This window comes from Variovorax sp. Soil_C_12, from assembly GCF_057657375.1.
Map to the genome: position 1 here is coordinate 886978 of NZ_JBDGIO010000001.1, position 108755 is coordinate 995732.

Sequence of the window (108755 nt, forward strand, 5' to 3'; positions counted from 1 at the left end):
GCAGGCAGGAGTTCGGACCAGTATACGGGCTCGAAACGCCACTGCGGCCCCGCCAGATGACGTGCCCTTGCCACGTGTGAGAGAAAGCGCGCGCGCGGCATTTCAGAGGCACCCAGGCTCGCCAGGTGGCTGGTGTTCTGCTGGCAGTCGATCATCGCGATGCCGTGCCGGCGGCAGAAGCTGACCAGCGCGGCCAGCGCGATCTTGGAGGCATCGGGCCGGCGCGCGAACATCGACTCGCCGAACACGGCTCGCCCGATCGCCACGCAGTAGAGGCCGCCGGCGAGCTCGCCGTCGATCCAGGTCTCGACGCTGTGCGCGTGTCCGGCCTGGTGCAGGGCCGCATAGGCGCGCACCATCTCGGGCAGGATCCAGGTGCCGGTCTGGCCGACGCGCGGGGCCTGCGAGCAGGCCTGGATCACTGTCTCGAAGCCGTGGTCGATGCGGATCTCGAAGCCTGGGGTGGCGAGGAAGCGCTCCAGCGTCTTGCGCAGCGAGCGGTGCAGCCTGAAGCGCTCCACCTCCAGCACCATGCGCGGGTCCGGGCTCCACCACAGGATCGGCTGGCCTTCGCTGAACCAGGGGAAGATGCCGTGCGCATAGGCCTGCAGCAGACCCGGAACGTCGAGGCCGCCGCCCGCGGCCAGCAGGCCGGGAACGGGGTCGGATTCGCCCCACGCCGATGCAGCGTCGGGCAGCGGGTCACCGGGTGCGAGCCAGGGCAGTTGCATGGTCGGAGGTATACACGGCTTCTGTGGGGCGCGATGTCATCGGAAACCAAATACGCGGGATGCCCATATAGTCCCTCCCTGAGAAGCTGAGTAGTGGCCAACACAAGTGAGAGAACCATGGTGACAGCAGAAACAACGAATCCCACGCGCTTCGGCAGCGGCCAGGCGGTCCGTCGGCTCGAGGACGAGAGCCTCCTGGCCGGCGCCGGGCGCTACACCGACGACGTCGCGCTAGCGCGTCAGACCCACCTGTACTTCGTGCGTTCCCCTTATCCGCATGCGCGCGTGGCAGCGATCGATGCCGCCGCCGCGGCCGCGATGCCCGGCGTCTTGCGCGTGCTGACCGGCGCCGATCTGCAGCAGGCTGGCGTCAAGCCGATGCCGGGGGCCGTGGCCTTCAAGCGCGCCGACGGCTCCGATTGCGCTTCGCCGCCGCGGCATGTACTGGCGATCGACACGGTGCGCTTCGTCGGCGAGCCGGTGGCCGCCGTGATCGCCGAAACGGCGGCCCAGGCGCGCGACGCGGGCGAGGCGGTGATGGTCGACTACGAGGAACTCCCGATGGTGGTGGACACGCAGGCCGCCGCCGCGGACGGCGCGCCGCTGGTCTGGGGCGAAGCCACCGGCAACATCGCCGCCGAGATGCGCCACGGCAGCGCCGAGGCAGCCAGCGACGCCTTCGCCCGCGCCGACCACGTGGTGGCGCTGGACGTCGTCAACCAGCGGGTGGTCGCGCTCACCATCGAGCCGCGCTCGGTGCTGGTCGATGTCGACCCGGCCTCCGGGCGCCTCACGATGCGGATGAGCACCCAGATGCCCTCGGGCGTGCGCAACTCGGTCTGCGAGGCCACCGGCCTGCCGACCGAGCAGGTGCGCGTGGTGGTGGGCGACGTGGGCGGCGGCTTCGGCATGAAGACCGGCGCCTATCCGGAAGACATCGTGGTGGCCTTCGCGGCGCACACGCTGCAACGCCCCGTGAAATGGGTAGCCGACCGCAGCGAGGAATTCCTCTCCACTTCCCACGGCCGCGACATCGAGGCGCGGGCCGAGCTCGCGCTCGATGCCAAGGGCAAGATTCTGGCGCTACGCATCCGCACCCTGGCCAACGTGGGCGCCTATGCCACCGGCACCGGCGTCGCGATCCAGCTCTTGATCGGCCCGTGGGTGCAGACCAGCGTCTACGACATCCAGACCATCGACTTCGATTTCCTGGCGGTGCTCACCAACACCGCGCCGACCGGCGCCTACCGCGGCGCCGGCCGCCCCGAGGCGATCTACACCATCGAGCGGCTGATGGACGAGGCCGCGCGCCAGATCGGCATCGACCGCATCGAGCTGCGCCGGCGCAACTTCATCCAGCCGGCCCAGATGCCCTACACCAACCCGATGCAGCAGACCTACGACACCGGCCGCTTCGAGTCGGTCATGGACCAGGCCCTGGCCCTGGCCGACTGGCAGGGTTTCGACGCGCGGGCCGCCGAATCGAAGCGCCAGGGCCGGCTGCGCGGGCTGGGAATCGCGACCTTCCTGGAGTGGACCGGCGGCAACGTATTCGAGGAGCGGGTGACGGTGGCGGTGCAGGCCGACGGCGTCATCGAGGTGTTCTCGGCCGTCAATGCCATGGGGCAGGGCATCGCGACCACCCTGGCGCAGTTGGTGGTCGATGCCTTCGGCGTCCCGATCGAGAAAGTGCGCATCGTGCTGGGCGACACCGACCGCGGCGACGGCTTCGGCAGCGCCGGCTCGCGCTCCATCTTCACCGGCGGCTCGGCCGTGCGCGTGGGCGCCGAGCGCACCATCGACAAGGCCCGCGTGCTGGCGGCGCAAGAGCTGGAGGTGGCGCCGGAGGACGTCCGCTACGAGGCCGGCGCCTTCAAGGTGGCCGGCACCGACCTGGCGCTGGACCTGTTCGCGCTTGCCGGCCGCCAGCCCGAGGGGCAGATCTTCGTCGACTCCACCAGCACCGTCGCCGGCCCGACCTGGCCCAACGGCTGCCACATCTGCGAGGTGGAGATCGATCCGGAGACGGGCGAGATCGGCGTGGCGGCCTATGCGTCGGTCAACGACGTCGGCCGGGTGATCAACCCGATGATCGTGCGCGGCCAGCTCGAGGGCGGCGCCGTGCAGGGCATCGGCCAGGCGCTGTGCGAGCGCGTGGTCTACGACGCCGAAACCGGCCAGCCGCTGACCGGCAGCCTGATGGACTACGCGGCGCCGCGCGCCGACATCATGGCCGCAATGTTCAAGACCGAGATGGACCAGAACACGCCCTGCCTGAACAACCCGCTGGGCGTGAAGGGCGTGGGCGAGCTCGGCACCATCGGCGCCACACCGGCCGTGGTCAACGCGGTGGCCGATGCCTTCGCGCGCAACGGCATGGCCGGCCTCACGCCGTGCCTGGACATGCCGTTGACGCCCGCGCGCGTCTGGCAGCTCATGCAGCCTGGCCCCTGAGGCTCAGAAGTCCTCGAGCGGCAGCCCGACGTAGTTCTCGGCCAGCGAGGTCGATGCCGCGCCGGAATGCACCAGGTAGTCGAGCTCGGCCTCCTGGATCTTCTGCCCGAACTCGCCGGTGTCCGGGAAGCGGTGCATCAGCGAAGTGAACCACCACGAGAAGCGCTCGGCCTTCCAGATCCGGCGCAGGCACAGCTCGGAGTAGCGGTCGAGCGCCGATGCGCTGTGCTCGCGGTAGAAGACCTCGAGGGCGCGCGACAGGTAGCCCACATCCGCGGTGGCCAGGTTCAGGCCCTTGGCACCCGTGGGCGGCACGATGTGGGCCGCATCGCCGGCCAGGAGCAGGCGGCCGAAGCGCATCGGCTCGGCGACGAAGCTGCGCAGCGGCGCGATGCTCTTTTCCAGGGAGGGGCCGGTTACCAGGTGCTCGCGAGCCTCGGGGTCCAGGCGCAGGCGCAGCTCGTTCCAGAAGGCCTCGTCGCTCCAGTTCTCCACGCGCTCCTCCACCGGCACCTGCACGTAGTAGCGGCTGCGCGTGGCGCTGCGCATGCTGCACAGCGCAAAGCCGCGCGGCGTGTTGGCGTAGATCAGTTCGTGCGACACCGGCGGCACGTCGGCCAGCACGCCCAACCAGCCGAAGGGGTAGACCTTCTCGTAGGTGTGAATGGCGCCGGCCGGCACGCTGGCGCGGCTCACGCCGTGGTAGCCGTCGCAGCCGGCGATGAAGTCGCATTCGATCTCGTGGGTGGCGCCGTCCTTCTCGTAGCGCACCGTCGGCCGCTCGCCGTCGAAGCCGTGCAGGCTGACCGGCGAGGCGCCGTAGATCGTCTCCAGGCCCTCGGCCTCGCGGGCGTTCATCAGGTCGTGCGTGACCTCCGTCTGGCCGTAGACCGTGACCTGCTTGCCGCCGGTCAGGCCGTGCAGATCGATGCGGTGGCGCGCGCCCTTGAACAGCAGCTCGATGCCCTCGTGCGGCAGCCCCTCGGCCTTGGCGCGGGCGTCGACGCCGGCGCGCGCCAGCAGGTCCATCGTGACCTGCTCCAGCACGCCGGCGCGGATGCGGCCCAGCACGTAGGCGCCGGTCTGGCGCTCGATGATGACGTTGTCGATGCCGGCCTTGAAGAGCAGCTGGCCGAGCAGCAGGCCGGCGGGGCCTGCGCCGATGATGGCGACCTGGGTGCGCATGGATGTCTCCTTGGATGTTGGGCCAAGCGTAGGGCGAAGCGGCCGTCATGGCATCACCCCGGGCCATCCTCTGTGCGATGATGAGGCCGCCTGCGCGATGATCGCGCAACACCTGAATTCCGCCGCCGTCATGACCATCGCCAAGCCGGACTTCATCGAGGGCATCGCCAAGGGCATGGCCGTGCTCGAGAGCTTCGACACCGAGCGCCAGCGCCTCAATGCCACGCTGGCGGCCGAGCGCGCCGGCCTGACGCGTGCCGCCGCCCGGCGCCACCTGCTCACGCTCGCCCATCTGGGCTACCTCGAGACCGACGGCAGCTACTTCTGGATGTCGCCGAAGGTGCTGCGCTTCTCCGGCAGCTACCTGGCTTCCTCGCGGCTGCCGCGCGCGCTGCAGCCCACGCTGAACCGGCTCGCGGCGCAGACCGGAGAGTCCTTCTCGGCCGTGGTGCTCGACGGCGAGGAGGTGGTGATCATCGCGCGCAGCGGCGCCTACGTCACGCCGACCCGCGTGCTGGCCTACGGCCTGCACCTCGGCGCGCGCCTGCCCGCGCACGCGACCTCGACCGGCTGCGTCATGCTGGCGTCGATGAGCACGGCGCAGCTCGCGCAATGGCTCAAGGGCCGCGTGCTGCCGCGCATCACGCCGCACACCATCACGCAGGCGCGCGTGCTGCGCCAGCGCATCGCCCAGGTCCGCAAGGACGACTTCTGCTTCGCCAGCGAGGAGCACGAGCTGGGCGTGCAGGCACTGGCGGTTCCGTTGCGCGACATGCAGGGCCACACGGTGGCGGCGCTCAACGTGGTGCTGTCCGGGGGCCGCCACCCGGAGGAGGCGCTGCGCCGCGACATGCTGCCGCTGCTGTTCGAGGCGGCGCGCGAGGTGCGCTCGCTGCTCTGAACTTCGTCCAAGCTACGATCTCGAACGATCCTTTGCCGGATGATTCCACCATGCGACTGCTGCTGCTCGAAGACGACGTGATGATCGGCGAGGCCGTGCTGGACCTGCTGCGGGCCGAGAACTACGCGGTCGACTGGGTCAAGGACGGCGAGGCCGCCGACACCGCGCTGCGCACCCAGCAATACGACCTGGTGCTGCTCGACCTCGGCGTGCCGCGCCGCGACGGCCTCGAGGTGCTGCGCGCCCTGCGTGCGCGCAAGCAGCGCATGCCGGTGCTGATCGCGACCGCGCGCGACTCGGTGCAGCAGCGCATCGAGGGGCTGGATGCCGGCGCCGACGACTACGTGCTCAAGCCCTACGACCTCGACGAGCTGCTGGCGCGCATCCGCGCCTTGCTGCGCCGCGCGTCGGGCCGGGCCGAGCCGGTCTACGAACACATGGGCGTGAGCATCCACCCGACCACCCGCGAGGTCACGGTCAACGGCCAGCCGGTGGTGCTGTCGGCCCGCGAATGGGCGGTGCTCGAGCCGCTGATCGCGCGGCCCGGCATGGTGCTGTCGCGTGCGCAGCTCGAAGAAAAGCTCTACGGCTGGAAGGACGAGATCAGCAGCAACGCGGTCGAGGTCTATGTGCACGGGCTGCGCAAGAAGCTCGGTGCGGACCTGATCCGCAATGTGCGGGGGGTGGGGTACATGGTGCCGAGGGAATGAAGCGCGCAGCGCCGGGCCGCCCCAAGCAAGCGCGCGCCCCCTCGGGGGGCAGCGAGGACACGCAGTGCCGAGCGTGGGGACAGACATGAAGTCTTTACGCGCGCGTCTTCTGTGGTTCCTGCTCGCGGCGATCGTGCTCGCCGCCGGCTCCCAGGCCTTCGTCGCCTACCGCACGGTGCTGAACGAAGCCGACGAGATCTTCGACTACCACATGCAGCAGATGGCGCTCTCGCTGCGCGCCGGCCTGCCGCCCAGCGCGGCCGTCAGCGGGCTCAGCGACGGCGACGAGAACTTCGAGTTCGTGGTGCAGGTGTGGACCATCGACGGGCAGCGCATCTTCGAATCGGCCGCGCAGGCCGCGTTGCCGCAACGCGCGGTGCTGGGCTTCTCGAACGTCCGGGCGCGCGGCACCACCTACCGCGTGTTCTCGCTGCAGAGCCGCACGCTGGTGATCCAGGTGGCGCAGGACATGGCGGCACGCCGCCACATGGCCGGCACGCTGGCGCTGCGCACCGTCGGGCCGATCGCGCTGGCCGCGCCGCTCCTGATGCTGGTGGTGTGGTGGGTGGTGAGCCGATCGCTGGCCCCGGTGGCGCGGGTGCGGGGGCAGGTCGCAGCGAGGCAGGCCGACGACCTGTCGCCGGTGAGCGAGAGCGGCCTGCCCGAGGAAGTGCGCCCGCTGGTGCATGAGCTCAACCTGCTGTTCGAGCGCGTGCGCCACGCCTTCGAGGCGCAGAAGCACTTCGTGGCCGATGCCGCGCACGAGCTGCGATCGCCGCTGGCCGCGCTCAAGCTGCAGGTGCAGAGCCTGAAGCGCGCGCCCGACGAGGCCACGCGCGAGCTGGCCGTCAACCGCCTGGCCGCGGGCATCGACCGCGCGACGCGGCTGGTCGAGCAGATGCTGGCGCTCGCGCGGCAGGAAGCCAGCGCCAGCGCCGATATGCCGCCGGAAGCGGTGGAGCTGCAGGAGGTCGCGCGGCTCGCGCTCTCCGACGCCATCGCGGCCGCCCAGGCGCGGCGCATCGACATCGGCATCGCCAGCGCCGACGCGTCCCGGGTGCGGGGTCGACCGGAGGCCCTGCGCACGCTGCTGCGCAACCTGCTCGACAACGCCGTCAAGTACACACCCGAGGGCGGGCGCGTCGACATCCGCATCGCGCAGCAGGCGCACGGTGCCGAACTGGCCGTGGAAGACAGCGGCCCGGGCCTGCCGGCCGAGGAGCGCGAGCGCGTGCTCGACCGCTTCTATCGCTCGGGCGAGTCGCAGGCGCCGGGCAGCGGCCTGGGACTGGCGATCGTGAAGTCCATCGCCGACCAGCATGGCGCGACGCTGGACATCGGGCATTCGGAGAGCCTCGGGGGCCTGCGCGTGAGGCTGCGTTTCCCTTCGATCGTTTAAGGCGGGCCTAAGCGATGTGACCGACATTCCCTTTCATCGTGTTTCCCGTTGACACCTCGAAAGGAACTTCCATGAATGTCCGTCTGAACTCGCCCCGTGCCCTCGCTGCTGCCCTGGTGGCCGCCGGGGTGATCGGCGCCGTCGGCGCGGGCGCCTACACCAGTGCCATTGCCGTGGGCACGCCGGCCCCGGCGCCTGCCGCGGCGGCGCCGCTGGTCACCATGCCCGACTTCTCCACCATCACCTCGCGCGACGGTCCTGCCGTGGTCAACATCAGCGTGACCGGCACCACCAAGACCTCGATGGAGGGCATGGCCGGCATCGACCCGGACGACCCGATGTTCGAGTTCTTCCGCCGCTTCGGAGGCCAGTTCGGCCAGCGCGGCCCGCAGCGCGACGTGCCGGTGCGCGGCCAGGGCTCGGGGTTCATCGTGAGCCCCGACGGCATCATCATGACCAACGCCCACGTGGTGAAGGATGCCAACGAGGTCACGGTCAAGCTCACCGACCGCCGCGAGTTCCGCGCCAAGGTGCTGGGCTCGGACGCCAAGACCGACATTGCCGTGCTCAAGATCGACGCCAGGAACCTGCCGACCTTGACGCTGGGCAACACCAAGGACCTCAAGGTCGGCGAATGGGTGCTCGCCATCGGCTCGCCCTTCGGCTTCGAGAACACGGTGACGGCCGGCGTGGTGAGCGCCAAGGGCCGCTCGCTGCCCGACGACAGTTACGTGCCCTTCATCCAGACCGACGTGGCGGTGAACCCCGGCAACTCGGGCGGGCCGCTCCTGAATACGCGCGGCGAGGTGGTGGGCATCAACTCGCAGATCTACAGCCGCAGCGGCGGCTACCAGGGCGTGTCCTTCGCGATCCCGATCGACGTCGCCGTGCAGGTGAAGGACCAGATCGTCGCCACCGGCAAGGCCAGCCATGCACGGCTGGGCGTGGCGGTGCAGGAGGTCAACCAGGCCTTCGCCGACTCCTTCAAGCTCGACAAGCCCGAAGGCGCGCTGGTGTCGAACGTGGAGAAGGGCGGCCCGGCCGATCAGGCCGGCCTGCGCTCGGGCGACGTGATCCGCAAGGTCGACGGCGAGCCCATCGTCGCTTCGGGCGACCTGCCGGCCCTGATCGGCCAGAGGAAGCCCGGAAGCCGCATCACGCTGGACGTGTGGCGCCAGGGCGAGCGCCACGAGATCAGCGCCCGGCTGGGCGATGCCGGCGAGAAGATCGCCACAGTGGCCAGGAACGACGCCGGCGCCGGCCACGGCAAGCTCGGCCTCGCGCTGCGGCCCTTGCAGCCGCAGGAGCGGCGCGAGGCCCATGTGGAGGCCGGCCTGCTGATCGAGGATGCAGGCGGCCCCGCGGCCCTGGCCGGCGTGCAGGCCGGCGACGTGCTGCTGGCCATCAACGGCACGCCCGCCAAGAGCGTGGAGCAGGTGCGCGAGGTGGCGGCGAAGGCCGACAAGTCGGTCGCGCTGCTGATCCAGCGCGACGGCGACCGGATCTTCGTGCCGGTTCGCCTGGGCTGAAAGGCGGGCGCCGTGCCACTGCGGCGCCCTTCACGCTATGGCCAACGGCCTACCTCAGCTGGAGGAGGCATCGTGCAAAAGTGCCTTGGCCGATATTGCACTGGCTGTAACAATTCGCGACATTGAATAAGAGGTTTCCCCATGTCGCTGCGTGATCTTGCCCTGACGGTTCTCGAACTCGAACCCAATGAATTCCATTGGGTGTTGATGGAAGCAGTGCAGGCGGATTCCGACGAGTGCCTGGTTTACCGCCCGGTGGATTCCTCGACCCGGGGCCTGCCCGACTACTCCGAGGCGCTGATCCAGGGCGCATCGGCACTGCGCGGGCTGCAGGGCCTGGCGCCCTTCGGCAGGCCGCCGACGCCGGTGGGCATCGGCGATGGGGAGGCGCCGCCGGTCACGCGACACGCTGCCGTGCGCGACACGCACGAGCCGGGGTCGGACGAGGACTCCTGCCTGTTCACCACCGATCACTCGATCCTGTAGGCGGCCTGCTCCGCAAGCGCGGTCAGCCGGCCGGCAGTTCGTCGCGGCGCGGCATGTCGGCGCCGCGCCGCGAGCAGGTGATCGCGGCGGCCCGGGCAGCGAAGCGCAGCAGGGCCGAAAGGCGCTGCGCATCGAGCGCCTCGAGGCCCGCCAGGTTCAGTGCCTGCTGTTCGTCCAGCCAGGTGAGGAGCGCGGCCTGGAAGGTGTCGCCCGCACCGACCGCGTCCACCACTTCGACCGCGACTGCAGCCTCGGCGGCATGCGCACCCGGCGTCCACGCCTCGCTGCCCTGGGCGCCGCGCGTGAGCACCACCAGGCGCGCGCCCAGCGACAGCCAGCGCCGCGCCACCTCGGCAGGCGCCGAGTGCGGGTACAACAGCCCCAGGTCCTCGTCGCTCACCTTCACGATGTGCGAGAGCGCCGCCATGGCCTCGACCGTGGTGCGCCAGCGCGCGAGGTCGGGCTCGACGTTGAGCCGCACGTTGGGGTCGTAGGCCACCAGGCAGCGGCCGCGCTCGCGCGCGGCCAGGGCACGCAGCGCGCTGCCGACCGGCTCCACCACCAGCGCGTAGGAACCGAACTGCAGCACGCGGACCTCCGGCGGCAGCGTGGGCAAGCTGGCTTCGTCGATTTCCCGGTCCGCCGCGCCGTGGCCGTAGAAGGCGTAGTGCGGCACGCCGGCCGCGTCGACGCTCACCACGCTCAGGGTGCTCGGCGCATCGCTGCGCAGCACCAGGCGCGTGTCCACGTCTTCCGCGGCCAGCGCCTGCATCAGCCGCTCGCCCGCCGCGTCGCGCGACAGGCCGGTGAGCAGCGCCGAGCGGCGCCCCAGCCGCGCCAGGCCCACCGCCACATTGAAGGGCGAGCCGCCGATGCGCGCGTCCAGGTGCAGGCCGGTGGGCGTCGTCTCCAGCACGTAGACATCCATCAGGGCTTCGCCGCAGACCACGAACATGTCATTCATCCTTGAGGGCCGAACCGGAACCGCCGAAGAGCGGGCGCAGCCCGGCGTAGAGCGCCTTGAAGCGTGCATGCCGGGCGCGAAGCGGGTCGGCCGGCGAGCCGGCCGGCTCGTAGCGCTGCCGCAGCACGGGGCGGCGGCAGACCTCGGCCAGGGCGCCGCCGTCCGACAGCCAGGCGAGGCGCGCCGCGCCCAGCGCTGCGCCGGCCTCGCTGCCTTCGCAGATCGCCAGCGGCGTCTCCAGCACATCGGCCAGCAACTGCGCCCACCAGGCACTGCGCGCGCCGCCGCCGACCAGCACCAGGTCGCCGGCCGGCCGGGCGAGGGTGTCGAGGCCGTCGCGCAGCCCGAAGCTCACCCCCTCCACCACTGCGAAGGCGATGTCGGCCGGCCCGTGCGCATGCGTGAGGCCGAACAGCACGCCCTGGGCGTCGGCATCGTTGTGCGGGGAGCGCTCGCCCGACAGGTAGGGCAGGAACAGCGGCGCGTGCTGCCGCGCCTCGGCGCCGAGCGAGGCGGCTGCGGCCAGCAGCGCCGCCTCGTTGCCGAGGCCGAAGCTGCGCGCGGCCCAGCTCACCGCGCTGGAGGCCGACAGCATCACCGACATCTGATGCCAGCGGCCCGGCAGCGCGTGGCAGAAGGCATGCACAGAAGCCTTGGGGCGGGGCTCGAAGCGTTCGCCGCCGATGAAGATCACGCCGGAGGTGCCGAGGGAGACGAAACCCTGTCCAGCGTCCACCAGCCCCATGCCGACGGCGCTGGCCGCGTTGTCTCCGCCGCCGCCGGCGAGGGGCACGCCGGCCGCCATGCCCCAGCGTTGCGCGAGATCGGGCTTGAGTTGCCCGGCCACGGCGCTGCCCTCGACCAGCCGCGGCATCTGCGCGCGCGACAGGCCGCAGGCGGCCAGCAGTTCGTCGGACCAGTCGCGCGCCCCCACGTCCAGCCACAGCGTGCCCGAGGCGTCCGACATGTCGCTCGCGAACTCGCCGCTCAGCGTGAAGCGCAGCCAGTCCTTGGGCAGCAACACGTGCGCGATGCGCGCGAACAGCTCGGGCTCGTGTTCGCGCATCCACAGCAGCTTGGGCGCGGTGAAGCCCGGCATCGCCAGGTTGCCGGCGATTTCGCCCAGCCGCGGCACCCGCGCGGCGAGGGTGCGGCACTGGGCGGCGCTGCGACCGTCGTTCCAGAGAATGGCGGGGCGCAGCACCCGGTCCTGCGCATCCATGGCGACGGCGCCGTGCATCTGCCCCGACAGGCCGATGGCGCGCACGGCCGAGAGCGCCGATGCCTGCGTGCGCCGCAGCTCGGCCATGACGGACTCCAGCGCCTCCCACCATTGCGAGGGCGCCTGCTCCGACCACAGCGGCGCCGGGCGCTCGACCGTGAGCGGCGCCCGTGCCAGCGCGACGATGCGGTGGTCCGGCGCGAGCAGCAGCGCCTTCAGCTCCGAGGTGCCGAGATCGAGTCCGAGGTACACAAGCGCTGGCCTTCCTTCAGCCGCCGCCGAAGCGGTGGTCGCTCTGGCGCCGGAATTCGGTCGGCGTCATGCCCTTGATCTCCAGGAAGCGACGGTTGAAGTTGGCGACGTTGTTGAAGCCGACCTGGTAGCAGATGTCCGTCACGTAGTGGTCGGTCTGCATCAGCAGGTGGCAGGCGCTGTTGATGCGCACGCGGTTCACGAAGTCGGTGAAGCTGTTGCCGGTCGAGCGCTTGAAGAAGCGGCTGAAGCGGCTCTCGCTCATGCCCAGCTCGGTGGCGATGTCGGCCATGACGATCGGCTCGGCCAGGTTGGAGGTGATGCGATCGACGATGGCGTTGATCTGGTCCACGCCGGCCTCGCCTTCCACGCCCTGCATCTGCACGTTCGAGAGCAGCCGGTAGTCGGTCCACTGCGAGAGGTCGGCCAGGTATTCGCAGAAGAGCGCGAAGCGGCGCAGCCCGCGCGCGCCCTTGACTGCGTCCCAGTGCGCCAGCGCGCGCTCCGCGAGGCCGAAGAACTCGATGCCGTGGCGGGAGCGCTCGAGCAGTTGCAGCACCTCGCGCAACTCCGGGATTTCCTCCGCCGCCCGCTCGATCGGCTCATGCCTGAACTGGATCACGCGGTCGCGCCCGGCCGCGCCGCCCTCGGGCACGTCGAGCGAGATCCAGTTGTGCGGCAGGCGTGGGCCGCACAGCACCAGGTGGCCGGGCTGGAAGGGGCCGATCCAGTCGCCGATGAAGGCCTTGCCCGAGGTCTCGGTGATCAGGTGCAGCTCGTACTCGTCGTGGAAATGCCAGCGCACCAGCGGGCTGGGGAAGCCGTGCGCCAGGCAGCGCACCAGGCCGGTCTCCTCGGGCGCCTCGTAGCCGAGCGAGGGCGAGCGCGTGATGTCGCGCTCCAGCTCGGGCTCGCGGTGACGGGGCAGGTGGCGTTGGCGCGCCGATGTCATGGCCGGTTCCTTCACGCCTTGTCAGCTCATGACGTTACCACCGTCGACATTGAGCGTCTGCGCCGTGATGTAGCGGGCCTCGTCGCTCGCGAGGAAGACGGCGGCGCCGGCGATCTCGTCCGGCGTGCCCATGCGGCCCAGCGGCACCTCGAGGCCGACCCGGCGCTTCTTCTCGCCGGGTGGAAGGCCCTCGTAGCGGGCGAACAGCGCATCGACATGCGCCCACATCGGCGTGTCGACCACGCCCGGCGCGATGGCATTGACGCGAATGCCCTGCGGCGCCATCGCCAGCGCGGCGCTTTGCGTGTAGCTGATGACGGCAGCCTTCGTCGCGCAGTAGTGGGACACCAGCGCCTCGCCGCGGCGGCCGGCCTGCGAGGCCATGTTGATGACCGAGCAGCCCGCCTCGCCGTGGGCCACCATGTGCTGCAGCACGCGCTGCATGACGAAGAACAGGGCCTTCACATTCACTGCAAAGAGGAGGTCGAAGGAGGCCTCGTCGCTCTCCAGCAGCGGCGCCATGTCGAACACCGCGGCGTTGTTGACAAGGGTGTGGATCGGGCCTGCGGCGGCCTGAGCCGATTCGAGCAGCTGCGCGACGGCGTTGGCGTCGGTCACGTCGCCCGGCAGGTAGACCACGTGGCCGGGATGGCTGCGCTGCAGCAGCGCCACGCCGTCCGAGAGCGCGGGCGAGCGGTCGACCAGCGTGCAGCGCGCGCCCTGTTGCAGGCAGGCTTCGGCGATGGCGAGTCCGATCCCGCCGCCGGCACCGGTCACGAGCACATGGCGTTGTGCGAGACGGCTGCTCATGAACTTCTCTCCTCGATGAAGGCGCGCACGCGCGCCGATGCTGCGCGCACCGCTTCGATCAGGCGCAGGTCGCCGGCGGTGTCGCCCCAGAGACCTGCGTCGCTGCACAGCGCTTCGACGGGGTCGTGCGCGTCGCAGATCGCATGCGCGCCCGCCTCGTCCATGCCCTGGTCCTGGTAGACGTAGGGCAGGGTGCCGGCATGCCAGCGGCGCAGGAAGAACAGGAAGAGGGCGGGCAGCACCGCCACGCTGGCGATGCCTTCGCCGCGCGCCAGGCGCTCGCGCACGGTGGGCGCGATGAAGCCCGGGATCTTCGAGAAGCCGTCCATCGCCACGCGCTGGTTGGTGTCGCGGATCGCGGGATTGCCGAAGCGCTCCAGCACCACGTCGCGGTAAGCCGGCAGGTCCACCGGGCTCGGATGGCCGGGCGTATTCAGGCAGGGAATCACGTCCTCGGTCACGTAGTCGAAGGCCATCTGCCGGATCGCGGGCGTGTGCGTGCCCTCGTGGATGTACTGCAGGCCGACCAGCGTGCCGGCCCAGGCGATGCAGCTGTGGCTGGCGTTGAGGATGCGGATCTTCGCTTCCTCGTAGGGTGCCACCGAATCGACCAGCTCCACGCCCACGCGGGCCCAGTCGGGGCGGCCGTGGATGAAGTCGTCCTCGATCACCCACTGGGTGAAGCGCTCGGCCGTGACCGGCGCGGCATCGTCCCAGCCGGTCGCCTCGCGCACGCGCTCACGCAGCTCCGGCGGCGGGCGCGGCGTGATGCGGTCGACCATCGCGTTGGGGCAGGTGGTGTTCTCGCGCACCCAGGTCGCCAGCGCGGGCAGGCCGGCCTGCTCGATGAATTGGAGCAGGCCCCGGCGGAAGCGCTCGCCGTTGTGGCGCAGGTTGTCGCAGTTGAGCAGCGTCACCGCGCCTGCGTCGGCAGCAGCGCTGCGGGCGCGCAGGATGGCGCAGACCGCGCCGTAGATGGTCTGGCCGGCCTCGCCGCGCCGGGCGCGCGCGAGGTCCTCGGCCAGCTCGGCGGCGCTCGTGTCGAGGCGGTCCTGCGGGTCGAGGTAGTAGCCGGCCTCGGTCACGGTGAAGGAGACGATGCGCGTGCGCGGATCGGCCCCGCGCGCGACCACCGCCGCCAGCGACGGCTCCCAGGGCAGCACCTCGCGAATGGCGCCGATGCGCTGGTAGCGGTAGTCGCCGGCCGGCGAGACGGTCTCGACCGTGTAGCAGCCGTCCTGGGCCCGCAGGGTGTCCAGCAGCTCGGCCATGTCGGGCCGCAGGTTGGCGCCCGAGAGCGACCAGCGCGCGTCGCCGGCCTCGATCAGCTGCTGCAGGTAGACCGCCTGGTGGGCGCGATGGAAAGAGCCGAGTCCGAGATGCAGGATCACGAACTCCGAGAGAAGCGGAAGGGACATGGGGCGAAGCGTTCAGGCGGCGACGGCGCGGCCTTCCCGGTTGAAGAAATGCAGCACCGAGGGATCGAGCTCGACGCTCACCGGGTCGCCCGGGTGCAGCGGCGTGCGCTCGTTCTGGCGCGCCACCAGCGGCACGCCGCCCACGTCCACGTGGATCAGCGTGTCGGCGCCGAGCGCCTCGATCAGCTCGACGCGCGCCGGCGCGCCGTTTGCGGTGCCCGGATGCACGCGCAGGCCCTCCGGCCGCACGCCCAGGAAGCCGTCGGTGGGCAGGCGGCCATTGACCTGCGCGGTGAAGCTCGGGATCGCGCGCGCCTGCACCATGTTCATCGAGGGCATGCCGATGAACTGGGCCACGAACTGGTTGGCGGGCCGGTCGTAGAGCTCCATCGGCGTGCCGACCTGCTCGATCAGGCCGTCGCGCAGCACCACCACGCGGTCGGCCAGCGTCATGGCCTCGACCTGGTCGTGCGTCACGTAGATGCTGGTGGCGCCGAGCGCGCGGTGCAGCTTGCTGATCTCCACGCGCGTGTTGCCGCGCAGCGCGGCGTCCAGGTTGGACAGCGGCTCGTCGAACAGGAAGACCTTGGGGGCGCGCACGATGGCGCGGCCGATCGCCACGCGCTGGCGCTGCCCGCCCGAGAGCTCCTTCGGCGTGCGGTGCAGGTACTGCGTGAGATTCAGGGTCTTGGCCGCGTGGTCGACCTTGGTCTTGATGACGTCTTTCGACACCTTCGCCAGCTTGAGCGCGAAGGACATGTTGTCGAACACGCTCATGTGCGGGTAGAGCGCATAGCTCTGGAACACCATCGCCAGGTCGCGCTTGCCCGAGGGCGTGCGCGTGATGTCCCTGCCGTCGAGCGAGAGCGTGCCGCTGGTGATGGGCTCGAGCCCGGCGATCAGGCGCAGCAGCGTCGACTTGCCGCAGCCCGAGGGACCGACGAAGACGATGAACTCGCCCTTCTCGATCTGCAGGTCCACGCCCTTGATGACGTGGGTGTCGCCGAAGCTCTTCTTGATGTTGTCGAGTTGGAGGTAGGCCATGGAGAAGTCCTTTACTTGACGGCGCCGAAGGTGAGGCCTTGGACCAGTTGCTTCTGGCTGAACCAGCCGAACACCACGATCGGCGCGATGGCCAGCAGCGAGGCGGCCGAGAGCTTGGCCCAGAACAGGCCTTCGGGGCTGGAGTAGGAAGCGATCAGCACCGCCAGCGTGCCCGCCTTGGCCGAGCTGAGGTTGAGTGCCCAGAAGGCCTCGTTCCAGCTCAGCACCAGGCACAGCAGGCCCGTGGAGGCGAGCCCGCCGACCGACAGCGGCATCACGACGTTGCGGAACTCCGTCCACAGGTTGGCACCGTCCATGCGCGCGGCTTCGAGGATCTCCGCCGGGATGTCCTTGAAGCTGGTGTAGAGCATCCACACCATGATGGGCAGGTTCGACAGTGTGAAGACGATGACGAGCGCGGTGCGCGAGTCCAGCAGGCCGGCGGTCTGCGCGAGCACGTAGATCGGCACCAGCGCGCCGACGGCCGGCATCATCTTGGTGGAGAGCATCCACATCAGGATGTCGCGCGTGCGCTTGGTGCGGAAGAACGCAAACGAATAGGCCGCCGGCGCCGCGATCAACAGGCCGAGGATGGTGGAGCCGATGCTGGTGATCAGCGAGTTCTTGGCGAACAGCAGGTAGTCGCTGCGGCGCTGCACCTCGGCGAAGTTGTCCATCGTGGGCTCGAAGACGAAGAGCGGTGGCACGTGGATCGCCTGCAGCTCGGTCTTGAAGGAGGTCAGCACCAGCCAGCCCAGCGGGAAGAAGAGCAGCAGCGAGACGGCCCAGGCACCGGCGGTGCGCAGGATGAGGGGGACAATGCTGTCGGTTTGCATGTTGATTCCCCTTCAGTCCAGGCTCTTGCCGATGATGCGGATCAGGAAGGCCGCCACGATGTTGGCCAGGATCACCGCGAAGAGCGCACCGGCCGAAGCCACGCCCACGTCGAAGTTCATCAGCGACTGCTTGAAGATCATGTAGGTGAGGTTGGTGCTCTCGTTGCCCGGCCCGCCGTTGGTCGTGACCGCGATCTCGGCGAAGACCGAGAGCAGGAAGATCATCTCGATCATGATCACCACCGCCATCGGCCTGGCGAGGTGCGGGATGGTGAGGTAGCCGAAGCGCTGCACCGCGCTCGCGCCGTCCATGCGCGCGGCCTCCATCTGCTCGCGGTCCAGCGACTGCAGCGAGGTAATGAAAATCAGGCAGGCGAAGGGCAGCCACTGCCACGCCACCATGATGATCACGGAGAGCAGCGGCACGTCGGTCAGCCAGTCCACCGGCTCGGCGCCGAAGAAGCGCCAGAGGTCCGCGAGCACGCCGTAGATGGGGTTCATCATCATGTGCTTCCACAGCAGCGCGTTGACCGTGGGCATCACGAAGAAGGGCGAGATCAGCAGCACGCGCACGATGCCGCGGCCGGGGAAGGGCTCGTTGACCAGCAGCGCCAGCAGCACGCCCAGCACCACGGTCGACACGATCACGCTGCCGATCAGGAGCAGGGTGTTCCACACCGCGGGCCAGAAGTCCGGGTCGGTGATGAAGTACTCGAAGTTCTCGAAGCGGGCGAAGGGATGGTCGCCCGGCTGCATCAGGTTGTAGTTGACGAAGGAGAAATAGATCGTCATCGCCAACGGCACGATCATCCAGAGGAAGAGCGTGAGCACCGCCGGCGCCATCAGCAGCCGGGGCAGGAAGCGGTCGGTCGCGGTCTTCTTGTTCTTCTTCCCGCTCTGGGAGAAGCCGGGGAGCGGGGCGGAAGCGTCCGCGCCCGGGGCCCGGCCCTCCCCGGCGGGGGAGGGCGTGAGGGTGCTCACTTGTAGTACCCGGCTTTCTTCATCTCGCGCTCGGCCGCCGTCTGCGAGGTCTTGAGCGCCTGGTCGACCGTGGTCTTGCCCGAGAGGGCCGCGCTCATCTGCTGGCCCACCGCGACGCCGATGGCCTGGAACTCGGGGATGGCGGCGTACTGCACGCCGACGTAGGGCGACTTGGGCAACGTGCTGTCGTTCGGGTTGGCGGTATCGATCGCTTTCTTCTCGGCTTCCGCGAAGCGTGCCGCCTTCATGAACTCGGGCGTGGCATAGGTCGATTTGCGCGTGCCGGTCGGCACCGCGCCCCAGCCATGTTCCTTGGCGACCAGCTTGATGTAGTCCTTGGAGGTCGCCCACTTGATGAAGGTCTGCGCCGCGTCCACCTTCTGCGAGCCGGCGGGGACCGCCAGCGCCCAGGCCCACAGCCAGTTCGCGCCCTTGGGCGTGACGGCGGTGGGCGCCTGCGCGAAGGCCACCTTGTCGGCCACCTTCGACTGCTTGGGATCGCTCACGAAGGAGGCCGCGATGGTCGCGTCCACCCACATGGCGCACTTGCCTTCGTTGAAGAGGGCCAGGTTCTCGTTGAAGCTGTTGGCCGAGGCGCCGGGCGGGCCGTAGGCCTTCATCAGGTCGACGTAGAAGGTGATTGCGTCCTTCCAGGGCTTGGTGTCGATCTGCGGCTTCCAGCTCATGTCGAACCACTGGCCGCCGTTGGTGTTGACGAGCGTCGTGAGGAAGGCCATGTTGTCGCCCCAGCCCGGCTTGCCGCGCAGGCACATGCCGTAGACGCCGCCCTTCGGGTCGTGTACCTTGCCGGCGAGCTCCTTCACCTGGGCCCAGGTCGGCTGGTCGGGCATCTTGAAGCCCACCTTGTCGGCCAGGTCCTTGCGATACATCAGCATCGAGCTTTCGCCGTAGAAGGGCGCGGCGTAGAGCTTGCCGTCGGCCGACAGGCCGGTGCGCATCGCCGGCAGCAGGTCGTCGATGTCGTAGGCGGCGTCGGTGGCGATGGGGTTGAGCCAGCCCTTCTTGGCCCAGATCGGCGTTTCGTACATGCCGATGGTCATCACGTCGAACTGGCCGCCCTTGGTGGCGATGTCGGTGGTGACGCGCTGGCGCAGCGTGCCTTCCTCGAGCGTGACCCACTTGAGCTTGATGTCGGGGTACGCCTTCTCGAAGAATGGCGTGAGCTTCTGCATCTCGATCATGTGCCCGTTGTTCACGGTGGCAATGACCAGGTCGGTCGCGGCATGGGCGGCCAGGCCTGCGGCGGTGAGCGCGAGCACCAGTCCCGCCTTCAGAAAACGCTTCATCTCGATGTCTCCTTGTGGTTGGCGACGAGGCAGTCGCTTCAACCGATTCTGGAGACCTTGGCTTGCGAAATTGGTACGCGAAATGCCGGTTTCTATACTTGGATGCACTGATTGATCAGTGACTTCCCTAGTTTGAGCAAGCAGGGATGGGCGACCGGGCCGCGCTCAGGGGGCCGAGCGCGTCCTGCAACTGGCCTTCCAGGGCCTGTTGCCCCTTGGGGGTGATGGCCAGTACCTGGGCCGGCTTGTGGCTTTCGCAGCCGCTGGGGAGCAACTCGGCGGGCGGGATGAAGGCGCTCACCAGCTCCGCGGCACGCAGCACGCGCAGCTTGTCGATCTCCGCAGGCGCGTAGACGGTGAAGGGCAGCGGCTGCTGCGCGAGCTGACGAAGAAGTTCCATCGGCATGGGGAACCTCCTTTCATGAAGGGCGAGTCATCCTGCGCAAACGCCGGCGTGGGCAGCCGATGGCCGCACCGGCCTGCCCGCGTGCTGCGATGCAGCGAAAGCCTCGCTGCGGGGCGTTCAAACTTCGTGCAACTCGGTGCGGCTGTCGGCCCAGTGGATGGCCTGCTGCTCCGCATGCCGAACGGCTTCTGCCTCGGTCCGGCAGAGGTCGGCATCGTTCATGAGCGGCACTTGCTTCTCGCTGGGAAATCCGAGCTGCCGGATCACGACCGGCCGAAACTGGCCCGGGCGCTCCTTCTCGGCGCTGCAGAGGAAGTGATAGCCCCGGTACACGAACACGACGCTCCTGGACATGATCGGCTCCCATGCCGCCAATCCTTGCACGTTGCTACTTCCCGAGGTATTGGCGGACCGCCTCGACAGAAGTGCCTGCGGCGGCCACGGCCGCCCTCAATTGCGCCTCGCTGACGCCGAGCTCCTTCGTCCAGTAGCGAAGCTCGTGCGTCTCGCTGACGTTGATGCGCGACCGATCCTGCGGGCCGCGGTTGCTCAAGTCGTCCGGCATGCTGTGTCTCCTGTGCGTTTCTGTACTTGGAGTGTTGGCGCGGGGCAAAAGTGCGGGCGACGGACGCGGGCGCAAGGCATTGCGGGAAGGTGGCTGACACGGGGGACGGCCGGAAGATGCTCGCGACGTCGGCATTGCACGGGCCGTGCCGTGCGCGGGAGCGAATCCGTTGTGCGTGGTGCTGCGTATGGGAAGACAGTCGCGGCGCGGTCGCGGCCACTTTCAACCCCAGGAGCATCGTCATGCAAAGTCCTTCCCGTCGCTTTCTTTCCCTCGCCCTAGCGGGCTTCGCGAGCATGGCCGCCTTCGGTGCACAGGCCTTTCAGGGCGAGCAGAACCCGCTGCCGCCGCCGCCCTTCCAGTCGACCCAATCGCGTGCAGCCATTCAGGCGCAGGCGTTGCGGCCCATGCAGATCAGCAACGGCGGCACGGGGGTGGCCGCGCCCGCAGGCATGGCCGACCGCGCCATGGTGCGGTCGGGCGCGCAGGCGATCACGTCCAGCGGCGCAGCGGCGTACGGGGAGATCGGGGAGCGGCGCGTGCGCGCGCGGTAGCCGCTCGGCCTCAATAGAGCCCGTAGTACTTGTCGACGGTGCTCCGGTAGGTCTCGTCGTAGTCAGGCACGCGGTCCCCCGCGTAGCTCGGCGCGCCTTCCAGCTTCGCCTTGTCCAGCGGCACCACATAACCATCCTGCGAGGTGTCGTACTTCAGCATGTTCCAGGGGATGGGGTAGCGGTCGGTACCCATTCCCAGGAACCCGCCGAACTCCATGACGGCATAGCGGACTTGGCCCGAGATCTTGTCGATCATGAGGTCGTCGATGGAGCCGAGCTTTTCGCCTGCCGTGTTGTAGACCGTGGTCCCCTCGACGCGATCCGACGAGATGACGTCATGAGCGGAAGTTGTCGTGGTCATTCAATTTCTCCAATGCATCGACCGACACGGCTGGGGATGCCGGCCACATCTTCGAAAGCCCAGCACTCCAGGTATCTCGCGCGCGAGATCCTCGACTGATCGGGCGTGGAGCCGTCGTTCTGTAGGCACTCGCTCGCAGGCGCACGGCGCCGGTCGGCGACGCAAGAGGGGATCGTCACGCAGATTCTTCTGGCTTTCGGGTACAGGGCTCTGCGCCCCTGTCCGACGAAGCGACACGGGGCGCGGTGGGTATCGTTCATCGATTGGACGGAAAGGATCGACCGTGGCTACTCATCGACAAGAACAGGCCAGGAGCGACGACCGCGACGACAAGCGTGTCTTCCGGTGGGGGGCCATCGCGGTGGCCGTCCTGGTGGTTCTCGCAGTCCTGGCGTACTACCTCCTCTCGGAGTCCAGAGAGCGCTCCCCGGTCATGCAGGAGCCCACGACACAGCAGGCGCCGCAGAAGCCGGCCGCGCCGCCTCAGTAGGCGACAAGGAGTTCAGATGCCCGAGGATCCCAACATTCCGGTTCCGTCTTCCCTCGAATCCCCGCGGGCCGTCTTTCAGGCGCTGGCAGAGCGCACGGGCGTGCTGGCCCCCGGCGCGCCGCTGTCCGAGGAACTCCTGGCCTTCGCGTTGGCCGTTGCCGACTTGCAGGCCGAGGGCAAGCTGGGAGCCAGGGGCAAGGTCGGCAGCCGCTGAGCGATCGAGACGGTCGCTGTGTGCCCCATGGTTCGCCTCGAGGACTTCAAGCCCATGCTGCTGTCGGAGCGCGCATTGGGCCTTCATGAGCCCGGGTGGATCTACGAGCTGAAATACGACGGCTATCGCGTGACCGCCGCATTCGGCGGTGGCCGCGCCGTTCAACTGAGGACGCGCCACGGGGCCAACGCGACCCAATGGTTTCCCGAGATCAGGGACGCCCTGGCCAACGTGGCCGGCGCTACGTGCATCGCCGACGGCGAGGTATGCGTCCTGGACGATGAGGGTCGCAGCGATTTTCAGGCGCTTCAGGAGCGGGCTCGCCATCGCTGCTGGTACGTGGGCGCCAAGCCGGTCGACTATTGCGTGTTCGATCTTCTCGTCGACCACGGCGTGGACATCACGGCGGAGCCGCTGATGTTGCGCAAGGCCGCGCTGGGGCGGCTGTTCCGGGCGCCTCCCTGGGGCATCCTCGTGGTGGCTTGCTTCGAAAAAGGAGATGCGCCCTTGCTGAAGAAGGCGGCGGGCCGTCCGGGGCAGGAACTCATCGCGAAGCGTGGATCGAGCATTTACCTGCCCGATGTACGGACCAGCGATTGGGTCAGGATCAAGCGCAAGCCGCCCAAGGAAAAGTGCCCTGCTTCATCCGGCCGACGATGAGCGCGAGCTCGGGAGCGCCGAATTCTCCTTCAACAGCTCGGGGCAGTCCGCCGGCAGCCAGTGGAAGCTCTGGGCCCGCAGCGCGGTGTCGTAGATCACCTTGTATTGGCAAGTCTTCACGCCGCCCGGGACGCGGAAGTTGAAGACGTAGTCCCACTCGCGAACCCCGAACAGGCCTTCGCGGAAGTGCGGCCGGCCGACGAGGTCGTAGAGCTGGTCCTTGCTGACGCCGGGCGCGATGCGGCGCAGGTTGTCAGGGTTGGGGAAGGTGCCTTCCTTCAGCCAGGCATCGTTCCCGATGTCGGGGAAGACGACTTCGCCTGCGCGGCCATCATCCGAGATGTTCTTGCTGACCGTGGACGTCCCGCAGCCCGCCAGCGACAACAGTGCCGCCATGGCCAGCGCAATTCCGGCCCCTTTGATTTGCATGTTCATGTGTAGCCTTGAAAACCGGTTGCGATCAGCTGCTTACCAATGGAAGCCCACGCCGGCGGCGACGCCGACCTTGCCTCGGGAGTTGGCCGTGCCGCTGAACTTGACGACCCATCGGCCGTTGTCCGCGAGCTTCGACACGCCGAGCGCCAGCGCGGCCTGGCCATCGAAGCCCGCGACACCTGCGGCAACCATGCTCTTTCCGGGGATGGCAGCCTGTGGCAGATTGGCCATTGCCATCGCGCCAGCGGCTGCGGCGTTGGCTTCCTTGCTCACCTTGTCGACGTTGGCCTGAACCTGGCCGAGCTTGGTGTCCGTGTACTGATTGGCGGCGGCAAGGCCGGCGTTCAGCTGATTCACGTTGACGGCATCGTTGCCTGCTACGCCGTCGGCGACGTTGTGGAGGGTCACCGGGGCGTTGGTGTTCGTGCCGCCCAGCTTCACGCTGTTGTAGTTGGTCGTGCCGTCGGCGTTGGTTTCGTACTTCACTGCGGATTGGTCGATGCTGGCCACCGTCGTCTGCACCGCCTTCAATTGCGAGACGTTGACTGCGTCGCTGTCCAGCGAACCCGCGGCCACCCCGGTGATCTGGCGGAACTGGCCGTTGGCCGCATCGCCCACCGACAGCGCCGACAGCGTGCTGGTGGTGGCGTTGATGGCTGCGGCCTGCGAGGTGGACGCATTCGTGGGCACATAACCGGCGGCGCCTGCCGCCGTGGAGGCGACCGAGCCTGCGCCCAATGCCACGCCGCCGGCCTGGGTCACGCTGCTGCCTGCGCCGATCGCGACACCCTGTACCGCTGCCGCTGAAGACTGCGTGCCGATCGCGACGGAATCCGCCCGGTGCGAAGTCGCGCCCTGGCCGATGGCCACGCCGCCCGGCGCGCTCTGTTGCACCACCGCGCCGTTGCCGATGCCCACTCCGCTGTCGCCGTTGACCACCGTCCGAGGGCCGACTGCCACCGATTCGGCGCCGATGGCCAGCGAGTCCATCGCGGTCGAGTTGGCGTGGAAGTACTGGATCGGCGTGACGGCGAAGGATTGCAGCGCACCGCTGAGCTGGCGCACCGTCACGGCATCCTGCGCTTCGGTGCCGTCGGCCACGTTGGTGATCTGGCGGTAGGTGGTCGCACTGCCGACGGAAACGGCGCCCAGCAGCGTCCGGTCGGTGGTGTTGTACGGAATCAGCGAGCTGCCTGCGGGAATGTCGCCCGTGCTGCCTGCGACCGCGCGATCGGAGGTCGAGCCTGAACCGAGTGCCACCGAACCGTCGACGGTTGCGCTGGCGCCAAGGCCCTGCGCAATGCTGCTTGCTCCGTTGGCGACGGCGTTCGGGCCGATCGCGATCGAGTCCGTGCCCAGGGCCTGCGAGTCGGGCAGTGTCGAGTTGGCGTGGAAGTACTTGATGCCTCCGCCGCCGTTAATGGCACCGATCGTGTTGTTGAGATTGGCAATCCCGGTGGTGTTCGCCGTCACCTGCTGGTTCGTGGCGAACAGCTGAGAACCGTTGATTGCATCGGTCGAGCCGGCGTCGAGCCGGCCCGCCGCCACGTTCGTGATGGTGCGCTCCGCGCCCGGCGCCCCGACACTCACCGTGCTCGCCGGCGTGGTGCCGGCGAAGTTGTAGGTGGTGGTGCCGATCACGGTGCTGGCAGTGCCGACTGCCGCCGCCGTCGTCGAGCCGGAGCCCAACGCGATGTCGCCTGCATTGCTGGCGACGGCATTCGGCCCGACGGCGACCGAGTTCGCGCCCAAGGCCTGCGAGTCGGGCAGTGTGGAGTTGGCGTGGAAGTACTTGATGCCCGCGCCGGTGTTGATGTCACCGATCGTGTTGCCGAGATTGGTGATCGCCGTGGTGTTCGCCGTCACCTGCTGATTCGTGGCGAACAGCTGCGAGCCATTGACCGCATCGGTCGAAGCGCCATCGAGCCGGCCCGCGGCCACGTTCGTGATCGTGCGCTCCGCCCCCGGCGCCCCGACGCTGACCGTGCTCCCCGGCGTGGTGCCGGCGAAGTTGTAGGTGGTCGTGCCGATCACGGTGCTGGCCGTGCCGACCGCTGCGGCCGTCGTGGAGCCGGAGCCCAGCGCCACGGCGTTTGCGTTGTTCGCCACCGCGTTCGGACCGATAGCGACGGAATCCGTCCCGAGGGCCTGCGAGTCGGGCAGGGTGGAGTTGGCGTGGAAGTACTTGATGCCCGCACCGGTGGTGATGTCGTTGACGGTGTCACCGAGGGTGGTGATGTCGGTCGTGTTCTTCGTGACCTGCTGGTTCGTGGCGAACAGCTGCGAACCGTTGATCGCGTCGGTCGATGCGCCGGAAATCCTGCCGGCCGCCACGTTGGTGATGGTGCGCTCCGCACCCGATGCGCCGACGCTGACCGTGCTGGTCGGCGCGATGCCGGCGAAGCTGTAGGGGGTGCCACCGATCACGGTGCCTGGCGTGGGGACCGCCACCGCCGTCGTCGAGCCCGAACCCAGCGCAACGTCGCGGGCATTGTTCGCCACTGCCGTGTCGCCGAAGGCCACCGCGCCCGCAGCCAGCGCGCTGCTGGTGCTGCCGATGGCGACGCTGCCCTGGCCGACCACCGTGTTCTGGTAACCGATGCCGACCGCACCCTGTGCGGCCGTGCCGGCCACGCTCACCCCCTGGCCGCCACCGCCCACCATGTTGGTGTTGCCCATCGCCACGGAACCGTTGCCGGTGGCGGTGTTGTCCAGGCCGCTCGCGATCGCGCCGTTGCCCGTGGCGGTGTTGGGGTCGCCGATCGCCACCGCGCCGTTGCCGCTGGCGACGTTGCCGGAGCCGATCGAGACCGCCCGACCGCCGGTGGCGGTGGCGTTGGTGCCGATCGCGACCGCTTCGGCCGAATCGGCCCGCGCATTGCTGCCGACCGCGATGGTGTTCAGGGCCGAGGCGCTGGCCAGGCGGCCCATGGCGATGGCTTCGGTCTGGGTGGCGGACGACTCTCCGCCGATGGCAATCGCATTGGCTCCCGCCGCGTTGGCGCCCGCCGTCACGTTGCCACCCAGCGCAACGGAACCTGCGGCCGAGGCGCGCACGGCGGTCGCGGCGCTCGTCCCGCCCGAGCCGAGTGCGGTGGCATTGGCGGCAGTCGCGTTGGCCCGGGTACCGATCGCAAGCGCGTCGACACCGGCAGCGCGGGTTGCGACCCCCATTGCGGCAGCGCGCGCCTGAGACGCCTCCACGTCCGTGCCGACAGCGATGGCGCCCTCCGCGGTGGCGCCCGCGCCTGGAGCCGTGCGCGGACCAAGATTGATGGAATTTATCTGGGAGGCGATCGACTGGAAGCCGATGGCAATGGCGTTCCTGCCGGCTGCGTTGGCGCTGCTGCCTTGTGCGACGGCATCCAGCGCTGAGGCGTTTGCCTGGGAACCGATGGCGATCGCGTTGCCCACGCTGGCATTGGCATTCAGGCCGATCGACGTCGTTGCGTTGCTGGCGACGCCGATGCCGGCATTGGTGCCGATGGCAATGTTGTCGTTGCCGCTGACCAGGCTGCCTGCCGCAGCGTCGAGGGTGGCATCGTAGGCGACCGTGCCATCGCCTGTGCCGAAGGCGAGGTTGCGCGTTCCCGTAACGCCCGAGCCCGCGCCCCGCATCGCGCTTGCAATGCCTCCTCCCATGGCGGTGTTCTGCGCGCCGGTGACCAGTGCTCCGGAGGCAATACCCACTGCAACCGAACCCGTATTGGCCGCGGTCGAGCCCGCACCGGCACCCTGGCCGACCGCAACGGTGCTGGTACCCATAGCGAGCGCTTGCGCGCCGAGCGCAAGCGAACTATTCCCCAGCGCTCGAGCGGCGTTGCCGACTGCGGTGGCTGCGTCGCTGGTTGCCTCTGTCTCATTGCCTACCGCGACGGTGCGCACCGCGGTTGCCTGGGATAGAAAACCTCCGGCGAACGCGAAGTTTCCACCTGCCACAGAGTTGACACCGACGGCGGTGGAGTTCCCTCCCGTCGCCGTGGAGGCGGTGCCCAACGCGCTGGCGCCAGCGCCGGTGGCTTGGGCATTGATGCCGAGCGCGACCGTATTGATATTGCTTGCAACCGTATCGTTGCCGAGTGCCAGGGAGTTAATCGCGCTGGCCGCAGCTGAGCGACCGATTGCCGCGCTACCGTCGGCGCTCGCAGCGGCCGCAGTGCCGAACGCAACGCTGGAATTGGCGAGAGAACTCGAGTTGACGCCGATCGCGATGGCGTTGGGCACGGCCGTGTTGGCCTGGACACCCGCGTTCGCGCCCAGGCCGAATGCGATTGACTGGTTGCCCCAGGCCCTGGATGCGGTACCCATGGCCACGGCGCTCGTGCCTGTCGATCTGGCCTGGATGCCTATGGCAACAGTACCGTCAACGGTAGCGGCCACGTCGGTGCCGATGCCGATGGCGCCTTGGCCCAGAGCACCCGTTCCTGCGGCAGTACGCGCACCCAGGTAAATGGCATTGATCCCGGAGGCGATGGCTTGGTAGCCGACAGCCGTGGCATTCAGCGCTGAACTGATGGCGGTGAACCCTATGGCAGTGGACCCGCCAAACGTCGCTTGGGATTGAAAACCGGCGCACGTCGAACTGCCGCTGTAGAAGTTATAAGGCGCCGCAGTGCAATTCACCTGCGCCTGCGCCGAAGCGGCCCACATTGCGCCCATCGCCAGCAGCGCGCTTACGATCCCGAGGCGCAGGCGGCTCGTGTGGAGCGATGCAGCCCCGCCGCCTGCGGCGGCGATCGTTACGCGACTGCCACTGCGCTGGCCGCGTGCCCGGGTGCTCTCGGACGCAGCAATCCAAGCCCCTATGGATTCGTTCCAAACAGTCAAGTAGATTCGGTTCATGGCCTGAAGTGGTAAAACAATGTTATTAACTATTACTAATGAAACACTTGTATAGGCCGATGCTATGAGAATTTTTGTCGCGGTTGCGGCTCCGATTTGAGATTTAAGAATGTTTGACATTTGTCATGCCAAATTGGTGCGGAATGCGCGCCGCGCTGTGCGAACTTTGGTCGTTTCGATGGTAATAAACGCTTAATCCAATCTAGTTATTGATAGATGGAAAGCGTTATTGAGCCGCAGTCAGCCGCCCTCGTCGGATGTGTTTTATTTCCCACATCGAGAGAACGTGAGAAGCGTTGTCGCTGCGCGTTTACTCCTTGTACTGGAGGTATTAGTTGCGCCGGGCCCTCGCAACCGCCACCAGTCCCCGGGCAAAAGCTCCCGTTCAGCGCTCGATGGCGGCGGGCCGCGTGCCAGGACGGGTTCGTCCTTGCATGGACATGGATCAAATCAATAGGGGAGTAAGGCCGCGCTGATTGCGCTCACGGAGCGCCGCCAGTCCAGGCGCAGCGATCAAGTGGCGGGCGCCTGATGCGGCGTATCGGACACATTCAAAAACTGTCCAGATATCTGAGCCCAAAGAGGAAGGCCTCGCTATCTAGTAATAGCGAGGCCTTCATTGCCTTTGCGGCTTGTAGGTGGCTCCTCGACCTGGGCTCGAACCAGGGACCTACGGATTAACAGTCCGGCGCTCTACCGACTGAGCTATCGAGGAACAAGCCTCAGATTATAGCGTGGTTTTCGGGGCTTCTGGCCGGGCCGCATCGCCGCGCGTTGATGCGCGAAAAAATTCTCAAGGAGCCGCCATGGCCTTCATCAGGCGAGCCGCCGCAGCTTCGGGGTCGGCCTCGGCCACGAGCGCCCGCACCACCGCCACCGAGCCCACGCCGGTGGCCAGCACATCGGGCAGCCGTACTGCGTCGACACCGCCGATCCCTACTTGCGGATAGCCGCGCATCAGGCGCGCGTAAGCGGCCAGTCGTGCCACGCCCTGCGGCGCGGTAGCCATCTGCTTCAGCGTGGTCGGGTACACCGCGCCCATGGCGAGGTAGCTCGGGCTCACGGCGTCGGCGCGCACCATCTCGGCGTAACCATGGGTGCTGACGCCCAGGCGGATGCCGGAAGCGCGGATCGCCTGGAGCTCCTGCGGGTCGAGCGCGTCGAGGTCCTCCTGGCCCAGGTGCAGTCCGTAGGCCCGGGCCTCGATGGCAGCTTGCCAGTGGTCGTTGATGAAGAGCAGGGCGTTGGTGCCGCGCACGGCTTCCACGGCCGCATGCACTTCGCGCTTCACTGCCTCCGCATCGCCGGACTTGAAGCGCAGCTGCACCGTCGGCACACCGGCGCGCGCCATGCGGCCGACCCAGGCGGCATCGGGCAGCACGGCATAGAGGCCGAGCTTCTCGGGGGAGGGCGGGAAGGCATCGGGGCGCGCCGACGGCGGAAAGGAGCGCATGCCGAAATCCGCCGGATGCTCGGGCCAGGCCTGCGCATCGAAGGCGCCGGTGCGTTGCGTCTGCGCCTGCCAGGCGCGGGCCAGGCATTCGGCATCGACCTCGATGAAGCCCAGCGCCGCGCAGCCGGTCTTGGCGCCGCGGTACACCCTGTCGTCGGAAGCAAAGGAGGCCGGGCGGTCGCCCGTCTCGCCGAAGCGCCCCGCATGCGCCGCCACGATGGCGCGCGCGATGTCGTTCTGGTCGTTCATGGCCGTCATTGCGAATTCGCGTGATGCCAGAAGGGCGTGCCCAGCACCGGCGTGCTGGGCTGCGCGGAATCCTGCGCGGTCATCGCGCCCGCAAGCCGCGCGCTGCGGCCGGCCTGCACCGCGTCGGCAAAGGCGCCGGCCATCGCGACCGGGTCCTGCGCCAGCGCCACGGCGGTGTTGAGCAGCACCCCGTCGTAGCCCCATTCCATCACCTGGCAGGCATGCGAGGGCAGGCCCAGCCCGGCGTCGACCAGGAGCGGCACCGAGAGCCGCTCGCGCAGCACCTGCATCGCGTAGGGATTGACCGGCCCGCGCCCTGTGCCGATGGGCGCGGCCCAGGGCATCACGGCCTGGCAGCCCACGTCCACCAGGCGCTGGCAGACCACCAGGTCCTCCGTGCAGTAGGGCAGCACATGGAAGCCGTCGCGGATCAGCTGCGAGGCCGTTTCGACCAGGCTGAGGGTGTCGGGCTGCAGCGTGTAGTCGTCGCCGATCAGCTCGAGCTTGATCCAGGGCGTGTCGAACACTTCGCGCGCCATCTGCGCGGTGGCGATGGCCTCCTGCACGCTGTGGCAACCGGCGGTGTTGGGCAGCACCGGCACATCGAGGCGCCGCAGCAGCTCCCAGAAGCCGTTGCCATCGCTGCCGTTGCCGGGCGTTCCGGTCTGGCGGCGCAGCGATGCGGTCAGCATCGCGGGCCGGGCGCGCCGCACCGCGGCTTCGAGCACGTCGGGCGAGGGGTAGCGCGAGGTGCCGAGCAGCATGCGGCTCTGGAAGGTCTGGCCGTAGAGCACCAGGGGATCGTCGGCGTTCGTGTTCATCATGATGGGTGGGTCTCCGGTTCAGCCGCCCGTCACGGGGCGGATCACTTCGATGCAGTCGTCGGGATGCAGGACGTGCGACGCGTGGTTCGAGCGCGGCACGAACTGGCGATTCACGGCCGCGGCGAAAGGCGGCTTCGCCTCGATCAGGGCGATGGCGTCGGCCAGCGTGGCGCCGTCGGGCAGGGTCTTCGGGTTGTCGTTGATCAGGATGTTCATGGGGTGGTCTCCTCCAGGCTGGGCGCCAGCGCGAAGCGGCCTGCGAGCGCCGAGCGGCCTTCGCGCAGCAGCTCCAGCGCCACGTCGAGCATGACCGGCGCAATCATGAAGCCGTGGCGGTAGAGGCCGTTGATCTGCATCACGCGGGCGCGCGGCTGGCTGAAGGCCGGCAGGTTGTCGGGCAGGGCGGGGCGGCACTGGGTCGCGATCTCGAGGATGCGCGCCTCGGCGAAGCCGCTATGCACCGCGTAGGCCGCGCTCAGCAGCTCCAGCGTGGAGCGCACGCTGGCCGGCGACATGTCCTCGGACTCGATCTCGGTGGCGCCGATCACGAACACCCGGTTCGGCTTGGGCACGACGTAGAGCGGGTAGCGCGGATGCACGACGCGCATGGGCCGCGTCAGCGCCACCTCGGGCGCATGCACGCGGATCACCTCGCCGCGCACGCCCCGCAGCGCGCTCCACTGCGGCCGGGCGCCGAGGCCGCGGCAGTCGATGACGCGCTCGCCCTCGCCGGGCTGGAATTCGTCCAGGCTGCGCGGCGCATGCCAGTGCAGCTTGACGTTCGGCAGGGCCTCCAGCGTCGCGAGCAGGGACGCGAGCAGCTCGCGGTTGTCGAGCTGGCCTTCCTGCGGCAAGAACAGGCCCTGCGCGAAGCGGCGGCCCAGCGCGGGCTCGAGTGCGGCGATGCCGGCCGCGTCCACCGTCTTCATCACGCCCACTTCGGGTACCAGCTCACCGGTGCGCGCCAGCATGCGCGCCAGCCGCGCGGCCTCGGCGGCATCCTGCCGGTGCCACAGCACCAGCGTGCCTTCGCGCTGGAAGAACACGGGCTGCGCCAGCTCGTCCAGCAGTTCTGGCCAGCGCGTGAGGCCGTAATGCCCCATGCGCACGATCGAGGGCGGTGCCACGGCCGACTCCGCCAGCGGCGCCAGCATCGCGGCCGCGACGCGGGCGGCCGAGCCGTCGGCCTGCGGCCCGCCGGCATCGAAGAGCTCGACGCGGCAGCCGGCTCGGGCCAGCGCCACGGCCAGCAGGCGGCCCATCAGCCCGGCGCCGAGGATCGCGGCCGAGGCGAAAGGAAGTGCGCTGCGCGCGGTCATCGGCATATCCTCCTGCAGGGCCCGCGATGGCGTGGCCCATAATTTTCGGCATGACCCAAGCAACTTCCCGCTATGCGCGCGTGCTCTCGATCGCCGGTTCCGACAGCGGCGGCGGCGCCGGCATCCAGGCCGACCTCAAGACCTTCTCGGCCCTGGGCTGCTACGGCATGACGGCCATCACCGCGCTGACCGCGCAGAACACGCTGGGCGTCTCCGGCATCCACGGCGTGCCGCCGGAATTCCTCAAGGCCCAGATCCGGGCGGTGGTGGAAGACATCGGCGTCGACGCGGTCAAGCTCGGCATGCTGCATGCGCCCGAGGTGGTGGAGGTGGTGGCCTGGGCCATCGACCACTACCAGCTCGACAAGGTAGTGCTGGACCCGGTGATGGTCGCCACCAGCGGCGACCGGCTGATCGCCGCCGAGACCGTGCAGGTGCTGGTGCGCGAGCTGTTCCCGCGCGCGACCGTGGTCACGCCCAACCTGGACGAGGCGGCGCTGCTGATCGGCCATGCCATCGACGGCGTCGACGCGCTCGACGATGCGGCGAGCGAGCTGCTCGCGCTGGGCGCGCACGCCGTGCTGCTCAAGGGCGGCCATCTGCCGGGCAACGACGTGGTGGACCTGCTGGCCGAGGCCGACGGCGAGCGGCTGCGCCTTTCGTCCGAGCGCATCGCGAGCCGCAATCTGCACGGCACGGGCTGTACGCTGTCCTCGGCCATCGCGGCGCACCTGGCGCTCGGCTACGCGCTGCCGGAGGCGGTCGAGCGGGCGCGCGGCTACGTGGTGGCCGCGATGGCCGCCGGTGCAGAGGTGAAGGTCGGTGCGGGCCATGGACCCCTCAACCACGGCTTTGCGCCAGTGCCGACGGTCCGCCTGCCGCTGCCTGGCGCGTGAACCAGGCCAGCACGAAGGTGAAGGCCAGCGTGGGCAGGGCCGAACCGAGCTGAGGCGCCCACTTGGCGCAGCCGTGATAGACGGCGATGCCCGCGATCCAGATCAGCGCGGCGCCCAGGTCGACGCGGCGCGTGCCCGCGGACGCCGGCGCTTCTCCGGTGCCCAGGCGCCCGAGGATCACGCCGTAGAGCGGCACGAAGACCGAGCTCAGCAGCAGCAGGAAGGGCTCCAGCGTGTGCATCGGCAGCACCAGCGCGAAGCCGATGCACAGCACCGCGAGCACGAGGCCCCAGCGCTTCACGCTCCAGCGCGGCTTCAGGCTGTGGGCCGAGACCGAGCCCGAGTAGACGTCGCCGTAGGCGTTGTCGAGCTCGTCGATCAGGATCAGGCCCAGCGCCACCAGGCCGCCCTGCGCCAGCAGCAGGGCCGTCACCAGGTTGCTGCCCGGCTCGGCGGCGCTCGCCACCATCACGCCCAGGCCGTAGCACCAGATGTTGGCGAGCGCATAGCCCAGCCAGGTGCCCGAGAAGGCGCCGCCCAGCCCGCCGGTGCTGCGCCGGCCGTGGCGTGCGTAGTCGGCCACCAGCGGCAGCCACGAGACGGGCATGGCGATCACCAGGTCGAGCGCGCTGAACAAGCCCATGCCGCCATTGCCCGGGCGCGACCAGAAGGCCTCCATCCCCTTGGCCTGCAGTTGGGTCGCAAACTGCCAGGTCAGCCACAGCAGCGACAGCAGCACCAGCGGCAGCCCGAAGCGGCTGACGAAGCGCCGCACCAGCTTGACCATGGAGCCGGCCAGCAGCGCCAGCAGCACGGCACCCCACAGCAGCGTCGTCAGCAGGCTGCCGAGGCCGCCGCCCAGCGACCAGCCGAAGGCCTGCTTGCCGATGGCCTGCGTGCCCTCGCGCATGATCACGAGCTCGAAGGTGGTCCAGCCGATCAGCTGCACGATGTTGAGCACCACCGGCAGCCGCGCGAAGGCGCTGCCGTAGGTCGCATGCATGAGCCCGGCGCTGGCCAGGCCGCTTTCGCAGCCCAGGCGGGCGGTCCAGGCGAGCAGCCCTGCGCCGATGCACGAGCCCAGCACGATCGCGAGCAGCGCATCGCGCGTGCCGACCGCCGGCACCAGGTAGGCGCCGATCTGCATCACCAGCAGGCCGACGCCGAGGCTGAACCACAGCGACAGGTGGTCGTGCCAGCGGAACACGCGACTGCCTGCGGCGAGCGGCGTCAGCGCTTCATTGCCTTGAGTGTCGATTGCCATCCATTTGCTCCATTGCAAAGTGTTTGGCAGGTGGGCGAGGCCACGGCGGCAGGACCACCGCGCGAGAGGAGACAAAGACGCGGCGGCCGCCGGACCAGCTTCCCTGCGCGAGGATTACCTCAGTCAGGTTCAAAGGGACTCTCTCAGCCGGCCTGCGACCCTTGGGCCGCGGGCTGGCACCCCTAGCGTTTGCTTCAGTCGGTCTGGCGAAGCAGGGCCATTGTAGGCTTGCCGCCGCCGAGACCGGATCAGTACTTGTCGAGCACCGCCCCCGAGCTCGCGCTCGAGGCATTGAAGGCGAACTTGGCCTGCACCCCGCGTGTGTAGCGCGGCGCCGGCGCCTTCCAGCCCTCGCGGCGCTTGGCGATCTCGGCTTCGGGCACGTTGAGCTCCAGCTTGAGCTCATGTGCGTCGATGGTGATCGAATCGCCCTCCTTGACGAAGGCGATGGTGCCACCCGCCGCGGCCTCGGGCGCCACGTGGCCGACCACCATGCCCCAGGTGCCGCCCGAGAAGCGGCCGTCGGTGATCAGGCCCACGCTCTCGCCCAGGCCGGCGCCGATCAGCGCGCCGGTGGGGGCCAGCATCTCCGGCATGCCGGGGCCGCCCTTGGGGCCGAGGTAGCGCAGCACCATCACGTCGCCGGCGACGATCTTGCCGTCGAGGATGGCCTGCAGCGCCGACTGCTCGTCGTCGAACACGCGCGCCGGCCCGGTGATGACGGGGTTCTTCAGGCCGGTGATCTTCGCGACCGCCCCCTCGGGCGAGAGGTTGCCCTTGAGGATCGCGAGATGGCCCTCGGCGTACATCGGGTTCGAGATCGGGCGGATCACGTCTTGATCCGCGCGCGGCCGGTCGGGCACGTCCTTCAGCACCTCCGCGATGGTCTGGCCGCTGATGGTGATGCAGTCGCCGTGCAGCAGGCCCGCGTTCAGCAGGATCTTCATGACCTGCGGGATGCCGCCGGCCTGGTGCAGGTCGACCGCCAGGTACTTGCCGCTGGGCTTCAGGTCGCAGATCACCGGCACCTTCTTGCGCATGCGCTCGAAGTCGTCGATGGACCATTCCACGTCGGCCGCATGGGCAATCGCCAGGAAGTGCAGTACCGCATTGGTCGAGCCACCGGTGGCCATGATCACCGCCACCGCGTTCTCGATCGCCTTCTTGGTCACGATGTCGCGCGGCTTGAGGTCTTTCTTGATCGCCTCGATCAGCACCTTGGCCGATTCCTTGGCCGAATTGGCCTTCTCGTCGTGCGGGTTGGCCATGGTCGAGGAGTAGGGCAGGGAGATGCCCAGCGCCTCGAAGGCCGAACTCATGGTGTTGGCGGTGTACATGCCGCCGCAAGAGCCGGTGCCGGGGATGGCGCGCTTCTCGATTTCGTTCAGGTCCTCGTCGCTCAGGTTGCCGGCGGCGTTCTGGCCGACCGCCTCGAACACGCTCACGATGTTCAGGTCCTGGCCCTTGTACCTGCCCGGCAGGATGGTCCCGCCGTAGACGTAGATGGCCGGCACGTTGGCGCGCAGCATGCCCATCAGGCCGCCGGGCATGTTCTTGTCGCAGCCGCCGACCACCAGCACGCCGTCCATCCATTGGCCGCCGACGCAGGTCTCGATGCAGTCGGAAATCACTTCGCGACTCACCAGCGAGTACTTCATGCCTTCGGTGCCCATGGCCATGCCGTCGGAGATGGTGGGCGTCCCGAAGACCTGCGCGTTGCCGCCGGCTTCCTCGATGCCGGCGATGGCGGCATCGGCCAGCTTCTGCAGGCCCGAGTTGCAGGGCGTGATGGTGCTGTGGCCGTTGGCCACGCCGACCATCGGCTTCTTGAAGTCGCCTTCCTGGTAGCCCATCGCGTAGAACATCGAGCGGTTGGGGGCGCGCGACTTGCCTTCGACGATGTTGGCGCTGCGGCGGTTGATCTGGATAGTCTTGGTGTCCATCGTGCCTCTGCTCGTGGGGAATCGGGGAATGCAAGTATCGGACGATTGACTGATTGCTTCCAATCCGATTTTCAAGGCCGATTGATATGCTCGGCGTATGAGAGAAGCCTCCATCGAGCTGCGCGCCTGGCGCCAGTTCCTGGCCGTTGCCGAGGAGCTGCACTTCGGGCGCGCGGCGCAGCGCCTGCACATGACGCAGCCGCCGGTCACCCAGGCCATCGCGCAGCTGGAGAAGACGCTGGGCGTCGTGCTCTTCGACCGCACGCGCCGCCGCGTGGCGCTCACGCCGGCCGGCGAGGCGCTGCTGCCCGAGGTGCGCGAGCTGCTGGCGCGCGCGCAAACGCTGCCCGGACGCGCCCGCGCGGCGGCAGCGGGCGAGCTGGGGCGGGTGCGGCTGGCCTTCGTCTCGACCATCGGCTTTGAGCGCCTGCCGGCCTGGGTGCGCGAGTTCCGCCTGCAATGCCCCGAGGTCGCGCTGGAGCTGGTCGAGGCCACCGGCGACGTCCAGCTCGAGGCCTTTGGGCGTGGCGAGATCGATGCGGGCCTGATGCTGCATTCGCCCGGCTTCGCGCCGCCGGGGCTCGAACGGATGGCGGTGACGGAAGAGCCGCTGGTGCTGGCGCTGCCGGCGCGGCATCCGCTGGCGCGCCGGCCGAAGCTGCCGCTGGCGGAGGCGCTGGCCGAGCCGCTGGTGATCTTTCCGCGTCGCATCGTGCCCTCGCTGCACGACGCGATCTTCGGGCTCTACCACGCGGCCGGGCGCGCGCCGCAGGTGGCGCAGGAGGCGATCCAGATGCAGACCATCGTCAACCTGGTCTGGGGCGGCCTGGGCTTGGCCTGGGTGCCGGAGAGCGTGACGCAGTTCCGGCGCGCCGGCGTGGTCTACCGCGCAGCGGCCGAGTTCGCGCCGGCTGCGCGGCGGCGGCCGCCCGTGCTGCCGGCCTGCGAGACCAGCCTGGTCTGGCCCGCCGCCGGCGCCAACCCTGCGCTCGCGCGATTCGTGAAGTTCATCGCTGCGAATGGCTCCGCACGTCAATGACCCCATGGATGCGACCGCCGCTGCCACAGGCGCGCAAGGACCGCGCGGCACAATAGCCCGATGCTCATGTACCCCCAGATCAACCCCGTGGCCTTGCAGCTCGGGCCGATCGCCATCCACTGGTATGGCCTGACCTACCTGGCCGCCTTCGCGCTGTTCTACTTCCTCGGCACGCGCCGGCTGCGGCACGAACCCTTCCGTTCGATCACCGGGCCGGGCGCCTGGACGCGCAAGGACCTGGAAGACATCCTTTTCCTCGGCGTCATGGGCGTGATCGTCGGCGGGCGGCTGGGCTACTGCCTGTTCTACAAGCCCGGCTACTACCTCACGCACCCGCTGGAGATCTTCTTCGTCTGGCAGGGCGGCATGAGCTTCCACGGCGGGCTGATCGGTGTGATCGCCGCGATGGGCTGGTTCGCGCGTTCGCGTTCGCGGCCGTTCTGGCAGGTGATGGATTTCGTCGCGCCCTGCGTGCCCACCGGGCTGGCGGCGGGGCGGGTGGGCAACTTCATCAATGGCGAGCTGTGGGGGCGCTTCAGCAGCCCCGATCTGCCCTGGGGCATGGTGTTCCCGCAGAGCGGCTCGATGCTGCCGCGCCATCCCTCGCAGGTCTACCAGTTCCTGCTCGAAGGGCTGCTGCTCTTCGCGATCCTCTGGCTGTATGCGCGCAAGGAGCGGCGCGAGCGCCGCGTCTCCGCGGTGTTCCTGATCGGGTATGGGGTGATGCGCTTCACGGCGGAGTTCTTCCGCGAGCCGGACGACTTCCTGGGCTTGCTGGCGCTCAACATGAGCATGGGGCAGTGGCTGTGCGTGCCGATGGTGCTGTTCGGCATCTGGCTTTATGTGCGGCCTGGTGCGGCGCGGCCGGCCTATGGGGCGCGCCGGCCGGGCTGATTGCCGAGAAGGCGTTAGCGAGTGGACGCAGATCACGAAGAAAGTGCGTCCATCTCCCTACCGGCTCACTCCTTCTTTTCTTTCGCCAACGCCAGTGCTGTCACGCCTTTCTGATAGGCGCTCTTGTTCAGAAGGGTCAAGCCAAGGTCGTTGTCGCCATTCCTTTCCCAGGCGATCCGAGCTGCATGAGCGGCAATATCGTTCGGAACACCAAGCAATGCCTCCATGGCGCCTTGCAATCGCGGAAACATTTTCTCCTCCCATGTTTTCTGATTGAGTGCGATGCGACTCATCAGAGCGATGTAGTTCGGATACATCCGAGGCGCTTCCGTTGGCATCTTGGAGCACTTTTGCTCGATTGCCGGAATGGAAAGAGATCGCAGCACATGGTTCGCCTCCATGGCGCCGGGCAAGCACTTGAAGCAGCCGTCTGGCCAGTCCGGCAGTTGCAGAGAAATGAGTGTCCTGGCATTTGCAAGAAACACTGGCAGCACGTGATCAAGGAACACAAGAGTTGCGTCGGCGCTATCAAGTTTGAGATGCAGCAGCTTGGGATGGGACGCTATGGCCAGCAGCACCGGCAACAGGTCCTCAGAGGCGCAATTGCACGACAGATCGAGGCTGACAAGGCTTGGCAAGCTAACGAGCTTTTCAACGTGCTTCCAATCGAACTTGTAGGGCACCTGGGGACAACAACCCGCGAGCGACAGACTGCTCAGCGCGGTTTTGTGTTGGAGGACTTCCCATAGCTTGCTGAAGTCATCCGAGCTCAATCGATTGCCGGACAGATCCAGGTGTTCAAGCGTGTTCTGTGTCGCCAGAAATTTGGTGGCATAGGAGTGAAGCACGGGCGAGAGGTTGACTCCGGCCTGCAGGTTTGCGAGCGTCAGCCCGCGCAGCACGCTCTGATTCACCAGTGCCTGGGCAAGTTTGTCGTGCAGACCTACATCGAGATCCCTCTGCGAAGAGGGGCTCAGGTAGAGCGTGGTCAATGATGAGGTCTTGAGGACGTGCATCATCAGCTCGTAGGGCTGATCGATTTTTTCAAGGTGCAGGTTCTGCAGGCTCTTCAGGTCTGGCCAGCCCAGCAGGCCGGCATGCATGGTGCAGGAGGTGAGGCACAGGGACCTCAGGTCGGGCATTCGCCGCATGCAACTGCGAAATAGATCGCTGCTGCGCATGTCGAATTTTTGCTCAGTCACGACCAGCTCGCTGATATCCGATGGGTCAGGGAGGGCCTCAAGCAACGTCTGCCACCCCTGCGCGCTGATGGGGCCCGTGACGCGGAGCGTTCGCAAGGATTCCTGCGTCAGCATGGCGAATAGCGCTTTAGTTGCTCCCTGCAGCATGCACTCGCAGACCAGGCCGTTCAACTCATCCTCGTTCGGAATGGCGGCTGTGTTGTTGACGAACTTGCGGATCAGACTATTGACTTTGAGGTCGCGGAGTTCTTCCCGCCAGTCGTTAGTAGGCAAAGGTTGATAGCGTACGTCACTACGTGTGTTGATGTTTCCGGGATTCATTGGGCGCTTTCAGGGTGTAGCAGTCCCTGCAAATGCAGGAGACTTAGTGAGTGGCAGTAACGTGCGCATGGTTCCATGCACGGGGTCGGCGCGATTCCGGAGATGGCAGAAGCATAATTTCGCGTAATTACCAATAATCACAGACCCACGGCCCTGCTACAACAGCACCCATGCGCATCGTCCACAACTCCCTGCACGACGAGGTTGCCGCCACCCTGCGCGAGGAGATCTTCTCGGGCACCCTGGCGCCAGGCAGCTTCGTCGACGAGGCGGCGCTGTGCGAGCGCCTGTCCATCTCCCGCACACCCTTGCGCGAGGCCCTCAAGGTGCTGACGGCCGAGGGCCTGCTGCGCCACGAGCCGCGGCGCGGCTGCTTCGTGGCCGAGGTCACGCAGAAGGACCTGGACGAGATCTTCCCGGTGATCGCGCTGCTCGAAGGCCGCTGCGCCTGGGAGGCGGCGCGCAACGCCAGCGATGCCGAGCTGGCCGCGCTGGAGGCCCTGCACGACAAGCTGGCCCGCCACGCACGGGCCAAGCGCATCAACGATTACTACGCCACCAACTACGCCATCCATGAGGCCATCATCATGCTGGCCGACAACCGCTGGCTCGCGCAGGTGATCGGCGATCTGCGCAAGATCCTCAAACTCGCACGCCTGCAGCAATTGCACGCACCGGGTAGGCTTGAGCAAAGCCTCTCGGAACACCTGGCCGTGTTTGCCGCGCTCAAGGCGCGCGACAGCGACGGCGCCGAGGCGGCCATGCGCACCCACCTGAACCGCCAGCGCGAGGCCCTGCGGGCCGTCGCCGCGCAACAGAAAGCGAAGTTGATTTCATGATCACCAATGCCTCCGACTGGATCACGCGCAACGTTTCCCGACTGCGCCCCGGCTCCGACGCCGAGGGCAAGAAGGCCGGCGCAGCCAAGGCGCCCGCGGGGCCCAAGAGCGCAGGGGTCGGCCCGCGCCCGCTGGCCGAGCGGCTGGAGGCCACGCTGCGCCGCAACGGCGAGGCGCTGGCGCCGCGCGCGCTGCGCCGTGCGCTGGCCGAACTGGAAGCCGTGACCGATCCGCGCATCAGCGAGGTCGAGGCCGGCCGCCGCGCCCATGCGGTGGTGCAGTGGTACGCCGGGCGCGAGCTCGACGAGCGGCGCGACGTCTGGCTGCTGATGAGCGAGCGCTTCGCGCCCGACGTGAAGAAGGTCAGCACGGCGCGCGACCGCCACCAGGCTGCCATGGGCACGACCGAGGAGGCCCAGGCCGAGGTACACCTGCGCCGCGCGCTCCACTCGCCGCGGCTGCGGCTGCTGCAGCGCTTCGCCATCGAACCGGAGGGCATGCGCTTCCTGGTCGACCTGCGCGCGCAGCTGCTGCCGCACCTCAAGGCCGACCGCCGCCTGCTGCCGCTCGATGCCGAGCTCGAGCACCTGTTCTCCACCTGGTTCGACGTCGCCTTCCTGGACCTGCGCCGCATCAGCTGGGACTCGCCGGCCTCGCTGATCGAGAAGCTGATCCAGTACGAGGCGGTGCACGACATCAAGAGCTGGGCCGACGTCAAGAACCGGCTCGACAGCGACCGCCGCTGCTACGGCTTCTTCCACCCGCGGCTGCCCAACACGCCGCTGATCTTCGTCGAGGTGGCGCTGGTGGACCGCATCAGCGAAGGCATCGTGCCGCTGCTCGACGAGGCGGCGGCGCCGGTCAAGGCCGACCGCGCCGCCACGGCCGTCTTCTATTCGATCAGCAACACGCAGGACGGGCTGCGCGGCGTGAGCTTCGGCGATTCGCTGATCAAGCGCGTGGTCGAGACGCTGCAGCAGGAGCTGCCGCGCCTCAAGAACTTCGCCACGCTGTCGCCGATTCCCGGCTTTCGGGGCTGGTTCGCGAAGAACGCGGCCTCGCTGCTCTCGCGCCTGGACGACAAGCGCCAGACCGAGCTGGGCCGCGTGGTCGGCTCGCTGCCGCCCACGGCCGCGCGCGTGCTCGCCGCGGCGGAGGAGTCGAGCGCGCTCGATGCCAAGTCGCCGGTGCGCCAGCTGCTGATGAATGCCGCCGCCGAGTACCTCGGGCGTGCCACCGCCGAGGGCAAGCCGGTCGATCCGGTGGCACGCTTCCACCTGGGCAACGGCGCGCGCGTGGAGCGCCTCAACTGGGCTGGCGACCCCTCGCCCAAGGGCCTGAAGCAGTCGTACGGAATCATGGTCAACTACCTCTACGACCTCAAGCGGCTCGACAAGCACCGCGCCCTGCTGGCGCAGGGCAAGGTGGCGGTGTCGGGCGACGTGGACGATCTCTTTCTCAAGGGTTGATCCCTGGAGGGGCCGTGTGTGGCGCGCCGTGGGCCCCGGCGCATTCGCAAGCAGTTACAACTTCAGGAGACACAGCAATGAGCTCAAGCTTTCAGCGGCGCGACGTCCTGCGCCTGGCCGCGGCCGGCGCCGCCGCCGCCACGCTCGGCGGGGCCGCGTACGCGCAATCGGCCTGGCCGGCCAAGCCGGTAACGCTGGTCGTGCCGTTCCCGGCCGGCGGCGGCACCGACGCCTTCGCGCGGCCGCTGTCGGCCCAGTTCTCGAAGGTCACCGGCCAGACGCTGGTGATCGACAACCGCGGCGGCGCCGGCGGCACGCTGGGTGCGAGCATCGCGGCCAAGGCGCAGCCAGACGGCTACACCCTCTTCATGGGCGCCGTGCATCACGCCATCGCGCCCTCGGTCTATCCCAAGTTGGACTACGACATCGAGAAGGACTTCGTGCCGCTGATGCTGCTGGCCAGCGTGCCGCAGGTGGTGGTGATCAACCCCAAGCGCGTGTCGGCAACCACGCTCAAGGACTTCGTCGCAGAGGCGAAGAAGAATCCGGGCAAGCTCAACTACGCCTCCGCCGGCGCCGGCACCTCGCACCACCTGGCCGGCGAGCTCTTCAAGCTGCAGACCAACACCTTCATCACCCACATCCCCTACCGCGGCGCGGGCCCGGCGCTGCAGGACCTGATTGCCGGCAACGTGGACTGCATGTTCGACGGCCTGGGCTCCTCCGCGCAGCACATCAAGGCCGGCCGCATCAAGGCGCTGATGATGGCGGGTGGCAAGCGCAACCCTGCGTTCCCCGATGTGCCGAGCGCGTCCGAGGTCGGCCTGCCGGAGTACACCGTCACCACCTGGTACGGCCTGTGGGCGCCCAAGGGCACGCCGGCCGATGTGCAGGCCAAGATCGTGGAGGACATGAAGAAGGCGCTGGCCACCGAGGAGCTGAAGGCGATCTGGGGCAACAACGGCGCCGAGATCCCCAACCTCGTCACCACGGCCTACGGCGGCTTCGTGAGCTCCGAGATCAAGCGCTGGGCCAGCGTGGTCAAGGCCTCCGGCGCGAAGATCGAATGAGGCAGGGGGCCGTCAGGCTGAAGCGAGAGGGCGCGGTCGCCTTCGTCACGCTCGCGAACCCGGGCCGGCTCAATGCGATGTCGCGCGCGATGTGGCGCGCGCTGCGCGCCGTGTTCGACGACGAGCTGGCGCGCGACGCCTCCCTGCGCTGCGTGATCGTGCGCGGGGAAGCGGGCCAGTTCTGCGCCGGCGGCGACATCTCCGAGTACCCCTCGTTCCGCTTCGACGAAGCCTCGCTGCGCGAATTCCACGAAAACGAAGTCTGGGCCGCGCTGGCCGCGATGCGGGCCTGCGAGCTGCCGCTCGTGGCCCAGATCGAAGGCGCCTGCATGGGCGCGGGCCTGGAGATCGCGAGCTGCTGCGACATCCGCCTGGCCGGCGACAGCGCGAGGTTCGGCGCGCCGATCGCAAAGCTGGGTTTCCCGATGGCGCCGAGGGAGGCGGCCCTGGTGCGCGGCGCCGTCGGCGACACGCTGGCGCGCGACATGCTGCTGGCCGCGAGCGTGCATGGCGCGCAACGACTCTACGAGGCCGGCTTCCTGCTGGCCGTGCTGCCCGACGGCGAGGTCGCCCCGCGGGCGCTGGCCCACGCTGCACGCATCGCCGAGCTGGCGCCCGAGGCCGCCCGCGCCAACAAGCGTACCCTGGCGGCGGCGTCCGCCGAAAGCCTGCTCGCCACCGCCTACGACTACGCCGATTCGCCCGAGCACCGCGAGGGCATCGCCGCCTTCCTCGCCAAGCGCCCGCCCGTCTTCTGAACCTGTCCGACGCCATGACCGATCCGACCAACGCCAATCTCTTCGCCGCGCTGCGTGCCGCCTTCCCCTCGGATCTCGACGCCATCGCGGTCGAGACCGACGACGGCCTGTACTACTCCTGGCGCGACCTGGACCGCGCCAGCGCGATGATCGCCAACCTCTTCGACGCCCTGGGGCTGAAGGCGGGCGACCGCATCGCGGTGCAGGTCGAGAAGTCGGTCGAGGCCATGATGCTCTACCTCGCGACCCTGCGTGCCGGCTATGTGTTCCTGCCGCTCAACACCGCCTACCGCGAGGCCGAGATCGAGTACTTCATCGGCAATGCCGGGCCTGCCGTCGTGGTGTGCAGCAGCGCCAACGCGGGCTGGGTCACGCCGCTGGCCACCGCGGCCGGCACGCGGCACGTGTACACGCTCGACGACGACCGCAAGGGCACGCTGCTCGAGGCCGCGGCGCAGTGCAGCGACCAGCACAAGGTGGCGCAGAAGAAGCCGGACGACCTGGCTGCCATCCTCTACACCAGCGGCACCACCGGCCGCAGCAAGGGCGCGATGCTCACGCACCGCAACCTGCAGTCCAACGCCGAGGTGCTCAAGGACTACTGGGGCTGGCGGCCGCGTGCCGACGTGCTGATCCATGCGCTGCCCATCTTCCACGTGCATGGCCTCTTCGTCGCCATCCACGGCGCGCTGATCAGCGGCAGCCAGATGATCTGGCTCAACCGCTTCGATCCGAAGCGCGTGGTGGCCCGGCTGCCCGATGCGACGGTGTTCATGGGCGTTCCCACGCTCTACGTGCGCATGCTGGCCGAGCCCACGCTCACGCGCGAGGCCTGCAACGGCATGCGCCTCTTCATCTCCGGCTCCGCGCCGCTCCTGCTCGAGACCTTCGAGGCCTGGCGCGAGCGCACCGGGCACACCATCCTCGAGCGCTACGGCATGAGCGAGACCGCGATGCTCACTTCCAATCCGTACAGCGCGGTGCAGGGCGAGCGGCGCGGCGGAACGGTGGGCTTCCCGCTGCCGGGCGTGCAGCTGCGCGTGTGCGACGACGCCGGCGAGCCGTGCCCCACCGGCGAGATCGGCCACATCCAGGTGGCGGGCCCCAATGTGTTCGCGGGCTACTGGCGCATGCCCGAGAAGACCAAGGAGGAGTTCACGCCCGACGGCTACTTCAAGACCGGCGACGTGGGCAAGGTGGACGGGCAGGGCTACGTGACCATCGTGGGCCGCAGCAAGGACCTGATCATCAGCGGCGGCTACAACGTCTACCCGGCCGAGATCGAGGGCTACATCAACGAGATGGCCGGCGTGGCCGAGAGCGCGCTGATCGGGGTGCCGCACCCCGACTTCGGCGAGGTGGGCGTCGCCATCGTCACGCCCAAGCCGGGAGCGGCGGTGGACGGCGAGGCCGTCATCGCCGAGCTCAAGGCCAGGCTGGCCAACTTCAAGATTCCCAAGTGCTGCTTCGTCGTGCCCGAGCTGCCGCGCAACACCATGGGCAAGGTGCAGAAGGCGCTGCTGCGGGAGCAGCACAAGGGGCTGTTCAAGAGCGCGAAGGCCTAGACCAGGCCGTTCAGCAGCCCCGTGCGCGGGTGGCAGTTGAGGTACTCGTAGCGCTGCTCGTTCGTCTTCAGCACTGACACCTCGTGGTACACGCGCAGCTGCAGCTGGAAGTTCAGCGCCTGCACGTAGCGCATGAAGCCGCCGAAGATCGCCACGTGCGTGGGGTGCGATTCGGCCCAGCGCTCCAGGTCGGCGAGCGAGCGCCAGAAGCTCAGGCCGAAGGACTTCTCGAGCGGTGCGCCCGCCGCATCGAGGTGGCGCATGTAGCGGTTGCTGTAGCAGCCGATGCCCAGGCCCTGGTCGCGCAGAAACTCCATGCCCTCGCGCAGCACCGGCTCCATCTCGTCGACATAGAGCGTGCGCTCCCGGCCGCGCGTGTCGGCCCATTCCTGGCCGGAGCGGATCATCGCGAGATGCTCGTGCCCGGCCACGCGCACGCGGCGGCCCGGCTGCGCGGTCTGCGCGACGATGGCGCGCGCGCCCGAAGGCACCATCGCGTCGGTCTGCGACAGCGGGATGCGGTCGCGCATCGATCCCCAGTAGGCATGCTCCTGGATGTCGCCGCTCGCGCCGCCCATCACGACGCCGACGCCCTCGAAGCGATCGGGCGTGTTGAACAGCGTCTCGTAGTGCGCGACGCGCGGCGAGACGATCTCGCGGAAGTAGCCCAGGTCTTCGTCGAGCCGCTGGTCGGATTGCCACCAGTCGTCGACCTCGGGCGTGGCGCACCAGCGCGCGAAGGGCGCGGGATCGTTCCAGTAGGCGATGGCGATCATGTTGTCGAAGCCGTCCGCATCGACGAAGTGCGTGAGGTCATGGTGCCCGGGCCCGTCGGGCCGGCCGAAGCTGCGCGCGATGCCCGCCAGCGCGGCGCAGGCCCGGCCCTGCATCGCGGCGCCGCGCGACTGCACGCCGAAATAGCCCATGACCACCTGCGACACCGCGCCCGCGGCGCGCGCCGACCATGCGGGGTAGGGCGGCACGTAGTCGTCCTCGATGCGGCGATGCCGCGTGCGCGGGCATTTCAGGTGCTCGGCGATGGCGGATTCCATAGTGCGATCCTTCTCAGGCGGCCAGCGGCAGCTGCACGCCGCCGGCTGCGGGCTCGGGCTTGGCCACCACCGCCTCGAACGCGCCGGCCTCCGCGTCCGTCTGCCGCTGGAACACGACCGGCTCGCGCCGCGCCTTGTTGAGCAGCAGCCGCGTGACGTCGGGCCGCGCATAGTGGCCGCTCGGATCGCCGGCCGCCTTGGCCAGCGAGATCATGCCGAGGTCGATGTCGGCCACCACCAGCCCTTCCTGGTCCTCGGCCAGCGGCGTGCCGAGCGGCGCACCGTCGGGGCCGTAAATGCGCGCGAAGCCGCCGCCCACGCGCAGCATCTGCTGCTTGCCCGCATCGGTGCATAGCAGCTCGCTCATGGCCGGAGAGACGGTGGCGCAGGGCGCGATCACGAAGCACTGGCCTTCGGCCGCATAAACCTGGCTGGCCGCGTTGTTGACCTCGGCGCCGAGCGCGTAGGCCGCGCCCCGGTAGAGCGAGAAGCTGGGCCAGGCGGCGCAGTGGATCTGCTCGTTCTGTGCATACATGGCGTACTTGCTGAGCGGCTGCAGATGTTCCCAGCAAGAGAGCGAGCCAATGTTGCCGATCGCCGTTTCGCACACCGTGAGGTCCGAGCCATCGCCCTCGCCGAACACCGTGCGTTCCACGTGCGTGGGCTTGAGCTTGCGGCGCGTCTGCACCGTCTTGCCCTGGTCGTCGATCAGCGCCTGCGCGATGTAGAGGCTGCCCGCGGCCTTCTCGCTGTAGCCGAGCGAGACCCAGACTTTGTGCTTGCGCGCGGCCTCGCGCACGCGGTCGAACTCGGGTGAGCCCACGATCAGCGAGTTGTCGTGGTAGCGCTGCACGAACTGCATGCCCCAGGCCGGCGAATCGAGCCAGATCCACCACGGATAGCCCGGCGCCCAGGTCTCGGGAAAGGCGAGCAGTTGCACGCCCTGGGCCGCTGCCTGGGCGATCAGGTCGACGGTCTTGTCGAGGGTGCCGTCGAGATCGAGGAACACGGGCGCGGCCTGGACGGCGGCGACGCGAAGGCGGGGATGGGTCTTGCTGGCCATGGTGGGCTCCGGAGGGTGGAAGGAAGGGGCTCCGCAGGCTGCGCGCGCATCGGGTTAGCGCTGTGGCATGCGGGTTGCTTGAAGCGTAAGTTCGACCCCGCCATTCATCTTGTCCCGGTCTCGCGGCGTTCTTGTTCCTGCGTTGCGCGCCGCCTCCGGGAGGACTCCCATGACACAGCTGCTCAGCACCGATGCCGTCCCCCGCGACCAGCGGCTCGCCTACTGGACCGACATGATCTGCAACGTCTACGTGCAGCTCGGCTGCGATCCGGTGCGCGCGGGCCCGCCGGGCGACTTCACCGGCAGCATCCGCCGCCACGCGCTGCCCAGCCTCGACGTGTCGGTGGTGAATTCGGGTGCGCAAAGCGTGATGCGCACGCCCGGCCACATCGCACGCTCGACCGACGCCTACTTCCTGGTCGGCATCCAGACGGCCGGCCGGGGCGTGGTGCGGCAGGACGGGCGCGATGCCGTGCTCTCGGTCGGCGACTTCGCGCTCTACGACAGCACGCGGCCCTACCAGCTGCTGTTCGACGATGCCTTCGAGCAGATCGTGCTCAAGCTGCCGGGCGAGCGCCTGCGCAGCGAGCTGCGCGACACCGAGGCGCTGACGGCCACCACCGTGTCGGGGCGGGAGGGCGCCGGCCATCTGCTGATCAGCATGATCCGCACGCTGCGCGAGGACATCGATGCGCTGCAGCCCGCGTCGGCGCTGGCGGTCGCCAACGGCGTGCTCAACATCCTCGTGGCCGGGCTGCAGACGCTGCCCGCGGCCCGCTCGCCGGGGCTGAGCCAGCTCGCGGCCTTCCACCTGGCGCGCATCAAGCGCCGCATCGACGAGCAATTGGGCGACCCGGCGCTGTCGGTCAGCAGCCTGGCGGCGCAGCTCGGCCTGTCGACGAGCCAGGTCCATCGCGTGTTCGGGAGCGAGCCGCTGACGCCCGCGCAGTACATCTGGGAGCGCCGGCTCGAGGCCTGCAGCCGCGACCTGCGGGAGCCGCGCCTGGCCGGCCGCACGGTCAGCGAGATCGCCTTCGGCCGCGGCTTCAACGACGCGGCGCATTTCAGCCGCGTCTTTCGCGAGCGCTTCGGATGTTCGCCACGCGAGTGGCGGCTGCGGCACTAGGCTTTCTTCACCTGGCCGGCGCGCCTCGGGGCGGGCGGCTACTGCACCAGCAGCACCGAGATGTCCGTCTCCGAGACCACCTTGGTGGCCACCGAGCCCATCAGCGCGCGGCCGAGAATGCCGTGGCCATGGGTGCCCATCACGACTAGCTTGGCGCCGGATTCGGTCGCGGCCTTCAGGATCTCTTCGGCGGCGTGGCCGTGGCGGCCCTGCGTGCTGAAGCTCGTGATGCCCTGCTTTTCGAAGAAGGCCTTGACGGGCTCGAGGACCTTGGCGTTCTCTTCGGTGTAGTAGTCCGTCACCACGTCGCGGCTCAGGTGGCGCGCCACGTGGCCGGGCACGCCGGTGCACACGTGCACCATGATCAGCTCATTGCCTTCGACGAACATGGCGCGATTGGCGACCAGGTAGTCGAGCGCCTTCTGGGTATGGGAACTGCCGTCGACGGCGACCAGGATCTTCATGCGAGCCTCTCGTTTGCTTGGCCTGCGGCCAGGCGCCGCACGACAGGGTTATACGGCGCGGCGCCGCATGCGTACAGAGAAGCCGAGCGGATGCAGGGATTTCAGCCCCGCAGGCCCTTCCACAGCATGTAGGCCGCCAGCACGTACAGGATGCTCGCGAACACGCGCTTGAGCTTCGACACGGGCAGGCTGTGCGCGGCCTTGGCGCCGAGCGGTGCGATGAAGAAGCTGCACACGGCGATCACGATCAGCGCCGGCAGCCAGATGTAGCCCACCGAGCCCTCGGGCAGGCCCTGCACCGCCTGGCCGCTCGCCACGTAGCCGGCCACGTTGGCCACCGCGATCGGAAAGCCCAGGGCGGCGCTCGTTGCCACGGCGTTGTGAATTGCGATGTTGCACCAGGTCATGAAGGGCACGCTGATGAAGCCGCCGCCCGCGCCCACCAGGCCCGAGATGAAGCCGATGACGCCGCCGGCCGCGAGCTGCCCGCCGGTGCCCGGCATCTGGCGCGTGGGCTTGGGCTTCTTGTCGAGGAACATCTGCGTGGCCGAGAAGCCGACGAACAGCGCGAAGAAGACCGCCAGCGCCTGGCCCTTGAGCAGCGCGAACACGCCCAGGCTGCCCACCAGGCTGCCGATCACGATGCCCGGTGCGAGCCGCCGGGCGATGTCCCAGCGCACGGCGCCGCGCTTGTGGTGTGCGCGCACGCTCGAGATCGAGGTGAAGATGATGGTGGCCATCGAGGTGGCGATCGCCATCTTGACCGCCAGGTCGGCCGGTACGCCCCGGTGGCCGAGGATGATGGTGATGAAGGGCACCATCAGCATGCCACCGCCGATCCCCAGCAGGCCGGCGAGGAAGCCGGTGCCGACGCCGAGCGCGGCGAGTTCGGCAACCAGCAGGGGGGCGATCGTCATCGGAGAGGTCTTGGTGTTCTTAAAAAAACCACGGCCCCGAAAGCGGGGCCGTGGCCGTCGATGAAAGGTGTCTGCGAGTGGGGCCGGACTCGCATCCTGAACCGGGGTTCAGGTGGGCGAGGGCAGCAAGGCTTCGGGTTCATCTGACGCGAGATGATCACACCCACCGAGCGATATACCAAGCCCTGCTCCGTAGAGCATTGGAACAAGGACATATAGAGCCCGACGCACACCGCAGACGAAGCGGATTTTACGCCCGCCGGGCGCCGGTGGGCACGCCTCAGAGCAAATGACCGTCGCCGGCCAGGGCCTGGTCGAGGCGTCGGATCAATTGCGCAGCATGGGCCTCGTCGATGTCGTCGGTGCCGGATCCCGCTGCGGGAGCGGGCGCCGGTGCCGCCGGCGCCGCCACAGCGGCGAGCGAGGCCTCGCGCTGGGCCAGGTCGAAGGCCAGGTTCAGCGAGGCCAGGACCGCGATGCGGTCGCGCGCCTTGACCTTGCCCGCATCGCGGATCTTGCACATGGCGGCATCGACGCGATCGACTGCTTCGCGCAACTGCGGCTCGCCGCCTTCGGGGCAGCCGAGCAGGTAGCTCTGGCCCATGATCTGGACTTCTATTTGCTTCATCGGGGCGTGGAGGCGTCTTGGGAGGGATCGGCCGGCAGTTGCTCGAGCAGTGCATCGAGCCGGGTGCGCGCCGCGGCCAGGCGCGACTTGAGCGCATCGCGCTCGCGCGTGAGCGCATTCACCTGGTCTTGCAGCAGCGCGTTGGTGCGCTGCACTTCCTCGTGGCGCACGAGCAAACGTTCGACGCGCTCGGCGATCTGATCAATTCGGCTCGGTGCAGGCATGGGGGGCGATTGTAGTTTCCGGCCAAGCCTGCGTTTACACATAAAATCCCGCGCGTTGGTGCTTCGTGCCGTGGTTCACACGGCGCAGTTCAACGGGAAGCAGGAGTCGAAGCCCTTCAGGGCCCAGCCAGCCTGCGCTGCCCCCGCAACGGTCAAACAGCCGGCACCCCTCGGTGCCACCCTCGTCGAAAAGCCACTGGGCGCCCTGAAACAGGTGCCTGGGAAGGCGGCGAGGGCCGTGTTGTCAGCCCGGATACCGGCCAACGAGGCGGCTGCCGCATGCGCGAGCAGGCGGCAGCCATGACGTCCAAGCACCGGCGGGGAAGCCGGTGGCGGGCATTTGATCTCTTGTGTTCCCATGATGACTTCCTGCGTTTCTTCCGCGCATGCCGATGGTCGCGGCCTGCCGCGCCCCCGCCCGGCGCCCAGCCTCCTGTCCCTCGCCATGGCAGCCATGCTCGGCGGCCTCGCCTGTACACCCACGCTCGCCCTGGCGCAAGCCTCCCCGGCGCTGGCCGAAACGCTGGTGACCGCCACCCGCACGCCCACCCGCGCCGACGAGCTGGTGTCGGACACGGTGGTCATCGACCGCGCGCAGATCGAGCAGCAGGCCAGCCGCACGCTGCCCGAGATCCTGCAGCGCGTCGCGGGCGTGCAGATCACGGCCAACGGCGGCGCCGGCAAGGCCAGCGGCGTGTTCATCCGTGGTGCCGAGGCGCGCCACACCCTCCTCTTGATCGACGGCGTGCGCTACGGCTCGGCCACGGCGGGCGCGCCGGCGTGGGAGAACATCCCGGTCGACATGATCGAGCGCATCGAGGTGGTCAAGGGCCCGGCCTCGGCGCTGTACGGCAGCGACGGCGTCGGCGGCGTGGTGCAGATCTTCACGCGCAAGGGCAAGCCGGGCGAGGACTTTTTCAATCCGCGTGCCTCGACCACCCTCGGCAGCGAGGGCTACAAGCAGATCACGGGCGGCTTCAGCGGCGCCTCGGGCCCCTTCACCTACTCGCTCGACGCCCAGCGCACCATCGACAAGGGCTTCTCCTCGACCAACCGCCGGGTGCCCTTCGGCAACTTCAATCCCGACCGCGATCCTTTCTTGCAGAGCGCGCTCAACGCCTCGCTGGGCTTCCAGATCAACCCCGACTGGAAGGTCGACAGCGGCCTGCTGTATTCCGAGGGCATCAACCACTACGACGACGGCCCGGACTGGGACACGCGCAACCGGGCGCGCACGCAGACCGCCTACATCGGCGTGAGCGGCGCCGTGACCTCGGGCTGGAAGACGCAGCTGCGCTACGCACAGAGCCGCGACTACACGCGCAACATCGTCGCGGAGCCGTTCAACCTGCCGGGCCTGTTCGAGACCACGCAGAAGGAGTACCTCTGGCAGAACGACATCGCGACGCCGATCGGCACCGTGGTCGCCGGCCTGGAGCGCCGCGTGCAGGAGGTGAACAGCGACACGGCCTACACCGTCACCAAGCGCGACATCGACTCGGCCTTCGTCGGGCTCAACGGCAGCGCCGGGAACCACAGCTGGCAACTCAACACGCGGCACGACCAGAACTCGCAGTTCGGCGACAACAACACCTGGTTCGCGGGCTACGGCTATCGCATCTCGCCGAACTGGCGCGTGCATGCGTCGCACGGCACCAGCTTCGTCGCGCCCTCGTTCAACCAGCTCTACTACCCCAACTTCGGCAACCCCGCGCTGCAGCCGGAAGAGGGCAAGAACACCGACGTGGGCATCACCTGGAGCCAGGACGGCCACAGCGTGACGCTGGTGCGCTACGACAACAAGATCCGCGGCTTCATCACCAGCACCACGCGCCCGGAGAACATCCCTCGTGCGCGCATCGAGGGCTGGACCCTGGGCTACGACGGCCAGTTCGGGCCGTGGACCCTGCGCGCGAGCGTCGACTCGCTCGACCCGCGCAACGAGCTCACCGGCAGGCAGCTGCCGCGCCGCGCGAAGAACCAGGCCTCGGTCGGGGTCGACTATGCGGTCGGTCCCTGGAAGTTCGGCGCCTCGGCGCTGCACGTGGCTCGGCGCTTCGACGACAGCGGCAATACCATGCGGCTTGGCAACTTCACCACCGTGGATCTCTATGGCGAATACAAGGTGTCGAAGGACTGGGCCGTGCAGGGCCGCATCGCGAACCTCAACGACGTCAACTACGAGACCGCCTTCGGCTACAACCAGCGCGGACGCGCCGTCTACTTGACACTGCGGTGGCAACCGAAGACCTGAAGCCCCACGAGCGCGCGCTGATCCTCGGCGGTCAGCGCAGCGGCAAGTCGCGCCGCGCCGAGCAGCGCGCGGCCGGCTGGCTGGCGCTCGACCCCGCGCATCGTGCCGTGCTGATCGCGACCGCGACCGCGCACGACGAGGAGATGCGCGAGCGCATCGCGCGCCATCGCGCCGACCGGGTGCAGCGCGTGCCCGGGCTCGTCACGGTGGAAGAGCCGATCCAGCTCGGCCCCGCCCTGGCCCGGCACAGCGAGCCCGGCACGCTGGTGCTGGTCGACTGCCTGACGCTGTGGCTGACCAACCTGCTGATGCCCGCCGAATCCGGCAGCGCAGCGCCGTCCCTTGCCGACACGGCGCAGACCGTCTTGCTGCACGCGCTGCACGAGGCCCGCGGCCCGGTGCTGCTGGTGAGCAACGAGATCGGCCTGGGCGTGATCCCGATGGGGCGCGAGACGCGTGCCTTCGTCGATGCGCTGGGCCGGCTCAACCAGGCGGTGGCGGCCGCCTGCGATCGCGTGACGCTGATGGCGGCCGGCCTGCCGCTCAGTCTGAAAGATCCTTCATGAACTCCTTCGCCAGGCGCCTGTTCGCCGGCTTGCTGGCCCTGTGGGCGCTCGCGGCCCACGCCGTCGTCGTGACCGACGAGCGCGGCGTGCGCGTGGAGTTGCCGCGGCCGCCGCAGCGCATCGTGACGCTGCTGCCCTCGCTGACCGAGTCGGTCTGCACGCTGGGCGGCTGCGACCGGCTGGTCGGCGTCGACCGCTATTCCAACTGGCCCGAGTCGGTGCGCGCGCTGCCGCAGCTGGGCGGCGGCATCGATCCCAACGTCGAGGCCATCGTCGCGCTCAAGCCCGATGTGGTGCTGCTCGCCAAGTCCTCGCGCGTCACCGGGCGCCTGGAGGCGCTGGGCCTCAAGGTGCTGGTGCTGGAGCCCAAGAGCCATGTCGACGTGCGGCGCGTGCTCGACGCGGTGGCCCAGGTGCTGGGCAGCGGCGATGCGCAGCAGGTGTGGCGCGAAATCGATGCCAGCGTCTCGGCGGCGGCGCAGTCGCTGCCGGCCGGCGCAGCGCGCACGCGCGTGTACTTCGAGGTCAACAACGCGCCCTATGCGGCGGGCGAAAGCTCCTTCATCGGGGAGACGCTCACGCGGCTGGGCGTGAAGAACATCGTGCCGGCCTCGCTCGGGCCCTTTCCCAAGCTCAACCCGGAATACGTGGTGCGCGCCGATCCCGACCTGATCATGGTCGGCGCGCGCAGCGCGCAGGGGCTGGAGCAGCGGCCGGGCTGGGGCGGCATCCGCGCGGTGCGCGAGGGTCGCGTCTGCCGCTTCACCGCCGAGGAGTCCGACGTGCTGGTGCGACCGGGTCCGCGCATGGGCGAGGCCGCACGGCTGATGGCGGGCTGCCTTCGGCAGAAGGCGCGCGGAGGCGCCGCCGGGTGAGAAGCCAGCACCGCCGCGCGCTGGCGCTGGGCATCGGGCTGCTGGCGCTGGGCGCGGCGCTGCTGGTGCTGGGCGCGGGCATCGGCAGCACCGGCTTCGAAAGCGTGCTCGATGCGCGCCACGACCCGGTCGCGCTGCAGATCGTGTGGGACATCCGCCTGCCGCGCACGCTCGGCGCCTGGCTCGCGGGCGCGCTGCTCGGCCTCGCGGGCGCGGTGGCGCAGGGCCTGTTCCGCAATCCGCTGGCAGACCCGTACCTGCTCGGCAGCGCCTCGGGCGCTTCGCTGGGCGTGGCCATCGCGCTGGCGATGTTCGGCGTCTCGCCGACCAGCACCGAATGGGTGGTGCGCCTGGGCCTGACCGGCGCGGCCTTCCTGGGCGCCGTGCTAGCGGTGCTGCTGACGCTGCTGCTCGCGCGCGGCGTGCAGCAGACGTTGCGGCTGCTGCTGGCAGGCGTGATCGTCGGCGTGGTGCTGGGGGCGGCCAAGGACCTGATCACCATCGCCTCGGCCGACATCCTGCAGGCGATCGTGGGCTTCATGCTCGGCAGCACCGGCCTGGTCGGATGGAGCGCCTGCGCCGTCATGGGCGCGCTGGGCGCGGCCTGCCTGCTGCTGGGCTGGATGCTGGCGCCGCTGCTCGACGGCCTCGCGCTCGGCGAATCCACCGCGGCCAGCCTGGGCCTGCCGCTCCCCGCGATGCGTGCCGCGCTGGTCGTGGTGCTGGCGCTGGCCACCGGCGCCGCGGTGGCGCAGACCGGGCTGATCGCCTTCGTCGGCCTGGCCTCGCCGCACCTGGTGCGCTCGGCCGTCAAGACCACGCACGCGCGGCTGCTCGTGCTGTCCACCGCCATGGGCGGCCTGCTGCTGATGGCGGCGGACCTGCTCGCGCGCTGGCTGATCGCGCCGCAGGAACTGCCGGTCGGCGTGCTGACGGCCGTGCTCGGCGGCAGCTACCTGCTGTGGCTCATGCACCGGCGCAGTGCGCGCGGAGGCTTTTGATGCAGGCGACGGCGCTGGAAGCCAGGCAGCTGAGTGCCTCGCTGGGCAGCGTCGAGGTGCTGCATGCGATCGACCTCGCGCTGGCGCGCGGGCGCTGGACCAGCATCGTCGGGCCCAACGGCGCCGGCAAGTCCACCCTGCTCAAGGCGCTGGCCGGGCTGCTGGCGCATCGCGGCGAGGTGCGGCTGGGCGGCGAGCCGCTCTCGGCGCTGCCGGGCCGTGTGCGCGCGCGCCGGCTGTCCTGGCTGGGCCAGGGCGGGCCGGGCGAGGGCAGTGCCGACGACCTGATGGTCTACGACGTCGCCATGCTCGGCCGCCTGCCGCACCAGCGCTGGCTGGCGGCCCCCAGCGAGGCCGATCGCGCCGCGGTCGAGCGCGCCCTGCGCAGCACCCAGGCCTGGGAGTGGCGAGAGCGTCCGCTGGGGCAGCTCTCGGGCGGCGAGCGGCAGCGCGTGCTGCTGGCGCGTGCGCTGGCCGTCGAGGCCGAGCTGCTGCTGATGGACGAGCCCCTGGCCAACCTCGATCCGCCGCACCAGGCCGACTGGATGGCGGTCGCGCGCGGCCTGGTGGCCGAGGGCCGTACCGTCATCAGCGTGCTGCACGAGCTCAACGTCGCGCTCGCCGCCGATGCGATGGTGGTGATGGCCGGCGGGCGCGTGCTGCACCAGGGCGCTTGCCATGACCCGGCGACCCACCAGGCGCTGGAGTCGGTGTTCGACGGCCGCGTCGTCGTACACCGCGTGGCGGATCAGTGGATCGCGATACCGCACTGAACTTCGACAAGGACATTCCATGCAAATCGAAACCCCGCCCAGCGACAAGCCCTACGAGAAGCCCGAGGGCGAGCGCCGCGGCCTGGTGATCGTCAACACCGGCGACGGCAAGGGCAAGAGCACGGCAGCCTTCGGCCTGGCGCTGCGCGCGCACGGCCGCGGCAAGGCAGTGAAGATCTTCCAGTTCATGAAGGTGCCGAGCGCGCGCTTCGGCGAGCACCGCATGTTCGAGCAGATCGGCATTCCCATCGAGGGCCTGGGCGACGGCTTCAGCTGGAAAAGCCAGGACCTCGAGCGCTCGGCGCAACTCGCGCGAGAGGGCTGGGAGAAGGCGAGGGCGGCGATCCTGTCGGGCGAGCACTTCCTGGTCGTGCTGGACGAGATCACCTATCCGCTGATCTACGGGTGGCTGCCGCTCGAGGGTGTGCTCGAGACGCTGCGCACGCGTCCGCGCGAGGTGCACGTGGTGCTGACCGGCCGCCGCTGCCCCGCGGAAATCGTCGAGTTGGCCGACACCGTGACCGAAATGCAGATGATCAAGCACGCCTTCAAGGCCGGCATCCCCGCACAACGCGGCATCGAGGATTGAGATGCCCTGGCTCTGGCTCCCTCCCCCTCTGGGGGCGGGCTGGGCTGGGGGCGCCGCCCCGCTGATCCACGCGGTAGCCCTCGTCCTCGCCCTCTTGATCGATCGCGTGCTCGGCGAGCCTCCGACGCGCTGGCACCCCGTCGTCTGGATGGGCCGCTACCTCGGCCGGACCGGACGATGGATCGCGCCCCGGATCGACGTCGCACCGCCCGCCCGATCCGGACCTTTCGCTGCCGGTGCGCTGGCCTGGTGCGCCGGCGGCGCAGCGGTCGTGCTGGCGGCCGCCGCCCTGGCCGCCGCCCTGGCCGCCGCCGCCACCCGCCTGCCATCCTGGGCCGCCGCGCTGCTGCTCGGCCTTGCCCTCAAGCCCCTGCTCGCCTGGCGCATGCTGCGCGACGAGGTGCTGGCGGTCGAAGCCGCACTGGCCCGCTCGCTCGTCGAAGGCCGCACACGCCTCACGCACCTCGTGAGCCGCGACGTGCGAGCGCTGGACGAAGGCGCGGTGCGCGAGAGCGCCATCGAGTCGCTGGCCGAGAACCTCAACGACTCGGTGGTCGCGCCGCTGTTCTGGTTCCTGCTGCTGGGCCTGCCCGGCGCCGCGCTCTACCGCTTCGCCAACACCGCCGATGCGATGTGGGGCTACCGCGGCGAGCGCCACGGCTATGTCTGGGACTGGGCCGGCAAATGGGCCGCGCGCGCCGACGATGTGCTCTCCTGGCTGCCCGCGCGCATCACCGCACTGCTGCTTGCCCTGTCTTGCCCCCGCTCCCGCTCGCGGGAGAGGGCTGGGGTGAGGGTGCTCCGATCCCTTCCCCGCGAAGCCCGCCTGACCCAGTCCCCCAACAGCGGCTGGCCCATGGCCGCCATGGCCTTGCGCCTGGACGTGCGTCTCGCCAAACCCGGCGTCTACGTGCTGAACCCGGCAGGCCGCGAGCCCACGGCTGCCGATACCCGGCGTGCGGCAGCGCTGGGCGCCAGGGTGGTCTGGATGATGGGCGCTCTCGCGGCGCTCGCCTTCGTCCTTCCCGCAACATGGCCAGGCGCATGATTCCCGCTCCAGATCCCGACGAAGAAGCCTTGCACGGCGGCCCCGACGCCCGGGGCGCGGTGCTGCACGACTTCTCGACCAACGCCAATGCCTGCGGCCCCTGTCCGATGGCCCTGCAGGCCCTGGCGCAAGCCGATGCGGCCCGATACCCCGACCCTCGCTACACCGCGCTGCGCGAGACGCTGGGCCGCTTCCACGCTGTCGCCCCCGAACGCATCGTGATCGCCGCGAGCGCCAGCGAGTTCATCGCGCGCATCACGGCCGCAGTCGCGCAGCAGGGCGGTCGCGAGGTCTGGCTGCCGCGGCACAGCTATGGCGACTATGGGCGGGCCGCCGCAGCCTGGGGCCTCGACGTTCGGCGCGAACCCGAGGCGCCGGCCGGCAGCGCGTTGGCCTGGTGCTGCGATCCGTCGAGTCCGCTGGGCCAGGTTCAGCCGGGCTTGGGGGCCCTGGTCGACGCGCTGGCGGGCACGACCCCCTGCGTGCTCGACCTGGCCTATGAACCGCTGCGCCTCGAGGGCCGGCTGGATGTGAGCGCCGCGCAGAACGACCGCGTCTGGCAACTCTGGACGCCGAACAAGGCCCTGGGCCTGACCGGCGTGCGCGCGGCTTATGCGATCGCCCCGTTGGAAGCGACCGGGATGGTGCAGCGCCTGACGCGACTCGCGCCCTCCTGGCCGCTGGGTGCGCATGGCGTGGCGCTGCTCGCGGCCTGGGTGCTGCCCGAAACGCAGGATTGGCTGGCGGGCAGCCGCGACCGGCTGCGCCACTGGAAGCGCGAGCAGGAGGCCCTGTGCGCCGCGATGGGCTGGTCCGTCCTGCCGAGCGTCGCCAATTTCTTCTGCGTCCGCCCCGATGTCCCGTACGCGCCGCGTTCGGCAGCCTTGCGCGAGGCCGGCGTCCAACTGCGCGATGCCCGTTCCTTCGGCCTGCCGGACCATGCGCGCCTCGCCGTGCTCTCACCGGCCAGCCAGGCGGCGCTGGCCCGCGCCTGGCAAGCCGCAAAGCCCTGAGCTTCAGCGCCGCTGCAGCTTCGGATTCTTCGCGAACAGATCCGCCGCCCAGTCCACGAACACCCGCACCTTGGCGCTCAGGTGCCGGTTGGGCGGATACACCACATGCACCGGCAGCGGCGGCCGCGTCCATTCCGGCAGCAGCTCGATCAGCTCGCCGCTTTCGATGTGCGGGTCGGCCATGAAGGTGACGCACTGCGAAAGCCCGAAGCCGCCCAGCACGGCGGCCAGGTGGGCATTGGCCTCGTTGACCGAGACGCGGTAGGGCCCCGCGATCTCGATGTGCTCGTCGCCCTTCTGGAACTCGTGCGGATAGACGCGGCGCGAGCCGGCCGCGAAATAGCTCACGACATGGTGCCGCTTCTCGATGTCGCTCGGATGCTGCGGGATGCCGTAGCGCTTGACGTAGGCCGGCGAGGCCACGGTGACGAAGGCGAGGGTGCCGATGCGCCGCGCCACCAGCGACTGGTCGGTCAGGTCGCCGGCCCGGATCACGCAGTCCACGTTGTCGCTGATCAGGTCGACCGGGCGATCGCTCACCCCGAGGTCGAGCTGGATGTCGGGGTAGCGGTCGCTGAAGCTGGCCAGTGCCGGCAGGATGATCATCCGCGCCGTGGACGAGCCCACGTCGATGCGCAGCCGCCCGGTCGGGTTGGCCTGGGCGTTGGTCATGCTGGCCTCGATGTCGTCGAAGTCGTTCAGCAGGCGCGCCGTGCGCTCGTAATAGGCGGCGCCGTCGGGCGTGACGGTCACGCGCCGCGTGGTGCGGTTCAGCAGCTTCACATGCAGACGAGACTCCAGCGCCTGGATCTGCTTGGTGACCGTGCCTTTGGGCAGGCCCAGCGAATCGGCGGCACGGGTGAAAGTGCCGGCTTCCACGACGCGGACAAAGATCCGCATGCCTTGGATCTGGTCCATCGATGCTCCTAGGGAAAAACCCGCGTGAAGGGGCGGGGGGCGGATTCTGACATGTGCCGTCTTAGGCGATTGTTAGCCGATTGGAAACAGAGTGAGGTAGACGAACTTGTTGTAGTCGTCAATGAGGCCCTTAATATTCAACCCATCGTCACCCATCGAGGTTGTTCCCATGTCATCCCGTCCCATCCCGCGTCCTGCTGAAGCCGCCCAGGCCCCGGCGGGCGCCGCTGCGCCGGGTACGGAAACCGACATCAGCGTTCCGCTGCCGGAGCGCGAGCCGGTGCAGGCGCGCCTCTATGGCCAGCGGGCCAAGGGGGTGGCGGTGCCGCTGGTGCTGCATTTCCATGGCGGCACCTTCACCAGCGGCAACCTGGACGACGGCCGCAACGTGGCGCGGCTGCTGGCGGCCGCCGGCGCGGTGGTGCTGTCGGTGGCCTATCCGCTGAAGCCTTTCCCCGAACCCATCGAAGTGGGTTTCGCGGCGCTGGAGTGGCTCTACAAGCAGCGCGTCAAGCTGGCCGGCAAGGGTGCGCGCGTGTACCTCGCCGGCGAAGAGGCGGGCGGCAACCTGGCGGCTGCGGTGGCGCTGATGGCGCGCGACCGCGCCCATCCGCCGCTGGCCGGCCAGATTTTGCTGTCGCCGATGCTCGACCCCTGCGCCGGCACGCTGTCGCTGCGCCAGGCCTCGGGCGATGTCGCCCGCTGCCGCTGGGCCTCGGGCTGGCAGGAATACCTCAGCAGCCCGATGAACGCGACGCACCCCTACGCGGTGCCGGGTGCATCGCTCAGGCTGGCCGAGCTGGCGCCGGCGCTGGTGCTGGTCGGCGAAGACGACGCCATGCGCGACGAGGCCCTGAGCTTCGCGCGGCGGCTGCATGAGGCGGGCATCCCGGTCACCAAGGCGCTGCTGCCTTCGGCCGCGAAGTGTCCGGACGAGTTGTATGACCCCACCTCAGGGGATTGCGCGTGCTCGGAGACAGTGGGTGGGCATCTGCGCGCATTTTTCGCTGCCACGGTGCCGCCGGTGCCACCCCCGGCCTAGGCGCCAGCCGGCTTCGCCGGTCGAACTTTTCTGAAACCTTCCTGGGTCCGCCGGCCTCGCCGGCGGTGCCGGATTTCGCCTTCCTGCTGCCATGGGCCGCGGGCCGGCCTGTTGCTTTTCAAAGTTATCAACGAGGACCTTCATCATGCAAACGAACAACAAGCAGTCGAATGTCAGCCGCCGCATCTGGCCCGCCGTGACCGGCATCACCGCCCTGGTGGCGATCGCCTCGGCCGTCCTGCTCGGGCTGCCCAGCTTCAAGGCCGAGGCCAACAATGCGCCTGCGGTCTCCGAGCCGCGGGCCATTCCCGTTTCGGTGGCCGTGGTGGCCGCGACCCAGGTCAACACCTGGGACGAGTTCTCGGGCCGGCTCGAAGCGGTCGAGCGGGTCGATGTTCGCTCGCGGGTTGCCGGCGCGGTGCTGGCGGCGCATTTCCGCGAAGGCGCGCTGGTCAAGCAGGGCGATCTGCTGATCACCATCGACCCGGCGCCCTATGCGGCCGAGGTCGAGCGCGCCGAGGCGCAGGTCGCTTCGGCCCAGGCCCGCGCCGCCTTCACGCGCAGCGAGCAGGAGCGCGCCCGCCGCCTGTGGGACGACAAGGCCATCGCCCAGCGCGAGCTGGACGAGCGCGTCAATGCCGGCCGCGAGGCCGAGGCCAGCCTGCGCGCCGCGCAGGCCCAGCTGCAGAGCGCGCGCCTGAACCTGGGCTACACGCAGGTGAAGGCGCCGGTGTCGGGCCGCGTCGGCAAGCTGGAAATGACCGTGGGCAACCTGGTCGCCGCCGGTCCCGGCGCGCCGGTGCTGACGACGCTGGTGTCGGTCAGCCCGATTTACGCCAGCTTCGATGCCGACGAGCAGGTGGTCGTCAAGGCCCTGAAGGACCTGCCGCCCGGCGCCGGCGCACGCGGCAAGCTCGACGGCATTCCGGTGCAGATGGGCACCGCCGGCCTCGAGGGCACGCCCTACGAAGGCCGCCTGCAGCTGATCGACAACCAGGTCGATGCCAAGAGCGGCACGGTGCGCGTGCGCGCCGCCTTCGACAACAAGGACGGCACGCTGATCCCCGGCCAGTTCGCCCGCATCCGCATGGGCCAGTCGCGCAGCGACACGGCGCTCCTGGTGAGCGAGCGCGCGGTCGGCACCGACCAGAACAAGAAGTTCGTGATGGTGGTCGGCGAAGACAACAAGGCCGAGTGGCGCGAGGTCACGCTGGGCGCGCCGGTCAACGGCCTGCGCGTCGTGACCAAGGGCCTGAAGGCCGGCGAGCGCGTGGTCGTCAACGGCCTGCAGCACATCCGTCCGGGCGCCCTGGTGGCACCGGCGACGGTGACCATGGACGCCAAGGCCGATGCGCAGACACAGCGCGTGGCCACCGCCGCCAAATCTTGAGCGCCTGCGTGAAGGCGGCACCCCCGAGGGAAACAACATCATGAATCTATCCAAGTTCTTCATCGATCGGCCGATCTTCGCGGGCGTGCTCTCGCTCTTGATGCTGATCGCCGGCCTGATCGCCTTGCGCGGCCTGCCGATCTCGGAATACCCCGAAGTCGCGCCGCCCTCGGTGGTGGTGCGCGCCCAGTACCCGGGCGCCAACCCCAAGGTGATCGCCGAGACGGTGGCCACGCCGATCGAGGAGCAGATCAACGGGGTCGAAGGCATGCTCTACATGGGCAGCCAGGCGACCACCGACGGCGTGATGACGCTGACGGTCACCTTCAAGCTCGGCACCGACCCCGACAAGGCGCAGCAGCTGGTGCAGAACCGCGTCTCGCAAGCCGAGCCGCGCCTGCCCGAGGAAGTGCGCCGCCTGGGCGTGACCACGGTCAAGAGCGCGCCGGACCTCACGATGGTCGTGCACCTCGTGTCGCCCAACGACCGCTACGACATGACCTACCTGCGCAACTACGCGGTGCTCAACGTCAAGGACCGGCTGGCACGCATCGAGGGCGTGGGCCAGGTGCAGATCTTCGGCGGCGGCGACTACTCCATGCGCGTCTGGCTCGACCCGCAGAAGGTGGCGCAGCGCGGCCTCTCGGCCAGCGACGTGGTGGCGGCGATCCGCGGCCAGAACGTGCAGGCGGCGGCCGGCGTGGTCGGCGCCTCGCCGGGCCTGCCGGGCGTGGACATGCAGTTGTCCATCAACGCCCAGGGCCGGCTGCAGAGCGAAGAAGAGTTCGGCGACATCATCGTCAAGACGGGTGCCAATGGCGAGGTGACGCGGCTGCGCGACATCGGCCGCCTCGAGCTCGGCTCGGCCGACTATTCGCTGCGCTCGCTGCTCAACAACGACGCGGCGGTCGGCATCGGCGTCTTCCAGGCGCCGAACTCCAACGCGCTCGACATCTCGGCCAACGTGCGCAAGACGATGGCGGAGATCAACAAGAACATGCCCGAGGGCGTGGAATACCGCATTGCCTACGACCCGACGCAGTTCGTGCGCGCCTCCATCGAATCGGTGGTGCACACGCTGCTCGAGGCCATCCTGCTGGTGGTGCTGGTCGTGATCCTGTTCCTGCAGACCTGGCGCGCCTCCATCATCCCGCTGCTGGCGGTGCCGGTGTCGGTGATCGGCACCTTCGCCGTGCTGCATGTGCTGGGCTTCTCGATCAACGCCCTGTCGCTCTTCGGCCTGGTGCTGGCGATCGGCATCGTGGTGGACGACGCCATCGTGGTGGTCGAGAACGTCGAACGCAACATCGAGGCCGGGCTCACGCCACGCGAGGCCACGTACCGCGCCATGCGCGAGGTCTCGGGCCCGATCATCGCGATCGCGCTGGTGCTGGTGGCGGTGTTCGTGCCGCTGGCCTTCATCAGCGGGCTGACCGGGCAGTTCTATCGACAGTTCGCCGTCACGATCGCGATCTCCACCGTGATCTCCGCGATCAACTCGCTGACCTTGTCGCCCGCGCTCGCCGCGCTGCTGCTCGAGGGCCACGACGAACCCAAGGACGCGCTGACGCGCGGCATGGATCGCGTCTTCGGCTGGCTGTTCCGCGGCTTCAACAAGCTCTTCCACCGCGGTGCCGAGGCCTACAGCGGCGGCGTCAAGGGCGTGATCTCGCGCAAGACGCTGATGCTGGTGGTCTACCTCGCGCTGATCGGCGTGACCTTCGGCCTCTTCAAGGCGGTGCCCAGCGGCTTCGTGCCGGCGCAGGACAAGCAATACCTGATCGGCTTCGCGCAGCTGCCCGACGGCGCCACGCTGGACCGCACGGAAGAGGTGATCCAGCGCATGGGCGAGATCACCAAGAAGAACCCGAACGTCGAGGACGCGGTGGCCTTCCCCGGCCTGTCGATCAACGGCTTCACCAACAGCTCGAACTCGGGCATCGTGTTCGCGACCTTGAAGCCCTTTGACGAGCGCAAGCGCGCCGACCAGAGCGGCGGCGCGGTCGCGGGCCAGCTCAACCAGCAGTTCGCCGGCATCCAGGACGCCTTCATCGTGATGTTCCCGCCGCCGCCGGTAGCGGGCCTGGGCACCACGGGCGGCTTCAAGCTGCAGCTGGAGGATCGCGGCTCGGTCGGCTACGAGCAGATGGACGCGGCGGTCAAGGCCTTCATGAACAAGGCGCGCCAGGCGCCGGAGCTGGCCGGCATGTTCACCAGCTGGCAGGTCAACGTGCCGCAGCTCTATGCCGACATCGACCGCACCAAGGCGCGCCAGCTCGGCGTGCCGGTGCAGGACATCTTCGACACCATGCAGATCTACCTCGGCAGCCTGTATGCGAACGACTTCAACAAGTTCGGCCGCACTTACACCGTGCGCGTGCAGGCGGATGCGCCGTACCGCGCGCGCGCCGAGGACGTCGGCCTGCTCAAGGTGCGCTCGAACACGGGCGAGATGGTGCCGCTCTCGGCGCTGATGAAGGTCAATTCGAGCTTCGGTCCCGAGCGCGCGATGCGCTACAACGGCTACCTCGCGGCCGACATCAACGGCGGCCCCGCGCCCGGCTTCTCCTCCGGCCAGGCGCAGGACGCGATCGAGCGCATTGCCGCCGAGACCTTGCCCAAGGGCGTGAGCTACGAGTGGACCGAGCTGACCTACCAGGAGATCCTGGCCGGCAATTCGGCGTTGCTGGTGTTCCCGCTCGCCATCCTGCTGGTGTTCCTGGTGCTGGCTGCGCAGTACGAGAGCCTGACGCTGCCGCTGTCGATCATCCTGATCGTGCCCATGGGCCTGATGGCCGCGATGACGGGGGTGTGGATTTCCGGCGGGGACAACAACGTCTTCACGCAGATCGGGCTGATCGTGCTGGTCGGATTGAGTGCGAAGAACGCGATCCTGATCGTGGAGTTCGCACGCGAGCTGGAGTTCGCCGGGCGAACGCCGATACAGGCCGCGATCGAGGCCAGCCGCCTGCGGCTGCGCCCGATCCTGATGACCTCGCTGGCCTTCGTGATGGGTGTGCTGCCGCTGGTGCTGGCCAAGGGCGCGGGCTCCGAGATGCGCTCGGCGATGGGCGTGGCGGTGTTCGCCGGGATGATCGGCGTGACGGCCTTCGGCCTGTTCCTGACGCCGGTGTTCTACGTGACGCTGCGCAAGCTCACGGGCAACCGGCCGCTCAAGCTGCACGGCGCGGTGCCGCACGTGGCGGACGACGACAGCTTCGTCTCGGCCCAGCATCCGGCTGCGCCGCACGGCGTGCCGCACGACAGCGGTTCCGGTGCCGGTGGCGGCGGTGGCCTGCGGCCCCAGCCCGCCGCACCGCTCCGCACGCACGACTGATGGCGCAAGCCTCATTGCAAGAAAGAAGATCATGAAACTCGATCGAAGCACTTTCACCAGGCCGTGGCGCGCAGCGCTGGCGCCGCTCATGGCGGCCCTGGTGCTGGCGGGCTGCGCGACCGCAACGCCCGAAGCGCCGAGCTTCCAGGCACCGGCCCAGTTCAAGGAACAGGCCGTCGCGCCCGCCGAAGGCCAGTGGACGCAGGCCAAGCCCGCCGAGGCGCAGCCGCGCGGCGAGTGGTGGCGCGCCTTCAACGACCCGGTGCTCGATGCACTGGTCGCGCGGGCCGACGCCAGCAACAACAGCATCCAGGCCGCGGCGGCGCGGCTGGCCGAGGCGCGCGCCCTGGCGCGCAGCACCGACGCCGACCGCTCGCCGCAGCTCGGCCTGGGCACAGGCGCGAGCCGGCAGCGCGGGCTGGACCGCAACCAGAGCACTACGCCTTCCACGCTGATCACGGCCGGCCTCGACTTCTCCTACGAGCTCGACCTGTTCGGGCGGCTCTCGAAGGCCAGCGATGCGGCCCGGCTCGATGCCGAATCGCGTGCCGGCCTGCTGCAGAGCACGCGCCTGCTGGTGCAGGCCGAGACGGCGCAGACCTACCTCTCGCTGCGCGCGCTCGACGACGAGCGGCAACTGGTGCGCGAGACCGTCGAGGCCTACCGCGACACGCTGCGCCTCACGCAGCAGCGCTTTCAGGCCGGCGACATCGCCGAGCTCGACGTGGCGCGCGTGGAGACCGAGATGGCCTCCACCGAGTCCGAGGCGCTGACGCTGGATCGGCGCCGCGCCGAGCTCGAGCATGCGCTCGCGGTGCTGACCGGCGAGGCCGCCTCCAGCTTCGAGATGAAGCCCGACACTTGGACCACGGCCTTGCCCGCGATTCCCGCCGGCGTGCCGGCGACCGTGCTGACGCGCCGGCCCGATGTCTCGGCCGCGCAGCGGAGCGTGCTGGCGGCGCAGGCCCGCGTGGGCGTGGCGCAGGCCGCGTGGTTCCCGAACATCGCACTGACCGGCGGCGCGGGTTATGCCTCTTCGGACATCGGCGACCTGTTCAAGTGGTCGGCGCGTTCCTGGGGCATCGGCGCCCTGCTGTCGCTGCCGCTGCTCGACGGCGGCCGGCGCGAGGCCGGCGTGCAGGGCGCCAGCGCCCAGCTCGACGGCGCGCTCGCGGGCTACCGCGACCAGGTGCTCACGGCCTTCAAGGACGTGGAGGACCAGCTGTCGTCGCTGCGCATCCTCGACTCGCAATCGGGGGTGCAGGCCAAGGCGGTCGCCTCGGCCAGCCGGGCCACGCAGCTGTCCGACGCACGCTATCGCAACGGCTACATCAGCCAGCTCGACCTGCTCGACGCGCGCCGCAGCGAGCTGCGCAACCGGCGCCAGGCGCTGCAGGTGAGGTCGGCGCAATACCAGTCGACCGTCGGGTTGATTCGCGCGCTGGGCGGAGGCTGGAGTGACCAGGCTACGGCCGATGCCGCACCCGCGGCCGGTGCGAATGTAAAGGTGGCGGCGCGCTGAGCTCCCTTGGCCTCGTTCAGCCCTGGGGTTCGGATTTGGCTTGCACCTGCGCAAACCTGCGCAGCGCAGCCGACCCGAGCGCCAGCGCGCTCGAGTAGCTCTCCTGCGGCGTGGCGGCCGACTTGAAACGCCGGTAATGGAGGGTCTCGGAACCCTCATCGTCAAAAGCTTCGATCAGCACCCAGTAGAACTTGCCCTTCTCGCGCTCCCCGATGGTGAGCGCCGTGTCGCGTAACGAAGCCATCAACCTTATTCTTTTCTCTTATTTCTCTTATGAATGAGAGGAGGCTAAGGACTCGGGCGCGGGATCGATCCAGGTGCATCCAGATGCAATCCATCAAAGCGTGAAGAACTTGGCGATAGGCTGCGCGGGTCGCCTCGATCGGCCGTCGACGACAATCCGCGCATGAATCAGAAGGTCGGGCGCGACAAGGCCCGTTGTGTCATGGTGCTGGGCACTACCAGCGGTGCCGGCAAGAGCTGGCTGGCCACCGCGCTGTGCCGCTGGTATGCGCGCCAAGGCTTCAAGGTGGCGCCCTTCAAGGCGCAGAACATGAGCAACAACGCGCGCGTGGTCGCGGGCGGCGAGATCGGCAGCGCCCAGTACTTCCAGGCGCTGGCGGCGCGCGCCGTGCCCGATGTGCGAATGAATCCGCTCCTGCTCAAGCCCGAGCGCGACACGCACAGCCAGGTGATCCTGATGGGGCAGGTGAATGCCGAGCTCACGGCCTTGCCCTGGCGCGGGCGCAGCGAACGGGTCTGGCCGCAGATCGCGCAGGCCCTCGATGCGCTGCGGGCCGAGAGCGACATCGTCGTGATCGAAGGCGCGGGCTCGCCGGCCGAGATCAACCTGATGGACAGCGACATCGTCAACCTGCGCGTGGCGCGGCATGCCGATGCGCGCTGCCTGCTGGTGACCGACATCGACCGTGGCGGCGCCTTCGCGCACCTCTACGGCACCTGGGCCCTGATGCCCGAGGCCGACCGCGCGCGGCTGGCCGGCTTCGTGCTCAACAAGTTCCGCGGCGATGCAGCGCTGCTCGCGCCCGCGCCCGAGCGCCTGCTTGGGCTGACAGGAGTGCCGACGGTTGCGACCCTGCCGATGTGGTGGCAGCACGGTCTGCCCGAGGAGGATGGCGTCTTCGACGAGCGCAGCACGGCCGGCGGTGAAGTCCGATTGACGGTCGCCGTCGTCGCCTATCCGCGCATCAGCAACCTCGACGAGTTCCAGCCGCTCAGGAATGTGGCGGGTGTGCGGCTGCGCTGGGTGCGCAGCCCGGCCGAGCTGACCGATGCGGACTGGGTCGTGCTGCCCGGGTCCAAGAACACCAGCGGCGACCTGGCCTGGCTGCGTGCGCAGGGGCTGGACCGCGCGGTGGCGACGCATGCGGTGCGCGGTGGCGCGGTGCTCGGCATCTGCGGCGGGTTGCAGATGCTGGGCGAGGCCTTGATCGATCCGCATGGCGTGGATGGCAACGGACCCGGGCTCGGCCTGCTGCCGCTGGTCACCGTGTTCGAGGAGGACAAGACCGTGCGCCTGCGCGAGGCCCGCTTCGGTGCGCTGAAGGGGCCCTGGGCCGCCCTGTCGGAGGTGCCGGTGCGCGGCTACGAGATCCACCACGGCCAGACCGCGCCGCATCCCGCGATGGCCGCCGCCGGCGATCGCGCGCAGGCCGTGATGCCGGAGGACCTGGCCTGGCAGAACGGACAGGGCAATGTGCTGGGCCTTTATCTGCATGGCATGTTCGAGGACCCCGCCGTGCTGCAGGCGCTTTTCGGCGCGCGTGCGCGCACGCTGGAGACCGTGTTCGACGGCCTGGCCGACCACATCGATTCCCACTTTGAAGCGGGCGCGCTGCGCTCCCTGATCGAATGAAGCTTGAACTTCCCGCCGTCGAATCCATCGACGATTCGGCGCTTGCCGCGCGGCTGCAGCACCTGCTGGACCACAAGACCAAGCCGCTCGGCGCGTTGGGCCGGCTCGAGGCATTGGGCCTGCGGCTGGGCTTGATCCTCGGCAGCGAGGCTCCCGCCTTCTCGGCGCCGCAAATGCTGGTGTGCGCCGGCGACCATGGCCTCGCGGCACGCGGCGTCTCGGCCTATCCGAGCGATGTGACCTGGCAGATGGTGGAGAACTTCCTCGCCGGCGGCGCGGCCGTCAGCGTGCTCGCGCGGCAGCATGGGCTGGCGCTCACGGTGGTGGACTGCGGGGTGCGGCATGACTTCGCCGTCGCCGGGCCGCCCCAAGACGGCGAAGGCCCCCTCGGGGGGCAGCGAAGCGTGGGGGCCAACAGTTTCGTGCCGCGCGAAGGCTTGCGCGTTCTCAAGGTCGCTGCGGGCACTGCCGATGCCTCGAGCGGCCCTGCCATGAGCGCGGCGCAATGCGAGGCCGCCATCGCCAATGGCATGGCGTTGGTGCGCGGGTTGCCGGGCAACGCGCTGCTGCTGGGCGAGATGGGCATCGGCAATTCCTCGGCCGCCTCGCTGCTGCTGGCGCGGCTCACGGGACAGGACATCGATGCCTGCACCGGCAGCGGCACGGGCCTCGATGCCGCGGGTCTGGCGCGCAAGCGCGGGCTGCTGCGCGAGGTGCTGGCGCTGCATGCCGATGCGGGCACGCCGCTGGCCGCGCTCGCGGCCTTCGGCGGGTTCGAGATCGCCACGCTGGTCGGCGCGGTGCTGCAGGCGGCGCAGGAGCGGCGCGTGATCGTGTTGGATGGCTTCATCGCCAGCGCGGCGGTGCTGGTGGCGCAAGCCCTGCGGCCGCATGTTGTGCAGCGCTGCGTCGCGGCGCACGAATCGGCCGAGCCGGGTCACCGGCTGCTGCTGGAGGCGCTCGGGCTCGAGCCCTTGCTGAAGCTGGACCTGCGCCTGGGCGAGGGCTCCGGTGCCGCGCTGGCCTGGCCCTTGCTCGAATCGGCTTGCCGCATCCTGCGCGAGATGGCGAGCTTCGAATCGGCCGGTGTCTCGCAGCGGGAGGCGTGATGCACGGCGTGCGCCATTTCCTGCTGGCGCTCCAGTTCTTCACGCGCGTGCCGGTCACGGGGCGGCTGGCGGCCTGGGTGGGCTTCAGCCCCGCGATGCTGCGTGCGAGCGCGGCGCATTTTCCCGGCGTGGGCTGGCTGGTGGGCGCGGTCGGGGCAGGCGTGTTCCTGCTGGCGCAATCGGGCCTGCCCGGCATGGTCGGCGCGGTGGCGGCAGCGCTGCTGTCGACGATCGCAACGGTGCTGCTGACCGGGGCCTTCCACGAGGACGGGCTGGCCGACGTGGCCGATGGCCTGGGCGGCTCGTTGGATCGCGCGCGTGCGCTGCAGATCATGAAGGACTCGCGCATCGGGGCCTTCGGCGCGCTGGCGCTGGTGCTGGCGCTGGGTTTGAAGATCGCGCTGCTGGCCACGCTGGCAGGGCAGGGCGCGATGAGCGTCGCGACCGCCTTGCTGGCGGCGCATGTGCTGTCGCGGCTGGCGCCGCTGTTCCTGATCCGATGGCTGCCTTACGTGGGCGACGACGGCAGCGCGAGCAAGTCCAAGCCGCTGGCCGATGCGATCGGCGGCGGGGCCTTGCTGGTGGGCGGGCTGTATGCGCTGCCGGCCGTCCTGCTGCTGCTGTTCACGCATCCGCTCGCGCAGGCCGTGGCTGCCCTGGTCGCCTGCGTGCTCGCGGCGTCGTACATGGCGCAGCTGCTCGCACGCCGGCTGCAGGGCTTCACCGGCGACGGACTGGGCGCCACCCAGCAGCTGTGCGAGCTGGCCCTCTACCTGGCGCTCGCCTGGCAGGCATGAAGCTGGGACTCGTGCGCCACGCCCAGACCACCGCGGTGGCCGGCTCCTGCTATGGCCGTACCGACGTGGGCGTGCCGCCGGAAGCGACACGCGCCATCGCCGAGCGGATCGCGCCGGCGCTCGCCGCGCAGACCGAGCTCGTCAGCTCGCCCCTGCAGCGCTGCGCCCTGCTGGCGCAGGCCATCGCCGCGCTGCGGCCGGAGCTGCCGCTGCGCGTCGACGCGCGCATCGCCGAGATGGATTTCGGCGCCTGGGAAGGCTGCGACTGGCGCAGCATCGCGCGCGTCGAGCTCGATGCCTGGACCGGTGCTTTCGCCGATGCGCGGCCGGGTGGCCATGGCGAGAGCACGCGCCAGTTCATGGGGCGGGTGGGCGAAGCTTTCGACGAATGGCGCGCCGCCGGGCGCGATGCGCTGTGGATCACGCATGCGGGCGTGATCCGCGCCGTGTGGCTGCTGCGCGATGGCCTGCGCTGCGCGGAGCGCGCCGATCAATGGCCCTCGCGGCCGATCGCGTTCGGCGAATGGGTGGTGGTCGAGGGTTGAAGAAAGGCTATCGCGACGGCGTCCGCCATTCGCGGCGCCACACCCGCTGCAGTTCGGTTGCCATGGCAGGCGATGGAGTGCCGATCAGCATATTGCCTTGCCCGCGATGCACCCATGCGTGGATGCGCAGGTCGAACGGGCTGTAGAGCACCACCGCGTTGTTGTCGTGGCAGTCGTGCGGCTTGCAGAAGGCATGCAGCACGTAGCGGCTGCTGCCCACGTACACCCAGCGCGGCTCGGGGGCGGGGCCGTTCATCTGCGCGAGCCAGGGTTCGCGCGCGTGGGCGCCGAGCAGGCCGCGCCAGGTTCTGCGGAAGCGCGCATCGGTGAGCAGCTTCGCGGGCCTGTCTTTGGCCGCGGATGGTGACGGTGGAGCCGGCGATGTGGGTGGCTCTGGTCCCCCAAGCCGGTCGCGCGCCCAGCCCGGCAGGGCCAGCGCGCCCAGGGCACACACCAGGAAAAGGCGAAAGCGGCATTGCATGGCAATCACGATGATCGTGCTGCGCCGCGGCCGCCGCAAGAGTAGGCGTCCGCGGCTCGCAGGGGCTGCGGTGCGAGCGCTGTTCGCGCGGCCGGGCGGCGCTCAGGGCGCCGGCGTCTTCGGCTTGTAGTCGCACCAGGGCGCCACCGCGCACTTCCAGCACATCGGCTTGCGCGCCACGCACACATAGCGCCCGTGCAGGATCAGCCAGTGGTGGGCATGCAGGCGATAGGCCGGCGGCACGCGCTTCTCCAGCTTGAGCTCGACCTCCAGCGGCGTCTTGCCGGGCGCCAGCCCGGTGCGATTGCTGACGCGGAAGATGTGCGTGTCCACCGCCATGGTGGCTTCGCCGAAGGCCACGTTGAGCACCACGTTCGCGGTCTTGCGGCCCACGCCCGGCAGGGCCTCGAGCTCGGCGCGCGTGCGCGGCACCTCGCCGCCGTGGCGCTCGATCAGCATGCGGCAGGCCTCCATCAGGTGCTTGGCCTTGCTGCGGTAGAGGCCGATGGTCTTGATGTAGCCCTCCAGCCCTTCGAGCCCCAGGTCGAGGATGGCCTGCGGGGTGTTTGCGACCGGGAAGAGCTTGCGGGTGGCTTTGTTCACGCCCACGTCCGTTGCTTGTGCCGATAGCAGCACGGCGGCCAGCAGCTCGAAGGGGGTGCTGTATTCCAGCTCGGTCTCGGGTTCCGGATTGGCCGCCTGCAGGGTGGCGAAGAAGGGCTCGATCGCTGTTTTTTTCATCGTGGCCGGCAGTGTATGCATGTTGCCGCAGCCGGGCGGCGGCCTGGCCCGAACTTGCGACAATGGCACCCCTTCCGTCATTCGCAGCAGGTTCCCCATGCAATTCGCCACCCGCCTCGACAACGTCGAAACCTCCGCCATCCGCGAACTCTTCAAGCTGCTGGGCAAGCCCGGCATCATCAGCTTCGCGGGCGGCTTCCCGGACAGCGCGATGTTCGACGTCGAGGGGCTGAAGGAGGCGAGCGCGAAGGCGCTGGCCGAAGAGCCCGGCGGCGCCCTGCAGTACGGCGCCACCGAAGGCTATGACCCGCTGCGCGCGCAGCTCTCGGCCTTCATGAAGGGCAAGGGCGTGGAGGTCGCGCCCGACGGGCTGATCGTGACCACCGGCAGCCAGCAGGCACTCGACCTGCTGGGCAAGACCCTCATCTCGCCCGGCGACAAGGTGATCGTCGAGGGGCCGACCTTCCTCGCGACCATCCAATGCTTCCGCCTCTACGGGGCCGAGCTGATCAGCGCGCCCATCGATGCCGAGGGCGTGCAGGTCGATCGGCTGGAGCAGCTGATCGCCGAGCACAAACCCAAGTTCGTCTACCTCATCCCCACCTTCGGCAACCCCAGCGGCGCGATGCTGAACCTGGAGCGCCGCAGGAAGGTGCTGGAGCTGGCGGTGAAGCACGGCACGGTGATCGTGGAAGACGACCCCTACGGCGACCTCTATTTCGGCAAGGCGCCGCCGCCTTCGATCATGTCGCTGACCGCCGAGGTCCCCGGCAGCCGCGAGCTGGTGGTGCATTGCGGCAGCCTGAGCAAGGTGCTGAGCCCGGGCTTGCGCATCGGCTGGATGATCGCGCCGCCGGAGCTGCTGGCCAAGGCCACCATGTGCAAGCAGTTCAGCGATGCCCACACCAGCACCTTCGCGCAGGCCACCGCCGCGCAGTACCTCAAGAGCGGGCGCATGCCCGACACGCTGGCGCATGTGCGCAAGGTCTATGCGGAGCGCGCGGCCGCCATGGGCGCGGCGCTGAAGCGCGAGCTCGGGGATGCGATCGCCTTCACGCAGCCCGGCGGTGGGCTGTTCTTCTGGGCCCGGCTGACGGGCGCGAACGGCAAGCTGGCCGATGCCAATGCGCTGGCCAAGCGGGCGATCGAGAAGGGCGTGGCCTTCGTGCCCGGCGCGCCCTTCTTCGCCGAGAAGCCCGACCTGGCGACCCTGCGACTGAGCTTCGCGACCGCCAACGTCGAGAAGATCGAGGAAGGCATCGCGCGCCTGGGCGCCGCGCTCTGAGCCGTTCCTGGCCTCAGCGCAGCGCGTCGGCCAGCTTCAGGCCGTAGCGCTCTTCGGCGGCCTGGAGCGATGGCGCGATCGAAGGCGCCAGGCGCACGCCGGCTGCGATCTGTTCGGCGCGCCGCTGGAGGCCGCGCTCGCCCGGCAGCCGCACCGGCTTCGCCGCATCGACGGGCACGTTGATGCGGCACTGCGCGGCCACGTGGTCCATCTGGCGCAGGAAGGCCGCCTTGCCGCCGAAGGCATTCAGATCGTGCAGCGTGAGGTAGACCGTCGCGCCCCAGCCCTCGGGCGGATCGGCCCGGCCATGGCCAGCCAGCCCCCCGGTCAGCGATTCCACCAGCAGCGCCAGGCCGTAGCCCTTGTGGCCATGGGTGGTGCCGCCCACCGGCAGCAGCGTGCCGGGCGGCTGCTCGAAGAGCACCGCCGGGTCTTTGGAGGGCCGGCCCTTGGCGTCGATGAGCACCTCGTGCTCGAAGGTCTCGCCCGCGTGGTGCTTGCGGTTGCTCATGCCGTTGGTGGTGATGGAGGCCGAGATGTCGACCATCGCCCCACCGTCGCCGAGCGGAAAGCCCAGCGCCAGCGGGTTGGGCGTGAACACCGCCTGCGTGCCGCCGAAGGGCGCGACGCTGGCGGTGTTGGGATCGGAGCAGGCCAGCACCAGCAGCATGTCTTCTTCCAGCGCGCGCAGCAGGTAGGCGGCGAGGCAGGCGATGTGGTGGCTGCGGCGGATCACCAGCGAGGCGGTGCCCAGCTCGCGCGCCCGCGGCAGCAGCAGGTCCAGGCCCTGGTGAACCAGCCAGGGGCCGGGCAGGCGCTGGCCGTCCCACAGCACGGCGGCCGGGCGGTCGGACACGACGATCGGCGCGCCCTCGCGGCGCATCCGGCCGGCCTCCAGTTCCTTCACATAGCCGGCCAGGAGCGCGAGGCCGTGTGTGTCGTGGCCCAGCAGGTCGCCCTGCACCAGCGTGTCGGCCACCGTGCCGGCCATGGCCTCGGCCAGGCCTGCGTGCTGCAGGAGTTGCGCCGCGTAGCGGGCGAGGGCGGCGGCGTCGTAGCGGGGAGAGATGTCGTTCATGGGTTTCAGTGTGCCGCGGCAGTCTGCAGGCGTCGATGCCGGCGCCGCCAGGCCAGGGCGGCCGAGCCGAACCAGACCAGCAGCGTGGCCAGCGCGAGTCCGGCAGCGATGGGCCGCTCGACGAAGGCCAGCCAGCTGCCGTCGGACTTGATCATCGAGGTGATGAAGTTCTCCTCCAGCATCTTGCCCAGCAGCATGCCGAGGATGGCCGGCGCGACCGGGAATCCGTTCTCCTCCAGCAGCCAGGCCGCGACGCCGAAGCCGAGCAGGATCCACAGGTCGAACAGCGCGTTGTTGATGGCGAAGGCGCCCACCAGGCAGAACACCAGGATGATCGGCATCAGCACGTTGCGCGGCATGCGCAGGATCCACGCCGAGGCCTTGATGCAGGCCCACCCGAGCGGCAGCATCAGCAGGTTGGCGAGGATGAAGACGATGAACACCGCATAGACGTTGTGCGGGTTGTTCATGAAGATCATCGGGCCCGGGTTCATGTTCTTCATGTACAGCACGCCGATCACGATGGCCGTGATGGAGTCGCCCGGGATGCCGAACACCAGCGCCGGCACCCAGGCGCCGGCGAGCGCGCTGTTGTTGGCGGCACCCGCCTCGACCAGGCCTTCCGGATGGCCGGTGCCGAACTTCTGCGGCTCCTTCGAGAGCTTCTTGCTCATCGCATAGGACATCCAGGCCGCGATGTCCGCGCCCGCCCCGGGCAGGATGCCGACCGCGGTGCCCAGCGCGCTGCCGCGCAGGGTCTGCACCGGGTACTTGCGCATCAGGCCGCCCATGCCGGCGAAGACCGAGCCGATCTGCTTCTTGAAGCGCGCAAGCTCCTCGGCCGTGACCGTGAAGCGCAGGATCTCGGAGATGGCGAACATGCCGATCATTGCGGGGATCAGGGTCAGCCCGCCCAGCAGGTCCGCATTGCCGAAGGTGAAGCGCGGATGGCCGGCCGGGTTCTCCAGGCCCACGCAGCCCATCAGCAGGCCCAGGAACAGCGTGATGAGGCCCTTGAGCGGCGTGTCGCTGGTGATGAAGACCGCGCAGGTCAGGCCCAGCAGCACCAGCCAGAAGTATTCGAAGGAGCTGAACTTGATCGCCACCTCGGCGAGCGCCGGCGCGGCCACGATCAGCACGGCCGTGCCGAACAGGCCGCCGATGCAGGAGAACACCAGCCCGATGCCCAGCGCCATCTCGCCCTGGCCCTTGCGCGTCATCGCATAGGACTCGTCGGTGTAGGCGGCGGAGGCCGGCGTGCCCGGGATGCGCAGCAGGGCGCCCGGAATGTCGCCGGCGAAGATCGCCATGGCGGTGGCCGTGACGATCGCCGCGACGGCGGGCACCGGCGGCAGGAAGAAGGTGATGGGCACCAGCAGCGCGGTCGCCATGGTGGCCGTGAGCCCGGGCACCGCGCCGACGAACATGCCGAAGAGGCCCGACAGCAGCATCACGACCATCACCGTCGGCGTGGCGACGGTCTGCAGGGCGAGGAGTACCGAATCCATCAGCCCGCCCTCACCACGCGAAGCGCTGCAGCACGCCCCAGGGCAGCGGCACCTTGAGCAGCTTGTAGAAGCAGGTGTGGATCACCAGCGTGGCCGCCACCGCCACCGCCAGCGCGACCGGCACGCGCACGCCGCAAGCCCATTGCAGCAGCGTCAGTATCAGCAGGCTGCACAGCACGAAGCCCAGGCGGTCGGCCAGCAGGATGTAGAACGCCATGCTGGCGATGACGATCGCGAAGGCCGCGAGTCGCCGCGGGGAGCGCAGGCCCTCGCCGAGCGCGAGCAAGGGCTGGCCGCTGCGCAGGCCCAGCCACATCAGCGCCAGCGAGCACAGCGCGAGGCCCGCCGCGGCGAGCCCGGGGAACAGCGCCGGCCCGAAGTTCTGGCCGGACGCCGGCGGAAAGCCCTGGATGTGCCAGAGCACTGCCAGCGAAAGCAGCAACAGCACGGCGCCGATCAGGCTGTCATGGATGCGCATCGACAGGGCTTGTCAGGCTCTACTTGGCGATGCCGACGGCCTTCATCGCCACGGCGAAGCCCGCATCCTTCTCGGCCATGAACTTGCCGAAATCTGCGCGATCGGCATAGAGGGCGCCGAAGCCGCGTGAGGCCAGGAAGTCCTGGTAGCCCTTGCCGTCGAAGATCTTCTTGAGCGTGGCGGCGAGCTGGTCGGTCTGCTCCTTCGGCAGGCCCTTGGGCGCGGCGATGCCGCGCCAGGCGCCGGCGTTCCACATCTTTCCCGCGGCGTCGGTGTAGAGCGGCACCTTGGGGAAGATGCCGTCGGGCTTGGAGCCCAGCAGCAGCAGCGGGCGCACCTTGCCGGCATCGATCAGCGAGCGCGCCTCGGGCAGCGAGCAGGACACCACGTCGACGCCGCCGGCCATCAGGTCCTGCAAGCCCGGGGCGGCGCCCTGGCTCGGCACCCAGGCGATCGCGTTGCCGGGCAGCTTGTTGTCGACCAGCCATTGCGCGAGCCCCAGGTGCCAGATGCCGCCCTGGCCGGTGCCGCTGGCCTTGAGCTTGCCGGGGCTGGCCTTGGCGGCGTCGAGCAGTTCCTTGGCGCTCTTGATAGGCGAGTCCTCGCGCACGAAGATCGCGTTGGCGTCGAAGTTCATGAGCGCGAGCGGCGTGTAGTCGGTGCCCGAGAGTTGCGTGAGGCCGGCGTGGCGCATCATGCCGATCTCGACCGTGACGATGCCCAGCGTGTAGCCGTCGGGCACGGCCGAGGCGATGGCCTGGTGCCCGACCACGCCGCTGCCGCCGGTGCGGTTGACCACGTTGATGGGCTGCTTGAGTTCTTTCTCGAGCTCCGCGGCGATGATGCGGGCCACGGCATCGGTGCCGCCGCCGGCGCCCCACGGCACGATCATCGTGATCGGGCGCTCGGGGTAGGCCGCGTGGGCGAGCCCGGGAAGAACCATGGCGGTGGCGGCGGCACCGAGTGCGGCCAGAGACTGACGGCGCTTCATTTCGTCTCCTACGTTGTTGCCCGGGCATTCAAGCACCCGGGACGCCGCAAGCGAAACTGAAGATAACCCTATGACCGCGCCGGTCCCTTTTGCCTTAGGAGGAAACCGGTTTCGCCCAACGCTTCAACGCAGGACTTCCAGCAACCGGTCGAGGCCGCCGTCGTCGATCGCCACCATGGCCTCCTCGCGCACCTTGGGCTTGGCGTGGTAGGCCACCGACAGGCCGGCCTCGCGCATCATCGGCAGGTCGTTGGCGCCGTCGCCGACCGCGATGCATTCGGCGGGCGAGATGCCCATCAGTGAGGCGACTTCGAGCAGGGTGCGGCGCTTTTCCGCGCCGTCGCAGATGTCGCCCCAGGATTGCATCGCCACGCGGCCGGTGAGCTTGCCGTCGGCCTCGTCGAGCAGGTTGGAGCGCGCGAAGTCGATGCCCAGGCGCTCCTTCACGCGGTTGGCGAAGAAGGTGAAGCCGCCGGAGACCAGCAGCACCTTGAGCCCTGCCGCCTTGCAGGCCGACACCAGCACCTCGGCGCCGGGGTTGAGGCGCAGGCGCTGGTCGTAGACCTCCTGCAGCGCCGTGACCGGCACGCCCTGCAGCAGGGCCACGCGGCGGCGCAGGCTTTCCTTGAAGTCCTTGATTTCGCCGCGCATCGTCGCCTCGGTGATGGCGGCGACCTCGGCCTTCTTGCCGACCGCGTCGGCGATCTCGTCGATGCACTCGATGTTGATCAGCGTCGAGTCCATGTCGAAGGCGATCAGCTTGAAGTCGGCGAGCTTCAGGGGTGGGATGAAGCGCTGGATGACGAGGCCGGAGTTACTCATGCTCATGGGCTGATTTCAGCCAGTTTTCGATGGCAAGTCCGGGCACGCGCCGGAATTCGTTTTCGTTGTCGGTCACCAGTGTTGCTTCGAGTGCCAGCGCATGGGCGGCGATCAGCAAATCGTTGGGGCCGATCGGCTTGCCAAGCTGTTCGAGGTGGGCGCGAATGTCTGCATAGATCGGCGCCGCGGCAACAGGCAGGTCACGAACTTCGATGACAGACATGGCTCGGCCATACGCGTCGGCAAGTCGTGGCGATCCCTTTCGAGCCACACCAAATCGCAGCTCGCAGTCCACCACGGCGCTCGTGCAGATCCTGCCATCGGGCTGTTCTTGCGCCAGCCGCTGGATTTGCGCTGCGACCTTGCCGCCTGGATGGCGCATCAACTCGGAGATGATGTTCGTGTCCAGCAGGCGCAACCCATGCGTTGCGGCTTCGGCGCTCATAGATCGACGTCGTCCAGCGGTAGCAGGCCTTCATCGACATCGGGGAAGTCCTCGTCCAGCGTCTCCATGGTCGCCAAGACCGCCGCCAAGCCAGCCAGGGTGCCTTTGCGCGGCACAGGGTACACGGGCTCGATCACGAGCGTATCGCCCTCGCGTCGCATCAGCGCCTCGTTCCCCGGAAGCTCGAATTCGCGCGGGATGCGCACGGCCTGATTTGCGCCGTTGCGAAACAGACGGACATTGCGGGTAGGAAGGTGAGGGTCAGACATGGCTGCAGTCTAGCCTATGCCTTGGCATATGCCAAGGCGCCGTCTTCTTGCACCTTCGGCTGGCCCAAGCTGCGCAGCACGTCCCGCACCATCTGCGCCCGCTCCTTCGGCTCCTTGAGCTCCCGCTCGATGCGCAGCTTCTCGTTGCCGGCCAGCTTGATGTGCTTGTTCTTCTGGATCAGCTGGATGATGGCCATCGAGTCGACCGGCGGGTCCTTCTTGAAGCTGATGTGGATCACGCCCGGCGCGGCGTCGACCTTGACCACGCCGTAGGGCCGCGCCAGCACGCGCAGCCGGTGTACGTCGATCAGCGTCTGCGCCTGCGGCGGCAGCTTGCCGAAGCGGTCGACGATTTCCTCGAGCAGGGTGTCGATCTGGTCGGAGGTCTTCGCAGTCGCGAGCTTCTTGTAGAAGGACAGGCGCAGGTGCACGTCGCCGCAGTAGTCCTCGGGCAGCAGGGCGGGCGCGTGCAGGTTGATCTCGGTGGTGACCGACAGCGGCGCCAGCAGGTCGGGCTCCTGGCCGGCCTTGAGGGAGCGCACCGCCTCGGCCAGCATCTCGTTGTAGAGCTGGAAGCCGATCTCCATCATGTTGCCGCTCTGGTTCTCGCCCAGCACCTCGCCGGCGCCGCGGATCTCCAGGTCGTGCATCGCGAGGTAGAAACCAGAGCCCAGCTCCTCCATCTGCTGGATGGCGTCGAGGCGTTGTGCGGCCTGCTTGGTCAGGCCCTCGATGTCCGGCACCATCAGGTAGGCATAGGCCTGGTGGTGGCTGCGGCCGACGCGGCCGCGCAGCTGGTGCAACTGTGCCAGGCCGAACTTGTCGGCGCGGCTCATCACGATGGTGTTGGCGCTCGGCACGTCGATGCCGGTCTCGATGATGGTCGAGCACAACAGCAGGTTGTAGCGCTGGGCCACGAAGTCGCGCATCACGCGCTCCAGCTCACGCTCGGGCATCTGGCCGTGGGCGACCGCGATGCGGGCCTCGGGCAGGATCTGCTCCAGCTTCTGGCGCCGGTTCTCGATGGTCTCGACCTCGTTGTGCAGGAAGTAGACCTGCCCGCCGCGCTTGAGCTCGCGCAGCACGGCCTCGCGGATCACGCCCGTGCCCTCGTTGCGCACGAAGGTCTTGATCGCCAGGCGGCGCTGCGGCGCGGTGGCGATCACGCTGAGGTCGCGCAGGCCTTCCAGCGCCATGCCGAGCGTGCGCGGGATCGGCGTGGCGGTGAGGGTGAGCACGTCCACCTCGGCGCGCAAGGCCTTCATCGCCTCCTTGTGGCGCACGCCGAAGCGATGCTCCTCGTCGATGATGAGCAGGCCCAGGTTCTTGAACTTCACGGTGCCGGAGAGCAGCTTGTGCGTGCCGACCACGATGTCGACGCTGCCGTCGGCCAGGCCCTTGGCGGCTGCATTGATTTCCTTGGTCGAGCGGAAGCGGCTCATCTCGGCGACCTTGATGGGCCACTTGCCGAAGCGGTCCATCAAGGTCTGGTGGTGCTGCTCGGCAAGCAGCGTGGTGGGCGCGAGGAAGGCCACCTGCTTGCCGCCGGTCACCGCGACGAAGGCGGCGCGCAGGGCCACTTCGGTCTTGCCGAAGCCCACGTCGCCGCAGACCAGGCGGTCCATCGGCTGGGGCGAGATCATGTCCTGGATGACGGCGTGGATCGCGGCCTTCTGGTCAGCGGTCTCGTCGAAGCCGAAGTCGTTGGCGAAGACCTCGTAGTCGGCGGCCGAGAAGCGGAAGGCATGGCCTTCGCGCGCGGCACGCCGGGCATAGATGTTGAGCAGCTCGGCGGCCGAGTCGCGCACCTGCTCGGCGGCCTTGCGCTTGGCTTTCTCCCACTGGCCCGAGCCGAGTTTGTGCAGCGGCGCCTCGTCGGCGCTGACGCCGGTGTAGCGGCTGATCAGGTGCAACTGCGCGACCGGCACGTAGAGCGTGGCCTTGTCGGCGTATTCCAGGTGCAGCATCTCCTGCAGCATCGGCTTGCCTTCGGCATCGGTGCCCTGGCCCAGGTCCATGTGGACCAGGCCGCGGTAGCGCCCGATGCCGTGCGCCGAATGCACCACCGGGTCGCCGACGGCCAGCTCGCTCAGGTCCTTGATCAGCGCCTCGACGTCGCTGACCTGCTCCTGCTTGCGGTTGCGCCGGCGGGCCGAGGGCGCGGTGGCGAAGAGCTCGGTCTCGGTGACGAAGTCGATGCCCTGTTCGGTCCAGGCGAAGCCGGCCACCAGGGCGGCGGTGGCGATGCCGATTTTCTCGTCGGGCGAGGCCTCGAACTCGGCCAGCGAGTCGAAGGCGGGCGGGCTCACGCCGCTGGCGCGCAGGAAGTCGAGCAGGCTCTCGCGGCGGCCGTCGCTTTCGGCGAGGACGAGCACGCGGTGCGGGGTGGCGGCGATGTGGGCCTTGAGCTTGACCAGCGGATCGTCGGCGCCGCGGACGACGGCGAAGGGGGGGAGCGCCTGGAATTCGGCGTAGGGGCCGCCTTCACCCGCGCCTTCCGGATTTGCTCCTTCTCCCTCCGGGAGAGGGCTGCCCCCACCTCGAATCGCCAGCTGCGCGTGCGGCTTCGCCCGCTGATAGAACTGCTCCGCACTCAGGAACAAGGCCTCCGGCGGCAGCGCCGGCCGCTCCGGATCGCCCCGCACCAGCCGATAGCGCTCGCCCGTGTCCTGCCAGAAATGCTGGAACGCCGGTTCGAGCTCGCCATGCAGCACCACGGTCGTGTCCGCCCCGAGGTAGTCGAACACCGTGGCCGTCTCCTCGAAGAAGAGCGGCAGGTAGTACTCGATACCGGCGGTGGCGACGCCGTTGCCCATGTCCTTGTAGAGCCGGCTGCGCGTGGGATCGCCCTCCAGCAGCTCGCGCCAGCGGCTGCGGAAGCGCGCGCGGGCTTCGTCGTCCATCGGGAACTCGCGGCCGGGCAGCAGGCGCACCTCGGGCACGGGGTAGAGGCTGCGCTGGGTGTCGGGGTCGAAGGTGCGGATCGAGTCGATCTCGTCGTCGAACAAGTCGACCCGGAAGGGCACCTGCGAGCCCATCGGGAACAGGTCGATCAGCCCGCCGCGCACCGCGTACTCGCCGGGGCTCACGACCTGGGTCACATGGCTGTAGCCGGCCAGCGTGAGCTGGGCCTTGAGCTTGGATTCCTCCAGCTTCTGCTTGGCCTTGAAGTGGAAGGTGTAGCCCGCCAGGAAAGCCGGCGGCGCCAGGCGATAGAGCGCGGTGGTGGCGGGCACCAGCACCAAGTCGGCCTCTTTCTGGCTGATGCGCCACAGGGTGGCGAGGCGTTCGCTGATCAGGTCCTGGTGCGGCGAGAAGCTGTCGTAGGGCAGCGTCTCCCAGTCGGGGAAGAGGGCGCAGCGCAACTCGGGCGCGAAGAAGGCGAGCTCGTCGATCAGCCGCTGCGCATCGTTGGCGTCGGCGGTGAAGACGGCGCTCGCGCGGCCGGCCGATTTCTCGCGTTCGGCCAGCTGCGCCAGCAGCAGCGCATCGGCGGAGAGAGGAGGGCGCGGCAGCGTGAAGCGCTTGCCTGCGGTGAGAGCGGGGAGGTGCATGAAGTGCCAGGGAAATGCAGAACACCCCGCGCCGGTCGGCGAGGGGTGTGAGGGTCGAGCCGATTCTAGAATGGCTGCCCCTTCGCCGTTGGCTCCGGCCGGACCCCATGACCCCTTCCCGTCTTTTCGTCCTGATTCCCTGCGGGGGCTCCGGCAGCCGCGCCGGCGGCACGGGCCCCAAGCAGTACCAGCGCCTGGCCGGACGGCCGATGGTGCGCCACACCCTGGAGGCCTTTCGCGCCCTGGCGGGCCGCTTCGCCGGTATTGCGCTGGTGGTGTCGCCGCAGGACCGCGAGGTGGCGGCCGCGCTGCCGCGTTTTCCGGCCGAGGGCGAACACCTGCTGCAGGTCGGCGGCGCGACGCGCGCGGCCACCGTGCGCAACGGGCTGCTGGCGCTCAAGCAGTCGGCCGGCGCCGGCCCGCACGACTGGGTGCTGGTGCACGATGCAGCGCGCTGCCTGGTGACGCCGACGCAGATCGAGGCCCTGATCGCGGCCTGCGAGCACGATCCGGTCGGCGGCCTGCTGGCCCACCGCCTGCCGGACACCCTGAAGGTCGCCTCGCCCGAGGGCCGCGTCGCGAGCACGCTGACCCGCGCCGACAAATGGCTGGCCCAGACGCCGCAGATGTTCCGCATCGGCATGCTGCTCGATGCACTGGAGCGCGCCGGCGATTCGGTGACCGACGAGGCCAGCGCGATCGAGGCCATCGGCCTCGCGCCCCTGCTGGTGCCCGGCAGCGCGCAGAATTTCAAGCTCACCTATCCCGAGGACTTCGCGCTGGCCGAGGCGGTCTTGCACAGCCGACGCGGCGCAAAGACATGAACGCATTCGACATCCGCGTCGGCGAGGGCTGGGATGTGCACCAGCTGGTCGCCGGCCGCAAGCTGATCCTGGGCGGCGTGGAGGTTCCGCACAGCACGGGCCTGCTGGGCCATTCCGACGCCGACGTGCTGCTGCATGCCATCACCGATGCCCTGCTGGGCGCGGCCGGGCTGGGCGACATCGGCCGCCACTTCCCCGACACCGATGCGCAGTTCCGCGGCGCCGACTCGGCGGTGCTGCTGGCCGAGGCGGCGCGGCGCGTGCGCGCGGCGGGCTGGCAGATCGGCAACATCGACAGCACCGTGATCGCGCAGGCACCGAAGCTGGCACCGCATATCCCGGCCATGTGCGCACGCATCGCGGCCGCGCTCGAGCTCGCGCCCGACCGGGTGAACGTCAAGGCCAAGACAGCGGAGAAGCTCGGCCCGGTGGGCGAGGGCCGAGCGATGGAAGCGCGCGCGGTGGCGCTGCTGCACCGCTGAGACGGCTTATTTGCTCGCCTGCTGGTTCTTGCCTGGCGGGGGAGCCTCGGGCTTGATCGAAGCTGCGCGCGGCATGCGGATATGCGCCGCGAGCCCGCGGCCCGGCGTGCTGGTCAAGGCGAAGGTGCCGCCCATGCGCTCGATGTTCTTGGTCACGATCGACAGGCCCAGGCCCGCGCCGGCCGCCGAGGTGCGCGCGACGTCGCCGCGGAAGAAGGGCTTGCTCAGCTGCGACAGCAGGGCCGGCGCCACGCCGGCACCGTGGTCGCGCACCTTGATCAGCACGGCGTCGTTGTGGGCCTGCGCCTGGATCGTGATGTCGGCCACGCCGGTGGAGGGCGTCTTGCCGTAGCGCCGCGCGTTCTCGACCAGGTTGGAGATCACGCGTTGCAGCTCGACCTCGTCGGCCATCACGCGCAGGTCGGCGGGCACGTCGACCGTGATCTTGATGTCCTCGTGATCCTGCACGGCGTAGGTGCAGGCGTCGATCACGTCGCGCAGCAGCACCGGCTTGAAGTCGACGTGGTCGGGGCGCGCGTAGTCGAGGAACTTGTCGATGATGGCGTCGAGCTGCGCGATGTCGGCCGCCATGTGCTCGCGCGCGTCCTCGTCGGTCACGCTCATCTCGGTCTCCAGGCGCAGGCGCGCCAGCGGCGTGCGCAGGTCGTGCGAGATGCCGGCCAGCATCACGGCGCGGTCCTGCTCGATCTTGGCGAGCTGGTCGGCCATGCGGTTGAAGCCGACATTGACCGCGCGGATCTCGTTGGTGCGGGCGCGCTCGTCGAGGCGGTGCGCCTCGTACTCGCCCTCGCGCACCTGCATGGTGGCGCGCGACAGCTGCTTGAGCGGCAGATTGATCAGGCGCGTGATCAGCGCCGCGCCGGCCAGCGAGAGGGCCATCGTCGTCACCAGCCAGATCAGCCAGGTGCGGCCGCCGAAACGGGTGAAGCGCGTGGGGTCGAGCAGCAGCCAGTAGGCATCGCTCTCGATCGTGAAGCCGATCCAGAGGCCGGGCTCGTCGTTGACGCGGCTGGCCACGGTGGTGCCTTCACCGAGGCGGTCGATCAACTCCTCGGTCACGCGCGCGTCGAGGGCGCCGGTGGTGTAGGGCAGGAAGCGGTCGTTGGGCTCGCGCGGCAGGATGCGCACGCCCTCCTGGTCGGCCAGGGTCTTGATCAGCGAGACGCGGGTGATGGCGTCGGAATAGACCAGCGCCGCGCGCGTGAGATTGACCAGCGATGCGATCTGGTGCGCCGTCTGGATGGCGCGCGGCTCGTACTCGAGGGCGCGGAAGGTCTGCAGCCAGGCGACCGTGCAGCCGACCAAGAGCAGCACCAGCAGGAAGAAGGTGCGCCAGAACAGGCTCAGGCCGAGCTGCAGCCGCGGCTTGCGCCGAGGCTGGCCGAGGCCCTCCAGCGGGCTCGGCAAGGTGACCTGGGGGCCGTCTTCGCCTAGGGGGCTGGGTGTTGTGGTTTTGGGGCCGAAAGTGGCGGCCACGAAAGTTCAGCGCCTCACGTAGTGCCGTCCGGCACGAACACGTAGCCGACGCCCCAGACCGTCTGGATGTAGCGCGGCGCCGCGGCATCGGACTCGACCAGCTTGCGCAGGCGCGAGATCTGCACGTCCAGGCTGCGGTCGAAGGGCTCGAACTCGCGGCCGCGCGCCAACTGGGCCAGCTTCTCGCGCGACAGCGGCTGGCGCGGATGCCGCACCAGGGCCTTGAGCATCGCGAACTCGCCGGTGGTGAGCGAGAGCTCCTCGCCGTCCTTCTTGAGCGTGCGCGAGCCGAGGTCGAAGCTGAAGGGGCCGAAGTTCACCGTCTCGTTGTCGGTGGAGGGGGCGCCTGGCGCTTCGAGCGGCGGGCGGCGTCGCAGCACCGCGTGCACGCGCGCCAGCAGCTCGCGCGGGTTGAAGGGCTTGCCCAGGTAGTCGTCGGCACCGACCTCCAGGCCGACGATGCGGTCGACGTCCTCGCCCTTGGCGGTCAGCATGATGATGGGCGTGCGGTCGTTGGCGGCGCGAAGTCGTCGGCAGACCGAGAGGCCGTCCTCGCCGGGCATCATCAGGTCGAGCACGATCAGGTCGACCGTGTCGCGCAACAGGATGCGATTGAGGGCCTTGCCGTCTTCCGCCACGATGACCTCGAAGCCTTCCTGGGTCAGGTAGCGGCGCAGCAGGTCGCGGATGCGTGCGTCGTCGTCGACGATCACGATCTTGTCTGTGCGGGCTGGTGCTTGATTCATTTCTACAACGCCGAATTTGTAACAACGCCAATTTTGAGGGTGTTGCAGGCTCATTGACGCGCTTTTCACAATGGTTTGACACTAAGTTACAAAACTTGCGGGCGCTAGCCGTCCAGACGTCTGGGCTATGGGTAGCGGTGGCACAGTCATTCGAAGCCCTACACCTCGCCATGAAATTCTTTCTTTTCGCCTCGTCTTTTGTGCTGCTGCTGTGCAGCGCGCTGCCGGCTGCCGCGGAGCCCTGGGGCTTCGTGCGGGTGGGCGATCAGCGGCGCAACGAAGTGCGCGACGCCGTCGAGGCGCACCGGGCGGCCAAGCGCGAGGAGGTGCGGCGCCAGGAGGCCGCGGCCGGTCGCCGGCTCACCCCGGCCGAGCTGGCCGAGCTCAGGCAGCAGGTGCGCCAGCAGTGGGTGCCGCGGCCGGATCCCGGGGCGGAACTCCGCACGGAGCTGATCCATTCGGCAGAGTCGCAGCCGGCCGAGCGCCTGGTGCCCGGCCCCGCGCCGAAAGGCAACCTGCTGACCGCGCCGCGCAGCCAACGTCAGTGAGCACGGCCCCGCGGGGCATGATGCGTTTTTTCTTTCTCGATGGAATTGCTCGCCTTGAAAAAAATCAGGAAGCTCGCGGCCTGCGCCGCATTGATGTGTGCCGGGGTCGCCATGGCCCAGAGCGCGCCGTGGACTCCGCCGCAGAACGTGCTGCAGCTGTCGGCGACCGGCACGGTCGAAACGCAGCAGGACCTGTTGTCCATGACCCTCAGCACCAGCCGCGATGCGGCCGATGCCGCCAGCGTGCAGACCCAGCTCAAGACCGCGCTGGACGCCGCGCTGGCCGAAGCGCGCAAGAACGCCCAGCCCGGGCTGCTCGACGTGCGCACCGGCAACTTCAGCCTGGTGCCGCGCTACACGCGTGACGGCAAGATCTCCGGCTGGCAGGGCACGACGGAGCTGGTGCTGGAGGGCAAGGATTTCCCGCGCATCACGCAGACGGCCGGCCGCATCTCGACGCTCACCGTCGGCGGCATCGGCTTCGGGCTGAGCCGCGAGCAGCGCGCCAAGGTCGAGGCCGAGGCCCAGACCATCGCGATCGAGAACTTCAAGCAGAAGGCGGCCGAGCTGGCCAAGGGCTTCGGCTTCGGCGGCTACACGCTGCGCGAGGTGTCGGTCAACGCCAACCAGGGCCCGCCGATCCGGCCGCGCATGATGGCGGCGGAGGCCTCGTCGAAGATGTCGTATGACGCCGCGGTGCCGGTCGAGGCCGGCAAGACCAGCGTGGTCGTCAACGTCTCGGGATCGGTGCAGCTCAAGTAGCGCCGCGGCGCGGCTATTGCGCCGTCCAGCCGCCGTCGACCTGCCACGCCACGCCGCGCACCTGGTCGGCGGCCGGCGAGCACAGGAAAACCGCGAGGCCGCCCAATTGCTCGACCGTGGTGAACTGCAGCGAAGGCTGTTTCTCGCCGAGCAGGTCGTTCTGGGCCTGCGCGGCCGAGATGCCTTCGCGCGCCGAGCGGTCGTCGATCTGCTTCTGCACCAGCGGCGTCAGCACCCAGCCCGGGCAGATCGCGTTGCAGGTGACGCCGGTGGTGGCGGTCTCGAGCGCCACTGCCTTGGTGAGGCCGACGATGCCATGCTTGGCCGCAACATAGGCCGACTTCTGCGCCGAGGCCACGAGTCCGTGCGCCGAGGCAATGTTGACAATGCGGCCCCAGTTGGCCTCGCGCATCGCGGGCACCGCAAGCCGCGTGGTGTGGAAGGCGCTGGTGAGGTTGATGGCGATCACCGCGTCCCAACGCTCGACGGGGAAGTCCTCGACCTTCGCGACATGCTGGATGCCGGCGTTGTTGACCAGGATGTCGACGCGGCCGAACCTGGCGGCTGCGAACTTCATCATGTCTTCGATGTCCGACGGCTTGCTCATGTCGGCGCCGTGGTAGTCGGCCTTCACGCCCAGCGCTTCGATCTCCGCCCGGGGCTTGCCCGCGTCGCCGAATCCGTTGAGCACGATGCTGGCGCCCTGTTGCGCCAGCGCCTTCGCGATGCCGAGCCCGATGCCACTGGTGGACCCCGTGACAAGCGCGGTTTTGCCTTTGAGCATGATGATCAATCTCCGGATGAATTAGGATGCAACGAGCCCATTATCTTCACCGTGATCCCCCCCGTTCCATGATCGAGCCTGTCGTCCATCGCACCACCTGGGAGGGGGTGATCGAGTGAAGCGTGACCAACCCGGCCTCTCGATGTCCGGTGCTTCCGTGGTCGACTATCCGCTCTCGGCCGCGACCGCGGAGCGCACGCCGGTGCAGGAGAACATGCTCGCGCGGGCACGTGCCTTCGCCGAGCCCCTGATCGCCGACGAGACGCTGGACACCGGCGAGAACACCCTCTCCCACGCCGACGCCGTGGCCGCGATCGTGGCGGCGATGGGCGGGTCGGAGGCGATGCAGGCGGCCAGCTACCTGGTCTATTCCTGCCAGCACCTGAACCGGCCGCTGGAGGTGATCGCCAAGGTCTTCGGCGACAACTTTGCGTTGCTCGCGGTCGAGACCACCAAGCTCGTGCACGTGCAGAAGCAGGCGCGGTCGGTCACGGCCAGCGCGCACATCGGCGATGGCGCCGGCACGCAGACCGAGTACGTGCGCAAGATGCTGCTCGCGTTCTCGCGCGATCTGCGCGTGGTGATGCTGCGCCTCGCGTCGCGACTGCAGACGCTGCGCTACGCGGCGGCTTCCAAGAAGCCGGTGCCCGAGAGCGTGGCGCGCGAATCCCTGCAGGTGTTCGCGCCGCTGGCGAACCGGCTCGGCATCTGGCAGGTCAAGTGGGAGATCGAGGACCTGTCCTTCCGCTTCCTCGAGCCCGAGACCTACAAGCTCATCGCGCGCCTGCTCGACGAGAAGCGCGTGGAGCGCGAAGGCTACGTCGAGCAGCTGCGCGCGCGGCTCGAGCGCGAGCTGGCCGGGGAGGGCGTCAAGGCCGCGGTGCAGGGGCGCCCCAAGAACATCTACAGCATCGTCAAGAAGATGCGCGGCAAGTCGCTGGACTTCGCGCAGGTCTTCGACATCCTGGCGCTGCGCGTGGTGGTGGCCGACGTCAAGGACTGCTATGCGGCACTGGCCTGGGTGCATTCGCATTTCCAGCCGATCGACGAGGAGTTCGACGACTACATCGCGCGTCCCAAGCCCAACGGCTACCAGTCGCTGCACACCGTGGTGCGCGAAGTGGTGAACGGACAGGCCGGCAAGCCGATCGAGATCCAGATCCGCACCGAGGAGATGCACGACCATGCCGAGCACGGCGTGGCTGCGCACTGGGCCTACAAGGAAGCGGGCCACAAGGGCTATGCCGGCGTTTGGGCGAGCGGCGAGTACGACGCCAAGATTGCAGTGCTGCGCCAGTTGCTGGCCTGGGAGCGCGACCTGTCGGGCGGCTCGCAGGGACAGGGCCTGTTCGACGACCGCATCTACGTGCTGACACCCGATGCCGCGATCGTCGAGTTGCCTCAGGGCGCAACGGCGGTCGACTTCGCCTACTCGGTGCACACCAGCCTGGGCCATCGCTGCCGCGGCGCACGCGTCGATGGCGCGATGGTGCCGCTGAACACGCCGCTGCAGAACGGGCAGACGGTCGAGATCATCGCGGCGAAAGAGGGCGGTCCTTCGCGCGACTGGCTCAACGCCGAGCTGGGCTACCTCGCCAGCCATCGCGCGCGCGCCAAGGTGCGCGCCTGGTTCAATGCGCAGATCACGCACGAGACCGTGGCGCGCGGTCGCGAGGCGGTCGAGAAGGTCCTGCAGCGCGAGGGCAAGACTGCGCTGAAGCTCGACGACCTGGCGTCGCAGCTGGGCTTCAAGTCGGCCGACCACTTGTTCGAAGTGGTGGGCAAGGACGAGTTCTCGCTGCGCAATATCGAGATGCTGCTGCGCCCGCCCGAGCCCGCACCGGGACCGGACGATGGCGTGATCATCAAGAAGGCGCGGGCCGGCGACAGCTCGGGCAAGGGCGGCGTGCTGGTGGTCGGCGTCTCTTCGCTGATGACGCAGCTCGCCAAGTGCTGCAAGCCTGCGCCACCCGACGCGATCCGCGGTTTCGTCACGCGCGGCCATGGCGTCAGCATCCATCGCGCCGACTGCAGCAATTTCCGCATGATGGCGGGGCGTGATGCCGAGCGCGTGATCGATGTGGAGTGGGGTGAGCGGCGCGGCGGCGATGGCTCGGTCTATGCAGTCGACGTGGCCGTGGAGGCCGCCGATCGTCAGGGCCTCCTGCGCGACATCTCCGACGTGTTCGCGCGCGAGAAGATGAACGTCATCGGCGTGCAGACGCAGTCCGTCAAGGGCACGGCCTGGATGACCTTCACCATCGAGATCGCCGATGCGGCGCGGCTGACGCAGGTGCTCGGCGTGGTCCGCGCTGTGACCGGCGTGCGTTCCGCGCGACGCCGCTGAGGTGCTCGGAAAAAGCGCTCTCGCGGGCTGCTATACTTCGGCCTCTCGAACAAACTCACAGGCGCGTAGCTCAGCTGGTTAGAGCACCACCTTGACATGGTGGGGGTCGTTGGTTCGAGTCCAATCGCGCCTACCAATCTTCCTTTTCCCCGATCGCAGCAGCCGCACCAACCAAGCGGCTGCCTCGCGGCTCCGGCTCTTCGCCGTACGCTGCCGCACCGGTCGGGAGCATGTACCCCCGCATGGTCTAGTCCCTTCGTCGACTGGCAGATACGCCGACAGTTGTGGTAACTTGGCCATCCATCATCACCACTTCATTGACCCAGGGAAACGATGACCACGCCTGAGGCTGAGACCGGTCCGGCACTCGAGGAGCTCCGCCTCGCCGCCCTGCTGCGGCAGGCCCCATTGGAGTTCGCGCGCGTGGTCTACGGACTCAACGACCGCGCCAACGGGCGTGCCGGCACCATGGCGGCCGAGGACGTCGCGCGAACGGTGCGCCAGGGGTCCCCCGTGACGAGGGAGCGCGCGGAGCAGCGTGCGCGCGGCTATCTGCCGCTGGCGGGCCACGAGCATTGCCCGCGCTGCTGGGTCTTCAACGGAGTCAAGACCCCCTTGCACTTCCGTGATGCCACCGAGGAACGCCCCGAGTCGGCGGTCTGCAAGGTGTGCGGCGCCGAGTACGCCACCGCGCTGGATTGACGGCAATTTCCGGTCAGGGTAAACCTTGGCGCGGTGCAGCAAAACCGCTCCCTAGAATGGTTTGCGCGTCAAGGCGCGAAAACCTCAAGGAGTCCTTAGTGCAGAGCAAGAAGTCCGCCGGCGACAAGCCGACGCAGCGGGTGATCAAGAAATATCCCAACCGCAGGCTCTACGACACGGAAACCTCCGCCTACATCACGCTCACCGAGGTCAAGCAGCTGGTCATGAGCAAGTCGCCCTTCGTGGTGCGCGACGCCAAGAGCGGCGACGATCTGACGCGCAGCATCCTGCTGCAGATCATTCTCGAGGAGGAGGCCGGCGGCGCGCCGATGTTCACCGAGGAAGTGCTGGCCAACATCATCCGCTTCTACGGTCATGCCATGCAGGGCTACATGGGCCCTTATCTCGAGAAGAACATCCAGGCCATGGCCGAGGTGCAGGCGCAACTGGCCGAGAAGGCGCAGGTGCTGACGCCCGAGATGTGGGCGCGCTTCATGACCCTGCAGTCGCCCATGCTGCAGGGACTGATGGGCAACTATGTCGAGCAGTCGAAGAACGTGTTCCTGCAGATGCAGGAGCAGATGCAGAAAAACACCGAGCAAGTGCTGGGCGCTTTCGGCCTCAAGCGACCCCCCGGCGGCCAGACGGAGCGTTAGCGGGGACAATAGGGGGTTATGAGCGAAGTAGCCTCCCCTGAACATATTGCCGCACCGACCACTCCCAAGGTCGGTTTCGTGAGCCTGGGCTGTCCCAAGGCACTCACGGATTCCGAGTTGATCCTCACCCAGTTGAGCGCCGAGGGCTACCAGACCTCCAAGACCTTCGAGGGCGCCGACCTGGTGATCGTCAACACCTGCGGCTTCATCGACGATGCGGTCAAGGAGAGCCTGGACACCATCGGCGAGGCGCTGGCCGAGAACGGCCGCGTGATCGTGACCGGCTGCCTGGGGGCGAAGGCCGGCGAAGGCGGCGGCAACCTGGTGCGCCAGATGCATCCCAGCGTGCTGGCCGTCACGGGTCCGCACGCGACGCAGGAGGTGATGGACGCGGTGCATGCGAACCTGCCCAAGCCGCACGACCCCTTCATCGACCTGGTACCGCAGGCCTTCGGCGTCGCCGGCTTGAAGCTGACGCCGCGGCACTATGCCTATCTGAAGATCAGCGAGGGCTGCAACCATCGCTGCACCTTCTGCATCATCCCCTCGATGCGCGGCGACCTGGTGTCGCGGCCGGTGGGCGATGTGCTCGCCGAGGCCAAGGCCCTGTTCGAGGGCGGCGTCAAGGAACTGCTGGTGATCAGCCAGGACACCTCCGCCTACGGCGTCGACGTCAAGTACCGCACCGGCTTCTGGGATGGCAAGCCGGTCAAGACGCGCATGCTGGAACTGGTGCGCACGCTGGGCGAGATCGCCGAGCCCTACGGCGCATGGGTGCGGCTGCACTATGTGTACCCCTATCCCAGCGTCGACGAGATCATTCCACTGATGGCGAGCGGCCGGGTGTTGCCGTACCTCGACGTGCCGTTGCAGCACAGCCATCCCGAGGTCCTGCGGCGCATGAAGCGACCGGCCAGCGGCGAGAGGAACCTGGAGCGCATCGCGCGCTGGCGCGAGGTGTGCCCGGAACTGGTGATCCGCAGCACCTTCATCGCCGGCTTTCCCGGGGAAACGGAAGAGGAGTTCGAGCACCTGCTCGACTTCATCCGCGAGGCGGAGATCGACCGTGCGGGTTGCTTCGCCTACAGCCCGGTCCAGGGCGCCGCCGCCAACGAGATCCCAGGCATGCTGCCGGAGTCGGAACGCGAGGCGCGGCGTGCGCGCTTCATGGAAGTGGCCGAGGCGGTGTCGATCGCCAAGCTGCGCCGGCGCATCGGCGCCACCATGCAGGTGTTGGTCGATTCAGCGCCGGCACTGGGGCGCAAGGGTGGTGTCGGGCGGTCCTATGCCGATGCGCCCGAGATTGACGGCACCGTGCGGCTGTTGCCGCCCGAGAAGATCAGCAAGACCTTGAAGGTCGGCGAGTTCACGCGTGCGCGCATCGTCGGTGCCGAGGGGCACGACCTCGTCGCGCTGCCTGTCTGATGCGGCTTTCGACAGGCAAGAAAAAAGCCACCGGAGGCCGGTGGCTTGAATCGAAGATGACCCAGAGGGTTTATCTAAACTTGGTGCCCAGAAGAGGACTCGAACCTCCACGATGTTACTCGCTAGTACCTGAAACTAGTGCGTCTACCAATTCCGCCATCTGGGCCCACTTGCTGCTTGGGACTAGCCCCTCGCAACAGGTATTGAATTTCAGGAAAGAAAGAGAGTATATATCAAAAATTTGAGCCACTCCGGCGGTCTGCTGGACGAAGTCGAAGGCACGGTGCAAGGTCATCGCGATGGGCACGGTTTCGTGCAGCGTGACGATGGCGAAGCTGACATCTATCTGCCCCCCAACGAGATGCGCGCGGTGCTGCACAAGGACCGCGTCAAGGCGCGCGTCGTGCGCCAGGATCGCCGCGGCCGGCCCGAGGGCCGCGTGGTCGAGATCATCGAGCGGCCCGAGCAGCCGATCATCGGCCGCCTGCTGCACGAAGGCGGGATCTGGCTGGTCGCGCCCGAGGACAAGCGCTACGGCCAGGATGTGATGATCCCCAAGGGCGCGACCGGCACCGCCAAGGTCGGCCAGGTGGTGGTCGTGCAACTGACCGAGCCGCCCGCGCTGTTCGGCCAGCCGGTCGGCCGCGTCAAGGAAGTGCTGGGCGAGATCGACGACCCCGGCATGGAGATCGAGATCGCCGTGCGCAAGTACGGCGTGCCGCACGAGTTCTCCGAGTCCTGCCTGGCCGAGGCGAAGGCGCTGCCCGACAAGGTGCGCGCGGCCGACAAGAAGGGCCGCGTCGACCTGACCGATGTGCCGCTCGTCACCATCGACGGCGAGGACGCGCGCGACTTTGACGATGCCGTTTACTGCGAGCCCGCGAAGGTGGGCCGCGGCAAGGGCTGGCGCGTGCTGGTCGCGATCGCCGACGTCAGTGCCTATGTGCACACGGGCTCGGCCATCGACATCGATGCCTACGACCGCGCCACCAGCGTTTATTTCCCGCGCCGCGTGATCCCCATGCTGCCCGAGAAGCTATCCAACGGCCTGTGCTCGCTCAACCCCGAGGTCGAGCGCCTGTGCATGGTGTGCGACATGCTGGTGGCGGCCGATGGCGAGATCTACGCCTATCAGTTCTATCCGGCCGTGATGTGGAGCCATGCGCGCTTTACCTACACCGAGGTGGCCGCGATCCTCGGCAACACGCGCGGGCCGGAGGCGGCCAAGCGCAAGGAGCGGGTGAAGGACCTGCTGAACCTGCACGACGTCTATCGCGCACTGCTCTCGCAGCGCAGCAAGCGCGGTGCGGTCGACTTCGAGACCACCGAGACGCAGATCATCTGCGACGAGGTCGGCCGCATCGAAAAGATCGTGCCGCGCACCCGCAACGATGCGCACCGCCTGATCGAAGAGGCCATGCTCGCGGCCAACGTCTGCAGCGCGGACTTCATCGCCGAGGGCAAGCATCCCGGCCTGTACCGCGTGCACGAGGGCCCGACGCCCGAGAAGAAGGAGATCCTGCGCGGCTATCTGAAGGCCATGGGCGTGGGCCTGTCGATCACCGACGACCCCAAGCCCGGCGAGTTCCAGGCCATCGCGCAGGCGACCAAGGAGCGGCCCGACGCGCAGCAGATCCACACCATGCTGCTGCGTTCGATGCAGCAGGCGATCTACACGCCGATCAACAGCGGGCACTTCGGTCTGGCCTACGAGGCCTACACGCACTTCACCAGCCCGATCCGGCGCTATCCGGACCTGCTGGTGCATCGGGTGATCAAGGCCATCCTGGGCAAGACCAAGTACCAGTTGCCGATGCTGCCGACGCCGGGCGAGGCGCATGCCAAGCTCGCGAAGCGGTTGGCCTCGCGCGTGAAGGCGCCGACCGCCAAGCCGCAGAAGGCCACGGTCGCGCCAAGCAAGGAGGTCCTGGCCTGGGAGGCGGCCGGCCTGCATTGCAGTGCCAACGAGCGGCGCGCCGACGAGGCCAGCCGCGATGTCGAGGCCTGGCTCAAGTGCAAGTACATGCGCGAGCACCTGGGCGAGGAGTACGGCGGCGTCGTCACGGCGGCCACCACCTTCGGCATCTTCGTCACGCTCGATGCGATGTACGTCGAGGGTTTGGTGCACATCACCGAGCTCGGCGGCGAATACTTCAAGTTCGACGAGCAACGTCAAGAGCTGCGCGGCGAGCGCACGGGCATTCGCTACGCCATCGGCACCCGCGTGCGCGTGCAGGTGAGCCGCGTCGATCTCGATGGCCGCAAGATCGATTTCCGCCTGGTACGCGAGGGCGAGGAACTGAGCGCGCGCGCCTTGAAGGACAAGGGCATCGCGACCGGCGGCGTTCCCGCCAAGGCCTCGACCAAGCGCAGCGCGCGCAAGAAGCCCGAAACCGCTTCGGTCGAGCACAGCGAACACGCCGCCGGTGCAGCGCCGCAGTCGGCCATGCAGGCTTTCCGTTCGGCCGTCAAGAAGGCCGCCAACAAGATGAAAGGGCGCAAGCCGCGCCGTTGAAGGAGAAGCGAAGATGAGTGCAGATAAGAAGAGCCGCATTGCGATCGTGACGGGCGCGGGCAGCGGCATCGGCCGATCCGCCGCGCTGGCCTTGCTGGGCGACGGTTGGAGCGTGGTGCTGGCGGGCCGGCGGCTGGAGCCGCTGGAGCAGGTGGCCGATGAATCGGGCGCCGGCGCGCGTGCCTTCGCGGTGCCGACGGACGTGGCCAATCCCGAGTCAGTGCAGGCCCTGTTCGCTGCTGCCGTAGAGCGCTTCGGCCGGGTCGACCTGCTGTTCAACAACGCCGGCGTCGGCAATCCGCCCGGGCCCTTCGAGGCGTGGACGCCGGAGCAGTGGCGCGGCGTGGTCGACGTCAACCTGAGCGGGATGTTCTATTGCATCCAGCAGGCTTTCCGCATCATGCAGGCGCAGACGCCGCGCGGCGGCCGCATCATCAACAACGGATCGATCTCCGCCACCGCGCCGCGGCCCAATTCCATCGCCTATACCGCGACCAAGCACGCGGTGGAAGGGCTGACCAAGACCGCCTCGCTCGACGGCCGCAAGCACGACATCGCGGTGGGCCAGATCGACGTGGGCAATGCGATGACCGAGTTGGCAGCGCGCATGACCAAGGGCGTGCCGCAGGCCAATGGCGAGATCGCGATCGAGCCGGTGATGGATGTGTCCATCGTCGGCCAGTCGGTGCTCTACATGGCCAACCTGCCGCTGGAGGCCAACGTGCTGTTCCACACCGTGATGGCGACCAAGATGCCCTTCGTCGGGCGGGGCTAGACGAGTTCTTCTTCAGCCGCGCGCCAGCGCGCCGGCGGTGAGCGGCAGGCATTCGGGCCAGCGGTCGGCACGGTCGCCGTGCAGCCACACCGCCTCGCGGCTGGCCGCCATCGCAGGCCGGCCGGCCGCCAGCGCGGCGCCGATCATGCCGGCCAGCACGTCGCCGGTGCCTGCGGTCGCGAGCCGCGCGTTGCCGGTGGGGTTGATCACCGGCGTCTCTCCCGCCGCGGCCACGATGGTGCCCGAGCCCTTGAGGACGATCGTTGCGCCGAAGCGCTCCGCTAGCCGCTGGGCGGCGCGCAGCCGGTCGGCCTGTACCTCGGCCGTGCCAGTGCCCAGCAGGCGCGCCGCTTCGAGGGGATGAGGCGTGAGCACCGTGGCGCGTCCCGTGCGCGCGCGTGCGCCGAGCAGCGTCTGCAGGGCGCCGTCGGCAGCGATGGCGTTGAGCGCGTCGGCATCGAGCACCAGCGCCCAGGCTTCCTCGAGCACCCGCGGCAGCGGATCGCGTACCGCCGCGCCGCCGCCGCAGCCGCAGACCACGGTGATGGACGCCAGGTCGAGCGCCTCGGGGCGCCGGAACATCAGCTCGGGCTGCGTCGTGTCAAGCGGCGCGAGGCCGGCATCGAGCGGCGCGACATAGACGCGGCCGGTGCCGGCATGCAGCGCCGCCGTGGCCGCGAGCAGGGCGGCGCCAGCCATCCCCGGGGCGCCGCCGATCACCGCGACATCGCCATAGCTGCCCTTGTGGGAGGCGTGCGGCCGCGCCGGGGCGGGCGGCTCGCCGAGCAGCCGGGCGGTGGGCGGCTCGGCCCCGGGCGCTGAATCCAGGTCATCGAACCACAGCTCGCCGGCCGCGTCGCGCCCTTGCGCCGTGAAGAGCCCGGGCTTGAGCGTCAGCAGGCTGAGACACAATCGGCGGACCCCATGCGCCGGCCCGGCGGCAGAAGCCAGGAAGTCAAGCGACAGTACGCCGGTGTCGGCATTCAGGCCCGAAGGCGTGTCCACGCTGAGCAGCGGCGCGGAGCCGGCGTGCATGCGCCGCAACCAATCGGCCATTGGGCCCTCCGGCGCGCGGGCAGCGCCCAGGCCGAGCAGGGCGTCGATGGCGAGATCGGCATGCGCCGGTGGCGCGTCCGCGAAGCGCACGCCGGCATCGCGCGCGCGCTGCAGCGAGGCCGCTGCGTCGGCCGGCAGGCGAGCGTCGTCGCCGATGCGGGTGACGACCGGGGCGAAGCCGCGCTGCCGCAGTTGCGCTGCCGCCTCGAAGCCGTCGCCCCCGTTGTTGCCGGGGCCGCAGGCGATCCAGATCGTGCGCGCGTGCGGCGCGGTCGCCATGGCAAGCCGCGCGACCGCCAGCCCGGCGCGCTGCATCAGCGTGTGCGGCGGCAGGCTGGCCGCAGCCGCCTGTTCGATCCGGCGCGAGGCCGCGACGCCGAACAGCGGGGCAGTGGTGGCGGCAGTGATGCGTTGCATGGCGGGCCCTTCCATCCTGACGTCAGCGGAACCCCTAGTGTTGCAGCAAACGCTCGATGCCGAGCCCTTCGAGATCGATGCCCGGATCGCGCCCCCCCATCATGTCCGCCAGCACACGCGCGCTGCCGCAGGACAGCGCCCAGCCGCTGGAGCCGTGCCCCAGGTTGAGCCAGACGCCCGACACGCCGCTCGGTCCGATGATGGGCGGGCCGTCCGGCAGCATCGGCCGCGCGCCCTTCCATTGCTGGACGCCGGCCTGCAGGGTGACGGCGCCCGGGAACCAGTCCTGGAGCACCTTGTAGAGCGTGCGCAGCGCGTCGGGATGAAGGCTGTCCAGCGAGCCGCCGAGCTCGGCGCTGCCCGCTACGCGCACGCGCAGGCCGAGGCGCGAGATCGCGACCTTGTAGCGCTCGTCCATCACCGCGCTGCGCGGCGCATTGAGCGGTTCGCGGATGTTGGCGCTGATCGAGTGGCCGTAGACCGGGGCGAGCGGAATGCGCAAGCCCAACGGCCGCAGCAGCTTGGCCGAGTCCACGCCGGCGCACACGACCACGGCGTCGAAGCGGTGGCCTTCGGAGCCGCTCGCCAGCCGCACTTCAGTCGGCGCGGCGCGGCTGAGCGGCGCGAGGTCGCAGTTGAAATGGAACTGCGCGCCCAGCGCCTCGGCCTCCCACTTGAGCAACAGGGCGAACTGGCGGCAGTTGGCCACCTCGTCGTCGGGCAGGTGGATGGCACCGGCGAGCGCGGTGTCGGCATTGAGCGCGGGCTCGATCCGGCGCGCCTCATCGGCGTCCACCTCGCGGAAGCTGCTGCCGGCCTGGCGCAGCACCTCGAGGCCGGCCTGCACCAGCTTCTTCTCGCGCTTGGACCGCAGCAGCACCAGGTAGCCGTCGCTGCGCTCGTAGCTGAGCTCCCGCGCCTCGGTGATCTCGTGCAAGCGGGTGCGGCTGTAGAACGCCAGGCGCTGCATGCGCGCGCGGTTGGCCAGGTAGCTTTCGAGCTGGCAGGCGCGCTGCCAGTGCGCCATCCAGCCCAGGTCGCGCCGGCTCAGCGGCCAGCGCAGCTTGACCGCGCCGTGGGTGGAGAGCAGCGAGCGCAGCACCTTGGCGCGCATGCCGGGTGCGGCCCAGGGCGTGACATAGCCGGGCGCCACGACGCCGGCATTGGCGAAGCTGGATTCCTCGGCGGCGGCGCCGCGGCGCTCGAAGACCATGACTTCATGGCCGTCCGAGGCCAACTCCCAGGCGGTGGTGACGCCGATGATGCCGGCGCCCACGATCGCGATTTTCATTCGGTTCTTTGGGGTGAGATAGGAGGCGCCGCCCGCGGGCGATTCCCTAGTGCGTCGCTTGCAACTCGCGTTCCACCTGCAGCGCGAGCGCCAGCACCGCATCGTCGTGCAGCGCGGCATGCCAGAGCATGAGGCCGACAGGCAGTTCGCCCTCGACATGGCAGGGCAGCGAGAGGGCGCAGCCGTCGAGCATGTTCACCACCGATGGGTTGCGCAGCAGCAACGTGTTGATGCGGAAGAAGGCCTCGTCGCGCTCCGCGCCGGGTGCCACCTCGGCCAGGGCCGGCGCCATGATCGGCACCGTGGGCGACAGCAGGGCGTCGAAGGGTGCGAGCGCGCGTTCCATGCGGGCGATCCAGTCGCGGCGCGCTTGCATGAGGTCGATGTATTCGTGCGCCTTCATCGTCGCGCCCTTGAGGATGCGCTGCGCCACCCGCGGGTCGTAGCCGGCTCCGCTGCGTTCCAGCAGCAGGCGGTGCCAGGCATAGGCCTCGGCGGCGGAGAAGCCGCCAGTGGCATTGATCGAGCGCAGATCGGCCAACTGGGGCAGGGCGAGCTCGTCGATGCGGGCGCCGGCGGCGCGCAGGGTCCTGATCGTGCGCTCGAAGGCGCGGGCAACGGCCGGCTCGATCTCGTCGAAGAACAGATCCTTGACCACGCCCAGGCGGTAGGCGGACAGCGGTGCGGTGCCGGCGGTGACGCGGCGTGCGGCCAGGATCTCGTGGGCGGTGATGGCATCGCGCACCGAGCGCGTCATGGCGCAGACCGTATCCAGCGAGGTCGACAGCGGCAGGGCACCCTCCGTCGGCACCAGCCGCGCCGTGTTCTTGAAGCCGACGAGTCCGTTCAGCGCCGCCGGGATGCGGATCGAGCCACCGGTGTCGGAACCCAGCCCGATGAAGGCCGCACCGCTGGCCACCGAGATCGCAGCGCCCGAGGACGAGCCGCCCGGGATGCGCGGCGTGGCCGGATCGCACAGGTTCGCGGGCGTGCCGTGATGCGGATTGACGCCGACCCCCGAGAAGGCGAACTCGGTCATGTTGGTGCGGCCGAGCAGGCTGCCGCCCGCGGCGCGCAGCCGGGCCACGGCGGGGGCGTCGGCCCGCGCCGACGGGGCGTGGGCCAGCACGACCGAGCCGGCCGGCGTCGGCTGGCCGGCGAGATCGAACAGGTCCTTGGCCGAAAAGGCCAGTCCGGCCAGGCGCTGCGCGGGCTGCGCCAGCGCGGCCGCCTGGCGCGCTTCTTCGAACATCGGACGGGTGAAGGCGTGCTCGCAGGCCGGGGAGCTGGCCGCGGCGATGGAATGCTCCATCTCGGTGCGCGCGTCGGAGGCGCCGGCCAGCAGGGACAGGCGGGTGGCGTGCAGGTCAGGGCGCATGGTGTGGAGTGGCTGCGGGCAAGGAGGGAGGGTGGTAGTGCGTGCTATACTCTGCGGGTTTCACTCTGGGTCTTTTCCCAGCGCAAAACACATCCGCAAACCAGCCCATTCGAGGTGTTGCGGCCCTCGCGAGAGGTCCGCAAAACGGGCTGGATTTTAGACCCAACCTTTGGAGTTATTCCTATGTCGACGACCATGCGCGAAATGCTGGAAGCCGGTGTCCATTTCGGCCACCAAACGCGCTTCTGGAACCCCAAGATGGCCCCGTACATCTTCGGCCATCGCAACAAGATCCACATCATCAACCTGGAAAAAACGCTTCCGATGTTCCAGGAAGCGATGAAGTACGCCAAGCAGCTCACCGCCAACCGCGGCACCATCCTGATGGTGGGCACCAAGCGCCAGGCTCGCGAGATCGTGGCGACCGAGGCGCGCCGCGCCGGCGTCCCCTTCGTCGACACTCGCTGGCTCGGCGGCATGTTGACCAATTTCAAGACTGTCAAGACCTCCATCAAGCGCCTGAAGGACATGAAGGCCCAGCAGGAAGCCGGCCTCGACAACCTCAGCAAGAAGGAGCAGCTGACCTTCACCCGCGAGATCGAGAAGCTCGAGAAGGACATCGGCGGCATCCAAGACATGACCGCGCTGCCCGACGCCATCTTCGTGATCGACGTGGGCTTCCACAAGATCGCCGTGGCCGAGGCCAAGAAGCTGGGCATCCCGCTGATCGGCGTGGTGGACTCCAACCACTCGCCCGAAGGCATCGACTACGTGATCCCGGGCAACGACGACTCGTCGAAGGCTGTCACGCTGTACGCCCGCGGCATCGCCGATGCGATCATCGAGGGCCGTTCCAGCGCCGCCAGCGACGTGGTCAAGGCTGTGGCCGAAGGCAATTCCGATGAGTTCGTCGAGGTCGAAGAGGGTGCCTCGGCCTGATTCGCGCTCGCAAGCGCCTGAAGAAGGGGCTTCGATGCCCCTTTTTTTTAACCTGATTTTCGCGGCGCCCGGTGCGGGCCGCCGCAACTGCTAAACCGAACGGAGAAACAAGATGGCAACAATCACCGCAAGCATGGTCGGCGAACTGCGCGCAAAGACCGACGCCCCGATGATGGAGTGCAAGAAGGCGCTGACCGAGGCCGACGGCAACATGGAAAAGGCCGAAGAGCTGCTGCGCATCAAGCTGGGCAACAAGGCCGGCAAGGCATCGAGCCGCATCACGGCCGAGGGCGTGGTGGCTGCCTATGCCGAAGGCGGCGTCGGCGCCATGGTCGAGATCAATTGCGAGACCGACTTCGTCTCCAAGAACGACAGCTTCCTTGCGCTGGCCAACGCCGCGGCAATGCTGGTTGCCAAGCACAACCCGGCCGACCTGGCCGCTCTGGCCGCGCTGCCCTACGAGCAGGACAGCTTCGGCCCGACGCTGGAAGACGTGCGCAAGGGGCTGATCGGCAAGATCGGCGAGAACATGAGCTTCCGCCGCTTCAAGCGCTTCGCCGGCAACGGCAAGCTGGCCTCCTACCTGCACGGCACGCGCATCGGCGTAATGGTCGAGTTCGAAGGCGACGACACGGCAGCCAAGGACGTGGCGATGCACGTGGCCGCCATGAAGCCCGTCTCGATCGCGAGCTCTGACGTGCCGGCCGAGCTGATCGAGAAAGAGCGCGCCGTGGCCGCCGGCAAGGCCGAGGAAGATCGCAAGGCGGCCGAGGCGGCCGGCAAGCAGCCGCAGCCGGCCGACATCGTCGCCAAGCGTATCGAAGGCGGCGTGCAGAAGTACCTCAAGGAGGTCTCGCTGCACAACCAGCCCTTCGTGAAGAACGACAAGCAGACCGTCGAGCAGATGCTCAAGGCCGCCAACACCTCGATCAAGAGCTTCACGCTCTACGTCGTCGGCGAAGGCATCGAGAAGAAGGTCGACGACTTCGCCGCCGAAGTGGCGGCCCAGGTCGCGGCTGCCAAGGCGGCGGCTGCCTGATCGGCGCCACCGGGCGGCGGCGCGCGCAGCGCGCTGCCGCTTCTTCACACACACGTTTTACACTCGCCACGCCCACCTCAAAGGAAACCCCCATGCTCGAAACCCGCCCGGCCCACAAGCGAATCTTGTTGAAGCTGTCGGGCGAGGCCTTGATGGGTGACGATGCCTTCGGCATCAACCGCGCGACCATCGTCCGCATGGTCGAAGAGGTGGCCGAGGTGGTGAACATGGGGGTGGAAGTCGCGGTCGTCATCGGCGGCGGCAACATCTTCCGCGGCGTGGCCGGCGGCTCGGTGGGCATGGACCGCGCGACCGCCGACTACATGGGCATGCTGGCCACCGTGATGAACGCGCTGGCCCTGGCCGACGCCATGAACAAGCAGGGGCTGATCGCCCGCGTGATGTCGGCCATCGCCATCGAGCAGGTGGTGGAGCCCTACGTGCGCCCCAAGGCCCTGCAGTACCTCGAAGAGGGCAAGGTCGTGATCTTCGCGGCCGGCACCGGCAACCCCTTCTTCACGACCGACACCGCCGCCGCGCTGCGCGGCGCGGAGATCGGCGCGGAACTCGTGCTCAAGGCCACCAAGGTGGACGGCGTCTACACCTCCGACCCGAAGAAGGACCTGGACGCGAAGCGCTACGCGCGCCTGAGCTTCGACGAGGCCATTGCAAAGAATCTCGGCATCATGGACGCCACGGCCTTCGCGCTGTGCCGCGACCAGAACCTGCCGATCAAGGTGTTCTCGATCTTCAAGAACGGCGCGCTCAAGCGCGTCGTGATGGGCGAGGACGAAGGCACACTGGTGCATGCCTAGGAGCAACAAAAGATGACCATTGCCGATATCCGCAGCGCGACCGACGCCAAGATGGACCAGTCGCTCGCTGCATTCCAGAACAACCTGACGAAAATCCGCACCGGCCGTGCCAACCCTGCGTTGCTGGATTCGGTCCATGTCGACTACTACGGCTCCTCGGTGCCGCTGTCGCAGGTGGCGAACGTGGCGCTGATCGACTCGCGTACCATCAGCGTCCAGCCCTGGGAAAAGGGCATGGGCGCCAAGATCGAGAAGGCCATCCGCGAGAGCGACCTGGGCCTGAATCCGGCCTCGATGGGCGACCTGATCCGCGTGCCGATGCCTCCGATGAGCGAGGAACGCCGCAAGGAGATGACCAAGCTGGTCCGCACCGAGGGCGAGAACGCCAAGATCGCGACGCGCAACCTGCGCCGCGATGCCAACGACGCGATCAAGAAGCTGGTCAAGGAGAAGCTGGCGTCGGAAGACGACCAGAAGCGCGCCGAGGCCGAGATCCAGAAGGTGACCGATCGCCATATCACGGAGATCGATCGCCTGGTGGCGGCCAAAGAGGCGGAGATCATGGCCGTCTGAGATGAGCAATCCAAGCGCCGCCGTGCCCCACCACATCGCCATCGTCATGGACGGCAATGGACGCTGGGCCACGCGCCGCTTCCTGCCGCGGGTGGCCGGCCACAAGCAGGGCGTCGAATCGCTGCGCCGTTGCGTCAAGGCCTGTGCCGATCGCGGCGTCGGCGTGCTGACGGTGTTCGCCTTCTCTTCCGAGAACTGGAACCGTCCGGTCGAAGAGGTGTCGGGCCTGATGGACCTGATGGTCATCGCGCTCGGTCGCGAGGTACCGAAGCTGTGCCAGGACGGCGTGCGCCTGCACTTCGTCGGCGAGCGCGGCGGCCTGTCCGAGAAGATTGCCGCAGGCCTGGTGCAGGCGGAAGCCGCCACCGCCCACAACACGCGGCTGGTGCTCAATGTCTGCTTCAACTACGGAGGGCGCTGGGACATCGCGCGCGCCGCAGCGCAACTCGCCGCGCGCGGTGAGCCGCTGACCGAGGCCAGCCTCGACGCGGCGATGGCGCTGTCGCACGTTCCCGACCCCGACCTCTTCATCCGCACCGGCGGCGAGCAGCGGCTGTCGAACTTCCTGCTGTGGCAGAGCGCCTACGCCGAGCTCTTCTTCAGCGATCGCCTCTGGCCCGAGTTCGACGAGGCCGCGCTGGACGAGGCCATCGAAGCCTATCGGCGACGCGAGCGCCGTTTCGGCCAGACCTCTGCGCAGTTGATGGGCGGCGCGCGGCACGATCCCCAGGCCGCCTGAGCGCAATGCTCAAACAACGCATCATCACTGCGGTCGTCCTCCTGGCGATCCTGCTGCCTGCGCTCTTCTATCCCTCGCCTCTGCCCTTCGGCTGCGTGATGCTGGCGCTGATCGCGGCTGCGACCTGGGAGTGGGGGCGGCTCAACGGCTACTCCTCGCGCATGTCGCTCTTCTTCGGTGTCGAGATGGCGTTGCTGTGCGTGCTGTCCTGGTGGCTCGGCCTGCTCGAGCGGCCGCTGCTGATCGTCTGGATCATCGCCAGCGCGGCCTGGGTGCTGGGCGGCGCGGCCTTGCTGCGCGCCGCGGTGCCGGGCTGGCCGCGCGTGCCGCGCGGCCTGCGCCTGGTGGGCGGGATGCTGGTGCTGTGGGTGGCCTGGCTCGCGGTGGTGAAGGCCCGCATGGAGGGCATCAATTTCCTGCTGTCGATCCTCGTGCTGGTCTGGGTGGCCGATGTGTTCGCCTATTTCGCCGGCCGGGCGTTCGGCCTTCGATTCACCCGGGGCAAGCTCGCACCCAGCATCAGTCCCGGCAAGAGCTGGGAGGGGGTCTGGGGCGGCATGCTCGGCGTCGTCGTGCTGGCGCTGGCCTGGGTCTGGGCGGACGCGGCTGCGCGCGCCGGCGTGTCCAGCCTCTACACGCGGCTGGCCGAGCGCGGCTGGTGGCTGCTGCTGATCGGCGTCCTGTTCCTGGCTGCGATGAGCGTGGTCGGCGACCTGGTCGAATCGCTGGTCAAGCGCAGCGCCGGCGCCAAGGACAGCAGTGCGCTGCTCCCGGGCCATGGCGGCGTGCTCGACCGGGTCGATGCGCTGCTGCCCACGCTGCCCATCGCAATGATGCTGGCTTTCCTATGAACGGCATGACACGACAACGCATCACCGTGCTCGGTTCGACCGGCTCGGTCGGCGTCAGCACGCTGGACGTGATCGCGCGGCATCCCGAGCGCTTCGAGGTCTTCGCGCTGTCGGCATCCACGAAGGTCGACGAACTTCTGGCCCAATGCCAGCGCTTCGCGCCGAAATTCGCGGTCATGGCCAGCGCGCCGCATGCCCGGCTGCTGGTCGACAAGCTGCGGCACAGCGGGCTGCGCACGGAGGTGCTGCAGGGCGCCGGCGCCATCGAGTCCATCGCCTCGCACGAGGACTGCGATGCCGTGATGGCTGCCATCGTCGGCGCCGCGGGCCTCGGCCCCTGCCTGGCCGCAGCCCGCGCCGGCAAGCGGCTTCTGCTCGCCAACAAGGAGGCCCTGGTGGTCGGGGGCGAGCTCTTCATGCGCACGGTGCGCGAGGGCAGGGCGACCCTGCTGCCCATCGACAGCGAGCACTCCGCCATCTTCCAGTCGCTGCCGGAAGATCCCGCCACCTGGCCGCGGCGCATCGACAAAATCATCCTGACTGCCTCCGGCGGCCCGTTCCGCACGCGCGCGCCGGAAACGCTCGCGGCCGTCACGCCTGAACAGGCCTGCGCTCATCCGAACTGGGTCATGGGCCGCAAGATCTCGGTGGACTCGGCCACCATGATGAACAAGGCGCTCGAGGTGATCGAGGCGCGCCATCTCTTCGGCGTGGCGCCGGAGCAGATCGAGGTGGTGATCCATCCGCAGAGCGTGGTGCATTCGATGGTCCAGTTCACCGACGCCTCGGTGATCGCGCAGCTCGGCACGCCGGACATGCGAGTGCCCATTGCCGTCGGACTGGCCTGGCCAGAGCGCATCGAGAGCGGCGCGGCACCACTCGACTTCCGGCAACTGGCCGCGCTGACCTTCGACGCGCCCGACGCCCAACTCTTCCCCGGCCTGGGGCTCGCCTGGCATGCGCTGCGCGCGGCGCCGGGCACGACCGCTGTACTCAATGCAGCCAATGAAGTCGCGGTCGACGCCTTCCTGCACCATCGCCTGCGCTTCGACCGCATCCATGCCGTGAACATGGAAACTTTGGAAGCGGTGCTGCCCTCCAACCCGGCATCGCTGGCGGACCTGCTGGACCTGGATGCCAGCGCGAGAGCCGCGGCCAATGCGGCGGCGCTGCGCTTTACAGCCTGACGCTCCTAGAACCAGGGGACTTCCATGCTCACCGTCGTCGCCTTCATCGTTGCCCTGGCCCTGCTGATCGCCGTGCACGAATACGGCCACTACCGCGTGGCGGTGGCTTGCGGCGTCAAGGTGCTGCGCTTCTCCGTCGGCTTCGGCCACACGCTCTTCAGCTGGAAGCCCAGGCGCCAGCATCCCGGACAGGACACGGAGTTCGTGATCGCGGCCTTTCCCCTCGGCGGCTACGTGAAGATGCTCGACGAGCGCGAGGCGCCGGTGGCGCCGGAGGAGCGGCATCGCGCCTTCAACACGCAGCCGCTGCGCTCGCGCACGGCCATCGTGGCCGCGGGGCCCATCGCCAACCTGCTTCTGGCCGTGGTGCTCTACACGGCGGTCAACTGGATCGGCGTCGAGGAGCCTGTCGCCAAGCTCGCCCGTCCGGTGGCCGCTTCGCTGGCCGAGCAGGCCGGGCTGCGCGGCGGCGAGCATGTCGCGCGCGCCGGCTTCGACGGCGAGCTCGAGCCGGTGCAGTCTTTCGAAGACCTGCGTTGGCGCATCACGCGCGGCGCGCTCGACGGCCGCGACCTCACGCTCGAGATTGCCGGCGAGGGTGGACGGCCGGCGCGCGAGATCGTGCTGCCGCTCAGCCGGATCGCTGCCAAGGATGCCGACGCGCAGATGTTCCGCAAGATCGGCGTGGTCGCGCCGCTGACCCGGCCCGAGATCGGCGAAGTCGTGGCGGGCGGCGCGGCCGAGCGCGCGGGCCTGCGCAACGGCGATCTGGTGCGCGCGGTCGGCCCCACCGCCATCGTCGACGGCCAGCAACTGCGCGAGGTGATCCGTGCATCGGTCGACGACGGCCAGCCGCGCACCCAGGTCTGGCAGGTCGAGCGCGGCGGCCAGCAGGAGCGCATCGAGGTCACGCCCGAGGTGCGCGAGGAGGGCGGCAGCAAGTTCGGCCGCGTCGGCGCCTTCGTGGGCTCGCCGCCGGAGATGGTGACGGTGCGGCAGGGCTTGGTGGACGGCGTCTGGCGCGGCGTGGTGCGCACCTGGGAAGTGTCGGCGCTCACCGTGCGCATGATGGGCAAGATGCTGATCGGCGAAGCCTCGATCAAGAACCTGAGCGGGCCGCTGACCATCGCCGACTACGCGGGCAAGTCCGCCAGCCTCGGATTCACGCAATACCTGGTGTTTCTGGCACTCATCAGCGTGAGCCTCGGGGTGCTGAACCTCATGCCGCTGCCGGTCCTCGATGGAGGACACCTGATGTATTATCTTTGGGAGGGCCTGACCGGCAGGAGCGTCTCCGACGCTTGGATGGAACGGCTCCAGCGCGGCGGTGTCGCGTTGCTGCTGGTCATGATGTCGATCGCCATCTTCAACGATGTGACTCGACTCTTTGGTTAACTATCTGTCGGCCCTTTCCGCGCCGGCGCAATTCACAGATGAACAAGAAATACAGTCGCTTTCGCCTGCGCAGCGTTGCCATGCTGGTCGCCAGCGCGCTCTCGGCCACAGCCGCCTGGGCCATCGATCCCTTTACGGTACGTGACATCCGAGTCGAAGGCCTGCAGCGCGTCGAGCCGGGCACCATCTTTGCCTCGCTGCCCCTTCGCGTGGGCGACACCTACAACGACGAGCGCGGCTCCGCTGCCATCCGCGCCCTGTTCGACCTGGGCTTGTTCAAGGACGTGCGCATCGACGTCAGCGGCGATGTCCTGGTGGTCATCGTGGAGGAGCGTCCCACTATCGCAGACGTCGACTTCGTCGGCACCAAGGAATTCGACAAGGCAGCGCTGCAGAAGGCCCTGCGCGAAGTGGGCCT

The 108755-nt window shown here is 68.8% G+C and carries 103 protein-coding genes, 3 tRNA genes and 1 riboswitch (1 of these 107 running past the window's edge); of the genes, 56 read left to right on the forward strand and 50 right to left on the reverse strand.

What is annotated here, in order from left to right; all coding sequences use genetic code 11:
* Positions 1–731, reverse strand: the 5' portion of a protein-coding gene (gene aat / locus AC3A6X_RS04425; protein WP_487840978.1) for a leucyl/phenylalanyl-tRNA--protein transferase. 22 nt of this gene lie to the left of the window's left edge; the window shows 731 of its 753 coding nt (coding positions 1–731); the start codon lies at positions 729–731; the stop codon falls past the left edge of the window.
* A 117-nt stretch (positions 732–848) separates the two neighbouring features.
* On the opposite strand from aat, the gene AC3A6X_RS04430 reads away from it, so the two are divergent.
* Positions 849–3185, forward strand: a complete 2337-nt coding sequence (locus AC3A6X_RS04430; protein WP_487840979.1) for a xanthine dehydrogenase family protein molybdopterin-binding subunit — start codon at positions 849–851, stop codon at positions 3183–3185.
* A gap of 3 nt (positions 3186–3188) precedes the next feature.
* Here the strand turns inward: AC3A6X_RS04430 and pobA are convergent, their stop codons facing one another.
* Positions 3189–4370 carry a 4-hydroxybenzoate 3-monooxygenase gene (gene pobA, locus AC3A6X_RS04435; protein WP_487840980.1) on the reverse strand — a complete coding sequence of 394 codons (1182 nt, stop codon included), beginning with the start codon at positions 4368–4370 and terminating at the stop codon, positions 3189–3191.
* 130 nt (positions 4371–4500) lie between these two features.
* Between pobA and AC3A6X_RS04440 the strand changes: the two genes are divergently transcribed.
* From AC3A6X_RS04440 to AC3A6X_RS04460, 5 genes are all read left to right on the forward strand, one after another.
* On the forward strand, positions 4501–5271 hold the full coding sequence (locus AC3A6X_RS04440; protein WP_309962386.1) for an IclR family transcriptional regulator domain-containing protein: 771 nt from the start codon (positions 4501–4503) through the stop codon (positions 5269–5271).
* 50 nt (positions 5272–5321) lie between these two features.
* Positions 5322–5981: a response regulator gene (locus AC3A6X_RS04445; protein WP_106554144.1), complete on the forward strand. Its 660-nt coding sequence runs from the start codon at positions 5322–5324 to the stop codon at positions 5979–5981.
* An 85-nt stretch (positions 5982–6066) separates the two neighbouring features.
* A complete protein-coding gene (locus AC3A6X_RS04450) occupies positions 6067–7380 on the forward strand; it encodes an ATP-binding protein (RefSeq protein ID WP_487840981.1) in 1314 nt (437 codons plus the stop codon).
* 71 nt (positions 7381–7451) lie between these two features.
* Positions 7452–8909: a DegQ family serine endoprotease gene (locus AC3A6X_RS04455; protein WP_487840982.1), complete on the forward strand. Its 1458-nt coding sequence runs from the start codon at positions 7452–7454 to the stop codon at positions 8907–8909.
* Positions 8910–9050: 141 nt separating this feature from the next.
* Positions 9051–9395, forward strand: coding sequence for a hypothetical protein (locus AC3A6X_RS04460; protein ID WP_487840983.1), 345 nt, complete (start codon positions 9051–9053; stop codon positions 9393–9395).
* Between the two features lie 22 nt (positions 9396–9417).
* Here the strand turns inward: AC3A6X_RS04460 and AC3A6X_RS04465 are convergent, their stop codons facing one another.
* The 12 genes from AC3A6X_RS04465 to AC3A6X_RS04520 form a co-directional block, all read right to left on the reverse strand.
* Positions 9418–10350: a carbohydrate kinase family protein gene (locus tag AC3A6X_RS04465; protein WP_487840984.1), complete on the reverse strand. Its 933-nt coding sequence runs from the start codon at positions 10348–10350 to the stop codon at positions 9418–9420.
* Between the two features lies 1 nt (position 10351).
* Positions 10352–11833 carry a xylulokinase gene (gene xylB / locus AC3A6X_RS04470; protein ID WP_487840985.1) on the reverse strand — a complete coding sequence of 494 codons (1482 nt, stop codon included), beginning with the start codon at positions 11831–11833 and terminating at the stop codon, positions 10352–10354.
* A gap of 16 nt (positions 11834–11849) precedes the next feature.
* Complete coding sequence (locus AC3A6X_RS04475) at positions 11850–12785, reverse strand: AraC family transcriptional regulator (protein ID WP_487840986.1); 936 nt, start codon at positions 12783–12785, stop codon at positions 11850–11852.
* Between the two features lie 21 nt (positions 12786–12806).
* Positions 12807–13595: an L-iditol 2-dehydrogenase gene (locus AC3A6X_RS04480; protein ID WP_487840987.1), complete on the reverse strand. Its 789-nt coding sequence runs from the start codon at positions 13593–13595 to the stop codon at positions 12807–12809.
* Entirely contained in the window at positions 13592–15013 is a 1422-nt protein-coding gene (gene dalD / locus AC3A6X_RS04485) for a D-arabinitol 4-dehydrogenase (RefSeq protein ID WP_487840988.1), read from the reverse strand. The genes AC3A6X_RS04480 and dalD overlap by 4 nt, the downstream gene beginning before the upstream one ends.
* A gap of 12 nt (positions 15014–15025) precedes the next feature.
* Positions 15026–16057 (reverse strand): ABC transporter ATP-binding protein, encoded by a 1032-nt coding sequence (locus tag AC3A6X_RS04490; RefSeq protein ID WP_487840989.1) that lies wholly within the window; start codon positions 16055–16057, stop codon positions 15026–15028.
* A gap of 11 nt (positions 16058–16068) precedes the next feature.
* Positions 16069–16893, reverse strand: a complete 825-nt coding sequence (locus tag AC3A6X_RS04495) for a carbohydrate ABC transporter permease (protein WP_487840990.1) — start codon at positions 16891–16893, stop codon at positions 16069–16071.
* Between the two features lie 12 nt (positions 16894–16905).
* The gene (locus AC3A6X_RS04500; RefSeq protein ID WP_487841101.1) at positions 16906–17736 is read right to left on the reverse strand and encodes a carbohydrate ABC transporter permease; all 831 of its coding nucleotides are present in this window, start codon (positions 17734–17736) and stop codon (positions 16906–16908) included.
* A 134-nt stretch (positions 17737–17870) separates the two neighbouring features.
* A complete protein-coding gene (locus tag AC3A6X_RS04505) occupies positions 17871–19181 on the reverse strand; it encodes an ABC transporter substrate-binding protein (protein ID WP_487840991.1) in 1311 nt (436 codons plus the stop codon).
* A gap of 127 nt (positions 19182–19308) precedes the next feature.
* Positions 19309–19587, reverse strand: coding sequence for a hypothetical protein (locus tag AC3A6X_RS04510; RefSeq protein WP_487840992.1), 279 nt, complete (start codon positions 19585–19587; stop codon positions 19309–19311).
* A 117-nt stretch (positions 19588–19704) separates the two neighbouring features.
* Positions 19705–19941: a hypothetical protein gene (locus tag AC3A6X_RS04515; RefSeq protein WP_487840993.1), complete on the reverse strand. Its 237-nt coding sequence runs from the start codon at positions 19939–19941 to the stop codon at positions 19705–19707.
* A 34-nt stretch (positions 19942–19975) separates the two neighbouring features.
* A complete protein-coding gene (locus tag AC3A6X_RS04520) occupies positions 19976–20152 on the reverse strand; it encodes a DUF3606 domain-containing protein (RefSeq protein ID WP_106554007.1) in 177 nt (58 codons plus the stop codon).
* 242 nt (positions 20153–20394) lie between these two features.
* On the opposite strand from AC3A6X_RS04520, the gene AC3A6X_RS04525 reads away from it, so the two are divergent.
* A complete protein-coding gene (locus tag AC3A6X_RS04525) occupies positions 20395–20706 on the forward strand; it encodes a DUF4148 domain-containing protein (protein WP_487840994.1) in 312 nt (103 codons plus the stop codon).
* Between the two features lie 10 nt (positions 20707–20716).
* Here the strand turns inward: AC3A6X_RS04525 and AC3A6X_RS04530 are convergent, their stop codons facing one another.
* Positions 20717–21067, reverse strand: coding sequence for a PRC-barrel domain-containing protein (locus AC3A6X_RS04530; protein WP_487840995.1), 351 nt, complete (start codon positions 21065–21067; stop codon positions 20717–20719).
* Positions 21068–21350: 283 nt separating this feature from the next.
* On the opposite strand from AC3A6X_RS04530, the gene AC3A6X_RS04535 reads away from it, so the two are divergent.
* From AC3A6X_RS04535 to AC3A6X_RS04545, 3 genes are read left to right on the forward strand one after another with little or no spacing between them, the layout of a single operon-like run.
* Entirely contained in the window at positions 21351–21557 is a 207-nt protein-coding gene (locus AC3A6X_RS04535; RefSeq protein WP_487840996.1) for a hypothetical protein, read from the forward strand.
* Positions 21558–21573: 16 nt separating this feature from the next.
* Complete coding sequence (locus AC3A6X_RS04540; protein ID WP_487840997.1) at positions 21574–21771, forward strand: aminoglycoside phosphotransferase; 198 nt, start codon at positions 21574–21576, stop codon at positions 21769–21771.
* 27 nt (positions 21772–21798) lie between these two features.
* Positions 21799–22431, forward strand: coding sequence for an ATP-dependent DNA ligase (locus AC3A6X_RS04545; protein ID WP_487840998.1), 633 nt, complete (start codon positions 21799–21801; stop codon positions 22429–22431).
* On the opposite strand, the gene AC3A6X_RS04550 is transcribed toward AC3A6X_RS04545, so the two are convergent.
* The 7 genes from AC3A6X_RS04550 to AC3A6X_RS04580 form a co-directional block, all read right to left on the reverse strand.
* On the reverse strand, positions 22414–22866 hold the full coding sequence (locus AC3A6X_RS04550; RefSeq protein ID WP_487840999.1) for an outer membrane protein assembly factor BamE: 453 nt from the start codon (positions 22864–22866) through the stop codon (positions 22414–22416). The two genes, AC3A6X_RS04545 and AC3A6X_RS04550, sit on opposite strands and share 18 nt — an antisense overlap.
* A 33-nt stretch (positions 22867–22899) precedes the next feature.
* On the reverse strand, positions 22900–27708 hold the full coding sequence (locus AC3A6X_RS04555) for a YadA-like family protein (protein ID WP_487841000.1): 4809 nt from the start codon (positions 27706–27708) through the stop codon (positions 22900–22902).
* Between the two features lie 639 nt (positions 27709–28347).
* Positions 28348–28423: transfer RNA gene (locus tag AC3A6X_RS04560), tRNA-Asn, on the reverse strand.
* A 78-nt stretch (positions 28424–28501) separates the two neighbouring features.
* Complete coding sequence (locus AC3A6X_RS04565) at positions 28502–29419, reverse strand: thiamine phosphate synthase (RefSeq protein ID WP_487841001.1); 918 nt, start codon at positions 29417–29419, stop codon at positions 28502–28504.
* Positions 29416–30234: a thiazole synthase gene (locus AC3A6X_RS04570; protein WP_309961549.1), complete on the reverse strand. Its 819-nt coding sequence runs from the start codon at positions 30232–30234 to the stop codon at positions 29416–29418. Before AC3A6X_RS04570 ends, AC3A6X_RS04565 begins: the two co-directional genes overlap by 4 nt.
* A gap of 18 nt (positions 30235–30252) precedes the next feature.
* Positions 30253–30450 carry a sulfur carrier protein ThiS gene (gene thiS / locus AC3A6X_RS04575; protein WP_487841002.1) on the reverse strand — a complete coding sequence of 66 codons (198 nt, stop codon included), beginning with the start codon at positions 30448–30450 and terminating at the stop codon, positions 30253–30255.
* Positions 30447–31553, reverse strand: a complete 1107-nt coding sequence (locus tag AC3A6X_RS04580) for an FAD-dependent oxidoreductase (RefSeq protein WP_487841003.1) — start codon at positions 31551–31553, stop codon at positions 30447–30449. Before AC3A6X_RS04580 ends, thiS begins: the two co-directional genes overlap by 4 nt.
* 50 nt (positions 31554–31603) lie before the next feature.
* Here AC3A6X_RS04580 and thiD point away from each other — a divergent pair, with 50 nt between their 5' ends.
* Positions 31604–32449: a bifunctional hydroxymethylpyrimidine kinase/phosphomethylpyrimidine kinase gene (thiD, locus tag AC3A6X_RS04585; protein ID WP_487841004.1), complete on the forward strand. Its 846-nt coding sequence runs from the start codon at positions 31604–31606 to the stop codon at positions 32447–32449.
* Here thiD and AC3A6X_RS04590 read toward each other — a convergent pair.
* On the reverse strand, positions 32394–33713 hold the full coding sequence (locus tag AC3A6X_RS04590; protein WP_487841005.1) for a purine-cytosine permease family protein: 1320 nt from the start codon (positions 33711–33713) through the stop codon (positions 32394–32396). The two genes, thiD and AC3A6X_RS04590, sit on opposite strands and share 56 nt — an antisense overlap.
* Before the next feature lie 248 nt (positions 33714–33961).
* Entirely contained in the window at positions 33962–35656 is a 1695-nt protein-coding gene (ilvD, locus tag AC3A6X_RS04595; protein WP_487841006.1) for a dihydroxy-acid dehydratase, read from the reverse strand.
* A 97-nt stretch (positions 35657–35753) separates the two neighbouring features.
* Between ilvD and AC3A6X_RS04600 the strand changes: the two genes are divergently transcribed.
* Both AC3A6X_RS04600 and lgt read left to right on the forward strand, forming a co-directional pair.
* Positions 35754–36695, forward strand: coding sequence for a LysR family transcriptional regulator (locus AC3A6X_RS04600; RefSeq protein ID WP_487841007.1), 942 nt, complete (start codon positions 35754–35756; stop codon positions 36693–36695).
* 60 nt (positions 36696–36755) lie between these two features.
* Positions 36756–37589: a prolipoprotein diacylglyceryl transferase gene (gene lgt, locus AC3A6X_RS04605; RefSeq protein ID WP_487841008.1), complete on the forward strand. Its 834-nt coding sequence runs from the start codon at positions 36756–36758 to the stop codon at positions 37587–37589.
* A gap of 65 nt (positions 37590–37654) precedes the next feature.
* Here lgt and AC3A6X_RS04610 read toward each other — a convergent pair whose 3' ends face one another.
* A complete protein-coding gene (locus AC3A6X_RS04610; protein ID WP_487841009.1) occupies positions 37655–39112 on the reverse strand; it encodes a leucine-rich repeat domain-containing protein in 1458 nt (485 codons plus the stop codon).
* Positions 39113–39282: 170 nt separating this feature from the next.
* Between AC3A6X_RS04610 and AC3A6X_RS04615 the strand changes: the two genes are divergently transcribed.
* The 5 genes from AC3A6X_RS04615 to AC3A6X_RS04635 all read left to right on the forward strand — a co-directional run bounded on the left by AC3A6X_RS04615 (position 39283) and on the right by AC3A6X_RS04635 (position 44813).
* Positions 39283–39951 (forward strand): GntR family transcriptional regulator, encoded by a 669-nt coding sequence (locus tag AC3A6X_RS04615; protein WP_106558445.1) that lies wholly within the window; start codon positions 39283–39285, stop codon positions 39949–39951.
* On the forward strand, positions 39948–41420 hold the full coding sequence (locus AC3A6X_RS04620; protein ID WP_487841010.1) for a malonyl-CoA decarboxylase: 1473 nt from the start codon (positions 39948–39950) through the stop codon (positions 41418–41420). Before AC3A6X_RS04615 ends, AC3A6X_RS04620 begins: the two co-directional genes overlap by 4 nt.
* A 77-nt stretch (positions 41421–41497) precedes the next feature.
* Complete coding sequence (locus AC3A6X_RS04625; RefSeq protein WP_487841011.1) at positions 41498–42490, forward strand: Bug family tripartite tricarboxylate transporter substrate binding protein; 993 nt, start codon at positions 41498–41500, stop codon at positions 42488–42490.
* On the forward strand, positions 42487–43248 hold the full coding sequence (locus AC3A6X_RS04630) for an enoyl-CoA hydratase/isomerase family protein (RefSeq protein WP_487841012.1): 762 nt from the start codon (positions 42487–42489) through the stop codon (positions 43246–43248). The genes AC3A6X_RS04625 and AC3A6X_RS04630 overlap by 4 nt, the downstream gene beginning before the upstream one ends.
* Before the next feature lie 14 nt (positions 43249–43262).
* The gene (locus tag AC3A6X_RS04635) at positions 43263–44813 is read left to right on the forward strand and encodes a malonate--CoA ligase (RefSeq protein WP_487841013.1); all 1551 of its coding nucleotides are present in this window, start codon (positions 43263–43265) and stop codon (positions 44811–44813) included.
* Here AC3A6X_RS04635 and AC3A6X_RS04640 read toward each other — a convergent pair.
* Together AC3A6X_RS04640 and AC3A6X_RS04645 are read right to left on the reverse strand one after the other, a co-directional pair.
* Positions 44810–45865, reverse strand: a complete 1056-nt coding sequence (locus tag AC3A6X_RS04640; protein WP_487841014.1) for a phenylacetaldoxime dehydratase family protein — start codon at positions 45863–45865, stop codon at positions 44810–44812. The genes AC3A6X_RS04635 and AC3A6X_RS04640 overlap by 4 nt on opposite strands.
* A 13-nt stretch (positions 45866–45878) precedes the next feature.
* Complete coding sequence (locus AC3A6X_RS04645) at positions 45879–46928, reverse strand: carbon-nitrogen hydrolase family protein (RefSeq protein ID WP_487841015.1); 1050 nt, start codon at positions 46926–46928, stop codon at positions 45879–45881.
* Positions 46929–47097: 169 nt separating this feature from the next.
* On the opposite strand from AC3A6X_RS04645, the gene AC3A6X_RS04650 reads away from it, so the two are divergent.
* Positions 47098–48054 carry an AraC-like ligand-binding domain-containing protein gene (locus tag AC3A6X_RS04650; protein ID WP_487841016.1) on the forward strand — a complete coding sequence of 319 codons (957 nt, stop codon included), beginning with the start codon at positions 47098–47100 and terminating at the stop codon, positions 48052–48054.
* Between the two features lie 38 nt (positions 48055–48092).
* Here AC3A6X_RS04650 and AC3A6X_RS04655 read toward each other — a convergent pair whose 3' ends face one another.
* The 4 genes from AC3A6X_RS04655 to AC3A6X_RS04670 form a co-directional block, all read right to left on the reverse strand.
* Positions 48093–48518 (reverse strand): universal stress protein, encoded by a 426-nt coding sequence (locus tag AC3A6X_RS04655; RefSeq protein ID WP_487841017.1) that lies wholly within the window; start codon positions 48516–48518, stop codon positions 48093–48095.
* 101 nt (positions 48519–48619) lie between these two features.
* Positions 48620–49435 carry a sulfite exporter TauE/SafE family protein gene (locus tag AC3A6X_RS04660; protein WP_487841018.1) on the reverse strand — a complete coding sequence of 272 codons (816 nt, stop codon included), beginning with the start codon at positions 49433–49435 and terminating at the stop codon, positions 48620–48622.
* A 280-nt stretch (positions 49436–49715) separates the two neighbouring features.
* A complete protein-coding gene (locus tag AC3A6X_RS04665; protein ID WP_487841019.1) occupies positions 49716–50063 on the reverse strand; it encodes a cell division protein ZapA in 348 nt (115 codons plus the stop codon).
* Complete coding sequence (locus AC3A6X_RS04670) at positions 50060–50287, reverse strand: DUF904 domain-containing protein (RefSeq protein WP_077002748.1); 228 nt, start codon at positions 50285–50287, stop codon at positions 50060–50062. The genes AC3A6X_RS04665 and AC3A6X_RS04670 overlap by 4 nt, the downstream gene beginning before the upstream one ends.
* Before the next feature lie 40 nt (positions 50288–50327).
* Positions 50328–50566: riboswitch (cobalamin riboswitch) on the forward strand.
* Between the two features lie 166 nt (positions 50567–50732).
* On the opposite strand from AC3A6X_RS04670, the gene AC3A6X_RS04675 reads away from it, so the two are divergent.
* From AC3A6X_RS04675 to AC3A6X_RS04710, 8 genes are read left to right on the forward strand one after another with little or no spacing between them, the layout of a single operon-like run.
* Entirely contained in the window at positions 50733–52541 is a 1809-nt protein-coding gene (locus AC3A6X_RS04675; protein ID WP_487841020.1) for a TonB-dependent receptor domain-containing protein, read from the forward strand.
* Positions 52523–53107 carry a bifunctional adenosylcobinamide kinase/adenosylcobinamide-phosphate guanylyltransferase gene (gene cobU, locus AC3A6X_RS04680; RefSeq protein WP_487841021.1) on the forward strand — a complete coding sequence of 195 codons (585 nt, stop codon included), beginning with the start codon at positions 52523–52525 and terminating at the stop codon, positions 53105–53107. The genes AC3A6X_RS04675 and cobU overlap by 19 nt, the downstream gene beginning before the upstream one ends.
* Positions 53104–53982 carry an ABC transporter substrate-binding protein gene (locus tag AC3A6X_RS04685; RefSeq protein ID WP_487841022.1) on the forward strand — a complete coding sequence of 293 codons (879 nt, stop codon included), beginning with the start codon at positions 53104–53106 and terminating at the stop codon, positions 53980–53982. The genes cobU and AC3A6X_RS04685 overlap by 4 nt, the downstream gene beginning before the upstream one ends.
* Positions 53979–54983, forward strand: coding sequence for a FecCD family ABC transporter permease (locus AC3A6X_RS04690; RefSeq protein WP_487841023.1), 1005 nt, complete (start codon positions 53979–53981; stop codon positions 54981–54983). The genes AC3A6X_RS04685 and AC3A6X_RS04690 overlap by 4 nt, the downstream gene beginning before the upstream one ends.
* Positions 54983–55756 carry an ABC transporter ATP-binding protein gene (locus tag AC3A6X_RS04695; protein WP_487841024.1) on the forward strand — a complete coding sequence of 258 codons (774 nt, stop codon included), beginning with the start codon at positions 54983–54985 and terminating at the stop codon, positions 55754–55756. Before AC3A6X_RS04690 ends, AC3A6X_RS04695 begins: the two co-directional genes overlap by 1 nt.
* A gap of 19 nt (positions 55757–55775) precedes the next feature.
* Positions 55776–56345: a cob(I)yrinic acid a,c-diamide adenosyltransferase gene (cobO, locus tag AC3A6X_RS04700; RefSeq protein ID WP_487841025.1), complete on the forward strand. Its 570-nt coding sequence runs from the start codon at positions 55776–55778 to the stop codon at positions 56343–56345.
* Between the two features lies 1 nt (position 56346).
* Positions 56347–57393 (forward strand): adenosylcobinamide-phosphate synthase CbiB, encoded by a 1047-nt coding sequence (gene cbiB / locus AC3A6X_RS04705; RefSeq protein ID WP_487841026.1) that lies wholly within the window; start codon positions 56347–56349, stop codon positions 57391–57393.
* Positions 57390–58406: an aminotransferase class I/II-fold pyridoxal phosphate-dependent enzyme gene (locus tag AC3A6X_RS04710; protein WP_487841027.1), complete on the forward strand. Its 1017-nt coding sequence runs from the start codon at positions 57390–57392 to the stop codon at positions 58404–58406. Before cbiB ends, AC3A6X_RS04710 begins: the two co-directional genes overlap by 4 nt.
* 3 nt (positions 58407–58409) lie before the next feature.
* Here the strand turns inward: AC3A6X_RS04710 and AC3A6X_RS04715 are convergent, their stop codons facing one another.
* A complete protein-coding gene (locus AC3A6X_RS04715) occupies positions 58410–59324 on the reverse strand; it encodes a LysR family transcriptional regulator (protein ID WP_487841028.1) in 915 nt (304 codons plus the stop codon).
* Positions 59325–59493: 169 nt separating this feature from the next.
* Between AC3A6X_RS04715 and AC3A6X_RS04720 the strand changes: the two genes are divergently transcribed.
* From AC3A6X_RS04720 to AC3A6X_RS04735, 4 genes are all read left to right on the forward strand, one after another.
* Complete coding sequence (locus tag AC3A6X_RS04720; RefSeq protein ID WP_487841029.1) at positions 59494–60366, forward strand: alpha/beta hydrolase; 873 nt, start codon at positions 59494–59496, stop codon at positions 60364–60366.
* A gap of 145 nt (positions 60367–60511) precedes the next feature.
* On the forward strand, positions 60512–61756 hold the full coding sequence (locus AC3A6X_RS04725) for an efflux RND transporter periplasmic adaptor subunit (protein ID WP_487841030.1): 1245 nt from the start codon (positions 60512–60514) through the stop codon (positions 61754–61756).
* A gap of 40 nt (positions 61757–61796) precedes the next feature.
* The gene (locus AC3A6X_RS04730) at positions 61797–65093 is read left to right on the forward strand and encodes an efflux RND transporter permease subunit (RefSeq protein ID WP_487841031.1); all 3297 of its coding nucleotides are present in this window, start codon (positions 61797–61799) and stop codon (positions 65091–65093) included.
* Positions 65094–65124: 31 nt separating this feature from the next.
* Entirely contained in the window at positions 65125–66615 is a 1491-nt protein-coding gene (locus AC3A6X_RS04735) for an efflux transporter outer membrane subunit (protein WP_487841032.1), read from the forward strand.
* A 16-nt stretch (positions 66616–66631) separates the two neighbouring features.
* On the opposite strand, the gene AC3A6X_RS04740 is transcribed toward AC3A6X_RS04735, so the two are convergent.
* Positions 66632–66859 (reverse strand): hypothetical protein, encoded by a 228-nt coding sequence (locus AC3A6X_RS04740; protein ID WP_487841033.1) that lies wholly within the window; start codon positions 66857–66859, stop codon positions 66632–66634.
* Between the two features lie 162 nt (positions 66860–67021).
* Between AC3A6X_RS04740 and AC3A6X_RS04745 the strand changes: the two genes are divergently transcribed.
* From AC3A6X_RS04745 to AC3A6X_RS04760, 4 genes are read left to right on the forward strand one after another with little or no spacing between them, the layout of a single operon-like run.
* Positions 67022–68491, forward strand: a complete 1470-nt coding sequence (locus AC3A6X_RS04745) for a cobyric acid synthase (RefSeq protein ID WP_487841034.1) — start codon at positions 67022–67024, stop codon at positions 68489–68491.
* Complete coding sequence (gene cobT, locus AC3A6X_RS04750; protein WP_487841035.1) at positions 68488–69600, forward strand: nicotinate-nucleotide--dimethylbenzimidazole phosphoribosyltransferase; 1113 nt, start codon at positions 68488–68490, stop codon at positions 69598–69600. Before AC3A6X_RS04745 ends, cobT begins: the two co-directional genes overlap by 4 nt.
* Positions 69600–70397 (forward strand): adenosylcobinamide-GDP ribazoletransferase, encoded by a 798-nt coding sequence (locus AC3A6X_RS04755; RefSeq protein ID WP_487841036.1) that lies wholly within the window; start codon positions 69600–69602, stop codon positions 70395–70397. The genes cobT and AC3A6X_RS04755 overlap by 1 nt, the downstream gene beginning before the upstream one ends.
* Entirely contained in the window at positions 70394–70942 is a 549-nt protein-coding gene (locus AC3A6X_RS04760; RefSeq protein ID WP_487841037.1) for a histidine phosphatase family protein, read from the forward strand. Before AC3A6X_RS04755 ends, AC3A6X_RS04760 begins: the two co-directional genes overlap by 4 nt.
* 7 nt (positions 70943–70949) lie before the next feature.
* On the opposite strand, the gene AC3A6X_RS04765 is transcribed toward AC3A6X_RS04760, so the two are convergent.
* Positions 70950–71423 carry an Ivy family c-type lysozyme inhibitor gene (locus AC3A6X_RS04765; protein WP_487841102.1) on the reverse strand — a complete coding sequence of 158 codons (474 nt, stop codon included), beginning with the start codon at positions 71421–71423 and terminating at the stop codon, positions 70950–70952.
* Positions 71424–71525: 102 nt separating this feature from the next.
* Positions 71526–72164 carry an endonuclease III gene (gene nth / locus AC3A6X_RS04770; protein WP_487841103.1) on the reverse strand — a complete coding sequence of 213 codons (639 nt, stop codon included), beginning with the start codon at positions 72162–72164 and terminating at the stop codon, positions 71526–71528.
* A gap of 97 nt (positions 72165–72261) precedes the next feature.
* On the opposite strand from nth, the gene AC3A6X_RS04775 reads away from it, so the two are divergent.
* Positions 72262–73449, forward strand: coding sequence for an aminotransferase-like domain-containing protein (locus tag AC3A6X_RS04775; RefSeq protein ID WP_487841038.1), 1188 nt, complete (start codon positions 72262–72264; stop codon positions 73447–73449).
* 13 nt (positions 73450–73462) lie between these two features.
* Here the strand turns inward: AC3A6X_RS04775 and AC3A6X_RS04780 are convergent, their stop codons facing one another.
* From AC3A6X_RS04780 to mfd, 8 genes are all read right to left on the reverse strand, one after another.
* Positions 73463–74527 (reverse strand): Ldh family oxidoreductase, encoded by a 1065-nt coding sequence (locus tag AC3A6X_RS04780; protein ID WP_487841039.1) that lies wholly within the window; start codon positions 74525–74527, stop codon positions 73463–73465.
* A 5-nt stretch (positions 74528–74532) separates the two neighbouring features.
* Positions 74533–76038 carry a tripartite tricarboxylate transporter permease gene (locus AC3A6X_RS04785; RefSeq protein ID WP_487841104.1) on the reverse strand — a complete coding sequence of 502 codons (1506 nt, stop codon included), beginning with the start codon at positions 76036–76038 and terminating at the stop codon, positions 74533–74535.
* Positions 76039–76045: 7 nt separating this feature from the next.
* Positions 76046–76513, reverse strand: a complete 468-nt coding sequence (locus AC3A6X_RS04790) for a tripartite tricarboxylate transporter TctB family protein (protein WP_487841040.1) — start codon at positions 76511–76513, stop codon at positions 76046–76048.
* Positions 76514–76532: 19 nt separating this feature from the next.
* Positions 76533–77504 (reverse strand): tripartite tricarboxylate transporter substrate binding protein, encoded by a 972-nt coding sequence (locus AC3A6X_RS04795; RefSeq protein ID WP_487841041.1) that lies wholly within the window; start codon positions 77502–77504, stop codon positions 76533–76535.
* Positions 77505–77627: 123 nt separating this feature from the next.
* On the reverse strand, positions 77628–78332 hold the full coding sequence (serB, locus tag AC3A6X_RS04800) for a phosphoserine phosphatase SerB (protein WP_487841042.1): 705 nt from the start codon (positions 78330–78332) through the stop codon (positions 77628–77630).
* On the reverse strand, positions 78319–78771 hold the full coding sequence (locus AC3A6X_RS04805) for a PIN domain-containing protein (RefSeq protein ID WP_487841043.1): 453 nt from the start codon (positions 78769–78771) through the stop codon (positions 78319–78321). The genes serB and AC3A6X_RS04805 overlap by 14 nt, the downstream gene beginning before the upstream one ends.
* Entirely contained in the window at positions 78768–79040 is a 273-nt protein-coding gene (locus AC3A6X_RS04810; RefSeq protein ID WP_487841044.1) for an antitoxin, read from the reverse strand. The genes AC3A6X_RS04805 and AC3A6X_RS04810 overlap by 4 nt, the downstream gene beginning before the upstream one ends.
* A 14-nt stretch (positions 79041–79054) precedes the next feature.
* Positions 79055–82594 carry a transcription-repair coupling factor gene (mfd, locus tag AC3A6X_RS04815; protein ID WP_487841045.1) on the reverse strand — a complete coding sequence of 1180 codons (3540 nt, stop codon included), beginning with the start codon at positions 82592–82594 and terminating at the stop codon, positions 79055–79057.
* Between the two features lie 107 nt (positions 82595–82701).
* Between mfd and ispD the strand changes: the two genes are divergently transcribed.
* A complete protein-coding gene (gene ispD / locus AC3A6X_RS04820) occupies positions 82702–83418 on the forward strand; it encodes a 2-C-methyl-D-erythritol 4-phosphate cytidylyltransferase (protein WP_487841046.1) in 717 nt (238 codons plus the stop codon).
* On the forward strand, positions 83415–83900 hold the full coding sequence (gene ispF, locus AC3A6X_RS04825; protein WP_309961638.1) for a 2-C-methyl-D-erythritol 2,4-cyclodiphosphate synthase: 486 nt from the start codon (positions 83415–83417) through the stop codon (positions 83898–83900). Before ispD ends, ispF begins: the two co-directional genes overlap by 4 nt.
* A gap of 6 nt (positions 83901–83906) precedes the next feature.
* Here ispF and AC3A6X_RS04830 read toward each other — a convergent pair whose 3' ends face one another.
* On the reverse strand, positions 83907–85328 hold the full coding sequence (locus tag AC3A6X_RS04830; RefSeq protein WP_487841047.1) for a sensor histidine kinase: 1422 nt from the start codon (positions 85326–85328) through the stop codon (positions 83907–83909).
* 83 nt (positions 85329–85411) lie between these two features.
* The gene (gene ompR, locus AC3A6X_RS04835) at positions 85412–86143 is read right to left on the reverse strand and encodes an osmolarity response regulator transcription factor OmpR (protein WP_028250078.1); all 732 of its coding nucleotides are present in this window, start codon (positions 86141–86143) and stop codon (positions 85412–85414) included.
* Between the two features lie 170 nt (positions 86144–86313).
* On the opposite strand from ompR, the gene AC3A6X_RS04840 reads away from it, so the two are divergent.
* Together AC3A6X_RS04840 and AC3A6X_RS04845 are read left to right on the forward strand one after the other, a co-directional pair.
* Positions 86314–86691 carry a hypothetical protein gene (locus AC3A6X_RS04840; RefSeq protein WP_487841048.1) on the forward strand — a complete coding sequence of 126 codons (378 nt, stop codon included), beginning with the start codon at positions 86314–86316 and terminating at the stop codon, positions 86689–86691.
* A 54-nt stretch (positions 86692–86745) separates the two neighbouring features.
* Positions 86746–87453 carry an SIMPL domain-containing protein gene (locus AC3A6X_RS04845; RefSeq protein ID WP_487841049.1) on the forward strand — a complete coding sequence of 236 codons (708 nt, stop codon included), beginning with the start codon at positions 86746–86748 and terminating at the stop codon, positions 87451–87453.
* Positions 87454–87466: 13 nt separating this feature from the next.
* On the opposite strand, the gene AC3A6X_RS04850 is transcribed toward AC3A6X_RS04845, so the two are convergent.
* Positions 87467–88237 carry a 3-hydroxybutyrate dehydrogenase gene (locus tag AC3A6X_RS04850; protein ID WP_487841050.1) on the reverse strand — a complete coding sequence of 257 codons (771 nt, stop codon included), beginning with the start codon at positions 88235–88237 and terminating at the stop codon, positions 87467–87469.
* Positions 88238–88379: 142 nt separating this feature from the next.
* On the opposite strand from AC3A6X_RS04850, the gene AC3A6X_RS04855 reads away from it, so the two are divergent.
* The 5 genes from AC3A6X_RS04855 (at position 88380) to rimO (ending at position 93367) form a co-directional block, all read left to right on the forward strand.
* Positions 88380–90584, forward strand: coding sequence for a RelA/SpoT family protein (locus AC3A6X_RS04855; RefSeq protein WP_487841105.1), 2205 nt, complete (start codon positions 88380–88382; stop codon positions 90582–90584).
* A gap of 59 nt (positions 90585–90643) precedes the next feature.
* Positions 90644–90720 (forward strand) — tRNA-Val (locus AC3A6X_RS04860).
* A 197-nt stretch (positions 90721–90917) separates the two neighbouring features.
* Complete coding sequence (locus AC3A6X_RS04865) at positions 90918–91286, forward strand: hypothetical protein (protein WP_487841051.1); 369 nt, start codon at positions 90918–90920, stop codon at positions 91284–91286.
* Between the two features lie 56 nt (positions 91287–91342).
* The gene (phaR, locus tag AC3A6X_RS04870) at positions 91343–91942 is read left to right on the forward strand and encodes a polyhydroxyalkanoate synthesis repressor PhaR (protein ID WP_487841052.1); all 600 of its coding nucleotides are present in this window, start codon (positions 91343–91345) and stop codon (positions 91940–91942) included.
* A gap of 18 nt (positions 91943–91960) precedes the next feature.
* Positions 91961–93367, forward strand: coding sequence for a 30S ribosomal protein S12 methylthiotransferase RimO (gene rimO, locus AC3A6X_RS04875; RefSeq protein ID WP_487841053.1), 1407 nt, complete (start codon positions 91961–91963; stop codon positions 93365–93367).
* A gap of 81 nt (positions 93368–93448) precedes the next feature.
* On the opposite strand, the gene AC3A6X_RS04880 is transcribed toward rimO, so the two are convergent.
* Positions 93449–93533, reverse strand: a tRNA-Leu gene (locus AC3A6X_RS04880).
* A gap of 75 nt (positions 93534–93608) precedes the next feature.
* Here AC3A6X_RS04880 and rnr point away from each other — a divergent pair.
* A complete protein-coding gene (gene rnr, locus AC3A6X_RS04885) occupies positions 93609–95882 on the forward strand; it encodes a ribonuclease R (protein ID WP_487841054.1) in 2274 nt (757 codons plus the stop codon).
* Between the two features lie 13 nt (positions 95883–95895).
* A complete protein-coding gene (locus tag AC3A6X_RS04890; protein WP_487841055.1) occupies positions 95896–96657 on the forward strand; it encodes an SDR family oxidoreductase in 762 nt (253 codons plus the stop codon).
* A 12-nt stretch (positions 96658–96669) separates the two neighbouring features.
* On the opposite strand, the gene AC3A6X_RS04895 is transcribed toward AC3A6X_RS04890, so the two are convergent.
* The 3 genes from AC3A6X_RS04895 to AC3A6X_RS04905 are packed head-to-tail and all read right to left on the reverse strand — an operon-like array spanning position 96670 to position 100799.
* The gene (locus AC3A6X_RS04895) at positions 96670–98130 is read right to left on the reverse strand and encodes an NAD(P)H-hydrate dehydratase (protein ID WP_487841056.1); all 1461 of its coding nucleotides are present in this window, start codon (positions 98128–98130) and stop codon (positions 96670–96672) included.
* Positions 98131–98164: 34 nt separating this feature from the next.
* Positions 98165–99421 carry a D-amino acid dehydrogenase gene (locus tag AC3A6X_RS04900; protein WP_487841057.1) on the reverse strand — a complete coding sequence of 419 codons (1257 nt, stop codon included), beginning with the start codon at positions 99419–99421 and terminating at the stop codon, positions 98165–98167.
* Between the two features lie 46 nt (positions 99422–99467).
* The gene (locus tag AC3A6X_RS04905; RefSeq protein WP_487841058.1) at positions 99468–100799 is read right to left on the reverse strand and encodes an amidase; all 1332 of its coding nucleotides are present in this window, start codon (positions 100797–100799) and stop codon (positions 99468–99470) included.
* Positions 100800–100982: 183 nt separating this feature from the next.
* On the opposite strand from AC3A6X_RS04905, the gene rpsB reads away from it, so the two are divergent.
* The 9 genes from rpsB to AC3A6X_RS04950 all read left to right on the forward strand — a co-directional run.
* Positions 100983–101738, forward strand: a complete 756-nt coding sequence (gene rpsB, locus AC3A6X_RS04910) for a 30S ribosomal protein S2 (RefSeq protein ID WP_487841059.1) — start codon at positions 100983–100985, stop codon at positions 101736–101738.
* Positions 101739–101850: 112 nt separating this feature from the next.
* Positions 101851–102777, forward strand: a complete 927-nt coding sequence (tsf, locus tag AC3A6X_RS04915) for a translation elongation factor Ts (RefSeq protein ID WP_309961658.1) — start codon at positions 101851–101853, stop codon at positions 102775–102777.
* Between the two features lie 92 nt (positions 102778–102869).
* Positions 102870–103592: a UMP kinase gene (gene pyrH, locus AC3A6X_RS04920; protein ID WP_106561288.1), complete on the forward strand. Its 723-nt coding sequence runs from the start codon at positions 102870–102872 to the stop codon at positions 103590–103592.
* A gap of 12 nt (positions 103593–103604) precedes the next feature.
* A complete protein-coding gene (gene frr / locus AC3A6X_RS04925; protein WP_106561287.1) occupies positions 103605–104165 on the forward strand; it encodes a ribosome recycling factor in 561 nt (186 codons plus the stop codon).
* A 1-nt stretch (position 104166) separates the two neighbouring features.
* Positions 104167–104904: a polyprenyl diphosphate synthase gene (uppS, locus tag AC3A6X_RS04930; RefSeq protein WP_106561286.1), complete on the forward strand. Its 738-nt coding sequence runs from the start codon at positions 104167–104169 to the stop codon at positions 104902–104904.
* A 5-nt stretch (positions 104905–104909) separates the two neighbouring features.
* Positions 104910–105755 (forward strand): phosphatidate cytidylyltransferase, encoded by an 846-nt coding sequence (locus AC3A6X_RS04935; protein WP_487841060.1) that lies wholly within the window; start codon positions 104910–104912, stop codon positions 105753–105755.
* 5 nt (positions 105756–105760) lie between these two features.
* The gene (ispC, locus tag AC3A6X_RS04940; RefSeq protein WP_487841061.1) at positions 105761–106942 is read left to right on the forward strand and encodes a 1-deoxy-D-xylulose-5-phosphate reductoisomerase; all 1182 of its coding nucleotides are present in this window, start codon (positions 105761–105763) and stop codon (positions 106940–106942) included.
* A 24-nt stretch (positions 106943–106966) separates the two neighbouring features.
* Complete coding sequence (gene rseP, locus AC3A6X_RS04945) at positions 106967–108337, forward strand: RIP metalloprotease RseP (protein ID WP_487841062.1); 1371 nt, start codon at positions 106967–106969, stop codon at positions 108335–108337.
* A gap of 38 nt (positions 108338–108375) precedes the next feature.
* A partial coding sequence (locus tag AC3A6X_RS04950) for a POTRA domain-containing protein (RefSeq protein ID WP_487841063.1) occupies positions 108376–108755 on the forward strand: 380 nt, incomplete at its 3' end.

Bases quoted from the DNA above. Each gene is read 5' to 3' on its own strand.
- ispC (WP_487841061.1), top strand. From the start codon at position 105,761: ATGACACGACAACGCATCACCGTGCTCGGTTCGACCGGCTCGGTCGGC.
- AC3A6X_RS04740 (WP_487841033.1), bottom strand. From the start codon at position 66,859: ATGGCTTCGTTACGCGACACGGCGCTCACCATCGGGGAGCGCGAGAAG.
- AC3A6X_RS04710 (WP_487841027.1), top strand. From the start codon at position 57,390: ATGATTCCCGCTCCAGATCCCGACGAAGAAGCCTTGCACGGCGGCCCC.
- AC3A6X_RS04670 (WP_077002748.1), bottom strand. From the start codon at position 50,287: ATGCCTGCACCGAGCCGAATTGATCAGATCGCCGAGCGCGTCGAACGT.
- uppS (WP_106561286.1), top strand. From the start codon at position 104,167: ATGAGCAATCCAAGCGCCGCCGTGCCCCACCACATCGCCATCGTCATG.
- AC3A6X_RS04745 (WP_487841034.1), top strand. From the start codon at position 67,022: ATGAATCAGAAGGTCGGGCGCGACAAGGCCCGTTGTGTCATGGTGCTG.
- AC3A6X_RS04620 (WP_487841010.1), top strand. From the start codon at position 39,948: ATGATCACCAATGCCTCCGACTGGATCACGCGCAACGTTTCCCGACTG.
- thiS (WP_487841002.1), bottom strand. From the start codon at position 30,450: ATGAACATCCTGATCAACGACAACCCGAAGACCCTGCCCGACGGCGCC.
- ispF (WP_309961638.1), top strand. From the start codon at position 83,415: ATGAACGCATTCGACATCCGCGTCGGCGAGGGCTGGGATGTGCACCAG.
- rimO (WP_487841053.1), top strand. From the start codon at position 91,961: ATGAGCGAAGTAGCCTCCCCTGAACATATTGCCGCACCGACCACTCCC.
- AC3A6X_RS04895 (WP_487841056.1), bottom strand. From the start codon at position 98,130: ATGCAACGCATCACTGCCGCCACCACTGCCCCGCTGTTCGGCGTCGCG.
- AC3A6X_RS04550 (WP_487840999.1), bottom strand. From the start codon at position 22,866: ATGAACATGCAAATCAAAGGGGCCGGAATTGCGCTGGCCATGGCGGCA.
- AC3A6X_RS04655 (WP_487841017.1), bottom strand. From the start codon at position 48,518: ATGAAGATCCTGGTCGCCGTCGACGGCAGTTCCCATACCCAGAAGGCG.
- AC3A6X_RS04850 (WP_487841050.1), bottom strand. From the start codon at position 88,237: ATGCTCAAAGGCAAAACCGCGCTTGTCACGGGGTCCACCAGTGGCATC.
- AC3A6X_RS04765 (WP_487841102.1), bottom strand. From the start codon at position 71,423: ATGCAATGCCGCTTTCGCCTTTTCCTGGTGTGTGCCCTGGGCGCGCTG.
- AC3A6X_RS04590 (WP_487841005.1), bottom strand. From the start codon at position 33,713: ATGGCAATCGACACTCAAGGCAATGAAGCGCTGACGCCGCTCGCCGCA.
- AC3A6X_RS04430 (WP_487840979.1), top strand. From the start codon at position 849: ATGGTGACAGCAGAAACAACGAATCCCACGCGCTTCGGCAGCGGCCAG.
- AC3A6X_RS04650 (WP_487841016.1), top strand. From the start codon at position 47,098: ATGACACAGCTGCTCAGCACCGATGCCGTCCCCCGCGACCAGCGGCTC.
- AC3A6X_RS04795 (WP_487841041.1), bottom strand. From the start codon at position 77,504: ATGAAGCGCCGTCAGTCTCTGGCCGCACTCGGTGCCGCCGCCACCGCC.
- AC3A6X_RS04760 (WP_487841037.1), top strand. From the start codon at position 70,394: ATGAAGCTGGGACTCGTGCGCCACGCCCAGACCACCGCGGTGGCCGGC.
- ompR (WP_028250078.1), bottom strand. From the start codon at position 86,143: ATGAATCAAGCACCAGCCCGCACAGACAAGATCGTGATCGTCGACGAC.
- AC3A6X_RS04805 (WP_487841043.1), bottom strand. From the start codon at position 78,771: ATGAGCGCCGAAGCCGCAACGCATGGGTTGCGCCTGCTGGACACGAAC.
- lgt (WP_487841008.1), top strand. From the start codon at position 36,756: ATGCTCATGTACCCCCAGATCAACCCCGTGGCCTTGCAGCTCGGGCCG.
- AC3A6X_RS04855 (WP_487841105.1), top strand. From the start codon at position 88,380: ATGTCCGGTGCTTCCGTGGTCGACTATCCGCTCTCGGCCGCGACCGCG.
- cbiB (WP_487841026.1), top strand. From the start codon at position 56,347: ATGCCCTGGCTCTGGCTCCCTCCCCCTCTGGGGGCGGGCTGGGCTGGG.
- serB (WP_487841042.1), bottom strand. From the start codon at position 78,332: ATGAGCATGAGTAACTCCGGCCTCGTCATCCAGCGCTTCATCCCACCC.
- AC3A6X_RS04615 (WP_106558445.1), top strand. From the start codon at position 39,283: ATGCGCATCGTCCACAACTCCCTGCACGACGAGGTTGCCGCCACCCTG.
- AC3A6X_RS04730 (WP_487841031.1), top strand. From the start codon at position 61,797: ATGAATCTATCCAAGTTCTTCATCGATCGGCCGATCTTCGCGGGCGTG.
- AC3A6X_RS04490 (WP_487840989.1), bottom strand. From the start codon at position 16,057: ATGGCCTACCTCCAACTCGACAACATCAAGAAGAGCTTCGGCGACACC.
- thiD (WP_487841004.1), top strand. From the start codon at position 31,604: ATGACCCAAGCAACTTCCCGCTATGCGCGCGTGCTCTCGATCGCCGGT.
- cobO (WP_487841025.1), top strand. From the start codon at position 55,776: ATGCAAATCGAAACCCCGCCCAGCGACAAGCCCTACGAGAAGCCCGAG.
- AC3A6X_RS04515 (WP_487840993.1), bottom strand. From the start codon at position 19,941: ATGTCCAGGAGCGTCGTGTTCGTGTACCGGGGCTATCACTTCCTCTGC.
- pobA (WP_487840980.1), bottom strand. From the start codon at position 4,370: ATGCGCACCCAGGTCGCCATCATCGGCGCAGGCCCCGCCGGCCTGCTG.
- ilvD (WP_487841006.1), bottom strand. From the start codon at position 35,656: ATGGACACCAAGACTATCCAGATCAACCGCCGCAGCGCCAACATCGTC.
- AC3A6X_RS04865 (WP_487841051.1), top strand. From the start codon at position 90,918: ATGACCACGCCTGAGGCTGAGACCGGTCCGGCACTCGAGGAGCTCCGC.
- AC3A6X_RS04565 (WP_487841001.1), bottom strand. From the start codon at position 29,419: ATGACGGCCATGAACGACCAGAACGACATCGCGCGCGCCATCGTGGCG.
- AC3A6X_RS04630 (WP_487841012.1), top strand. From the start codon at position 42,487: ATGAGGCAGGGGGCCGTCAGGCTGAAGCGAGAGGGCGCGGTCGCCTTC.
- pyrH (WP_106561288.1), top strand. From the start codon at position 102,870: ATGCTCGAAACCCGCCCGGCCCACAAGCGAATCTTGTTGAAGCTGTCG.
- AC3A6X_RS04780 (WP_487841039.1), bottom strand. From the start codon at position 74,527: ATGAACGACATCTCTCCCCGCTACGACGCCGCCGCCCTCGCCCGCTAC.
- AC3A6X_RS04525 (WP_487840994.1), top strand. From the start codon at position 20,395: ATGCAAAGTCCTTCCCGTCGCTTTCTTTCCCTCGCCCTAGCGGGCTTC.
- AC3A6X_RS04505 (WP_487840991.1), bottom strand. From the start codon at position 19,181: ATGAAGCGTTTTCTGAAGGCGGGACTGGTGCTCGCGCTCACCGCCGCA.
- AC3A6X_RS04500 (WP_487841101.1), bottom strand. From the start codon at position 17,736: ATGGCGCCGGCGGTGCTCACGCTCTTCCTCTGGATGATCGTGCCGTTG.
- AC3A6X_RS04640 (WP_487841014.1), bottom strand. From the start codon at position 45,865: ATGGAATCCGCCATCGCCGAGCACCTGAAATGCCCGCGCACGCGGCAT.
- AC3A6X_RS04735 (WP_487841032.1), top strand. From the start codon at position 65,125: ATGAAACTCGATCGAAGCACTTTCACCAGGCCGTGGCGCGCAGCGCTG.
- AC3A6X_RS04720 (WP_487841029.1), top strand. From the start codon at position 59,494: ATGTCATCCCGTCCCATCCCGCGTCCTGCTGAAGCCGCCCAGGCCCCG.
- AC3A6X_RS04545 (WP_487840998.1), top strand. From the start codon at position 21,799: ATGGTTCGCCTCGAGGACTTCAAGCCCATGCTGCTGTCGGAGCGCGCA.
- AC3A6X_RS04810 (WP_487841044.1), bottom strand. From the start codon at position 79,040: ATGTCTGACCCTCACCTTCCTACCCGCAATGTCCGTCTGTTTCGCAAC.
- AC3A6X_RS04685 (WP_487841022.1), top strand. From the start codon at position 53,104: ATGAACTCCTTCGCCAGGCGCCTGTTCGCCGGCTTGCTGGCCCTGTGG.
- AC3A6X_RS04520 (WP_106554007.1), bottom strand. From the start codon at position 20,152: ATGCCGGACGACTTGAGCAACCGCGGCCCGCAGGATCGGTCGCGCATC.
- AC3A6X_RS04610 (WP_487841009.1), bottom strand. From the start codon at position 39,112: ATGAATCCCGGAAACATCAACACACGTAGTGACGTACGCTATCAACCT.
- AC3A6X_RS04570 (WP_309961549.1), bottom strand. From the start codon at position 30,234: ATGATGAACACGAACGCCGACGATCCCCTGGTGCTCTACGGCCAGACC.
- rseP (WP_487841062.1), top strand. From the start codon at position 106,967: ATGCTCACCGTCGTCGCCTTCATCGTTGCCCTGGCCCTGCTGATCGCC.
- AC3A6X_RS04635 (WP_487841013.1), top strand. From the start codon at position 43,263: ATGACCGATCCGACCAACGCCAATCTCTTCGCCGCGCTGCGTGCCGCC.
- AC3A6X_RS04440 (WP_309962386.1), top strand. From the start codon at position 4,501: ATGACCATCGCCAAGCCGGACTTCATCGAGGGCATCGCCAAGGGCATG.
- AC3A6X_RS04460 (WP_487840983.1), top strand. From the start codon at position 9,051: ATGTCGCTGCGTGATCTTGCCCTGACGGTTCTCGAACTCGAACCCAAT.
- AC3A6X_RS04510 (WP_487840992.1), bottom strand. From the start codon at position 19,587: ATGCCGATGGAACTTCTTCGTCAGCTCGCGCAGCAGCCGCTGCCCTTC.
- AC3A6X_RS04465 (WP_487840984.1), bottom strand. From the start codon at position 10,350: ATGTTCGTGGTCTGCGGCGAAGCCCTGATGGATGTCTACGTGCTGGAG.
- AC3A6X_RS04450 (WP_487840981.1), top strand. From the start codon at position 6,067: ATGAAGTCTTTACGCGCGCGTCTTCTGTGGTTCCTGCTCGCGGCGATC.
- ispD (WP_487841046.1), top strand. From the start codon at position 82,702: ATGACCCCTTCCCGTCTTTTCGTCCTGATTCCCTGCGGGGGCTCCGGC.
- AC3A6X_RS04935 (WP_487841060.1), top strand. From the start codon at position 104,910: ATGCTCAAACAACGCATCATCACTGCGGTCGTCCTCCTGGCGATCCTG.
- AC3A6X_RS04625 (WP_487841011.1), top strand. From the start codon at position 41,498: ATGAGCTCAAGCTTTCAGCGGCGCGACGTCCTGCGCCTGGCCGCGGCC.
- AC3A6X_RS04790 (WP_487841040.1), bottom strand. From the start codon at position 76,513: ATGCGCATCCATGACAGCCTGATCGGCGCCGTGCTGTTGCTGCTTTCG.
- AC3A6X_RS04475 (WP_487840986.1), bottom strand. From the start codon at position 12,785: ATGACATCGGCGCGCCAACGCCACCTGCCCCGTCACCGCGAGCCCGAG.
- AC3A6X_RS04580 (WP_487841003.1), bottom strand. From the start codon at position 31,553: ATGACCGCGCGCAGCGCACTTCCTTTCGCCTCGGCCGCGATCCTCGGC.
- nth (WP_487841103.1), bottom strand. From the start codon at position 72,164: ATGAAAAAAACAGCGATCGAGCCCTTCTTCGCCACCCTGCAGGCGGCC.
- rpsB (WP_487841059.1), top strand. From the start codon at position 100,983: ATGTCGACGACCATGCGCGAAATGCTGGAAGCCGGTGTCCATTTCGGC.
- AC3A6X_RS04715 (WP_487841028.1), bottom strand. From the start codon at position 59,324: ATGGACCAGATCCAAGGCATGCGGATCTTTGTCCGCGTCGTGGAAGCC.
- mfd (WP_487841045.1), bottom strand. From the start codon at position 82,594: ATGCACCTCCCCGCTCTCACCGCAGGCAAGCGCTTCACGCTGCCGCGC.
- AC3A6X_RS04555 (WP_487841000.1), bottom strand. From the start codon at position 27,708: ATGAACCGAATCTACTTGACTGTTTGGAACGAATCCATAGGGGCTTGG.
- AC3A6X_RS04600 (WP_487841007.1), top strand. From the start codon at position 35,754: ATGAGAGAAGCCTCCATCGAGCTGCGCGCCTGGCGCCAGTTCCTGGCC.
- AC3A6X_RS04675 (WP_487841020.1), top strand. From the start codon at position 50,733: ATGGCAGCCATGCTCGGCGGCCTCGCCTGTACACCCACGCTCGCCCTG.
- AC3A6X_RS04495 (WP_487840990.1), bottom strand. From the start codon at position 16,893: ATGCAAACCGACAGCATTGTCCCCCTCATCCTGCGCACCGCCGGTGCC.
- frr (WP_106561287.1), top strand. From the start codon at position 103,605: ATGACCATTGCCGATATCCGCAGCGCGACCGACGCCAAGATGGACCAG.
- phaR (WP_487841052.1), top strand. From the start codon at position 91,343: ATGGTTTGCGCGTCAAGGCGCGAAAACCTCAAGGAGTCCTTAGTGCAG.
- tsf (WP_309961658.1), top strand. From the start codon at position 101,851: ATGGCAACAATCACCGCAAGCATGGTCGGCGAACTGCGCGCAAAGACC.
- AC3A6X_RS04890 (WP_487841055.1), top strand. From the start codon at position 95,896: ATGAGTGCAGATAAGAAGAGCCGCATTGCGATCGTGACGGGCGCGGGC.
- dalD (WP_487840988.1), bottom strand. From the start codon at position 15,013: ATGTCCCTTCCGCTTCTCTCGGAGTTCGTGATCCTGCATCTCGGACTC.
- AC3A6X_RS04455 (WP_487840982.1), top strand. From the start codon at position 7,452: ATGAATGTCCGTCTGAACTCGCCCCGTGCCCTCGCTGCTGCCCTGGTG.
- AC3A6X_RS04660 (WP_487841018.1), bottom strand. From the start codon at position 49,435: ATGACGATCGCCCCCCTGCTGGTTGCCGAACTCGCCGCGCTCGGCGTC.
- cobT (WP_487841035.1), top strand. From the start codon at position 68,488: ATGAAGCTTGAACTTCCCGCCGTCGAATCCATCGACGATTCGGCGCTT.
- AC3A6X_RS04905 (WP_487841058.1), bottom strand. From the start codon at position 100,799: ATGCGCCCTGACCTGCACGCCACCCGCCTGTCCCTGCTGGCCGGCGCC.
- AC3A6X_RS04775 (WP_487841038.1), top strand. From the start codon at position 72,262: ATGCAATTCGCCACCCGCCTCGACAACGTCGAAACCTCCGCCATCCGC.
- AC3A6X_RS04900 (WP_487841057.1), bottom strand. From the start codon at position 99,421: ATGAAAATCGCGATCGTGGGCGCCGGCATCATCGGCGTCACCACCGCC.
- AC3A6X_RS04540 (WP_487840997.1), top strand. From the start codon at position 21,574: ATGCCCGAGGATCCCAACATTCCGGTTCCGTCTTCCCTCGAATCCCCG.
- AC3A6X_RS04665 (WP_487841019.1), bottom strand. From the start codon at position 50,063: ATGAAGCAAATAGAAGTCCAGATCATGGGCCAGAGCTACCTGCTCGGC.
- AC3A6X_RS04645 (WP_487841015.1), bottom strand. From the start codon at position 46,928: ATGGCCAGCAAGACCCATCCCCGCCTTCGCGTCGCCGCCGTCCAGGCC.
- AC3A6X_RS04695 (WP_487841024.1), top strand. From the start codon at position 54,983: ATGCAGGCGACGGCGCTGGAAGCCAGGCAGCTGAGTGCCTCGCTGGGC.
- AC3A6X_RS04530 (WP_487840995.1), bottom strand. From the start codon at position 21,067: ATGACCACGACAACTTCCGCTCATGACGTCATCTCGTCGGATCGCGTC.
- AC3A6X_RS04445 (WP_106554144.1), top strand. From the start codon at position 5,322: ATGCGACTGCTGCTGCTCGAAGACGACGTGATGATCGGCGAGGCCGTG.
- AC3A6X_RS04480 (WP_487840987.1), bottom strand. From the start codon at position 13,595: ATGAGCAGCCGTCTCGCACAACGCCATGTGCTCGTGACCGGTGCCGGC.
- AC3A6X_RS04725 (WP_487841030.1), top strand. From the start codon at position 60,512: ATGCAAACGAACAACAAGCAGTCGAATGTCAGCCGCCGCATCTGGCCC.
- AC3A6X_RS04755 (WP_487841036.1), top strand. From the start codon at position 69,600: ATGCACGGCGTGCGCCATTTCCTGCTGGCGCTCCAGTTCTTCACGCGC.
- AC3A6X_RS04840 (WP_487841048.1), top strand. From the start codon at position 86,314: ATGAAATTCTTTCTTTTCGCCTCGTCTTTTGTGCTGCTGCTGTGCAGC.